This is a genomic window from Providencia sp. PROV073, assembly GCF_033688125.1.
Lineage (GTDB): Bacteria > Pseudomonadota > Gammaproteobacteria > Enterobacterales > Enterobacteriaceae > Providencia > Providencia hangzhouensis.
Genome location: NZ_CP096353.1, coordinates 3,633,300 through 3,748,642 on the forward strand (window position 1 = coordinate 3,633,300; position 115,343 = coordinate 3,748,642).

The window sequence follows — 115,343 nt, forward strand, 5'->3', positions numbered from 1 at the left end:
TATTCATTGCAATATACTGTTCACCCAACAAACCTGACGTGCGAATTGACAGCGAGCTTGAATCAGGAATATTGTCGTATTCGCTCAATAAATCAATTTTAACTTCAGGAACATAATTCTTTTTATCTAGTGTGATACTGGCAACTCGGCCAACCACCACACCACCAACTTTAATTGGTGAGCCTTCTTTTAAGCCACCAATATTTTCAAAAGAGGCTGAGATTTGATAGGTGGATTGGCTTCCTATCGATTTTAAATCAGCGACTTTTAAACATAAAAAGATAATTGCGGCAATCGCCAGCAACATAAAACAACCAACCCATATTTCACTTTTTTTACTTTGCATGACTTAGTTCCCAAACATCAGTGCGGTAAGTACGAAATCCAGTCCTAAAACAGACAATGACGCATGCACAACTGTTCTTGTTGTAGCTTGGCTTATCCCCTCCGAAGTTGGGATGGCATCATAGCCATTAAATAATGCGATCCAAGTCACTGTGATAGCAAAGACTAAGCTTTTAATCACACAGTTGACTAAATCTAGCCGCCAATCGACGGAAGATTGCATTGAAGCCCAGAAAAAGCCCTCATCAATCCCCTTCCAGTCAACCCCAACTAGTGCGCCACCTAAAATACCGACAGCAACAAAAATAAGAGATAACAACGGCATACTAATAAAACCAGCCCAAAACCGTGGGGCTATCACACGCCTAAGCGGGTCAACTGCCATCATTTCAAGGCTAGAAATTTGTTCAGTCGCTTTCATTAAGCCAATTTCAGCTGTTAATGCAGAACCCGCTCGTCCAGCAAACAACAAGGCGGTCACAACAGGGCCTAATTCACGTAATAGTGAAAGTGCCACCATCATACCTAAGCTAGCTTCAGCACTAAACGTAGTGAGAACCAAATAACCTTGTAACCCTAAAACCATCCCAATAAATAACCCTGAGACAGCGATGATCAGCAATGACTGCACACCAATAGCGTACAATTGCTTCATCAATAATGGCCATTGTTTACGAAACTCTGGTTTGCCGAGTAAGGCGCGAAACAGCATGTAACCTGCTCGACCAAACGCGGAAAATATATCAATCCATCGGCGTCCGAAGGCTGCTATCGCCTTTATTATCATCTTATTTTACCCTAATAAATCAGCTAGATAATCATTGGCGGGAAAACGGAATGGAACAGGCCCATCCGCAATACCATCAAGAAATTGTCGCACACGAGGGTCTTGGTTTTCACGTAATTCCTCACCTGTTCCCTGAGCAATGACGTGCTGCTGTGCAACAATATAAGCATTATCTGCGATGCTCAATACTTCTGGAACATCATGGGAAACCACGACACAGGTCACACCCAGTGCTTGATTAAGCTCATCAATCAATTTAACCAAAACCCCCATAGTAATCGGGTCTTGACCGACAAAAGGTTCATCAAACATGATTAAATCTGGGTCAAGTGCGATAGCACGCGCTAATGCAGCACGCCGTGCCATACCACCTGACAATTCGGATGGCATTAATTTTGCGGCGCCACGTAAACCAACCGCCTCTAATTTCATCATTACCGTAGTGTGAATCAGCGATTCTGGCAGATTCGTGTGCTCACGTAGAGGGAAAGCCACATTATTGAATACGTTCATATCCGTAAATAGCGCCCCTGATTGAAACAGCATGCTCATCTTTTTACGGGACTGATACAGCTTTGAGCGTGACAGTGTTGGAATATTGTCACCATCAAACCAAATTTCACCTTCGTTTGGCCGTAATTGGCCCCCAATCAAGCGCAGTAATGTGGTTTTACCAATCCCTGACGGCCCCATAATTGCCGTAATTTTTCCACGGGGAACGGTCAGATTAATATTCTCAAATATTTTCCGATTTCCTCGAGTAAAGGACATGTTCCGTACTTCAATTAAGTTGTCTGTCTGTGCTTGCATGTTAAATAACTCGTTATACACCACGCGTAAATGTTTTTATCCGTTCAGATGTTACCGAAAGATAAACTGAAAATCGTCAAATATCACAACAAAATAGAATTTATAGTATTATAGCGTCGAAAATATGACTTTTAGAATTACAACTCTGTTTTTATCAAAAGGAAACAGAGAAAAAACAATATAATTTATTTATAGTCAGCAAAAACTATCACTATTAACAGCAGATAGCTCTTAGAATGTTGTGATTACCTAACTTGAGGATACGCGAATTTGCATATCTGTTTTTGGTTCAAGATGCTAATAAAACCATCTTGTACGTATTAAATTCTACATCGAAGCACCCTAAAATACTCATTAAGTATAAAACTAACATTAAAAAGTGCTTAACTGACAAAATACTTACTGATACTAAGTATTCGTTATACAATTTGATTTCGCTAATCCGATTAACTTAAAAGCTACGCATGGAACTAGAAATGTCAAACTTCGATTTTCAGAAAGTAGGTAAAGAAGTTCTCCATATCGAACACGAAGGTTTAAAAAACCTAGAACAATATATCAATACTGACTTTGACAACGCTTGCCAGCTTATTTTTAACTGTGAAGGCAAAGTCGTCGTAATGGGAATGGGGAAATCGGGGCATATTGGCCGTAAAATTGCCGCTACACTAGCAAGTACAGGAACGCCATCATTTTTTGTTCACCCAGGGGAAGCTAGCCACGGTGACCTTGGGATGATTACTCATAAAGATGTTGTGTTAGCTATTTCAAATTCTGGCGAGTCAGGGGAAATTTTAGCCTTACTTCCTGTTTTAAAAAGAATTAAAGTGCCTTTAATCTGTATGACTAACAACCCTGAAAGTAATATGGGAAAATATGCAGATGTCCACTTGTGTATCAAAGTACCTCAAGAAGCCTGTCCTTTGGGGCTAGCACCGACCACGAGTACAACAGCGACACTTGTAATGGGAGATGCATTAGCTATTGCCTTATTAACTGCACGCGGGTTCACGGCGAATGATTTTGCGCTTTCGCATCCAGGTGGCGCACTTGGGCGCAAACTTTTACTCCTCGTTCGTGATTTAATGAATACGGGTGATGAAATCCCCCATATTCCTAAAAGCGCGTCTTTACGTGAGGCTTTAGTGGAAATCACCCGTAAAAAACTGGGGATGACAGTCATTTGTGATGATGACATGAATATTGAAGGTATTTTCACTGATGGGGATTTACGCCGTATCTTTGATATGGGAATCGACCTAAATAACGCTAAGATTGCTGATTTAATGACCCCCGGTGGAATTCGGGTATCACCAACAATGTTAGCGGTTGAAGCACTAAATTTAATGCAATCTCGGCACGTGACTTCGTTATTAGTCGCAAATGATAATAAATTAGTCGGTGTGCTACATATGCATGATCTGCTACAAGCCGGTGTTGTATAACATAAGGAAATACCATGACGTCTACCTTTTTGGAAACCTGCTATGGCCCTGTTGCCAATACTGTTTTAAATAAAGCAGAAAAAATCAAATTACTGATCTGTGATGTTGATGGTGTCATGTCAGATGGCTTGGTCTATATGGGGAATAATGGCGAGGAACTCAAAGCTTTTAATGTCCGTGACGGCTATGGGATACGCTGCTTATTAACTTCCGGTATTGAAGTCGCCATCATAACAGGAAGAAAAGCGAAACTTCTTGAAGATAGGGCTCAAACATTAGGCATTACATATCTTTACCAAGGTCAAAGCGATAAGCTTTTGGCGTATTACGAACTGTTAGATACACTACAATTATCAGCTGAAGAAATAGCTTATATTGGAGACGATCTGATTGACTGGCCTGTTATGGCCAAAGTAGGCTTATCCGTCGCCGTCGCTGATGCCCATCCTTTGTTATTACCGAGAGCTGATTACGTGACTCGTATTGGTGGGGGAAAAGGTGCAGTCCGCGAACTTTGTGACCTTATTTTGCTTTCTCAAGACAAACTGGAAGAAGCAAAAGGTTTATCAATATAACGAATAGATTGAATTCATGAGCAATGCGAAGAAGTGGTTAATTGTTATTTTATCCTTAGTAGTATTAGGCCTTATCGGCTGGAATTTAGCGGGTAATGATTCCGACAGTGCAGAGGATAAAGTAATTAATGATGGGCAACCTAATTATCAAACTGATGATTCAGTGACTTTTGTCTATAATCCAACGGGTAATTTAGCGTATAAACTCGTTTCAGAGAAAATAGATAATTATACTGAAGGAAAAATCACGTGGTTTTCGAAACCAGTTCTAACCACTTATAACGAAGCTGGCGAGCCAACCTGGACGGTTAAGGCTTTCAAAGCACGGTTAACGAACGATAGAATTCTCTATTTATATAGCGATGTTCAGGTTGATAGCTTAACCAAAGAGTCGCAGATCCAACGAATTACAACTGAGAGTGCAGTTGTCAATTTGACAACACAAGACGTTTCATCTGATGATAAAGTGACCATTATTGGACATGGTCTCAATTCTACCGGTATGAAAATGAAGGGAAACCTTCGTACAAAAACGGCTGAATTAATCGAAGATGTAAAAACTCATTATGTGTTACAACCAGAAGAGCATTAAAATGAATCAAGTAACTAAGAAACGTTTTATTCAAGGAGCTGTTGCCAGTGCAATTTTGGCTCTTAGCCTACCTGCGATGGCATTAAAAAGTGATACGCAGCAGCCAATGACGATTAATTCGGTCAAACAATCTCTTGATTTAGAAAAAAACGTCACCACCTTTACTGATGATGTTGTTATTAAACAAGGTTCTATTGATATCAGAGCCAATAAAGTGGTTGTAACACGTCCAAGTAGTGACTCGGATAAAATTGTGATTGAGGCCTTTGGGACCCCGGTTACCTTTTACCAATTACAGGATGATGGTAAACCGATTAAAGGCCATGCCAGCAAAGCCCGTTATGAGGTTGATAAACAACTCGTCACATTAACAGGTAATGCCTATCTTGAGCAGTTAGACAGCAATATTCAGGGTGACAAAATTACCTATTTAGTTCCAACGCAACAAATGGAAGCGTTTAGTGATAAAGGTAAACGCGTCACCACCGTGATACTGCCGGCACAATTGCAAGAAAAAGGCCCTGCGGCAAATAAAAATTCATCAGCAAGTAAGAGTAAATAACTGTTATGGCGACACTAACCGCTGAAAATCTAGCTAAAGCCTATAAAAAACGTAAAGTCGTTGAAGATGTCAGCTTGGAAGTTAAATCAGGTGAAATCGTTGGCTTATTGGGGCCAAATGGTGCCGGTAAAACAACGACCTTTTATATGGTGGTGGGTATTGTTCAGCGGGACGCTGGCAAAATTATGATTGATGGTGAAGATATCAGCCTTCTACCGCTGCATGAACGTGCGCGCCGCGGAATTGGCTATCTTCCTCAAGAAGCCTCAATTTTTCGCCGCCTCAGTGTTTATGATAACTTAATGGCTGTGTTAGAAATTCGCGAAGATTTGAGTTCCCAACAACGTAAAGAACGTGCTGAAGAACTGATGGAAGAATTTAGTATTACTCATCTTCGCGACAGCATGGGGCAGTCGCTATCCGGTGGGGAGCGCCGCCGTGTGGAAATTGCTCGTGCACTTGCTGCTAACCCAAAATTTATTTTATTAGACGAACCTTTTGCGGGTGTTGACCCTATTTCCGTCTTAGATATCAAAAAAATTATTCAGCACTTAAGGGATTACGGCCTCGGTGTGCTAATCACCGACCATAACGTGCGTGAAACCTTAGATGTGTGTGAAAGAGCCTATATTGTCAGCCAAGGGCACTTAATTGCTCATGGGTCACCAACCATGATCTTAGAGAACGAGCAAGTAAAACGTGTATACTTGGGTGAAGGTTTCCGGTTATAAATTATCGTGTTGTCATTTTTTTAGGGAGATTAAAGCAGATTCATGAAGCAAAGTTTGCAGCTTAGAGTCAGTCAACAACTTGCAATGACCCCTCAATTGCAGCAGGCTATCCGCTTGTTGCAGCTGTCTACACTTGAGCTTCAGCAAGAAATTCAACTCGCCTTGGAAACAAACCCACTGCTTGAGCAAGAAGAATTAAATCCCGAGACTGAATCTATTGACTCCCTGAATGAAAATGCGGATACCAGTGAGCTTGATACCAAAGATGCGCTCGAAAACCATGATATGCCGGATGAGCTCCCTTTAGATACTAATTGGGATGAAATATATACGGCAGGAACGCCGTCAGGCACCAGTAATGATTATAATTTTGATGAACTCCCTGTTTATCAAGGTGAAACTACGCAAACATTACAAGATTACCTGACGTGGCAAGCTGAACTGACCCCTTTTACTGACACGGACAGAGCAATAGCTACAGCTATTATTGATTCAATAGATGATTCCGGTTACCTGACAACAGCCATTTCTGATATACATGAAGGGATTGATAACCCAGAGATTAGTATTGAAGAAGTCATTGCTGTCCTAAAACGTATTCAGCATTTCGACCCATTGGGTGTCGCAGCACAAGACTTAAAAGAGTGTTTATTAATCCAATTGTCACTCTACCCTAAGGAAACAGATGGGCTACAAGATGCAAAGCTCATTATCAGTAATCATATTGATTTATTGGCTAACCGTGACTTTCGTCAGTTAGGGAAATTAACTCGTTTAAAAGAAGATGCCCTAAAAACTGCGATAGACTTAATTTTAACGCTGAATCCAAAACCAGGCCAATCCATCAATACTGGGGAGTCGGAATACGTTATTCCAGATGTTTTAGTGAAAAAAATCGCAGGGCACTGGCAAGTTGAATTAAATACAGATAGCATCCCTAAACTAAGTATTAATAACCATTATGCTTCGATGCTAAACAATTCAGCAAATGAAGATGACTCTCAATATATTCGTAGTCATCTACAAGATGCAAAATGGCTGATTAAAAGCCTTGAGAGCCGCCACGAGACACTATTAAAAGTCGCGACTTGTATTGTAGAACAGCAACAAGAATTCTTTGAGCTGGGTGAGGAACACATGAAACCGATGATACTGGCCGATATCGCCTATCAAGTGGACATGCATGAATCAACTATCTCACGAGTGACAACTCAAAAGTTTCTCCATAGCCCACGAGGCATTTTTGAGTTGAAATATTTTTTCTCCAGCCATGTCAATACGGACACAGGTGGCGAAGCCTCCTCAACCGCAATTCGAGCATTGGTGAAAAAACTGGTTGCTGCTGAAAACCCAGCAAAACCATTGAGTGACAGTAAATTGACGAGTATGCTTGCAGAACAAGGCATTCAAGTCGCTCGCAGAACTGTTGCTAAGTATCGAGAATCGTTATCCATTCCGCCCTCTAACCAGCGTAAACAACTGGTTTAATTGATAAAATAAGGAAGATTGTATGGAATTTCAGATTACTGGACACAATATTGAAGTTACTCCTGCATTGCGCGAGACTGTTGAGAAAAAACTCAAAAAATTGGAGCAATTGTTTGATCGCATTAATGGTATCCAAGTTGTCTTGAAAGTTGAAAAAGTTCAGCAAATTGCTGAAGCAACCGTGCAAGTTAATGGAGCGGATCTCCACGCATCAGCGGAAGAAAATGATATGTACGCTGCTATAGATATACTCGTAGACAAGCTGTCGCGCCAATTAACCAAACATAAAGAAAAACTGAGACAACATTAATGCATTGATGCGGCTTATTAATTAGCCGAATAATGTTTCAAACCAGATGGTGGGATACACCATCTGGTTTTGTAGTCCTAAGTGAACAATAAAATGAATAGTGATATAGAAATCCAGTTAAACGTTGTTTTATCATCAGCCTGTACACGTAATAATATTGTGTGCACGAGTAAAAAAAGAGCTTTAGAAATTATTAGTGAGCTGGCTGCCGTTGAATTGGAATTACCTGAAAATACGGTATTTGAAGCGTTATTAACCAGAGAAAAAGTTGGTACAACAGGTATTGGTGGTGGTATTGCCATTCCTCATGGAAAGCTGAATGAAGGTGAAAGTAGCCGTGCTGTCGGTGTTTTTTTACATTTAGAAGAACCGATTGCTTTTGATGCAATTGATAATCAACCTGTTGACTTGCTTTTCGCTTTACTTGTGCCATCTGACCAATGTAAAACGCACCTGCATACGTTGTCGCTTATCGCCAAAAAACTAGCCGATAAAACGCTCTGTAAACGCCTACGCAGTGCACAAAGTGATGAAGAGCTATACAGCATAATTACAGAGTAAGTGATAAATTATGTATCTTGCCATATGCAAATGATATTGTTATGGTTTCTAAATAATATTAATTGGCAAGTACTGCTTTTCAAGAAACTCATTATTAGGAAACAAAAGGGAGCAAGCTCATGGTGCTGATGATAGTCAGCGGCCGTTCCGGTTCGGGGAAATCCGTTGCCTTACGTGCGCTGGAAGATATGGGTTTCTATTGCGTAGATAACCTACCGGTTGTATTACTACCGGAGTTAGCGAATTCACTGGCTGATCGTAACATTTCAGCAGCGGTTAGTATCGACGTGCGTAATATGCCCGATAATCCAGAGATTTTCGAAGAAGCGATTGATAAATTGCCTTCAACCTTCTCTCCTCAATTGTTGTTTCTAGATGCTGACCGCAACACGCTTATTCGCCGTTACAGTGACACTCGTCGGTTGCACCCACTTTCAAGTAAAAATCTTTCACTTGAGAGCGCAATAGATGAAGAAAATGAGTTACTTGAGCCTTTACGCTCTCGTGCTGATTTAGTCATCGATACTTCTGAAATGTCCGTTCATGAATTAGCTGAAATGCTAAGAACACGTTTGATGGGCAAGCGTGAGCGTGAACTGACAATGGTGTTTGAATCCTTTGGTTTCAAACATGGTATTCCTATTGATGCCGATTATGTATTCGATGTACGGTTTTTACCCAACCCACACTGGGACCCGAAATTGCGCCCGATGACAGGCCTTGACCGGCCAGTCGCTGCATTCTTGGATAGGCATACTGAAGTCCATAACTTCATCTATCAAACTCGTAGCTATTTAGAATTATGGCTGCCGATGTTAGAAACCAATAACCGTAGCTACTTAACTGTTGCAATTGGCTGTACGGGAGGTAAACACCGTTCCGTGTATGTCGCAGAGCAACTTGCCGACTATTTCCGTTCCCGTGGTAAAAACGTGCAGTCACGCCACAGAACATTGGAAAAGCGCAAATAACAGCAATGACAGTAAAAGCCACAATAACGCTCAAAAATCGGCTTGGAATGCATGCAAGGCCTGCTATGTTACTCTATGATTTAGTTAAACAATTTAACTCAAGAGTTATTTTGCGTAATAATAATCAAATTGAGGCTGAGGCCGATAGCGTTATTGCGATGTTGATGTTAGACTCAGAACAAGGCAGTAAGATTGATATCGAAGTTAGCGGCCCAGATGAAAACCAGGCCTTGTCCGCAATTATCAACCTATTCGAAAACAGGTTTGATGAAGAATAGCTGATATCGCTGATGAAAAGCAGCTGAGTTTCAAGCTAGCTACTGATAATATCAATCAGTAGATTTTTATCTAGGCAGGCTTAGAGATCGTGATCATGATCTCTTCCCTTTAAAGCGTATAGCGCCTAATATTTTAAACAAACTTATTTCTAGCGACACCCCCTACCTTATGGGTGGGGGGTGTTTGCTTTGTATGTCTCTATTGGAGTGTGGTATGACAAAGCCAACAATTATTATCAATGATTTAGATGCTGAACGTTTAGATGCACTGATGGAACAGCCGGCTTATGCGGGCACACCAGTTGCCGAAGCGCTCAATGATGAACTTGACCGTGCAGATATCTTAAGCCCGCAAGAGATCCCTGCGGATGTGGTCACGATGAACAGTACCGTTCGCTTTTTGGATTTAATCAGCAACGAAGAACGCACACGCACCTTAGTTTACCCTGCGTCCCTGAAAGATAGTGCAGAGCAGCTGTCTGTTATGGCACCGATTGGGGCAGCTTTGTTGGGATTGCATGTAAACGATGAAATCAGCTGGGAACTGCCAAACGGTGTTCAAACGCGTGTTCGCGTACTGGAAATCGTTTATCAGCCAGAAGCGGCTGGTGAGTTCCACCGTTAATAACGATAACGGCTGAATTAAGGAAGGCTTAGCGAAAAAAGTTTTATTTAAAAAACTCAGGTAAGTCCTCTGACATATTCAGGCACTCAATTGAGTGCCTTTTTTGTTGCCTTTAAATGGGCAGAGTAGAAACCTACTCCCCGGCAATACTCATTTCTGGGATCAGTACCGAACCACACTGAATATTACTGCGAGTTTCAATATCATCAGCGATAGTAACCATATTCGCCCACATCTCTTTTAGGTTACCAGCAATGGTAATCTCACTCACAGGATACTGAATTTCACCGTTTTCGACCCAAAAACCTGAAGCCCCACGAGAGTAATCACCAGTGATACCACTAACCCCTTGTCCCATTAATTCAGTAACGACTAGCCCTGTTCCCATTTGTTTCAGCAATGCTTCGAATGAAAGCCCTTGCCCTGCAATACGCCAGTTATGGATGCCTCCAGCATGCCCAGTACTTTGTAAACCCAATTTTCTTGCAGAATAGCTGGTCATTAACCACGTTTGCAAAACGCCATTTTCGACAATATTGCGCTCACAAGTGCGTACGCCTTCGCTATCAAAAGGTGATGACGCCAACCCGCCCATTAAATGGGGTTGCTCATTGATAGTTAGCCAGCTTGGTAAAATTTGCTTTCCTAAGCTATCGAGTAAGAAAGAAGATTTACGGTAAATACTGCTGCCACTAATGGCACCAACTAAGTGACCAAATAGGCCTGTTGCCACTTCTGCAGCAAAAATAACAGGGGCTTTCATTGTCGGTAATTTACGTGGCGATAAACGAGACAAAGTACGACGAGCACACTCCTGCCCAACCCACTCAGGCGACTGTAATGCCCCTAAGCTACGGCCAATCGTATAAGCGTAATCACGCTCCATTTCACCATTTTGCTCAGCAATCACACAACTTGACATCGAATAGCGGCTTGAACAATAGCTTTGCAGCATGCCATGGGAGTTACCAAATACACGAACCCCGTAGTGCCCATTAAAGCTACCGCCTTCCGTATTCACAATGCGGGAGTCTGCATTTAATGCTGACATTTCCGCAATCGACGCTAAGCGGATCGCCTCTTCAGGAGAAAGTTCGCTCGCTTGAAACAAATTGAGGTCTGGTGCTTCAAAAGCCAGCAAAGATTTGTCTGCCGGCCCTGCACACGGGTCTTCTGAGGTATAGTTAGCAATATCAATTGCCGCCTGAACAGTCCGTTCAATAGCTTCAGGGCTTAAATCTGTTGAAGACGCACTGCCTTTACGTTGTTGATAATAAACAGTGATCCCTAGCGCTCCATCACTGTTAAACTCAACATTTTCGACTTCCCCTTGGCGGGTACTTACACTAATCCCAGTGCTTTTGTTTACTGCGACTTCCGCAGCATCACAACGTGTTTTAGCAAATTCTAATGCGTGCGCGACGGCTTCTTCGAGTTTTTTACGTTGTTCGGTGACTTGTTCAGTTACACTCATGCTTTAGTCCAATCAATAATGTGGGGGAAACGTGATTTTCTGCCCTAACAAGCAAATGCTAGGTAGTCATAGAGGGGTTTTCCCAGTTACAATATATAATAGATGAATGTTAACACTCACAACACAGTAAATCATATTAATTACGCGTAATTAAACCACTGTGTTCGGTAAAAAGGAAAATCGATATGGCCAAACAGCCTGATGACTGGCTGGATGATATCCCAGCGCCGCAAGACGAAGAAGACGAGGAAATCATTTGGGTCAGTAAAAGCGAAATTAAACGCGATGCTGAGATCCTCAAAAAGTTAGGGGCTGAGCTCGTTGATTTAAGTAAAAGTGAATTAGAACGCATCCCGTTAGATACTCAATTACTTGAAGCCATTGAACTTGCCCAAAAAATCAAACGTGAAGGCCGTCGCCGCCAATTGCAATTGATTGGTAAGTTATTACGTTCACGTGAGGTTGAGCCCATTACTGAGGCTCTGGACAAGCTTAAAAACCGCCACAACCAGCAAGTGGTAATTTTACATAAACTGGAAGACTTACGTACCCGTTTATTAGATGGCGGTGATGAAGTCATTGAAGACGTGGTTGCCCTGTTCCCACAAACAGACAGGCAACAACTGCGTGCATTAGTCCGTAATGCAAAAAAAGAGCGTGAAGGCAACAAACCGCCGAAAGCTTATCGCCAAATCTTTCAATATTTGAAAGATCTCTCTGAAATGGCTTAATGAATTATCCCCTATGCTACGGCTAGGGGATTTTTTTTGTAAATTAAGCAATAATCTGAAAAAGCCAGAAGCGTGTTGATAGCGCTGCCGAAACAACCTATCATGCCATTGTTAGACATACTCTGACCCGTATTATCGCGGCTGCTGAACCCCGATAAATAATGAGGAAGATATGGATAATACCCGAAATAGAGCATGGCGCAGAGCCAAAGCTCGAATCAATAAATCCCGTGATCAACTAAATTCACGACTAGTTGACTGCTATACACCTGAAAAAAACTGGAAACAGATGTACGATCGAAGCGAAAAAATGATCCGTGCAGCCCAATTAGGTATGGCATACCCGCAAGTAAGTAATATACAGCTTGCCCGTATTAGCCTTGAAGAGATACACAACAACTCGTGAATATTTTATTCATTTGCAGTAAAAACCAATGGCGTAGTCCAACCGCTGAACAGATCTGGCGCAACCATGAAAGTTGGGTCACCCGTTCAGCGGGAACGAGCCGCAATGCGAAGCGCCCTGTTAATGCGGATTTAATCCGCTGGGCAGATGTAATTTTTGTGATGGAGCAAAAACATAAAAACCGCTTAAAAGCAGATTTCCCCCGCCTTTTGGAATACAAACCGCTTCATGTTCTGGATATTCCTGATGATTACCCATATATGGACCCAGAGTTGATTGAAATACTCAAAACCAGTGTGCCTAGTATTCTTACCAACCATAACTAGCTAAAATGCGTTTTGATCGTATCAAGTAGTGTTTTGAACTCAGTATAGCCTTCTCTATCAAGGAAATGCCCAGCAGATTCCTCAATAATAACCTGTGTTTTTAAGGCCTCTGCCAATGCTTTCGAAGACCCCGGCGACACAATTTCATCATTGGTTGATATAATCGATATTCGATTATTTGCCACTTTTATGAGTTCGTCATAATTCAATGGTTCAACGGTGTGAGGCTGTAATTCAGGCAATGTAGGCTGTTCTTCGTCAAACCCTGATACCAATACATAACCTGCCACCGATTGCCCTGCATGTTGAAGAAACCGCAATGCAGTAACGCAACCTAAGCTATGGCCAATCAAAATCGTATTTTCATCAATATCAAAAGGTAAATGCTGCAAGCGCTGCTGCCACCTTTCAGGGTTGGGGGCTAAAGAGTCAGGCATGGTGGGGACGTTAACAAAAGCGCCTAAGGCTTCAAGCTCTGATTTCAACCATGGAAACCAATTTTTTTCAGGGGATGCCGTGTAGCCATGAACAATAAGAAATTTTTTTTCTTTTAGTGGAAATGCAGTGCAAGTAACGTTATTCATCCTAAAGACCCCTATCAGCTCAGTTATCTTATTTAGACTTTACCATGAGTGATAGGAATATTAGTTAGAGCTTTTTGTTATATCTAAAGCAAAAATAAACTCTTCTTCCCACATGTCTTGTGCGTCATTCATCACATCAATAACATCTGCGAATTTTATACGTTGTTCCGCGGTCATATGTGAAAACGTGATGGTTACAGGTAACTCAATGCCTGCGGAAACCATGTCCCACAAAGCATCAAGATTATGACCAAACCAATCAGGAAGGGAAAATTGTTGAGCAAATTGGTCATAAAAATCATTCAATGAGTTTATCTGCCTGAAATCAAAGCTCACCTGTTTGCTCATCACGGTATTTCCTTTAGTTGACTTGTGTAAAGCTCTTATAATGGTCATGAGTCACAAAAATCATCCCATCTGATGAGTATAGCAAACGGTCCGCCCCGCGATGACCACAGCGATAATTAATGTCTGCTTCAAACCATTGGCGTCCTTGTGCAATGGGTAAACTTTTCTCACGGTTAGAAAAACGGTCGCCGCCAATCGCTCTTCCAGGTAACACATCGCAAAGATTACCTTTTTTCGCATCCCATCCGGCTTCACGGGCTTGTTTTTTCGTCATATAGAAAGCGGGAAGTTTTTGATATTTTTCCATAAAACTAACCACGTTATCTTGTGCAGTCAGCTTATCAATCGGTTGTGGTGTTTCTTTTGGCGTTATCGCTTCACGAGAAGGTGGATTGCTTTGATTAACGGATGGTTCAGATGGTGTTTTATCTCCACCATTAAAATAAAGGCTAATCACAATCAAAATAGCCATCAATACGACGGGTAAAAAACGTTTATTCATAACACCTCAGTTGTTTTGTGCTTTGCAGGCACACAATCGCCCCAGTCACAACATCGACAAGAAGTTGTTACAAGGGCGAGCAGAGCCTAGTTTATATCGCCAAGAACGATTATGCGGTACCGCCAACAGTCAGTTTGTCCAGTTTTAATGTAGGTTGGCCTACACCAACAGGGACACTTTGGCCTTCTTTGCCACAAACACCAACGCCTTTATCTAGCGCTAAGTCATTACCAACCATTGAAATCTGCTGCATAGCTTCAACACCCGAGCCAATTAACGTCGCTCCCTTCACAGGAGAAGTAATCTTACCTTTTTCAATCAGGTAAGCTTCTGATGTTGAAAATACAAATTTACCTGAGGTGATATCTACCTGACCACCACCAAAGTTTGGTGCATAAATGCCTTTATCCACACTCGCAATAATTTCTTCTGGCGTTGATGTACCTGCTAACATGTAGGTATTGGTCATACGCGGCATAGGTAAGTGCGCATAAGATTCACGACGTGCATTACCTGTTGGAGCAACTCCCATCAGGCGTGCATTCAGTTTATCTTGAATATAATTACGTAAAATACCATTTTCTATTAGGACGTTATACTGCCCAGGTACCCCTTCGTCATCAATGGCGAGAGAGCCTCGACGGCCCGCTATCGTGCCATCATCCACCACAGTGCACAGAGGTGATGCCACTTGTTCGCCTATTTGACCTGAAAAAACAGAGGTGCCGCGACGGTTAAAGTCACCTTCTAAACCATGGCCTACCGCTTCATGCAATAGAACCCCTGGCCAACCAGCACCCAGCACAACCGGCATCATTCCAGCAGGCGCTGCGATCGCTGACAAATTCACCAGCGCCATACGCACCGCTTCACGTGCATATTGCTCAGCAACCACTTGCCCTTGGTGAATTTCCAAGAAATATTCGTAACCATAACGGCCACCACCGCCACTTGCACCGCGTTCGCGCTTACCGTCATGTTCCACCAGCACGCTGACTGACAAACGCACTAACGGACGAACATCTGCCGCCAAAGTGCCATCTGTTGCGGCGACTAGCACTTGCTCATAAACACCCGTTAAACTGGCATTGACCTCGATAACACGTGGGTCTTCTGCGCGTGCAACTTGGTCAACACGATGCAGTAAATCAATTTTTTGTTCCCGCGATAAGCTTTGCAGTGGATCTGCTGCTGAATACAGTTTTTTATATTCAACATTAGTTAAAATTTGTGATTTACCAGAGCCTTGCTCATTCACAATACTGCGTGCTGCGGTCGCACTTTGTGTCAGCGCATGTAGCGAAATTTGGTCTGCGTAAGCAAAACCGGTTTTTTCACCACTGACTGCTCTCACACCAACACCTTGGTCGATATTGTAAGAGCCATCTTTGATGATCCTATCTTCAAGCACCCATGACTCATGGAAGCTCGATTGAAAGAACAGATCCGCATAATCCAGATGGCGCTCAGATAACAAACCTAAAATGTCATACAGATTTTCTTGCCCAAGGCGGTTGGCGGCCAGCAAATGTTCGCTGACAGAAACTAAACTCATATTCGTTACTCTTTGGTTTCTTTTTTAATCAAGGATGTCAATTGCGGTCTAAAGCGGTTATGTTTCACCACTTTGATTTGCTCTCGCATGACACTCAAGCTGTCTGTTTTAATATTCAGTACCGTAGACGCGACTGCATCCACGTTCTTTTTCATCACTTTACCCCACCCATCAACCGCAAGGCTGTGCCCCCATGTGCGACGCGTACCGTGCACACCGACTTGAGCAGGTGCTAAAATATAGCATTGGTTTTCTATCGCACGAGCACGTAATAACGGCTCCCAATGTGCTTGACCGGTGTAACGGGTAAATGCCGCTGGTACAGAGATAATTTCTGCGCCTTGTTCACGTAATGCTTGGAATAAACCAGGAAAACGTAAATCATAGCAAATTGTCATGCCAAGACGACCAACGGGTGTATCAACGACAGTGATATGTTCACCGCGTTGATAAATCACAGACTCGTTATAAGTGCCTTGCTCGTCTTCGATATTGACATCAAACATATGAATTTTATCGTAGCGAGCTTTAATATTTCCTTCGGAATCAAATAATAAGCTACTACTCGTAATACGTTCAGGATCTTCACGGCTAATCATTGGCATTGAGCCAATTAAAATCCAAACATGATAACGTTTGGCCATTTCGCTGATCGCACTTTGCAAAGGGCCTTTTCCTTGCTCTTCCGCTTGTTTACGATAAGTCGCCGCATCCGCAAATAACAATGCATTTTCAGGGGTCAGTACTAATTCAACAGTCTCTGGTAACTGTTTGATCTGTTGTTCGATTTGCGCCAAATTGTGTTTAGTATTATTTCCGCTACATAACTGCAAAAGTGCAACGTTGCCATTTTTCATTACTCTTGAGTCTCCTTCAGTTGACGTAATACTTCATCAATTTTCGGCTCGTCCAAACTACCTGTTACTCGGTAACGAATAACGGAAACTTTACTCCATAGTGGACCGAGCACTTTCGTTGCCGCAAATACGGCAGCGCCTGCAAATGGGTTTACTACAAACGCGGTTGCTACTCCTACTGTAGCAGATATTTCCGGTGTAATGACGGCTTCAACATTAATTTGGCGTTTAACGAGGTCAATTTGACCATTAAAAGCGATATCTGCAACTAAACCATCAACATAGGTATTTTTCGAAACCAGTACACCATTTTTAATGGTCGCATCACCTTTAATGGAGTCAAAATCAAAGTCATCACTAAATGTATCGCTAAAATCAAATCGTAGTTTACGCAACAGGGCATCAAAACTGACTAGACGCAATATTTGCCCGGCACGACCACCGCCCATTTGTGCAATCGCTCCTTTGCCCAATTTTGCAGACATTTTACCATTTAAAGAGGCGATATCTGGTGACCAAGGCAAATTAGCCCAATTTAAATCAAATTCAATAGTATAAGGTGATTGGATAATGGGAACCAATATACCAAAATACGCCGCCGTTTCGTCAAAAGCTTCACCGGTTAATGAACCTGCAATTTGTGTTTTATTGCCTTTTTCGCTGTTCCAAATAGCATCTAACTTTAATTTCGTGACGCTGTTATCTAGCGTGCCATCTGTCAGTTGCAATAAAGTGCCTTTAGGTTGGATATTAGCGCTAATTTCCCCCAATTTCTGCCCAGCGACCCAACACTCTTTACAGTGAAACTGGAACTGCGGCCATTGGCTAAAATCGATTTGTGTCGTAGCAAGGTCATTGATTTGAGTACTAGAGGATTCACTAGGGTTGTAATACAAATAATCAATGGCGACCTGCCAAGGCTGTGAAGCAAAGATTTGTAACGAACCTTTTAAGTTTTCACTATTGATACTGACTAATTGCTCAGCCCGTTGTAAGTCATAGGAAAAATTTACTGCATTCCATTGCTGCCCAGCGAGGTAGATTGATGGGATATTGACCTCAAGCATGTCAGGTAAACCAATATTCATCCCCCCTTCGCGGCTATGGGATGACACTAGCAACCCGGCTAATTTCTCCCAGTTCATATCGGTAATAGGTGGCAAATCAACAACAAAAGTTGCATTTTTAGGTAATTCAGGAATACCATCACGCCATTGAGCAACATGGGCTTTTAATAAGCTTAAAGGCTTACTACTCAGACCCCATTGAGTATTAAAACCAATGCGCTTACCGATATCACCACCAACCACCAACTGTTCTGTTGTTCCTTTAGCCTGAACATTAATTTGCCCAAGTTCGGCTAATAGAGCGTTATCAATAGCGGGTAGCTGGCTTTTCAGTTGTTTTAGCCCTGCGCTAACGTCTATTTGTAAGCCAACAGGTTCTTTTGCTGTATTCGGAATAGTGATCGCAACTTGGCTTTTCCAGTTAGCGGTTCCTGACACCTTTTGCTTAATCTCAGCAGGCAACATTGCCAACTTATTCACCGCCCAGTTTCCGCTAACATTCACATCCACTAAATAATTTTTTGCTTGATCTGTAGTGGTGAAATCAACAGTAATGGGCTGTTCAAACCAATGGCCACGCAGGTTGTCACCGCGTAAATCTCCATTGTTAAACTCAAAGCTGCCCGTTAAAGCGGAAATAGTGCTATCAATTGGCTGAATATATAAATCATTTTTATTGAGATTGACCTTTCCTTTGGCAACAACATCTTTACCCGCCACCAATGGAATAGATAACCCTAATTGGCCATTAACAGTCCCCCCAATTTGTAACTCTTCAAGCGTATCGCCAATTGAGTGGTTCATCGGGGTATGCACAAAATATTGCTGGATTTGTTTTCCAGTTCCACTGATATCTGCATTGATATACAGCATTTCTTTAGTGTAATCAGGGATATTGGCATCAAGGTTGGTTGCCGTGGCATCCGCTAATTTCACGCTTGGCGCATGCATATATAGCCCTGCACGCCTAAAGTCTAAGTCCATATCTAAGTTCAATAACGCAGGCCATTCACTGTCATATTCGAATGTTGCATCACGCAAAGGGACATAAACTTGGAATTGCCCATCATTGTTATCATAGGGGAAATGAGCAGGGTCGCCTTTATAGACTAAAGTCGCATTATCTACACTACCGGCAATAATCGCTTTCGTCAGGTAATCGGCCACATCTTGGCCCATTAATTTTTGTGGGAAATAACGCCATGCATCCCCTGCATCATCTAAACGGATTCCGGCAAGAATGGCGAGATCGGCATAATTTCCTTTTTTCGCTTTTGCGTAACGAAACTCACCATTTGCCCAAAGAGACTGAGCTTGTAGCTCTAATGATGGGCTCCACAACTTAAATTCACTGGCATTATTGACCCAATGGAACTGACCTGTTGCCGTTTTTATCGAGAAAGGCGCTTTAAATTCATCACGATAGTCAACTTCACTATCTTGTAAGCTAACGGTGGCACTACCACTTTGCATCCCACCGATTAAAACACCTGAAAAGTGATTAACTGAAGGCAGCTCCTTCCATTTTTTCCAGCTAACATTTTGCCAGTCCATGTTGATTTGTACGTTTTCAGGCATATTTTGCGTGATATCAAGCGCAAATTCACTCACCACACCAGTTGGTTGGCGATGTTGCCAATCCTGTACCATTTCAGGCGTTAAAAAGGAAAAAGTGGGTAAAATCTCACTTAAACGTTCAAGTTCAATATCTTTTGCACGGATGCGCCAATGGTCATTATCTTGATATTTTTTGCTGGCAGGCAAATACAATACAGAGGCGCTCCCTCGTGGCCAGATAAACTCATTGGTTTTCAAGGTATCAAGCTCAGGAATGTTAAATAACCACCCATTTCCCTGCCTTTTCATTCGCAAAAGCAAATCATTGACTTGCAAGTTTTGCGCTAATTCGCCGGCTCCCCAATTGGCTTCCCCTTGCCGTAATTGAATAAGGCCGCTATCAATCCGGTTATTTTTCAGTGTTACCCAAGAAGACAGGCTAAAATTTGCGTCCCGTAATGACGTGTTATCCCGTAGCCAGCGGCTAAGCCATGGCTGCATATCAATATTATCCGCTTGCAAATAAAAAATACCGTCGCTTAACACGCCATTTTTATCTGACACATCAAGCTTTACTTGCAGATAACCATGCTGCTTATTGATGGTTTCGAGACTAACAAAACCTTGAGCGCGATGCCTGTCGTTATCGTTGAGCCAAGAAAGTTCAGGCAAAATCAGCGTCGTTTTTTGTTCTGAAGGTGTGAGGAAAGTTAATTGGCTTTCTTTTAGTACAAAATGGTCAAATTGCCTTAAAAATAGCTCTTCAATACCATCTAAAGACTGCCCTTCCGAGGAATCGCCAAGGCTGAAAGGGACTTTGTGATCAACATTTAACTGGTAAAAGGTTAAGTCACGAAAACGCCAGCGCAGAGAAAATAACGAGCTCCAAATATCTAATTCAACCGTAATAGTATTCGCTGTAATATCGGTAGTTTTATTCTGTAAAACGACATCGGACAACGTCAGTACAGGGCCAAAAGATTGCCAAGCCCCTTCAATTTTACCAATTTGTACCGCTACATCGGTCTTTTTTTCAACGTAATCAATCAGATCTTGCCGATAGTTGTCGATATTTGGCAGAAGAAAACGCAGCCCTGACAGCACTAACGCGCACAGCAATAATATAACCGCAGTCGTCACCAGTGCTACACGTGGCAGTCGTCTCACTCAAATCTCCTTTTACATCATTACGACATCAAAACGTTCCTGACTGTAAAGAGGCTCAGTCTGAACTTTAACTTGCTTTCCAACAAAAATTTCAACTTCTGCAAGGGCGTGTGACTCATCCCCTTTAAGGACATCAACCACCGCTTGGGATGCATAAACTAAGAACCTATCTGCATCGATAGTACGGTGAACACGAACTATTTCACGTAAAATTTCATAACATACCGTTTCTACCGACTTAACGGTTCCGCGCCCTTGGCAAGTCGGGCAATCATCACATAATACGTGTTCTAAGCTTTCTCTTGTACGCTTACGCGTCATTTCGACTAAGCCCAGTTGCGAAAAACCATTAATGGTTGTTTTAACTTTATCTTTACTCAATGCCTGCTCTAATGACGCTAATACACGGCGGCGATGTTCCGGGTCAGCCATATCAATAAAATCAATAATAATAATGCCGCCTAAGTTGCGTAAACGCAGTTGCCTTGCTATCGCTTGGGTTGCTTCGATATTGGTATTAAAGATGGTTTCTTCAAGATTACGGTGCCCAACAAATGCGCCCGTATTAATATCAATGGTCGTCATGGCTTCAGTTTGGTCGATAATCAAATAACCACCTGATTTTAGCTCCACTTTTCGGTCCATTGCTCGCTGAATTTCGTTTTCAACGTCAAACAAGTCAAATATCGGCTGATTCCCTTGATAGAGTTCGAGCTTGGCTGTCATTTCTGGCACATACTCTTCGATAAATTCTTGTAATTGAGTATAGGTCAAACGAGAGTCAACACGAATGCGATCAAGGTGAGCGCCGGCAAAATCACGAATAATGCGGTAAGCAAGTGCTAATTCACCATAAATTTTAGTGCGAGTCACATTGCGTTTTTTTCGTTCAATCACTTTTGCCCACAGGCGTTTTAAGAATGCGGCATCCTGTTTAACTTCCTCTTCCCCGACCCCTTCTGCTGCCGTACGAATGATAAAGCCCCCATTTTCATCACAATACTGTGAAACACACTCTTTTAGGCGTTCTCTTTCATCTTCACTTTCAATACGTTGTGAAACTCCCACATGGGAAGCTCCTGGCATAAAGACCAAATAGCGAGAAGGGAGTGTAATATCCGTAGTTAGGCGAGCACCTTTGGTACCAAGGGGGTCCTTGACGACTTGAACGATTAAATCTTGCCCTTGCTTAACGAGCTCAGCGATGTCCCTGACATGAAAGTTTTTTTGTTCGTCACCCGCAATGCATTCCGTATGGGGCATAATATCCGAAGCGTGCAAAAAGGCCGCTTTATCTAGACCAATATCAACAAAGGCCGCCTGCATCCCCGGTAAGACTCGGCTCACACGGCCTTTGTAAATATTCCCTACTAGCCCTCTTTTTGCTTCTCGTTCAACATGAATTTCTTGTAATATCCCACCATCAATATAAGCAACGCGCGTTTCAGATGGCGTAATGTTTACTAATAGTTCCGCAGTCATGACTTCCCCTTACCATCACTTAACGCTAAAAATCGCTGAATTAGCTCGTCTGTTTCAACCAGTGGTAAACCAACAACCCCATGGTAGCTGCCATTAATTTTACGTATAAAACGCCCACCAATTCCTTGTATTCCATAAGCGCCTGCCTTATCCATTGGCTCACCAGATTGTATATAGTCCCGTATTTCGATTAAAGATAACTCGCGGAATGTCACATCTGTCACAATTAGTGACTGCATTGTCTGTTGACGGTTGGATAAGGCAATAGCCGTCATGACCTGATGGGTTTTTCCTGATAATGCACTTAGCATCTCTTCTGCGTGCTGATTATCTCGCGGTTTTTCTAAAATTTGCCCTGCTAGAACAACGATTGTATCTGCGCCCAAAACCGGTTGATTATCGGGTGCAATCGCAACACCAGCTAAAGATTTATCTCGTGCAAGACGTTGAACATAGTCTTGAGGCAACTCCCCCTCCTGCCACTGTTCTTCTACCTCTGGACGTAAAACCTCAAAGGTATAATTAAGTTGCTGAACAAGTTCACGTCGACGGGGTGAGCCGGACGCAAGATAAATTAAACACATAAACTGTATTCCCAGTCAGACCGACAACTAACACCCTAACATACTGAAAATTGCCGACGTATTTTACGTAAAAGCAAAAATAGCCATGGCCATAGAATACCATTCACTAAGCTATTCCAAAATACTTGCGGGTGGAATAATACTTGTGATGATAGATATTCAGCCCAAAAAACAGCAAGATCTTGAATGATAGTGAGTAACATAATCACCAGAGCTTGCTGCCACAACGCCATATTACGCAACAATTGGTGTTTATAAGAGACGAGATAGCAAATAATGCTAAAAGAAAGAGCATGCACTCCCAGTGCAGAGCCCTGAATGGAATCTACGATAATCCCTAAAATAAAACTCGTACCAACACTCACTCGGTGTGGTAATGCCATCACCCAATAAGTGAGAATCAACAGAAGCCATGATGGCCGGTAAAAACTGAGTTGTTCCGGCCAAGGCATGACTTGTAAAATCAACGCAATAAAAAACGATAACCAAATGATGGCACGGCCATTTCCGCGATACTCATCCATGCTAATTTACTCTCTTGCCCATAACCATACTGTGTTTCCTCTACTTATGGTTGTGACGTCGGAGCCATTGATGGTGGCAATGGAGGCCCCTGAATTTCATTCGGATTAGGTAACACTTGCGGCAATACTTTCATTAATCGTTCATTTGCTGCACGATAAACTTCCGAAGGCTGTAGTGGCGTTTTAGGGTCGCTATCATTTCCCCATAGTAGCAGAAGGTAGCGTAAACGCTGCAATTCGGCACTCGGCTTCGCGCTGATAATAGTATAAGCACGTTGTGTGTCGTGTTTTACGGCAGAGACCACCCCTACAGGATAACCTTCGGGGAAACGCCCTCCTAACCCTGACGTGACAAGGACATCACCAACACGAATATCGGTATTTTCAGGCAACGGTTCTAATTGGATATCATCAGCACATCCAGAGCCTGCAGCAATAACACGGACATCATTACGTAATACTTGTACTGGCAGTGCATGGGTAGTGTCGCAAATTAACAAAACACGGCTATTAAAGTTACTAACCCCAACCACTTGACCAACTACGCCTTTATCACTAATAACGGGCTGCCCTTCATAAACGCCTTCATTGCTGCCCTTGTCTATAACCACTTGGTCACGATATGGCGTATTCGCGCCTGAAATAACTTGCGTGACCATCATGTGTTCATCTTGACGAAGTGGCGAACCAAGTAACTCCCTTAACCGCGCATTTTCCTGCTTAAGTTGTTCTAAAAGCAAGTTGTCCGCTTTTTTCAGTAATAGCTCTTGGCGTAAGGCTTTATTTTCGAATTGCAATTGTTCTCTTGAAGAGAAGCTTTCGGAGATATTATCTAGAAATTGACGTGGGCCATTGGCTAAAAAATAGAATGGGCTAACCGCCGTGTCTAAGTAGTTACGGACTTTATTGAAAGGCTCAAAGCGATGGTCAATCACCACCAGTACAAGTGCAATGATTACCGCAATAAAAATGCGTAGCTGTAGGGATGGACCTCGCCTAAAAATTGGCTTCATGTGTGGCTAAGTTTCACTAATGTCAGAGGAACAAAAAATAGTCAAAACAGTTGGGGACAGCCCCAACTGTTTCTAAAAGGCCATTTAGTCTTCGCTAAACAGGTCGCCACCGTGCATATCAATCATTTCTAACGCTTTACCGCCACCACGAGCGACACAAGTTAGAGGATCTTCAGCAACGATAACTGGGATACCAGTTTCTTCCATCAATAAGCGATCTAAATTACGAAGAAGCGCGCCACCACCGGTTAAGACCATACCGCGCTCTGAGATATCTGAGGCCAATTCAGGAGGACACTGTTCAAGTGCTAGCATGACTGCGCTGACAATTCCTGTAAGCGGTTCTTGCAATGCTTCTAAAATTTCATTGGAGTTCATCTTAAATCCGCGTGGCACACCTTCCGCAAGGTTACGGCCGCGAACTTCAATCTCGTAAACTTCATCTGTTGGGAATGCAGAGCCAATTCCATGCTTGATGCGTTCTGCTGTCGCTTCACCTATCAGTGAGCCATAGTTACGACGTACATAGTTAATGATGGACTCATCGAAACGGTCACCACCAATGCGTACAGATGAAGAGTAAACAACGCCATTTAACGAAATAACAGCGACTTCTGTAGTACCACCACCAATATCAACAACCATTGAGCCTGTTGCTTCTGATACAGGTAACCCGGCACCAATTGCTGCGGCCATAGGTTCTTCAATTAAGAAGACTTCCCGTGCGCCCGCACTTAACGCTGACTCACGAATGGCTTTACGTTCAACTTGTGTTGCACCAACAGGGACACAAACAAGGACTCGCGGACTTGGGCGTAAAAAACTGTTGCTATGAACTTGTTTGATGAAGTGTTGCAACATTTTTTCAGTCAGGAAAAAGTCGGCGATAACACCGTCTTTCATTGGCCTGATTGCCGAAATATTACCTGGTGTACGTCCCAGCATCTGCTTCGCTTCACCACCGACAGCAGCAACGCTTTTTGGCGATCCAGAGCGGTCTTGACGAATAGCAACTACAGAGGGTTCATTTAATTTTACGCCTTGTCCTTTGACATAAATAAGGGTATTGGCCGTACCCAAGTCAATAGACAAGTCATTAGAAAACATGCCACGAAATTTTTTAAACATAACGAAAGAGTTATCCTGCAAGCTGGGGACGAATTTAAACCCGTCTACTCTACCAACCACTTGAAGCGGTCTCAAGGCGTTAATGAGCTGCTTCTAAAATATGGTTAATTCATCTATTTTTCACGTACCGTACTGTACATGCTTCTTATCTAAACGAAGCAGATAAAAACCCCAAAAACAGATATTAATTGTATTATTTACCTACAGGATAAAATCACACAAAAAAACACCTATTCTTTGGCTGTTATATACTCCATCCTTTTCTTCCCAGTGTGACAAGCTATTATGGCAACAAGTTCAAATATTATTTAGTTCTTTTTATTATTGCTACACACTGGCTATTTCCAATACAAATTGGGTGAATTCGCTGAGTGTTCGCTCTATTATCTACCAGAAACGCGGCAAATTTATGTCAATATGCAAAATGAATCCGTCAAGATGCGATATTTTGCATGATAAAAGCCTATTTATGCCAGAAAAAAATAAATTTTTACAAATTAATTACAATATTAATAGCTTAAATACTGTTACTACGTCAATGAAATACACTCAAATTTTAGTCATTTTCAAAATACATATTTAATCATTATATAGGAGTGAAAGATGAAAGCTCTCGTCCTACAACAAACTGACGAAAAAATCGTCTCTGGCATTCAACCATTAACTACAGAAATGCTTCCAGCCGGAGATATTATAGTCGATATTTATTGGTCTACACTTAATTATAAAGATGCATTAGCTATTTGTGGAAAAGCGGGCGTTGTTCGCCAATACCCGATGGTACCCGGTATCGATTTTTCAGGTGTGATCCACCACAGTGAAGACCCTCGTTTCCAAGTTGGCCAACATGTACTACTGACTGGATGGGGGGTGGGTGAAACGCATTGGGGCGGGTTAGCCTCTCAAGCAAGAGTCCCCGCAAAGTATTTAACCCCTCTTCCAGAAAATTTGTCCTTAAAACAAGCGATGGTTATTGGCACCGCCGGCTTTACAGCAATGCTCTGCGTAAATGCCCTAGAAGAAGCTGGTGTAACTCCTGATAAAGGCGAAGTCATCGTAAGTGGTGCAAGCGGTGGTGTAGGTAGTACTGCCGTGCAATTACTCTCTTTATTAGGTTATGAGGTTGTCGCGATTTCAGGTCGTGAAGAAAACAGCAGCTACCTGCAAAGTTTAGGTGCCAAGAGAGTATTACCTCGTAGTGATTTCACTCATCCTGCTAAACCATTAGACAAACAGTTGTGGGCGGGTGCGATTGATACAGTAGGTGGTGAATTACTCGCTAATCTTCTTGCGCAAACACACTATAATGGGACTGTTGCCGCCTGCGGCTTAGCGGGTGGCTTCGACTTACCAACCAGTGTCATGCCATTTATTTTACGTAATGTCCGCCTACAAGGTGTAGATTCGGTTTACTACCCTGCCGCAAATCGCCCTAAAGTATGGCAACGACTCGCGGAACTTCTACCTCCGTCTTTCTATGAGCAAGTCAGCAATGAGATTAAATTAGAAGATTCTGTCGAATATGCAAAAAAACTCTTAAAAAATGAAGTGACTGGGCGTACGCTAGTCAACCTGCGAGGTTAGTCACCAATTTATTGCGGTACTTTCGCCTAAATAGGGATTACCGCACATTTTCTAAAATAAATTCGGGTATTTTCTCTGATAAGACCAGTATTTTGCTGCTATATGTCACGAAATAATTATAATGACGAACCTTGTCAGTAGAAAATCCATTTATTTTTATGATAAAAGATGACAAACGCTTAGCATCGCGTTATGTTGTCGGGCTATTGATAATATCGTCGGAGTTAGCAGCATAATGGCAGAAGATATTCACATTTTACTCTTGAATGGGCCAAACCTAAACCTGCTAGGTACACGGGAACCCGATAAATACGGCAACCAAACTCTTGCCGATATCGTATCCAAGCTGGAGTCAGAGGCTAGCCAGTTAGGGGTAAAATTGAGTCATTTTCAGTCAAACGCAGAATTTGAACTAATCGATAAAATTCATGCTGCACGTCATGATGTTGATTTTATTCTCATCAATCCGGCTGCATTCACACATACCAGTGTTGCACTACGTGATGCATTACTCGCGGTGAGTATCCCGTTTATCGAGATCCACTTGTCTAATGTGCACGCTAGGGAATCATTTCGCCAACATTCTTATTTCTCCGATAAAGCAATCGGTGTAATTTGTGGTCTAGGTGCTGATGGTTATAGTTTTGCTTTACAGGCAGCGGTTAACCGTCTGCGCCTAATTAATTCAATCCAAATATAAGAGTACGGAATCATATCCATGGATATTCGTAAAATTAAAAAGCTGATCGAGCTGGTCGAAGAGTCTGGCATTTCTGAACTGGAAATTTCTGAAGGTGAAGAGTCAGTACGTATCAGCCGCGTTTCACCTGCTTCCCAGGTTATGGCTGCACCTCAACAATATTACTCAGCACCGGTTGCACAACAACCTGCTTTGGCTAATGCGGTTGCACCATCTGAAGCTATGGTAGCGCCAGCTGCACCTGCTGCGGTTGCTGGTCACCAGGTTCGCTCACCAATGGTCGGTACTTTCTACCGCGCGCCAAGCCCAGAAGCGAAACCATTCGTTGAGATTGGTCAAACGGTCAGCGTTGGTGACCCACTTTGCATCGTTGAAGCGATGAAAATGATGAACCAAATCGAAGCAGATAAAGCAGGCGTTGTTAAAGCCATTCTGTTGCAAAACGGTGATGCAGTAGAATTTGACGAGCCATTAGTTGTCATCGAATAACGAGGCGTTTCCATGCTGGAAAAAATTGTTATTGCTAACCGCGGAGAAATCGCATTACGTATTTTGCGTGCCTGTAAAGAACTCGGCATCAAAACAGTAGCGGTTCACTCTACGGCAGATAGCGATCTAAAACACGTGTTACTGGCTGATGAAACAATTTGTATCGGCCCAGCAGCATCAGCGAAAAGTTACTTAAATATCCCTGCGATTATCTCCGCAGCGGAAATTTCAGGTGCGCAAGCGATTCACCCAGGATATGGTTTCTTGGCTGAAAACGCAGATTTTGCAGAACAAGTTGAAAACTCTGGTTTTGTTTTTATCGGTCCAAAAGCTGAAACCATCCGCCTAATGGGTGATAAAGTTTCTGCAATTAACGCGATGAAAAAAGCCGGTGTACCTTGTGTTCCGGGTTCTGATGGCCCATTAGGGAACGACACTGAAAAAAATAAAGCCATCGCAAAACGTATCGGCTTCCCTGTCATCATCAAAGCATCTGGTGGTGGTGGTGGTCGTGGTATGCGTGTCGTACGCAATGAGAAAGATTTAGAATCTTCGATCAACCTGACACGTGCTGAAGCGAAATCCGCTTTTAATAATGATATGGTTTACATGGAAAAATTCCTTGAAAACCCACGTCATATTGAAATTCAAGTCATGGCTGATGGCCAAGGCCATGCGGTTTACTTGGCTGAGCGTGACTGTTCAATGCAACGTCGCCACCAAAAAGTGGTTGAAGAAGCACCAGCACCGGGTATTACGCCTGAAATTCGCCGTAATATCGGTGAGCGCTGTGCTAATGCATGTATTGAAATCGGTTATCGCGGTGCAGGTACCTTCGAATTTTTATTCGAAAACGGTGAGTTCTACTTCATTGAAATGAATACCCGTATTCAAGTTGAACACCCAGTAACTGAAATGATCACTGGTGTAGACTTAATTAAAGAGCAACTGCGTGTTGCCTCTGGGTTACCATTATCTGTGAAGCAAGAAGATATCGTGGTGCATGGCCATGCTGTTGAGTGCCGTATCAACGCAGAAGACCCGAATACTTTCATCCCAAGCCCGGGTAAAATCACCCGTTTCCACTCACCTGGTGGTTTTGGCGTACGTTGGGAATCTCATATTTACGCAGGCTACACTGTACCTCCGTATTATGACTCAATGATTGGTAAATTAATTACCTATGGTGAAACTCGTGAAATCGCTATTTCTCGTATGAAAAATGCGTTAAACGAATTAATCGTCGATGGTATTAAAACCAATATTGAATTGCACCAAATGATTATGAACGATGAAAACTTCCAAAAAGGTGGAACTAATATCCACTATTTAGAGAAAAAACTGGGTATTGCTGAATAAGTCAGCGATAACCTGTTTAACTTATCGTCAATCGATACCGTAACGCCCTGCGTTACGGTATTTTTTTGTGTTAAATACGCTTTAGTGCACTTTTCTTCTGGTATTTTTCACACTCAGTCCACAGATTATCGTACAATTGCTGATTATTTTTATGGGAATGAAGGGGAATAACGGGTGGATAAACGTTTTCTTCAATCAAATAAAGAAGCGCGCTGGTCATTTTATTTGACTATCGCCTATCTGGTCGGCTGGGTTATTAGTGCCTACCTACCGGACAACACGCTTGGAATTACAGGGCTACCACTGTGGTTTGAATGGTCTTGTCTCATCTTACCCATCATTTTTATTTTGCTCTGCATTATGATGGTTAAACTGATTTTTAAAGACATCTCTTTGGAGGAGAATGATGCAGATTGAAGTTCTCCTGCCTCTCGTCGGCTACCTAGCTCTCGTCTTTTTGCTATCCATTTATGCATATAAAAAACGAACAAAAGGCGAGTTTTTAAATGAATACTTTTTAGGTAATCGTTCAATGGGCGGGTTTGTCCTTGCGATGACCATCACAGCAACCTATATCAGTGCGAGTTCTTTTATTGGAGGGCCGGGAGCTGCCTATAAATATGGCCTAGGTTGGGTGCTATTGGCGATGATCCAACTCCCCGCGATTTGGCTTTCCCTCGGCGTGCTAGGTAAAAAATTTGCTATTTTGGCGCGTCGCTATAATGCCGTTACACTCAACGATATGCTGTATGCACGCTACCAAAGTCGGTTTTTAGTGTGGTTTGCCAGTGTTAGCCTACTCATTGCCTTTTTTGGCGCGATGACAGTGCAATTTATTGGTGGTGCGCGCTTATTAGAAACAGCAGCAGGTATTCCATATACTTACGGGTTAATAATTTTTGGGGTATCTATCGCACTCTATACCGCAATTGGTGGGTTTAGAGCCAGCGTCCTGAATGACGCACTGCAAGGCCTAGTGATGCTTTTAGGTACGGTGATCCTGCTGGTTGCAATTATTTACCATGCAGGTGGTTTACCCGCAGCCATAGAAAAAATGCATACCATAGACCCAAAATTGGTTTCGCCTGAAGGTGCAGATGACATTTTAAGCGGGCCATTTTTAGCTTCGTTTTGGGTTTTAGTCTGTTTTGGGGTGATTGGTTTACCTCATACTGCGGTACGTTGTATTTCATATAAAGACAGTAAAGCAGTTCATCGAGGTATTATTTTGGGAACCATCGTCATGGCGATACTGATGTTTGGTATGCACTTTGCGGGAGCTCTCGGTCGTGCAATTTTACCTGACCTCACAATCCCAGACCAAGTGATCCCTACTTTGATGGTACAAGTTCTACCACCATTTGCAGCGGGAATTTTCTTAGCGGCACCGATGGCCGCAATTATGTCAACGATCAACGCACAACTACTACAGTCCTCGGCAACCATCGTAAAAGATATCTATCTGAATACCATGCCAACACAAATCAAAAATGAAAAGCGTCTTGCACGGATCTCTAGCTTTTCCACTTTGGTCTTAGGTGCATTGCTTTTAGTTGCAGCATGGAACCCGCCTCAGATGATTATCTGGCTGAATTTACTGGCTTTTGGTGGTTTAGAAGCTGTTTTCTTGTGGCCATTAGTCCTCGGGCTCTACTGGGAAAAAGCCAATGGAACAGGTGCTATCAGTGGTATGGTCATCGGAGGCGTCAGTTATGCCATACTGGCTAGCTTTAAAATTGAGATCATGGGTTTCCATGCCATCGTTCCCTCACTGGTTTTTAGCCTTGTTGCCTTCCTTCTAGGTAATCTTTTTGGCAGAAATCCAGTACAATCACCAGCAAACGAACAGGTAACTAGCACTCACTGATTCCTATCTACTGATAGGTGAATTTGGCGTTACCTAATGTAAATGAACAAATGCAATGCTCTAGATAATTCGCGTCATAGATAGGCGGCAAACGAGCTAATCCCTAGGAGCATACACCAATATGTGACTAGGGTTAGTGAGCGCAGCCAACAACGCCATGGCGTGAAGAATGACGAACATTTTAGAAGAGAAAAAACAATGCCTTGGATACAAATCAAAATAAACTCAACCGCAAAAGATGCCGAAGCCCTTGGCGATGAGTTAATCGAAAGCGGTGCTGTGTCTGTCACCTTTCAAGACAGTCACGATACTCCTGTTTTTGAGCCGCTTCCGGGGGAAACGCGTCTTTGGGGTGACACCGATGTTATTGGTCTATATGACGCAGAAACCGACATGAAACTTGTCGTCGCTCAACTAGAAAATAGTCCGATATTGAGTCCAGGTTTTATCCATAAAATCGAACAATTAGAAGACAAAGATTGGGAAAGAGAATGGATGGATAACTTTCATCCGATGCGCTTTGGGGAACGCTTGTGGATCTGCCCAAGTTGGCGCGATGTGCCCGATCCAACGGCAGTCAACGTAATGTTAGATCCTGGCCTCGCTTTTGGTACTGGCACGCATCCAACCACCTCATTGTGCCTCCAATGGTTAGATGGCCTTGATCTAGAAGGTAAAACTGTGATCGATTTTGGTTGCGGATCTGGGATTTTAGCGATCGCCGCATTAAAATTAGGTGCCGCTCATGCGATCGGGATCGACATCGACCCTCAAGCTATCACTGCAAGCCGCGATAATGCGCAACGTAACGGTGTTTCAGAGCGTTTATCTCTATACCTACCAAAAGACCAGCCTAATGACTTACAAGCTGATGTCGTGGTTGCTAACATCCTTGCTGGCCCATTGCGTGAGCTCGCCCCGATGATTAGCGTGCTACCCCGCCCAGGTGGGTTATTAGGTCTTTCTGGCGTGCTCGCCACTCAAGCAGAAGGAGTGGCTGACGCTTATCGTTCAACTTTTGAAATCGACCCTGTTGCTGAAAAAGAAGAATGGTGCAGGATTACGGGTGTCAAGCATTTTTAATGAGTTTTTTTATTAAAATTAGAGAATAATTTCTTTGAAAACAACGCCAGAATAGATTATCTTATAGCTCAAATATTGCTCAATAGCTGGCGATAATCTGTTCTGCACGAGATTTGAACAGCACAACAGTTATTTTAATAAATCGTTATAATACCTACTTAACTATTTGTTAAATATAACTAATTTTATAATTGCAAAGATGCAAGATAAAAAAATTAGTGATAAATAACCGTTTGCTCAAAGTTTGTCCTTTCATATCTCGTAAAAAATGCGTAATATACGCGCCCTTGCAGTCACAGTATGGCCCCCATTTAGTTATGCGAATCGGACAATATCAGTTGAGAAACTGTCTTATTGCTGCCCCCATGGCAGGCATTACAGATAAACCGTTTAGGTCGCTCTGTTATGACATGGGTGCTGGGATGACAGTATCAGAGATGCTTTCTTCTAATCCTCAAGTTTGGAAGACCGACAAATCTAGACTCAGAATGGTTCATCGCGATGAACTTGGGGTTCGTTCCGTGCAAATAGCTGGCAATGATCCCGATGAAATGGCTGCCGCGGCTCAAATCAACGTTGAGAGTGGCGCTCAAATCATCGATATCAACATGGGCTGTCCAGCTAAAAAAGTGAATCGTAAGCTTGCAGGCTCTGCACTACTACGCTATCCAGACATCGTTAAATCGATTCTTGAAGGTGTCGTCAAAGCAGTGGATGTGCCTGTCACCCTTAAGATCCGCACAGGCTGGTCACCTGAAGAGCGAAACTGCATAGAGATTGCCAAATTGGCCGAAGATTGCGGCATTCAAGCTCTCACTATTCATGGCAGAACTAGAGCCTGTCTGTTTAATGGGGAAGCTGAATATGACAATATTCGGGCAGTTAAGCAGACTGTTACCATTCCGGTTATTGCCAATGGCGACATTACTGACCCGCTAAAAGCCAGAGCTGTTTTAGACTACACAGGGGCGGATGCCTTGATGGTAGGCAGAGCGGCTCAGGGAAGACCCTGGATCTTCCGGGAAATCCAGCATTATCTGGACACAGGTGAAATATTGCCACCAATGCCAATGGCAGAGGTAAAGCGTATTATGCTAGCGCATGTACAGGAATTGCACGACTTTTACGGTCAAGGCAAAGGAGCCCGTATAGCGCGCAAACATGTTTCTTGGTACTTAAAAGAACATGCACCTGATGACCAGTTTCGGCGCTCATTCAACACCATTGAGGATGCCAGCGAACAGCTGGAGGTGTTGGAAGCATTTTTTGAAAATTTTTGCGTAAATAAAGATAAGAGCTGACAGAACTATGTTCGAACAACGCGTAAATTCTGACGTACTAACCGTTGCTACTGTAAATTCACAAGATCAAGTAACTCAAAAACCGTTACGTGACTCAGTTAAGCAAGCACTGAAGAACTATTTTGCTCAATTAAATAATCAAGATGTTAATGATTTATATGAGCTGGTATTGGCTGAAGTAGAACAGCCTTTGTTGGACATGGTTATGCAATATACCCGTGGAAACCAGACCCGTGCAGCCCTGATGATGGGTATCAACCGCGGCACTCTGCGTAAGAAACTGAAAAAATACGGCATGAACTAATCCTAGTCGGTTAATGCAGTGTTTTTGTGAGCCCTCACTGTGATGCAGTGAGGGCTTTTTATTTGCAAAAATAATGTGCTAGACCGTTTGTATGGATAAATTGAACTGCTGAACCGCTTGTTGTAATTCTTGCGTTTGCCCCGCTAATGAACTAGCTGCAGTTGCCACTTGTTCAACTAAAGAGGCATTTTGCTGTGTAACGCCGTCCATCTGTGTAATCGCGACTCCAACTTGGGCTATTCCTTTGCTCTGCTCTTCTGAAGCCACGGTGATTTGCTCCATAATTGCTGTTACCTCATTAATTCCCTGTAAGATATTCTCCATCGTTTTTCCCATTTCATTCACCAAACCCGTTCCTTTCTGAACGCAAGCTCCTGAATCGGCAATTAGTCGTTCAATTTCCATCGCGGCTTCCGCACTGTGGCTCGCTAACTTGCGCACTTCCGCAGCGACTACCATAAAACCGCGTCCATGCACACCAGCACGAGCCGCTTCGATAGACGCATTGAGCGCTAAGATATTCGTTTGAAAACTAATATCGTTAATCATGTTGATAATATCTGCTATTTTTTGTGAGCTTTGGGAGATTTCAGTCATGGTCACGACAACAGAATCAACAATGCTATTCCCTTTATTAGCGACCACGAACGCTTCGCCTACTAATTGATTAGCTTGGTGTGTGTTTTCCATATTCAGTTGAACTGCAGCGGTAATTTCCTCCATACTCGCAGCCGTCTCTTCTAAAGCGGCGGCCTGCTCTTCTGTTCGAGATGAAAGATCGCTATTACCGTTTGAAATCTCACTTGCCCCCAGATAAATATTTTCACTTCCTTGTCGGATTGTATTGACCGATTCACTTAAATCTTTTCTCATCCCTTCAAGTATTGGAAATAATTTTCCTACACAGCTATTTCCGAACGGCTGTACAGGATGGCTTAAATCCCCTTTCGCAATTTGAGTAAAATGTTGCCTCAGTAGCCCTAATGGTTTTTGCATCATCTCTGCCATATAGCGATCCGTAAAAATGAGCATGAAGATCCCTAATATTGCAGTGACGATCATGACCACTTGTGTAATATCTATCACGCTATCGACATTCTGCCGAGTATGGCTGATCAATTCATCAGCCGTCTGATTAAATTGCTGAATTGAAGCGCCAAAAGCTCGGCTTAATGCAGGTGTTACATTATGGGCATGCGCTAAATATTTGTCCGAATCGTTGTCCATACTCAATGCGAGTTGAGGCGTGACGCCATCATCTAGCAGTGATTGCCAATTATTGATCACCAAATCTGATACTTCAGGATCCATCGGTCCAGGAGAAATCGACTTCATTTGCTCTAAATATTTCCCCATATTGGACATCGCTTCTTTTACAGGGGCATAATCCACATCTTTCCCTTGGCTTTTACTTTCCATGACTCTAGTTAGTCGTGTGACAAAACGAAAATACTGATCATTTCCTTGACTAAGGACGGTCATTTGTTGCACCAATTGCCTATCAATATCATTTCCATCAGCAATACGTGATAATGACCAACCACTGTATACATTCGTTCCCCCCAAGATCAGACACAAAATACTTAATAATACGAAGACCACAGTGCGAATTGAGTAATTTCGAAGTTTCTGCATAGAATTTCTCTTTTGGTGGGATAATCTGACAATATTTAACTTTATCGGCGCTATAGAAAAATATTTTAATCCCTAGATTTGATTAACCAGCACTCGATATAGGTAAAAATACTTACATTTCAAGAGGGTTACTATTTGATTTTGGGAATCAGAGAAAATTAAAAATTTGAAATTAATTTGAGTAATTTGAAGTAGATCGCTAAATGAGAGCATCCAACCTGAGTAAATGTCCCCCTATCTCTATTTTCACACCTAACCTAGCGTAAAAGTTACTATCCACTCAGTAAGATATACCGCCTAAGTCAACAATTTATTTCCACTTAAATCAAATAATTAGCCATATTATAAATTGTTTTAAATTAATTGATCTTGAAATCAATAATAATATAATAAGATTGATTATCATTTGCATTATCATTACAAAGGGCAAGCCTACTCCAATGAAAAACATTTCCTCCGTTGGAAACAATATGGTTAAATTTAAGCCAAGTTTTATTTGTTTCATTATTTTATCAACACTTTCTTTTACGACTCATGCAACCAATAAAGAGCTTGAATCACCACAGCTTCAAGAAGCTGCTGATGCAATTGAGCTACAAGATAGCTATGCACGACCTGACTATGTTGAAATTGAACGTTTACGAGATACCAAGCAAGTTATTGTTATTTCAAAAGAAGATATTCAAGGCAAAGGAAACCGCACAATCTCTGATGTGCTTAAATCTGTTCCTGGTATTAGTGTCGATACCTCTGGGCAGGGCAACATAGACTTGCGGGGGCAAGGGGCTGAAACCTCACAACGTAACCTACAAGTGTTACTTGATGGGGCTCCAATTACCACATTAGCAAATCACCCTTATACCACTAACTACGATATTATTCCCGTTGAACAACTTGAGCGTATTGAAATCATTCCCGGTGGCGGAAGCGTTATTTACGGCTCAGGGACTGCAGGTGGAGTCATTAATATAACGTCAAACCTGAGAAGTATGGCTAATCCCAAAACAAGTGTTTTATCTGAATGGAACTCAGAAGGATATCGCTTAAATGCTAATTTGGGAGCTCGGGTGAGTGATACCTTTTCAATTTTAGGTACTGCCAGTAAACTAAACCGTGATCTTTACTATAAAGATACCTACCGTAATTCAGAATATTATTCACTAGGCGGTAGATGGGATCTGACTCCAGATCAAAGCCTCATGTTGAGAGGAAGTCATCTCACTGAAAGTTCTCAGTACGTAAAAACGCTCACATCACGTAATATCAAAAAGTATGGTAAAGACTACGTTCCACCAGACAAAACCGTCACTGTCGGTATTGATGAGAATGGTAAACTAATTAAAAAAACGATCAGTGGTTATTTGATCGGTGACCGCGAAGTCGATAGCTATAATTTAAGTTACCAAAATGCATTTACGGAAAAACTCAATTTTGCTACAGATGTTTTCTACACTGATGGTTTTTATACTAATAATGCCAACTGGGAACAAAAAGTTAATCAAAAAAGCCACGGAACAAAAATCAAATTAGATATCGGCTATCTCGATGATAGCAATCTACTTTTTGGCATAGATTATGCCAAACAAAAGGCTTCTATTCATTATATTGGGAGCTATAAAAAAGATAGTAAAGGCCGATATTATGGGGTTCCTCATAATTTTGATTATGATAAAACAACAAAGGCAATTTATGCCCTTAACAGTCTTAAATCAGATCAATTTGTATTTACTCAAGGGATTAGACGTGAATTGTCGGAATGGTCATTTGATAAAAGTGGCACAGTAAATGGGTCTGGCACTTCAGACCGTTGGAATACAGCAGCTGAACTTTCTCTTGCTTACCTTTATCGCGATACTGGCCGAATTTATGGGCGATATGAACGAGGCTACACCCTTCCCGATGGCTTGCAAATCAGCGACCAATCTGTCGTTAATGGTGAGAAAATTTATACTCCGACTAAGGCAGAAGATGAGAAATATGACTTATTTGAGATCGGTTTAAGAGATAAATTAGCATTTAGTACTGTCAATATCACATTCTGGACATCTAATACGAATAACCAGCTAAATCGTATTTATCTCACTAGTGTCAATGATGCGAAGACAATGAATTTGTTGAAAACTCGCCGTTGGGGAGCCGATGTTGACTTCCAACAAACGCTCGGTAATTTCACCTTCCAAGAATCATATTCATGGCTCAGAGGACGTTCTGATTATAACAATCATGGCCGCCAATTTTTGGAAGAAAACGGCAAAAATACCATTGATTACACGAAAAGTGGTTTAACTAAAGTGCCAGAGCACTCCGTTAAACTAAAAGTAAAATACGATTTTACCGATGATTTATCGGGAGACATTCAGTATACCTATTATGGTTCGTACAATAATTTCCTTTCTGATGCCAATAAAGAAGAAGATGGCGTAGTTAAATCACGTGAACTCATTGACCTCAGTGTTCGTTACGCGCCGATTGAACACATCGAATTATATGGCGGGGTCACTAACTTAATGAACAAAACTTACTACGACTATGTTACCGCAGGTTATGGCTCATTAATTCCTGGAAATGAGCGCTCATTTTTTGCAGGCATTAAAGCTACCTATTGATTAAAACAGGAAATGTTTCAGTGACTATAAACCCGTTTTTTCGTTATAAACTTGCTTTAGCACTGTCACTCGTTATCCATATTATTGCCATTATGTTTATCGCCCTACAAACAGGTAGGGCGGTACCTATAGTCGAGGGTGTGGAAACGATAACTCTATCTCTAGGGGGACAAATGGGCTCCTCAGGGGGCACAGGAGAGCAGAGTAATAAAAAACAAGTGCAATCACATGAAGTTATATCAGAATCCCCTTCAAGGGCTGAAGCTGCTTCCCAACAGAAGCAGATGAGCAAGTCTCAACCTAATGAAAGTGAAATACCTTCAAAAACTCAACTTAAAAATTCATTGATTCCTGTGAATGTTCCCGTTGATAACACGGTTGAATCGCCTTTACTCACACAAAAAACAAAAGAAAAAACAAAACCGGAAATCAGTCAGTCCGTACAAGGGAAAAAGCCAAAAGAACAAAGTAAGCTACTGAACAATAACACTAAAAATAACACAGAAAATCAACTTATTGCCAATAAGATAAGCCATGAAACGCAGCAAGGCTCACAAGAAGCAGCTAAAGAAATACCACTCCATTCAACTGCTGAAAATCAATCTTCCACAAGCCCATCAGCTTCAGAAAGTGGTCAAAGTGGTAAAGGGAATAATAGATTATCTGGTAATAGCCAATTTGCTGCTAATGGTGATGGCAGCTATACCGCACTCGGTTCGAGTGGTATTTCCTATACAATTTTACAGGATGCGGCTCCTAGGTATCCGAAAGAGGCTCGTTCCTTAGGCTATACAAAAGTTGTTAAAGTGCAAATTCGGTTATTAGTTGGATTAGATGGTCAAATTGAATCCGTTGAAATACTAAATAACAAAATTCCTGATTTAGGTTTTAGAGAAGAAGCGGTTAAAGCAATTAAAAAAATGGCCTTTAAACCCATTATTTATCAAGGTCAAAATATTAAAATGTACTTTAAAAAAACCGTTATATTTCAATATTAGCCTACAATCCGCCATATCGTTGGATAGAAAAAAGGTACAGCGAACCCTCACTGTACCTTTGCAGTTATTTTACAGCTTGTATTTTGAAAAATTAACGGTATATCGGTAACAAATTAAACTGCGCTAACAATTGGCAAATAATGCCGACTACTCCAAAGGCGATAACGGCATAGATTAACCCTTTTCCGCCCCACACTTTGAATCTCGAATCAGGAAAACGCTCTCTTACCTTTAATGCCATAACTGCAGGGCAAATAATCGCCCAGATACATGCAGCCATACCTGCATATGCTATTGCGATTAAAAAACCATTTGGGAATAACATGCAAAGAATAAGAGGAGGCAAGAAGCATAATAATGCAGATTTCATTCTACCTGATGGGTTGTCCTTAAAATTCAACGAAGCAAGAATGTAATCAAATAACCCAATTGCAACACCTAAGAATGAGCAAAATACAGCACTAATAGAGAACCACAGTAAGAATGTCGCAATATTTTTGCTATTCAGTACCGCATATAGTGATTCAATAAAAGCATCTAAATTACCACCTTTATTAATTATTGTTAAAAACTCTGCCCGCGGCAGATTTCCCATTGTCCCCATGATCCAGAGAAAATAGAGCACCAATGCCAATACACAACCGATAACACAACTTTTAACGACCTTTCTTTCATTCTCATGATACAGCTTATACAAGCTACAAACATTCCCATGATAACCAAAAGAAGTAATTGCATAAGGAATAATAATAAAAACAAAAGGTAATAACGCTGTTTGTCCTCCTTCAACGGGGGAAGTTAATAGTAAATCTGTTTTTACGATAAAAAATAAACCGGAGAAAGCTAAAATAAACAGAATTATTTTAATGAATAAAAATAATGATGTTAGACGACTTGCCCCTACACCACTCCACCAGATGCTCGCACCTAGAATTAATGTAAAAATAATAAATATTAATCTTAAATTAATATTGTATCCGTAAATGGCGGCAGCTTCTTTAATAACTGAACCTGCTGCTGATATATAGGCATAAATTAGTATGTAGAGTACAAATATTAATGCCATATTTGCAATATAGCATGCCCATCTGGGTAATAATTCTTTAGAGATAAAAAAGTAATTCGTTCCTGCTCCATATTTCGATATACATTCTAAAATATAAATCCCTGAATGAAACATAAAAAAGCAAACAACTAACAAGATAACTACAGAGTTAATAAACCAAGCTCCAGCCATAATAGTAGGCAAGCTAAACATCCCCGCCCCAATCATGGCACCGCCTAGCACAAAACCCCCTACCATTATGGAGGGTTCTTTTTTGGCTGCCGAATTATTCATGGTGTTTACCTTAAGAATAAGGATGAGGTTCCCGCATTGCACGGGAACCATACGAGCGACCTATTATTTAATTGGTTTTAATCTAGCAGTAAAGTGTCTTAATACTGGCGGTTCATATTCAAAATCCAGCCCTTTGAGGGTTGCAAATTTATCTTTTAAACCAATCAGAGCATCTGCAATGTAATCCATATGGTCATTGGTATAAACACGTCTTGCAATGGTTAACCGCATAAACTCCATATCTGCGTGTTTTTGCTTACCAGTTTCAGGATCACGCCCTAATAAAAATGAACCAATTTCAACCGCACGGACACCTGATTCTAAATAAAGTGCGTTAATCACCGCTTGCGCAGGGAACTGATCACCAGGAATATGAGGAACCAGCTTTTTACAATCGACAAATACGGCATGTCCCCCTGTAGGATATTGAATTGAAATTCCACCTTCACGCAAGCGGTCACCTAAATATTTAACTTGGCCAATACGATAATGTAGATATTCTTCTCCAGCCCCTTCTTCAAGACCTTGTACCATTGCAGCCATATCACGACCCGCTAAACCGCCATAGGTCACGAAGCCTTCCATTGGTACACAGCGTTGTCTTGCCAACGTAAAGATTTTCTCGTCATTTTTAATACAAACCAACCCACCAATATTTAATAATGGGTCTTTTTTCGCTGACATCGTTAATGCATCAGCATATTTATACATATCAAGAATAATTTCTTTAATAGTCGAGTTTTTATATTTAGGGTCGCGCTCTTTAATAAAATACGCATTTTCACAGAAACGTGCAGAATCCATGACAACAAAGATATTATGCTGTTTAGCTATTTCATAAACTTCTTTCAAATTCGCCATTGATACTGGCTGACCGCCTGCACTATTACAAGTTACAGTAGATACAATTGCGACTACGTTTTCTGTACCATGCTCAGCAATATTATCTTTTAATTTTTGGATATCAAAATTGCCTTTCCAGTCATCGTAAGTATCCGAGTCATAGGCTTTTTCGGTAACAATATTAATTGCTTTACAACCGTTTAATTCAACATGAGCTGCTGTTGTATCAAAGTGGAAATTAGAAATAAAGACTGGTTTTTTAGCTCCACCTTGTTCCTGTTTTACTTTTAATAAAACAGGGAATAACATATTTTCAGCACCACGACCTTGGTGAGCAGGAATGACATAATCATAGTCAAACATCTCTTTCACTTTATCTTTTAAATCATAATAGTTACGAGATCCTGCATATGCCTCATCACCGGTGATCATTGCTGCCCATTGGTGGTCACTCATCGCATTGGTGCCTGAGTCAGTTAATAAATCAATATAAACTGCACTACTTGGTAATAAGAATGGGTTATATCCCGCTTCTTTTAACGCCGCTTCACGTTCTTCTCTTGATGGAATACGGATATTTTCTACCATTTTAATACGGAATGGTTCTACAATTCTTTTAGCCATGATAATACCTTTAATTTTTCATTAAATAATAAATATTAGAGATCTAACCTATAGTTAAATAAGTTAAAAAATTTTAAGAAAGGAAAAGAGAAAGGTTATTTGTTTGGAAAGAAGAAGGCTAAAGAAATATCAATATTGAACCATTTCTTCATATAGAAGAAATACCTTGATATAAGTGATTCGTTTAACAAGAACATACTATGACTCCTATCAACGAGGAATTAGTACAACCGACTATTATTATATATATAACAGTTGGGTTACCAAAGTAATCGCTATTGTCATAATATTGTACCTATATCACACTATTAGTGAGATAGACTAGAACAACTTGATTCAAGTCACAGTATTAACCCATATATTAAATAAGAGTTTAATATTATTATTTTTAGTTTAATCATCCCAATTAAAAAACGTATAAACAATGTAACACGATAATTAAATAAGTTAATTTCACTTAAATAACATTTAACTTAAATAAAATGGGCAAAATATTTTATTCTATTTTGCCCATTATTCAATAATTAATAATTACTGAGCATCTTTACCATATTTAGGCGATCTAGGCCCATATAAGATACCATTAGGCTTACCTGCAGATAATAACCTGACACTTGTTATACCTGCAATTGCATAGCTTTTATCTGTCATTGTATCTACGATTTGGTTAACAACAGCAGATACTAATGCCCCAATAATACCATTTGACGAGGAATTATTTTCAGCACTAGATGCAGTCGCTGAGCCACTCCATAATAACGTTCCTGTTCTAGCGTCAACCAATTTCGCATCCGCAGTGACACGAGTATCACTAGAAATAACCTGATAACTTGTACCGTATTCAGTGATATTCAAGTAAAGTACGGCATCATTACCAAAAATTTCGCGCAATTTTGCAGGTGGAACAGCTTGAATGTCACCTGCATTTGTCATCCCATTTTGCTTAAATGTTTCCTCAACAACAGCAACAGGGAAAACATAGTAGCCAGCCTCAGCTAAAGGAAGAGTCGCTTGTGATAATAAACCATGACTTGCTTGTACTTCTGGTGAACTGTTTTGTGGTAATAGCACCAGAATACTTTTAGGCTTACTTTGATTAAATGCCGTGTAATCAACTTTAGTTGGCTGAGCACATCCCGTTAATAACCATGTCATCACCAATCCGCAGACTATAAGTAAATGTTTCATTTTACTTTTCCTTTATTTTTCATGAGAAAATCCATGTAAGCCGCAGATTCTGGATACAATGCTTTTTCCGCAGTAAATTCTTGCATTGCAAGATCAACCGCTCCAGTTGTTGAATACAATAACCCTAAATGCGCATGCAACCCTGGCGGAGTTGCTAAACCTTTTGCTTTGCTCATTTCCAAATTCTTTTTCAAAGCTTGAATTTGTTCTTGAGGGCCAGTTTCTGTTTGTTGGTAATATTGGTAGACCGTTGTTTGATAACCATCCCAGTTATATAGTGGTTTGGGTTCATTAGCGCAGCCATTTAATAAAATTACGCCGGCTACCATAGCCAATAATTTAATTTTCATCGTATTTCCTTATTTAGCTGGCTGCCATGCACCACTTTCTATACCAGAAACTAAGTTATTTACCGCTTCCCTAATTGCTAAATCTAATACTTTACCATTCAATGTTGAGTCATAACTGGCAGTGCCACCAAAACCAATCACTTCTCTATTTGATAATTCATATTCACCAGCACCTTGTGAAGAAAAGACCACTTCAGATGTTTGAACATTAACAACGTTTAAATTGACTTTGGCGTAAGCGACCTGTGATTTACCACGACCTAAAATACCGAATAACTGGCGATCCCCAACTTCTTTTCGCCCAAATTCAGTAACATCACCAGTAATTACATAAGTTGCACCTTTTAACTGTTGCGACTGACCTTTAATACCAGCTTCTTCTTTAAGTTCTTGCATATTTGCACGGTCTAATACATTAAAACGACCCGTTTGCTGTAAATGTGTCATCAAAATGGTTTTAGATTGATTACCTAAACGATCAACCCCATCAGAGAAAATGCCATTCATATAACTAGAACGATTATCAAATTTCCCTATTGATATTGGGCTTTTTGGGCCTGAATATTGAGTATTATATGTCGCAACTTTTTCTACGGCTAAAGAACGAGAAGATTCTTTAGCACAACCACTTAATAATGCACTTGCAATAAGAATAGATGCAATGCTGATTTTGGATATATTCATTTAGCTATCTCAATTAAAATAAAATTAGAATTAGAATTAATTTTGCATTGCTATTTTGCATTAAATGAAAAGTAGGGTCTAGTCAATCTTACTTATTTTTTATCTGACATTTAGTTTGTTTTTTAATGACTGCAATACTCATAAAGTAACCAAGGTTTACTAATATTTAATCAAATGGTTGATTAAATATTAATACATCTATAAAGAATAATTAGCTAGTAATCTTTAATGATGATATTGAATATCATCATCTATAGTTAATACTATATATTATTAACTACATTTCTTTTATTTTTATTATATATTTCTAATTATACAACTTACTTCCATATAATGAGTTAAAATCGTTTAATTTTTATCTATTTTTAGTCTATCATTAAAACGTACTCTTCCTCTCCTTAAACTGCAAACTATACCTATTTTAGTATTAGCTTAACCTTTAAATAACAATAACAAAAAAGATAGGGAAAACCCTATCCTTATTGAATGAGAACACACTAAATCATCTTTACGCATCAATGCAATGATTGATAAGAAACTTGTGCTCCTTTAGTCAGCGCACTTTCATTTGAATAAGTACTTTCTATTTCAATCAAGGATTGGTCCGCCATATTGTATATTTTGTTATACAAAGGAAACTGAGGACGATAACGGATCTCTTTCGTGGCAAAATCCATCATTAAATATTGTTGCGAACCTCTAACTATATTCGAAACAATTAAACCTTGATTGCCGACTTCTAAGCTGTTCATGTGGTTATAACCGCTTTCTGCCATCACCTCAAAATTACCATTAGTATGAAATTGCATCAAAGAAAATAAGCGACGTGAGGGCTCTTGAGCAACCACAAAAATATCACCATTACGATTTTGTGCTGATTCATTGATCCTGACAGGCAGCCATTTACTGCTAATAACCTGTTTTGTTGGGATATCCATAATAACTTCTAATGATCCCATTTGGTTGCCATAGCTATACCACATCACTATTTTATCTCGATATGTTGCATAAGAAAAATTTGAATTTCCTTCAATTTCTTCAGGATATAATGACTTGGCTAAATCACGAACATTCATAAAATGTTCCCATGTCATTCCTTTATCAGCGCTGATAAAAATATTTTCATTATCCGCAACAACATAGAAAGGAGAGCTTTTAGATAAGTAGATTTTTCCCATAATCAACGTTGAAAATAGCTTGCCAGTTTTTTTACTCCAAGGTGTAAATTCACTCACTGAAAAATCAGTTAAGTTAATTTTTTGATAGCCATCACTGAACATCATTAAACATTGTTTTCTTTCACAGACTGCATTATAAAAACTTTGATCGCTATAAGTAATAAAATGCACGCCATTATTATCTGCAAATAAAATCTGGTTATCATATTCACTTGAAGGCATATAAGTATTATAAGACGAGTAATAATAATTAGAGCGGCCACTTTTTTGAGCTATAACTAACATCCCATTTTCTGCTGGAAATGTTGTTGCAAAATCATAACTACCAATCGGGAAGCTATTTTCATTGTGGTTTTTCCACTGCCAATCAACCGTACCAGTACGAATAAAAATAATAAAAGTGAAAGCGAGGCTTAATACAAACACCAAAGCCAAAAAGAGAAAACGTTTACTCAGAAATGGGTTCATGAGCGCACCTCCGTCACATAATCCGTTTGGCCATTCTTACGACGTAGATGCTTCAAAATATATTGCGCTTGATAATACCCATTTCCACGCTGAGATAATTTAAAATATATCGCCACGCACAAAGCAATAAGAAAACTGATACCGAATAAAATCGTTACTGCGAAACTGATAAATAGCACACCTGTATCCACAATATTAACCCAGTCCCAATAATCCCAATATCCACCTTTCTCTAGGGTTTCAGAAATTGATAACCCTCCGGCCATAAAGACAAAGAACATTAAAAGTAAGCAAATGACCCCCCACAGCCCGAAATAAAAACCTCGTTCTTGAGGAGCCCCCTTACCAATCAAGCTATAGGCAAGCCCGTCTTGGTGATTGTAAATACCAAAAATGACCTGCTCTTTTGAATGCGCTTGGATATTTTTATGAAAAACTTCAAGCTCATCACCTTGAGCAATAAATAGATTGTGGTTGTTGAATAAGGGTTCATTTGCTGAAATTAGAACATCCATATGGCTTTTATTAATCTGCAAACCAACATGATTGAGCTTTTGTTCTGCATCCCCCGTAGCAACTGTTAAGCTGAGGGTTGATGTAATATTAACCTTCCCACGGGTGACGAGTAATGACGCTTTATCACGATAGTTATCTGCTGATTTACGTAATTTATTGGCTTTATTTTTTAAGCTTTTAATTCCTAAAATTTCAATTTGTTGCTCTTGTTCACTCTTTTGATATTGCCCATCAATAACTAAATCCAACGCTTTTAAAATTGATTTTCGTTTTGGACTTAAAATATGCTTAGTCTCGGCCAGTGCAAGAGCAAACAAAACTATTCCACCAAAGGCAGCACAGCCTAAAAGTGAGACTAAGATAATCATTAAGAAGCTATCATCTGCATTAATAAAACAGTAATACACTGCAGGTATCAGGGCCATTAAGGCTAACGAAATTAAATACTGTTTTCCTAGTGAGCGATTAAAACTAATGGTTCTATCTGGCTCAAGTCGACCATGCTTTTCATGGTAAACCCACTCAGCCCAATAACTGCCATCATTCATCTCTTCTGCACAAATAACCAAGGTATCGCCTTGTTGTAAGCGTTCTAAAAAAATTTCACTATTTGAAAAATCACCTTGATTAAAGAAAAATACTTTTTGGGAGGCAATCAATCTTACCATTCCCATTGGGCTGACATTTTGATAGTCACATTGAGTAAGACTGACATGGAAATATTGAACTCGCATGAATAAATGCCTATTTCGCTAAGTAAATTTAACATTATGATAATAAATAAAGGTATATAGCCCTAGTAAAACTTACCTTATAATTAAATAATTCAGATAAGGACGAGCACCTTAAACAGCTATTTAACTCAGGTTAATCATTAGAAATAGGTATCTCCTACTAGCAAAGCCAGTAATTACTGATAAACTTGCATTCAATACAAAGTTTGTGAGTGAAATGTGGCAATAAAACAATGTTACCACTCCTTCCTTTAACAATAATTTTGAATAACAGCGATGACATTACAACCTGCATATAAGCAAATTCAGTCTTACATTTTACGCAGTATTGATTTAGGTATTTTTAAGCCTGAAACACAAATACCGACAGAATTAGAGCTATGTGCTCAATTCAATGTAAGCCGTATGACCGTGAATAAAGCCATTTCAGAGTTAAGTCAAAAAGGGATCCTACATCGTATTGCGGGCAAAGGCACATTTGTCGCCACTCAAAAACATGAGCTCCCCGTAACAAAAGCGTTTGATATTTTTGATGAGATCTCAACAAGTGGTAATAAATATAGCGGCCACCAGCTGCAACTAAAGATTATTCCCGCATCAGCAGAAATTGCACTACAGCTCGGGATTAGTGAAGGAAGTGATGTGGGCTATTGTAAAGTACTACATTTTGAAAACGATATTCCTTTAATGTTAGAAGAACGCTATGTTAACCACGCCATTGTGCCCGACTTTGTTAAGCAAAAATATGGTGACACTGAAACTCCTAGCGGTTATTTGCAACGCCATTTTCCTGTCAGTGAAATGGAACATACCATTGAAGCTGCATTAGCCACAAAATCTATTGCTCAATCATTATCAATTAAAGAAAACTCACCTTGCTTACAACTTAGCCGTCGCACTTGGACAGGTAGCACTCTAATTAGCTATGTTAATATGATCACAGCTGGCTCGCGTTACAAATTAAAATTACATTCTCGAATTGAGAATTAATGCAAAAATAAAAAAATGGGGCAAAATTGCCCCAAAGCGACTGATAAAACAAAAATATCAAGCACAACTACATCACAATAAATTCGTTTTACATTCCTTGATAAATAGGCCCTTCCCCTCCTTGGGGAGCAGTCCAGGTGATATTTTGTAACGGATCTTTAATGTCACAAGCCTTACAATGCAGGCAGTTTTGCGCATTAATTTGCAGTTTTTCCTCGCTTTTATTCCCTACAATTTCATAAACTCCCGCGGGGCAATAACGCGTCTCGGGCGCAGCATATTTCATTAAATTAACTTGGATAGGGACATTAATATCAGCCAGTTTTAAATGGCAGGGTTGTTCTTCTTCATGGTTAGTATTCGATAAAAATACGGAAGAAGACTTATCAAACGTTAATTTACCATCGGGTTTTGGGTAATCTATCGGTGTAAAACCCTTGGCTTCCTTTATTCCTTCATGATCCGATTGTTTTAATTTCAACGTCCACGGGGTACGCCCCTTAAATAACAGTTGTTCTGCACCAAATAGCATTGAACCAACCACTAGCCCTTTTTTCATATAGGGCTTAAAATTGCGTGTTTGATAAAGCTCTTGATATAACCAGCTCTCTTCAAATAGCTGGCGAAATTGCTTTTTAAACTGTAAATAATCAACCATTCCATTCTGGTTAGCACTGAACCAAGCTTCTGCTGCTAATAACCCACTTTTCACCGCACAATGGGTGCCTTTAATTCGGGCTGCATTAAGAAAACCTGCATCATCACCAATTAACACACCTCCGGGAAAGCTTAGTTCAGGTAACGCGGCTAACCCACCCGCCACCATCGTTCTAGCACCATAGCTGATCCGTTCTCCACCCGATAAGAAATCACTAAAAGCAGGATGGGTTTTTAAGCGTTGAAACTCATCAAACGGTGATAAATACGGATTTTCATAATTTAACCCGACCACCAAACCCACTGCGACTAAGTTATCCCCATAATGATAAGCAAAGCCGCCACCATAGGTGTGGTTATCTAGCGGCCAGCCAACGGAATGAACAACTAACCCTGCTTGATGTTGCTCTTTTGGAATTTGCCAAATTTCCTTGATCCCCAAACCATAGGTTTGTTTACCGCTCTCTGTGGCTAAATTAAAATGATTTATCAATTGCTTACCTAGCTGACCACGGCACCCTTCCGCAAAAAAGGTCATTTTTGCCAGTAAATTCATACCCGGTTGGTACATCTGTGTTGGGTTGCCTAATTTATCAAGCCCCATATCTCCAGTTGTGACGCCTATCACTTGGTTTTTATCATCAAATAACACCTCCGTGGCAGCAAAACCGGCAAAGACATCAACACCTAATTCTTCTGCCTCCGCGGCTAGTGCAGCACTTATCTCCCCTAAGCTACCAATGAAATTATCATTGTTTTTCAAACAGTTTGGTAATAAAGAGAGGGGTAAATGACTCGCTTTATTTTCTTTTAGCCATAAAAAACGGTCATGGCTTACAGGTGTTAAAGAAGCCGAAACCTTTTGCTGCCAATCTGGTAGCAATTCATCGAGAGCACGTGGGTCTATCACTGCACCAGATAAAATATGAGCTCCTATCTGTGCACCTTTATCAATTAAACAAACCGAAATTTCTGTTCCTTTCTTTGCCGCTAGCTGCTTTAAACGTATTGCTGCAGATAACCCCGCGGGCCCACCACCGACAATCAGGACATCGAACTCCATCGATTCCCGCTCGGGAGCCTCGTTTATTTTCTCAATATTGTCGATAGCCATGAGCCCCTCCATTACGCCAATGCTTTGTCAAATTCAGGTAAGATCTCAAACAGATCGCCAACAATGCCATAATCCGCAACTTGGAAAATCGGTGCCTCAGGATCACTATTGATAGCAACGATCACTTTGCTTTCTTTCATTCCTGCAACATGCTGAATTGCCCCCGAAATTCCTACAGCTATGTACAAATCAGGTGCGACAATTTTCCCTGTTTGTCCTACTTGGTAGTCATTTGGCACAAAACCAGCGTCTACCGCAGCACGTGAAGCCCCAACCGCAGCTCCTAGCTTGTCAGCTATCGTTTCCAATAACGCAAAATTTTCACCTGAGCTCAAGCCTCTCCCGCCTGAAATAACCACTTTTGCAGAGCTCAATTCCGCACGGCTAACTTGAGTTAAAGATTGGCTTTTTAATTGACTACGCAGCAGTATATCGGCAAGGGAAACTTTCTCTATTTCAGCACTATTTTGCGTTTCATATCCCCCTGAAAATGCCGAACTACGCACCGTAATGACCACTTTCTGGCCATTGTTTTGTACCGTTGCTAACGCATTCCCTGCATAAATAGGTCTAATAAAAGTTTGCGAATCAATAACTTGAGTAATATCTGAAACTTGTGCGATCCCTAACTTTGCAGCAACCCGTGGGGCAATATTTTTACCAAATGTCGTCGCTGGAAACAGTAAATGAGTATATTCTTCTGCAATATTCACCACCGCATGAGCCATCGGTTCTGCAAGTTGGTTTTTAAGGTTATCTGATTGTATTTCTAGGACTTTACTCACGCCTTTTATACTCGCAGCTAGCTGAGCGACCAATTCTGTCTCACTTCCTGCAACTAATAAGTGCAAATGGCCACCTGCGGTGAGAAGTTGTTCTGCAGCGTTAATACTATGATAAGTAGAGGTTTTTATTGTTTGATTATCATGCTCGACAACCACTAATACAGATATTTGGCTCATAGGTATTTTCCTCGATTAAATCACTTCTTTCGCTTGTAATGCACTGACTAGCTCTGTCGCACTGCTTAGCAATGTACATTGCCCCGCTCGTTTTTTGGGTTCTGAGACACTAAGTGTTTTAATTTGCCCTAATGGGGTAAAATCCATATCAGTAATATCGATAATATCTAACGTTTTTTTCTTCGCTTTCATGATATTAGGTAAAGTTGCATAACGAGGTTCATTGAGCCGTAAGTCTGTTGTGATGACCGCTGGCAATGGCATTTCTAACGTTTCTAAACCACCGTCAATTTCCCTCGTAACTTGCAGTGATTGCCCTTCAAGCTTAACTTGAGAAGCAAATGTCGCTTGCGGGTAATCCAATAATGCGCTGAGCATTTGGCCTATTTGATTGCAATCATCATCAATAGCTTGTTTGCCTAATAAAATAAGATCTGGCTGTTCCCTTTCTACGATTTGTTGAAGTAAACGCGCTATATCCAGTGGCTCTAGTGTTAACTCCCCAGATCTTTGTACTAAAATCCCACGATCAGCGCCAATCGCCATCGCACTACGTAATGTTTCTTGATAACCAATGTCACCGATGGAAACCACAATCACTTCTGTTGCTTTTCCCGCCTCTTTTAAACGCACAGCTTCTTCGACGGCAATTTCATCAAATGGATTAATTGCCATTTTGACATTCGCCAATTCAACCCCTGAACCATCGGCTTTTACTCTTATTTTGACGTTATGGTCTATCACTCGCTTCACTGCGACTAAAATTTTCATAGCAACTCCTATCCCAATTCTTCAACGATTGGTGGGTATGGTAATGTTCTAAAACCGTTTTTTAGGTTGAGAGAAACCGTAACAGTGATAGTTACACTGCTACTGGCTATCTCAATTTTTACGCTTTTTAATGCTAGTTTTTTATGAAATGGTTATTTTGTTGTCGGTAATATCAACCGATCTGCGACTGACATAGGCCATTTTTTAATCGCAACATAGTAAAGAATACTTGTTGCTACTAAGCCAACAATCCATGAAATATCGACACCACCGAGTTTTTCGACTAAAGGCCCGGTATAAAAACCTGTTGATATAAATGGTAATTGTATTAATACACCGGCAATGTAAGTGAATATCCCGACTTTATTCCAACGCCCATAGCGGCCATTTGGGTTTGCAAGTTCGGGAACGTCGTAGCGACCTTTAGTGACCCAATAGTAGTCAACTAAATTAATTGCACTCCAAGGGGTAAAGAATGCAAGTAAAAACAATAAAAAAGCAGAGAAGAGTTTTAAAAATGAGTGCTGGCCCGCTAACCCAAGTAGTGTTGAAAAACTGACCATTAGAATAATAAAGAACAACCGTTGGCCACGAGAAATTTGGCTTTTCCCACGGAAGCCACACCAAATCGCAGCCATAGACATAAAGCTACCATAGGCATTCAATGCAGTTATTGTCACTTTCCCATAGAAAATACTGATGTATAGCAACGCCGCGATTAAACCTGTGCTGCCTAAGCCCACAATATACGAGACTTCATTACCGGCAAACTTATTGCCGGCAAGCGCTGCGGCAAAAACCCCTAAAATCATTGAGGCTTGCGTACCAATTACTGTGCCTGAACCCACAGCCAAGAAGGCTTTAATTGTCGGGGTTTTAGTCGGTAAATAACGAGAATAGTCAGCAACATAAGGCCCAAATGCAATTTGCCAAGAAGCAGACAATGACATCGCTAATAAAAAGTTCGTCCAGCTAAAATGGCGGTTTTCCAGTAATACCGAAACATCATTCATATAAAATAGACGGAAAAATAGATAAAAGAACGTAATCACGCCGATAACGCTCGCTACTTTCCCTAAAATATGAATGATGCGATAACCACAAATTGTAATGCCGATAATCACCACACCAAAAATAATAATTCCAACCCAATCAGTCACATGTAACAACTGACCAACCGCTTGCCCTGCCAGCACGGTACCACTAGCAGAAAACCCGACATACATCATGCAAACTAATAAAATAGGGATGACGGCACCGTATACGCCAAACTGTACACGACTCGAGATCATTTGTGGTAACCCCAATTTCGGCCCTTGCACCGCATGCAAGGCCATCACCGCACCACCTAATAATTGGCCAATAAACAAGCCAATTAATGACCAGAATACATCTCCGCCAAGCACGACTGCCAAGGCCCCCGTTACAATTGCCGTTATTTGCAAATTAGAACCGAACCAAAGTGTGAATTGGCTCGATAAAGTGCCATGGCGCTCGGACTCTGGAATGTAATCGATGGAACGCGCTTCGATTAAGGGTACATTCTCCTGCCGGTTTTTTTGCCCTGTAGCGATGTCGTTTGAAACTGTCATGGTAACTCCTCTTTAAGCAAGGCTGGCTTAAAGAATGAACCAATTAATCGTAATGGAACCGCAATAACTACAGTTGTAAGGTACAGTTATTAAGCATTACGCTGGGTGATGTTTTATCTGTTATTCACCCTGAATAACTAATTGAAATACATTCTTAAACCTGATTGTTGTTGTGTTTTTAATTCCATGATCCTGTTGTCAGGTAGTGCTTCCTGTGGTGCTCCATAAACGAGTAAACGCCTGTCCCGCTTACTCATTTAATACTTAAAATTAATTAGTGGGCGTCTAAAACAGCACGTGAAATAATAATTTTTTGTATTTCTGATGTCCCTTCAAAAATCCGTAAAATCCGTGCGTCACGCACATAACGTTCAAGAGGGAGGTCACGAATATAGCCGTAGCCGCCATGAAGCTGTAAAGCCGCATCCGTTACAAAACCCGCACACTCAGCAGCAAACAATTTCGCCGTAGCGGATTGCAAACTAAAACGCTCCCCTGAATCACGTAATTCCGCAGCTTGCCAGGTCAACATACGAGCCGCCTCCAATTGCGTGTGCATATCCGCAATACGCCATTGAGTTCCTTGGTATGCAGCTAAGGGTTTTTTACCAATTTGGCGTTCTTTTACCCAGCCTAAAGCACTTTCCATCGCGGCTCGAGCAATACCGAGTGACGTTGCAGCCACTTCAACACGCCCTTTATCTAAAACTTCCATGGCGGTGTGGAATCCTTTATTTTCCTCTCCCAGTAATGCAGATTCAGGTAGCCAACAATTCAATGCTAATTCATAAATCGTGCTACCCCTTAATCCCATGGTTTTTTCAGGTTGAGAAAATGCCACGCCTTCCGTGCCTTTAGGGATCATAAATGCGCTGATCCCGCGGGCTCCCGCTTCTACATCCGTTTTCGCATACAACACGATAAAGTCAGCCTCTTTGGCGTTAGTAATATAGTGTTTATTACCCCGAATACGCCAGCCACTATTTTCACGAGTTGCCACGGTTCGCATATCTGCAGGATTAGAACCTGCAGCCGGCTCAGTTAAACCAAATGCACCTAATAATTCCCCAGCAGCGGCTTTTGGTAACCAATGATTTTTTTGCTCTTCTGTCCCACCAATTAAAATTGAATCTGTCGCCAAAAAATGCGCCGTTAGAGCCGATGACGTCGATGCACAAGCTGCTGCAACCGCTTCCACGACCTGGCTCATCGCCACACTGCCAATACCAAAACCGCCATACTGTTCAGGTAAATTAATTCCCCAACAGCCCATTTCCCCTAACGCTTGTAAACTTTCAGCACAAAAGGTTTCGGTTTCATCGTATCTTTGTGCATTTGGCTGTAAAATGTCATGGCAAACTTTTTCTACCGCATCTACAACCGCTTGTTCCGTTTCATTAATATCAAAACTCATTGCATCGTCTCCGCATTTTTAATTGTTGTTTTCGCTGGTTTATAAACTAAGTTTGCCTCACCTAATTTCGGGGCACGGCGGGTCGAATGAGGTTTCTTTCCATTAAAAAAAACCGGTTGAGAAACCAATGGTGTTCCTCCATCATTCAGGTACGTCAGTACTTTCCTCACTTCGGCATGTTCACTTTGTGTGGCTTGGTGCAAATTATGAATGGGTGAAGCAGGAACCCCCGCGTTTAATAATATGTCACATACCTCTTCAATCGTTTTTTGGCGTGTCCAACTTTCGATTTCTTTTCTAAGTTCAGCTTGATACTGCGTTCTGCTTGGGTCATCACCGTAGCGCGGGTCGTGGCATAACTGCGGTTTTTCCATACATTCGCAAAAGCGTTGAAATAGCTTTTCACTCGCAATCGCGATAACGACTAAACCGTCTTTTGCTTGATAGGTATCAAATGGCGTGGATACTGGGTGGCGGTTCCCCACTAAGCTCGGGGCCTTATCATTTGCAAATAAGTTTGAAAGCCCAGTTAACTGCATGCTCAATAAGACATCTACCATCGCCACATCAATATACTGTGCTGCTTCGTCATGACGCTCTCTCGCAAATAGCGCACTGCTTATCGCCCATGACGCAAACATCCCTGCACACACATCGCCAATTGACTCACCGCTACGTGTTGGCCCTGTTTCTGGGAAACCCGTGACACTCATTAGGCCTGACATCGCTTGTGCCACAATGTCATAAGCCGGGTAACTGGCAAGTGGGCTGTTTTGCCCGAACCCTGAAATACTGGCGTAAATTAATTTAGGGTTGTGCTGTTTTAAGCTCTCAAAATCGATACCAAGTCGTTGAGTCACACCAGGGCGAAAGTTTTCAACCACCACATCACTTTCTTTGACTAATTGAAATAAAATCGCTCGGTCTTCATCCGCTTTAAGGTCTAATTCAATACTGCGTTTACCTCGGTTAATCAAACCATAGTAAACACTTTCACCATCAATAAATGGCCCTAAATGGCGGCTGTCATCACCGTGGTTGGGCACTTCAATTTTGATCACTTCAGCACCAAGATCGGCCATCATACCGGTGCAATAAGGACCTGCTAACACACGGCTTAAGTCGATCACTTTGATCCCCGCCAGTGGCCCTTGTCTTTTCTGAGTTAACGCAGCATTCATACTGAATTCCTTATATTCCAGAAAGTTGCCGACCGATTAAGCAGCCGGCAAAGGACATTACTTCACCATCGGCAAGTTCAAGCCTTGCTCTTTCGCACAGTTAATGGCGATGTCATAACCTGCATCTGCATGGCGCATAACGCCCGTTGCAGGGTCATTATGTAAAACGCGCGCTAAACGTTTATCAGCAGCGTCCGTTCCATCACATACAATGACGACGCCTGAATGCTGTGAGAAGCCCATGCCAACACCACCACCATGATGTAAACTGACCCATGTTGCCCCACCTGCGGTATTTAACAGTGCGTTCAATAAAGGCCAGTCTGATACGGCATCAGAGCCATCTTTCATGGATTCCGTTTCACGGTGTGGACTCGCAACAGAGCCTGAATCTAAGTGATCACGACCGATGACAATAGGGCCTTTTAACTCACCACTTTTCACCATTTCGTTGAAAGCACGCCCTAATCTTTCTCTGTCTTTTAAACCGACCCAACAAATACGTGCAGGGAGCCCTTGGAATGCGATACGTTCACGTGCCATATCGAGCCAATTATGTAAGTGTTTGTCATCTGGTAATAATTCTTTTACTTTTTGGTCTGTTTTATAGATATCTTCTGGGTCACCGGATAACGCGACCCAACGGAATGGTCCAACACCTTCACAAAATAGCGGGCGAATATAAGCAGGAACAAAACCTGGGAAATCAAAGGCATTGCTAATTCCTTCATCTTTTGCCATTTGGCGAATATTGTTGCCGTAGTCAAAAGCTGCTGAGCCACGTTTTTGCATCGTTAGCATCGCATCTACTTGTACTGCCATGCTTTTTTTCGCAGCTTTGGTCACTTCAGCAGGGGCAGTTTGTTGTTTTTCACGCCATTGGGTGAGTGTCCAGCCCTGTGGTAAGTAGCCATGTACTGGGTCATGGGCACTCGTTTGGTCGGTCACTGAATCAGGGGTGATATTGCGTTTCACCAATTCACTGTAAACATCAGCCGCATTACCTAATAGCCCAACAGAAACGGGTTGGCCATTGGCTTTGGCATCGTCGATATATTGCAATGCTTCATCAAGAGAAGTCGCTTTTTTGTCTACATAACGGGTTCTTAGACGAAAATCGATACGGCTTTCATCGCACTCGACCGCTATCATGCTAAAACCTGCCATGGTTGCTGCTAATGGCTGTGCTCCTCCCATCCCTCCAAGGCCACCGGTTAAGATCCAGCGCCCTGCGGCGTTGCCATTAAAGTGCTGTTTAGCAAGCGAAACAAAGGTTTCATAGGTGCCTTGAACGATCCCTTGAGAACCAATATAGATCCAAGAGCCGGCCGTCATTTGGCCATACATCATTAGGCCTTTGCGATCTAACTCATTAAAGTGATCCCAATTCGCCCAGTGAGGAACAATATTTGAGTTTGCGATCAACACGCGTGGGGCATCTGGATGGGTAGGGAACACACCAACAGGTTTACCTGATTGCACGAGTAATGTTTGGTCATCTTCCAATGTGGTCAGCACATCTAAAATTTTGTCATAACATTCCCAATCACGTGCTGCACGGCCGATACCGCCATAGACCACCAAGCTTTGAGGGTGCTCAGCAACATCTGGGTCTAAATTATTTTGGATCATGCGGTATACCGCTTCTGTCAGCCAGCTTTTACAGCTTTTCTCACTGCCACGTGGTGCGCGGATCACTCGAGTTGAGTCAGTACGATTTAACATGGTTGTATCCCCTATTATCCATTTTTAATTAACTTTAAATTAACAATTTTATTTATAATAATCTGCGAGATACCCAGTTAGTGGCGATGCACGTGCGTCTTCAAACTAATTAATTGATTATAAATCAACAGATTATTTTTCTATCAACTTGCTCGATACTATCTATTCATTGAGAGCGTTTATCGATGAAGTAAATATATATACATTTACTTCACAAAGTATATACATTTAAATTTGAAATTTTGTAGGAAGTGTGAAGGTTGGAATACGAGGGATGTTATACAACAACAAGTAGCTGTATGTTTCTAGAGAGAAAGTTGTATATACATTTGTTTTTATGCATAGAAACAAGCAAATAACAAAATTGAGAGTCGCTTCACAGAACATTGTAACGATGTATAGAAGTAGATGCGCTATTTATTAGCTATTCACGCTTCTTGCAATTATTTCTTCTAAAAACAGGTTATTTTTCCTCCTGTTTAAAATTGGAGAATTTTATGAGCATCAACATTACTAATTTTTTTAATCGGGTAAGAAATTATTTTATCCCTAACAGCAAGAGAAACCTTGATATCACAAAAATAAATAAAACTCAGTTATCACTTCCTGCTTCAAAATTTAATTCTATACCTAAAGTTATTAATACCGAAGAAGAGGCTATTCAGTTTGCTGAAACTCATTATTTCTTACCTGAAAATTTCATACATAGAAAAGGGTGTGATACCTCACTAAATAATTTAACAACAGATAATCAACGAGTTGAATTAAAAATCAAAAAAGATATAAATTCTTTTTTTAATTCAAAAATTAAAGATCACAGTGAGACATTAACAAAAGTAAACAATAATTTAATTCCCTCTAGTCAACCAACAAAAAAACATTCATCCTTAAATCAAATTGGCCTTGATATACCAAGAATGAATATTTTTGTTAAAAATAAAGATAATAATCCAACTAAACTACAATCCATAATTGATATTAATAAATACCTAGGAAAATTACCGCCTTCACATATATGCCATATTTGTAATATTGCAAATCAAGCCCATTTGGCAGAAGGCACTATTAAAGCCTCGGAAATGATAAGTAAAACCCAATCCGAATTTTTATTTCAAGATCATGGCAAATCATCAATCATGATTAATATTTTAGATAATAATAGCTATCAGGTAAAATCTGAAGGTTACTTTAATTTAATCAATACAAAAACTGGAAAAAAAGTTAATAATTCAGAGGTTATAGCAGAAACGACGACTCATTTTACATTTGATGAACAGGATAAGTTAATTGCTGAAAAACAGGACAAGTTAACACTAAAAATAAAAATTGAAACGAACCCACCACATCTATCACTCGATAGCATAGCCAATAGCAATTTAATGATTTAATAAATAATTCACGTTGTGGCTAGGCGGCAAAATGAGGATATCTCGGGGAGCATACACAAGTATGCGCCCCAAATAGCTGAATGAAGCCAACAACACCACAGCATGAAGTATGACGAAAATTGGGGAACATACATAAGTATCTGCCCCAACTAACCTAATGAAACCAACAACGCCATAACACGAAGTATGACGAAAATTTTAGCCGCCGAGATACGCGCTTCTAACCGCCTCATTGGCTAAAAGTGCTTTACCGCTGTCTTCTAACACAATATGCCCATTTTCCAACACATAACCACGGTCTGCGAGCTTCAACGCTTGGTTGGCGTTTTGTTCGACAAGGAAAATCGTCATTCCTTCTTCACGTAGTTGTTGGATTGTATCGAAAATTTGCATAATGATAATGGGAGCAAGGCCTAGGGATGGCTCATCAAGCAACAACAGCTCTGGCTGGCTCATTAAAGCACGGCCTATCGCTAGCATTTGTTGCTCACCACCTGACATCGTTCCTGAACGTTGACTTCGGCGCTCATACAGCCTTGGAAATAGCTTATAAACCCGCTCAATACGTTCTTGGTACTGCTGGCGATCAGCAAAAAGCCCCCCCATTGCGAGGTTTTCTTCCACAGTCATACGAGAAAATACACGCCGCCCTTCTGGTACTAGAGCAATGTCTTCACGCATAATTTTCGAAGTGGGCAATTGAGTGATATCCACGCCTCGGTAAATGACTTGGCCTTCCGATGCTCGCGGATCGCCACAAAGGGTACTGAGCAACGTTGTTTTCCCAGCGCCATTTGCTCCGATTAGCGTAACAATTTCGCCTTTTTGAATATTCAGGCTGATCTGATGCAGTGCCTGAATTTTTCCATAATGGGTAGAAACTTTTTTAAACTCTAGCATCAGTAAGCTTCCCCCAAATAGGCTTTTATCACATCTGGATGTTGGCGAATCTCACTCGGTGTGCCATTCGCCAATGGCGTTCCTTGATTCACGACATAAATACGATCTGAAATTCCCATGACTAATTTCATATCATGTTCAATTAATAGAATTGAAACATTATGATGAGTACGCAACTCAGCAATTAAGTCATCCAAATCATTGGTTTCTTTAGGGTTAAGACCTGCCGCAGGTTCATCCAGCATTAAAATTTCAGGACGAGTGACCATACAGCGAGCAATTTCTAACCGACGCTGCTGACCATAGGCTAAATTACCCGCTTGGCGATTTGCAAAGGGGAGTAAATCAACACGCTCAAGCCATTTTACCGCATTATCAAGCGCTTCAGACTCTGCTCGACGAAATGCAGGGGTTTTCAATAACCCAGAAAAAATGCCACTTTTTAAATGTTGATGCTGCGCCACAAGTAAATTTTCAATCACCGTCATTTCTTTAAACAACCGCACATGCTGAAATGTTCGGATAACACCAAGGCGTGCAATTGCCTGCCCGGTCAGTCCCTCAAGATGTTTTTCTCGATATAAAATCGTGCCACTGGTCGGCTTATAAAAACCGGTTAAACAGTTAAAAATGGTGGTTTTACCCGCCCCATTTGGGCCAATCAGTGAGACGATTTCCCCTTGATTAATAGTTAACTCAACATTATTGACGGCAAGTAACCCACCAAAACGCATTGTTAAGCCATTCACTTGTAACAAAGGCGTAGTTATATGGCTCATACGCCCTCCCCTTCTGGGACTTTTTTCACCTGCATTTGACGGCGTTTCATCGGTAATAGGCCTTGTGGTCGCCAGATCATCATCAGCACCATTAGCGCCCCTAATAGCAGCATGCTGTATTGGTTAAGGTCACGCATCATTTCCCGTGATACAACTAAAATAATTGCGGCTAAAATAACGGAGGTTTGTGAACCCATTCCTCCTAAAACGACGATGGCTAACACAAATGCCGATTCCACAAAGGTAAAAGACTCTGGACTGATAAAACCTTGCCGTGCGGCAAATAACGTCCCTGCAAACCCTGCAAAGGCTGCACTGATAGTAAATGCGGTTAATTTTATTCGAGTTGGACTTAACCCTAATGACCGGCAGGCAATTTCATCTTCGCGTAATGCTTCCCACGCACGACCTAATGGCATACGCAGTAACCGATTGATAACAAATAAGGTTAAAACCACTAATAGTAAAGCGACAAAATACAGAAAGATAATTCGGTCACCTGGGCTGTAATCTAAGCCGAAAAAGTTATGGAAGGTGTCCCAACCCTCTTTCGCGGTACGGCTGAATTCCAAGCCAAAAAAAGTCGGTTTCGGTAATTGGCTGATCCCATTTGGCCCACCCGTGATTTCAGTATTATTCAGTAATAAAATACGAACAATCTCCCCAAAGCCAAGCGTCACTATGGCAAGATAGTCACCACGTAACCTTAGCACAGGGAACCCTAGTAAAAAGCCCGCTAACGCAGCGGTTAAACCTGCAATCGGTAAACTTTCCCAGAACCCAAAACCATAATAATGATTTAATAAACCAAAAGTATAAGCACCTATGGCATAAAAACCGGCATACCCAAGAACCAGTAATCCTGATAACCCGACAACCACATTTAGCCCTAAGCCTAGCATCACATAAATTAATGTTAGGGTGGCAATATCCACGCTTCCGCGAGAAACAATAAATGGCCAAATAATGGCAGCAATAATAATTATAACCGCAAGGATTTTTTGCTTGGTTGTCGAACCATCAAAATCAGGAATAGCCCACGCCTTCTTAGGAACCCCTTGCCAAACTTTACTCAACGTTGGGCGAACCAATTGATAAACAAAGATCACCACAATTCCCGCAATGATCCAGTTCCAACGCACAGAATCCCCAACTGTCACGATCAGTTTTGTGCCATCGAGCGCAAGTTGCAAGCCCATCATAAACAGCGCCAGCACGAAGAAAGTCGAGGAAGCAACAACGGCATTAATCCAATTTTCTTTTCTCATACTTTTTCGACCTCCGGGCGTCCCAGAATGCCGGTTGGCATGATTAATAACACACCTATCAATAAACCAAATGATACAACATCTTTATATTCTGTACTTAAATATGCAGAGGTCATTGCTTCTGCAACGCCTAAGATTAACCCGCCTAACATAGCACCCGGAATACTCCCAATTCCCCCTAGCACTGCCGCGGTAAATGCTTTCATTCCTGCCATAAAGCCAATATATGGGTTAATCACACCATAAAATTGCCCCAGCAGTACACCAGCTACAGCAGCCATTGCCGCACCGATAACGAAGGTCAATGAAATAACTCGATCGGTATTAATACCTAATAAGCTGGCCATTTTAAGATCTTCCGCACAGGCTCGGCAGGCTCTTCCCATCTTTGAATAGCGAATAAATAGCGTCAAAGCTAACATCGCAAGCACGGTAACCACCCAGATGGTCAATTGCATCTTAGTCACCGTGGCTTCAAAACCATCGCTTTCACCTAGAACCCATTGCCCTGTGATCAAACTGGGTAGAGCTAAATCACGCGAACCTTGTGACAGGCTGACGTAGTTTTGTAGGAAAATAGACATCCCGATCGCAGAGATCAACGCAATCAAACGCTTAGAATGTCGAACTGGCCGATAAGCAACGCGTTCAATACTCCAACCATAGGCGCTAGAGACCACGATTGCCGCAATGAAGGCCGCAGCAACCAAGATCCAGCCGATATCGATCCCAAGCATCATTAAGCCTGCGATCACAATAAAAGAGACATAGCTACCTATCATGTACACTTCGCCGTGGGCAAAGTTAATCATCCCAATGATGCCATATACCATCGTATAGCCGATAGCTATCAATGCATAGGTACTGCCAAGGGTTAAACCATTCAGAAGTTGCTGAATAAAATAGAGAATTTGATCTGACATAAGACTATCCTTTCGAACTACTTGTCCTATATAGAGAGCAGAAGCCGGAAGCAAGTTACTCACTTCCGGTTCTTATTCACTATGCTGGAACACTGCTGAGTACTATTTTACAGAGGTGGATGTCCCATCTTTGTGCCACTCAAATACACCGAACTCAAACCCTTTCAGGTCACCGTTTGGCTGCCAGCTTAATGTTCCCATGACCGTTTCGACCGGGTTTGCTTTCAAGTCTTTCACTAAATCTTCAGGCTCGATGCTGCCAGTACGCTCCATTGCCGTCGTTAAACCTTGGATAGCAGCATAAGTTGTCCAAACAAATGGCCCTGTTGGGTCTTCTTTCTTCGCTTTGATGGCATCAACAATCGGTTGGTTAGTCGCGACCTGGTCATAGCGTTTTGGTAAAGTTACCAGCATGCCTTCCGAAGCATCACCTGCAATATTCGATAATGAAGAGTTACCGACGCCTTCAGGCCCCATAAAGCGAATATTCAAGCCAGCTTGTTTAGCTTGGCGTAAGATTTGCCCCATTTCTGGGTAATATCCCCCAAAGTAAACAAAATCCACATTCTCTTTTTTCAATTTTGCGACTAAAGCAGAGAAGTCTTTGTCACCCGCTGTTACCCCTTCAAACATCACTTCTTTAACGCCGGCTTTATTGAGGCTTTCGCGTACAGAACGTGCTAAACCTTCCCCATATTGTTGTTTGTCGTGAACAACAGCAATACGGGTTGGCTTGATATCTTCCATAATAAATTTAGCGGCTGTTGGTCCTTGGTCTGAATCCAAACCTGTTGTACGCAACACCATCTGGTAACCACGCGTGGTTAAATCCGCATTGGTTGCTGCCGGGGTGATCATAATGACGCCTTCATCTTCATAAATATCGGATGCAGGCTGTGTTGAAGAGGAACATAAATGCCCAATAACATGGCGGATACCATCGTTAATGACTTTGTTTGCTACCGCAACCGCTTGTTTTGGGTCGCAAGCATCATCATATTCGACTGCCACTAATGTGTTTCCATTAATGCCACCTTTAGCATTAATATCTGCAATCGCTTGGCGCGCACCTGTAAATTCCATATCACCATATTGAGCCACAGGCCCTGACATCGCGCCAACAACCGCTATTTTAATTTCCTTTGCCCATCCTGCTGAACTGAATGCCATCGCAATACAGCCCGCTAATAATGCTTTATTCATATTCTTCATTTTATCGTCCCCGTCTTCATGGTTCTGAGTGTTTGTGTTTGATTTATAGTAGATTATTATGGTTGACAGGTACAATGCCTGATATTTCAAAATACAGCGAATAAGGCTATATATTTCATAACATTAAACAAGATAATTATGCTAAATAGCAAATGGATATGGCAGGTTTTTACATTAGAAGCAGAATAAAAAACTGATGTGTTAAAGTAGGTTTTTTGTAAATACTAGTGTTATATTCGGGTTAAATTTAAATTAATCCGAGTGAAATTCGGAAAATTCAGTATCACCAAATTTTTCTCTCTAAAATCAAAAAATCGGTTGTAGATCACTCTGGCAGGATGAGTGACTGCAACTCTTACAGGGAAACAAACAAAATATCATGAGACTCACTATTATCCCGCTGGTCAATCCTACTGAGCAACAATATCTGGACTTACATAAAATCTGGCCTGACCAGAGCCCTTTTGAGCTAGCCAAAATGTGTAAAGCAGGTGAGCAATTTTATGCAGCTCGCTTTAATGACCGCCTTCTTGGCGCAGCAAAAATTACTGTGGATCATAGCACTGCCACTTTGTGGGATTTTTGTGTGCGAGAGGTCACTCGCCGACGAGGTGTAGGATCATATTTATTAGAAGAAATTTGCCAAACAATCCCTGATATTACACTATGGAAATTTGACATTAGTGGGGTTGCCCTGCAAGAAAAAGAAGCAATGCAGCTTTTCTTGTCGGCAAATGGCTTCAATGCCACCGCACAACCTGATATATGGGAAAAACAGCATGAAGTTAAATAAAATTCATCATGTTGCTATTATCGCATCCAATTTTGACGTCAGTAAGGATTTTTATTGCCGTATTTTGGGCTTAAATTTACTTGAAGAACATTACCGTCCAGCAAATAATTCGTGGAAAGCAGACTTAGCTTTTGGTGAGCATTACCAAATTGAGTTATTCAGTTTTGTTAATCCACCAGCGAGACTAAGTTACCCCGAAGCCACAGGGCTACGTCATTTAGCCTTCGGTGTCGATGATTTAGATAAATGGGTCGCTTATTTAACTGAACAAGGTGTGGCTTGTGAAGCAATACGGGTTGACCCCTACACGCAAAAGCGTTTTACATTTTTCACAGATCCAGATGGCTTACCGCTAGAGTTATACAGTGATTAATTGAACAATTAAAAATGTAAAAGTAGAAATGATTATCTGCATTTATCCACCTCTTAACAGGCAATAAATGCAGATAATTTTAGTGAGCAACGAATTAGCCAGTAATAAATTACATTTCGCTGTCTTCGTCTTCTTCCATCGCCAAACGTAACTTCTTCATGGCGTTCTTTTCAAGCTGACGAACGCGTTCTGCAGAAACGCCGTATTTATCAGCAAGTTCTTGCAACGTTGTTTTGTTGTCATCGTCTAACCAACGAGCTCGGATGATATCCTGACTACGCTCGTCCAAAGAGTCTAGTGCATCTGCTAAGCGATCAGTTGCATGGCTTTCCCAATTATCATCTTCAATTGAGCCAGCAAAGTCTGATGCTTTGTCTTGTAAGTATAAGACTGGGGCTACCGGACCACCAAAATCACTGCTGTCATCGTCATCTGACATATCAAATGCCATATCTTGTGCAGCCATACGTGATTCCATTTCACGCACATCTTTAGTACTTACCCCTAACTCTTGGGCAACCATATCGACTTCGTCCTGGTTAAACCAACCAAGACGTTTTTTATTCTTTCTTAAATTAAAGAATAACTTACGCTGCGATTTTGTCGTCGCGACTTTCACAATACGCCAGTTACGTAAAACGTATTCATGAATTTCAGCTTTGATCCAGTGAACCGCAAAGGAAACAAGGCGAACGCCAACTTCAGGATTGAAACGACGCACCGCTTTCATCAGGCCGATATTACCTTCCTGAATTAAATCAGCTTGCGGTAAACCATACCCTGCATAACTACGAGCAACATGAATAACAAAGCGCAAATGCGATAAGATCAGTTGCTTTGCAGCATCCAGATCACCATGGTAATGCAGCCGTTCAGCAAGTTCCTTTTCTTCCTCAGCGGTAAGCATCGGGTAAGAGTTAGCCGCCCGAACGTAGGCTTCAATACTCCCCTGTGGAACAAGAGCTAATGATTGCATGTCTTTGGTCATTCAGATCCTCAATAAAATAATAGAAAACAGATTAGTTTGTATTGATAACCGCATTGGTTAACCATGAGGCAAACACTTTTAGTCTACCAGTTTAACCGCGTTAAATAAATTATATACAAAATTTGTTAACAGTAGGTCAATGTAGGACAAAACAATTCAGACTAAGTTCATTTTTAACGCAAATTTGCAATGGAATCAAAGAGTCATGACATAATTAAATCATGACTCTTTAATAAAAATGATGAGAAAACAACTCGTTACTCAGGTGTAAAGTGTCGTAAATGTTGAAGTGTTGCTAACCATGCTGCTATCCAACCAACCATAGCCGATAACAATAGAATCAATAAAGACTCTTCCCATAACAACCCTTCAATCTGAAATTGTGTACCAAACACACTGGCTACTTTTGCAACACCGTCTGCTAACTGCCAAACAAGTAGAAAGGTCATAATCAAGGAAATAATGGCACCTAATGCGCCCAAGACAAGGCCACCATTTAAAAATGGCCTCATGATAAACCCATCGGTAGCACCAATTAACTTCATCACATTGATTGTATCACGGCGAGCAAAAATATTGAGCCGTACGCTATTTCCTATCACAAGGAACAGTGACACAATCATTAAAATCCCAATGACAGAAGCAACTTTCCCCACCAAACCTGTTAGTGCGGCTAACCGTGCAAACCAGCTATCATCCATGCGAACTTCTTCAATGCCATCGACTTGGCTAACCCTATCACGCAGTGTTGTTAATACATCAGAACCTTCAAAATCAATTTTAGGCGTAATTATAGCTACCGCAGGCAGTGGGTTCTCCTCTAGCATGTCGAGCGCAGTACTAAAACCAGACCAACTGCGAAACTCACTCATGGCTTGGTCACGTGAAAGATAATTCACATGGTCAACCCCATCAAGCGCTTGCAACTGCGTTACCACATTTTGCCCACCTTGTTCATCAAGAGATTTATCCAAATAAACAGTGAGTTGTGGTGTTGGGTACCATTGCTCCGCAGCTTGCGAAACATTTTTCCACACAATATAGCAAAGACTCGGTAACGTGAGTGAAATGGCAATAACCATGATAGTCAAAAAGGTGGCTAAAGGCTGTCTAAGCATATCAGCGAGCGCATTCAACCACGAATAACGCCACTGCTCTTTCCAACCGCCTTTTAATGCTTTACTTTTCGATTGCTTGGCTCGTTCCGGCTTACTTTTTCGGACATTCTTAGCCATGTTGACCTCCAAGCATACGGCCTTCACTTAATGTAAGAACACGGTAGTTACGGCGCTCAATCAATGCAATATCATGGGTTGCCATTAAAACGGTCACCCCTACACGGTTGAACTCTTCGAATAAACGCATTATCCCTTCTGACAATTCACCATCAAGGTTACCTGTTGGTTCATCCGCTAATAACATCGTTGGCTTATTCACTACCGCTCGGGCAATACCGACACGCTGTTGCTCCCCACCAGATAACTGAATTGGAAAGTTTTTAGCTTTGTCCAATAACCCGACTTTATCTAATGCCGCAGAAACTCGGCGACGAATATCTTCGGTACTGGCACCAGAAATGATTAGCGGCATTGCGACATTGTCATATACCGTTCGATCAAAAAGCAGGTGGTGATCCTGAAAAATCATCCCGATCTGCCGACGCAGAAACGGGATCTCTCGATTTTTCAAGCGGCTGATATCATGACCATTGAATAAAATATGACCCGCACTTGGGCGTTCAATACCACAAATCAGTTTAAGTAATGTACTTTTACCTGCGCCTGAATGGCCTGTTAGAAATGCCATTTCTCCAGGTTGAAGATGAAAATCAACCCCTTGGAGTGCTTGGCGGCCACCGCGATAAGCTTTACTAACGTGTTCAAAGCGAATCATCGAAAATTATTCCTCTCGGGCAAATAGAGCCTCGATAAAGTCATCTGCTTTAAATGGACGTAAATCTTCAATACCCTCACCAATACCAATATAACGAATTGGAATACCAAATTGGTCGGCAATAGAGAAAATTACGCCACCTTTTGCTGTGCCATCGAGTTTAGTCAATGTGATACCTGTTAGACCGACCGCATCATCAAAAAGTTTTGCCTGACTTACCGCATTTTGTCCAGTACTTGCATCTAGCGTTAACATAATTTCATGGGGAGCATTTTCATCGAGTTTTTTCATTACCCGAACAATTTTTTTCAACTCTTCCATCAAGTGCGATTTATTTTGTAAACGTCCAGCGGTATCTGCAATTAAAACATCAACCCCTTTCGCTTGTGCTGATTGAATTGCATCAAAAATAACAGATGCAGGGTCTGCACCAGTATGTTGGGCTACCACAGGGATCTTATTACGCTCACCCCATACTTGAAGTTGCTCAACGGCTGCTGCACGGAAAGTGTCCCCCGCGGCTAACATGACGCTTTTTCCTTCCGACTGATATTGACGTGCTAATTTACCAATTGTAGTCGTTTTCCCGACCCCATTAACACCAACCATAAGAATAACATAGGGTTTTTTATCTTCAATCACGAGTGGTTTATCCACTTTCGCTAAAATATCAGACATTTCCTCACGCAATTTGCCATATAACGCTTCTGCATCCTTGAGTTCTTTACGGCTTGCATGTGCCGTTAAGTTATCAATGATTTTACGAGTGGTATCAACCCCGACATCGGCAATCAATAGCTGTTCTTCTAGCTCTTCAAATAAGTCATCATCAATTTTTTTACCTGAAAACAGCCCAAAAAAACCTGAACCTAAATTCTGGCGAGTTTTTAATAACCCTTTCTTTAGCCTAGCAAAGAAACCTTCTTTTTTAGGTTTTTCTTGCTCTGTTGGTGAATTATTTTTTTCTTCTTCTAAACGTAAGCGCTCAGCTTCAGCTTCTTCCTCTGCAATTCTCGCTTCTTCTGCTGCTTGGTGCTCACGTTCCGCTTGTTCTTCGGCTAAACGGGCTTCTTCGGCTGCTTGACGTTCGCGTTCGGCTTGTTCTTCCGCTAAACGTGCTGCTTCTGCTGCTTGGCGCTCGCGTTCGGCTTGTTCTTCCGCTAAACGTGCCGCTTCTGCTGCTTGGCGCTCGCGTTCAGCCTGTTCTTCGGCTAAGCGTGCCGCTTCTGCTGCTTGGCGCTCGCGTTCAGCCTGTTCTTCGGCTAAGCGTGCCGCTTCTGCTGCTTGGCGTTCGCGTTCTGCTTGTTCTTCGGCTAAACGTGCCGCTTCTGCTGCTTGGCGTTCACGTTCCGCTTGTTCTTCGGCTAAACGTGCGACTTCTGCTGCTTGGCGCTCACGTTCCGCGTGTTCTTCGGCTGCTTGAATGACAGCTAACTCCGCCTGACGGCGTTGCTCTTCGGCCTCCTCTGCCGCTTGAATCGCAGCTAGCTCAAGCTGACGCTGACGTTCCATTTCTTCTTCAGCAATACGCATTGCTTCAGCTTCTTGACGCTCACGCTCAGCTTTTTCTTCCGCTAGTTTTTTCTCTTGGGCTTCCTGACGCGCTTGTTCTGCTTGCTCTTGGGCGGCTTGGAGTTCTGCTAGTTTCGCTTCTCGCTCACGTTCTGCTTGCTCTGTTGCTGCCTCAATCTCAGCTTGCTGTGCTTCATACTGACGTTCAGCTTCGTCTTCAGCGGCTTTAATCGCGGCTTGCTCTGCTTGATGTTGGCGTTCTACTTCGGCTGTTGCGGCATCTACCGCAGCTTCATGGGTTGATTGTTTTTCAACGTCCTTGATTATATCATTATCATTCTGTTGAGCTTCTTGTTGCTGGGTTTCTTCTTCATTTTTACGCCCAAACCCCAACCATGAGAAAAAACCTTTTTTCTTGTCTTTAGCCATTTGCCACTACACTCCTCGCGGTAAAAATATGGCACTCGATAATCAAATCGCAATAAAATTATATGCAGTCTACCATTTCATCGCTCAGCAACACATATCTGAAAGAAAAATCCTGCCAATTTAATCTGAATTTTCGTGTTAAAACTGTGAAAATGAAGCACTATAATTGAAATACAGCCAATCAGAGATAACAACACTGCAACTTATCGCCTGACAGGTATACAATAGTAACAATCAAATTTAAGTACATAAACCCGTTAAGCAACAATAAACATTATGGCAAAAAAACCACAATCTCCCTCTTTAGGGCAAATTCGTATTATCGGTGGGAAATGGCGCGGAAGAAAGCTGCCAGTTCGTGATAGTGAGGGCTTGCGCCCAACCACAGACAGAATTAAAGAAACATTATTTAACTGGTTGATGCCAATTATTCGGGATGCGCGTTGCTTAGATTGCTTCGCAGGCAGTGGTTCTCTGGGCTTTGAAGCACTTTCTCGTTTTGCAGAAACGGTCACCTTTATTGAGCTCGATAAACAAAACGCACAATTACTGGCTGAAAATAAAGCTCGCTTACAAGCCGATAACGCAACCGTAGTGAATCACAATAGCCTAAATTTTTTAAGCCAAGCAGGTATACCTTTTGACGTCGTTTTCATTGACCCACCATTTCGCAAAGGGCTGCTCAATGAAACCATTCAATTGTTAGAAAAAAACCAATGGTTAGCTGAAGAAAGCTGGATATACGTTGAGTCAGAAGCGGAGTCACCACTTACTGACATCCCAGCTAATTGGCAACTTCATCGCGAAAAAATAGCAGGGCAAGTCGCATATCGCCTTTTTATTCGAACTTCACTTTAGGGACAAAAACATGTTTATCAATATTGGACGCCTGCTCATGATTTGCGTTTGGGGCTTTATGGTCTTTAATCTCGTCCACCCATTCCCTAAACCATTGAAATATTTTATGGATATTGCAATGGTTTTTATGATTTTCATGCACGCACTACAAACTATTTTCCTAAAAGCAACTCTGCCAAAAGGAGAGAAAATCTCTGGTTTAGTTCAATTACGCATTTTCTTTTTTGGCGTATTCGAAATGCTAGCCATGCAGAAAAAAAATAAAGCCGATTTAGAAGAAGCAAAGAAAAAACAATCAGGTGAATAACTTATTCTACGCTGGCTCAAAACGAATAAACCGAGTACCTTGCATAATGAGCTTGCCTTCATGGCCAAGCTCAACGCCTTGATACTGTTCTTCCGTTACAATAGTTTTAATAATTTCGCCGCTTGATAGCGTTTTAAAGTGAATCTCATAGCGAAAAGTTTCAGGTGAAACAACATCCCGCTCTCGAGAACGCATGTTAGGATAAGGGTAGTCTTTTTTGCTATCAACCTTTACTAAGTAGCTTACAGGCAAAGCGTTATCATTAAGTTCATTTTGCTTGCGTTGGTCAAAAAAACGCTTAGTGGCGAGCACCGCAATAATCGCTAAAACGATAATCAGTAATATTGGCTTATTCATAATGTGTGCATTTTGCTTAAAAAGTCCGTCATGATAGTTTATCTTATTTAACTAAACAGGACACGTTTCTAAGTTACCGGATCCCTGCCGTGTCATTCATTGAACATATAAGGATGTGTATATGATTAGTTGGCCATTCCTCGCTGTACTCTTTTCCGGTTGGTTATATGTCGATGCCGCCTATCGAGGACCCGGGTGGCAACGTTGGTTATTTCGCCCAATCACACTGCTACTTTTATTACTTTGGGGTTGGAGCTCCGACGACCTTAACCTGCAAAATTATCTTATTCTTGCGGGGCTGCTAGTTTCTCTCGTTGCAGATCTTTCTCGCATGCTTTCAAGTGAGCACTTACTAGCTTCCGTCGCGTTGATGTTCTTGAGTTATTTGATTTATACCATCAGCTTCGGAATGCAATTTAATTTCGGGCTCTATCTACCTTGGCTTGCCGCACCTCTGATTGTCGCTGCCGTTACTTTAGTTTTCATTTGGGGCAAGCTTGAAGGCCTACAAGCTATTGTTTTTGCATCATTAATAATGTGCATGATTATGGCATGGGTTGCTGGTGACCAATATTTTGGTCTCGGTCGTGAATACAACTTCTCAATCATGATTGGCGCATCACTGCTATTTCTTTCTAACTGTATTTGGCTAATTGCTCGATTCCGTATTCCCTTTAAAGCCTCAAAAGCCGTTGTTGCAGCACTATACTTCCTTGGACAGTTTTTCATTGTGCGAGCGATTTACTTATAATCACACCTTTTAGTCATACCATGCCAATTGATAAAAAGTGCTATTTGAGAATTTTATCAATTGGCCGCCCTATTTTTGTTTGACTCTGGAGTAGACTCCAGAGTGTAAACTTATCCACAATGATAGAACACATTGTTTGATAAGGGGGCGCTTATGCACTCACATTCCCATAAAGAAACACATAATCACACAAGTAGCTGCTGCTCTAGCAACAGTTGCTGTTCATCTACTGTAGCGGGCAATAGCCAAAAAGTTAGTGATGACTCACATACTCATGAACATGGCAGTGTGAAGAAACATCCTGACGACGATGAAGGCACTCACCGGCACAGTGGTGAGTGTCATTCAACTCATGATCACGCCGCCAATGACCATTCTGGTCATGATCACAAACATGGCAATAGCTGCGGGTTAACTGCGAATATCAGCAATGAAGTTGAGCCTACCCAAGCGGCAGGCCAGCGCTTTAGCTGGATCATCCGTGGTATGGATTGCCCAAGCTGTGCAAACAAAATTGAAACTGCAGTTAGGCAAATAAGTGAAGTAAAACAAGCCAAAGTGTTATTTGCTACGGAAAAACTGGTGGTTGATGCCAACACCGATATTAGCACAGCGGTGCGTTCTACCGTTGAAGCTGCGGGTTATGAATTACTTGAAGTCGGTGGCAACAGTGCGGCAACTATCGCGCCACCACAAAGCTTACTCAATGAAGCTAAGCCCGTTATTATATTAGCGATTTTAATGGCGATTAGTTGGGGAATTGAGTTTATCAATCCACAGTTGGGTAATATCGCCTTTATTTTAACCACTCTATTTGGGTTATACCCGATCGCACGTAAATCATTGCGCTTAATGAGAACGGGTTCCCCTTTTGCTATCGAAACTTTGATGTCCGTTGCCGCAATAGGCGCAATCTTTATTCAAGCAACAGAAGAAGCCGCAATGGTTATCTTACTGTTTATGTTAGGCGAAATGTTGGAATCCTATTCTGCCGGAAGGGCCCGACGAGGGGTTAGCGCCTTAATGGCACTGGTACCAGAAGACGCCGTTTTAATCAAAGATGGGCAAAAAACAACGATTCCTGTTGCGCAATTACGACCAGGAGACATTATTGAGATTGCACCGGGTGGGCGTTTACCTACCGATGCGGTGTTAGTGTCAGGTTTTGCCAGCTTTGATGAAAGTGCGTTAACAGGTGAGTCCGTTCCTGTAGAGCGTAATGTCGGTGAAAAGGTGGCTGCAGGCTGCTTATCTATTGATAGAGCCGTTCAAATGCAGGTGGTATCAGAGCAAGGTCAAAATGCGATTGACCGCATTTTACAGCTAATTGAGGAAGCTGAAGAACGCCGTGCGCCGATAGAACGCTTTATTGACAGCTTTAGTCGAGTTTATACCCCAATCATTATGCTTATTTCAGCACTAGTGATTATTATTCCACCAATATTCTTCAGTGCACCATGGGAGACTTGGATTTACCGAGGTTTAACACTGTTATTAATCGGTTGTCCTTGTGCATTAGTGATTTCAACCCCTGCGGCGATAACGTCTGCACTGGCAACAGCAACACGCCGAGGTGCATTAATTAAAGGCGGTGCGGCACTTGAACAACTGGGCACTATCACGACAATTGCTTTAGATAAAACAGGCACACTCACGGAAGGTAAACCTCATGTCACTGACCTTATTCCTGTAGAAGGCATGACCGAAATTGAATTAGTCCAAATTACCGCCTCCGTTGAAGTGGGTTCACATCATCCTCTGGCAAAAGCGGTGGTGAATAAAGCAGAGGCGTTATCGTTAGGCATTGTTGAAGCACAAGATCGTAAAGCATTGGCTGGAAAAGGAGTGGAGGGTGTACTTGATGGTAAGCGTATACTAGTGAGTGCGCCAAACCGCCTTGATATTCCACTCGATAGTGAATGGCAAAATAAGGTCGAAACATTAGAAGCTGAAGGAAAAACGGTTGTTGTCACACTCGAAAATGACCGCGTAATTGGTTTAACCGCACTGCAAGATACATTGCGCAGCGATGCAGTAGATACGATGAGCATGCTGAAAGCGCTCAATGTGAATGCTGTAATGCTAACAGGCGATAACCCTCGTGCTGCAAGCGCTATCGCGGGCCAATTAGGCATGGAATACCGCGCAGGGTTATTACCAGAAGATAAAGTGACGGCAGTTATGGCCCTTAATCGTAACCACAGCACAATGATGGTCGGTGATGGTATTAACGATGCCCCTGCAATGAAAGCGTCTAGTATCGGTGTTGCCATGGGTAGTGGTACTGATGTGGCATTAGAGACCGCCGATGCTGCATTAACCCATAACCGTTTGACTGGACTTGCAGAGATTATTGCATTATCTCGTGCGACTCGGAAAATTATTCGTGAAAATATAGCGATTGCCTTGGGGCTAAAAGCAATATTTCTGGTGACCAGTTTATTGGGAATTACCGGGCTTTGGGTCGCCGTGCTTGCTGATTCAGGTGCAACAGCACTCGTCACTGCGAACGCTGTACGTTTACTGCGAGTTAAGTTACCTCAAGTGAAAAAATAATTTATACCAATTGATTTAAACGCCACACTAAGTGGCGTTTTTATTTACAACTATTCCAATATTTTGTTGTATTACAATATGTTAAATACAACCTTAATTAGAGAATTAGGACTAACTTTTTCTCCATCAGTCTCAATCTTCGCTAAAATACGTTTTGTAAATAGATTATTTCGGCATGACGTTTAGCAGGTACTTGGCATGGTAAAAAATCACAGTTCAACACCACATGATGCTGCATTTAAAGGGTTTATGTCTAAAATTGATAATGCACGTGATTTTTTTGATATCCATTTACCCGGCCATATTAAGCAATTATGTGATTTCAAAACATTAGCGATAACAAACTCTTCTTTCATTGATAACCAGCTACGCACTCGTCTTTCAGATGTTCTCTACACTGTCGAGACACAGCAAGGTGAAGGGTATATTTATATGTTAGTTGAGCACCAATCAACACCAGATAAACTAATGGGTTGGAGAATGATGCATTATGCATTCCTTGCCATGAACCAACATTTACAACAAGGTCATCGTGATCTACCGCTGGTTGTGCCTGTTTTATTTTATCATGGGAAGATAACGCCTTATCCATATGCTAAACCGTGGACACACTGTTTCCCATGGCCAGAAATTGCATCAAACTTATATAGTCAGCCATTTCCGCTCGTTGATATTACTGTTATTGATGATAACGAACTCGTAAATCATCGCAAAGTTGCCGTCATGGAACTCGCAATGAAGCACAGAGACTTAAGAGATAACATAGAAAAAGTCACGCAGTTACTAGCTGAAGCGATGAATCAAAATTATCATCATAGTGATGACATCATCACTATTTTCAACTATTTATTTATTACTATGGATTCACCTCATTTTGAGACAGTGGTTAATCAACTTATATACCAATTAGAAAATAACCAAGAGGCTATTATGAACATCGCGCAACGATTAAAAAATCAAGGGTTACAAGAGGGAATTGATATTGGTGTAAATAGAGGCATTGATATTGGCGTAAATAGAGGCATTGATATTGGTGTAAATAGAGGCATTGATATTGGAGCAAACAAAAAACAACATGAAGTTGCACTTAAAGGTTTGCAACTTGGTACAAGTATTGAACTTATCTGCCAACTTACTGGGTTAAGCTATCAGGAAGTATTAAGCCTACAATAATATCCCTACCTCTTGGCAGGGATTAACATACAAAAAGAAATTAGCTAGTAACAACTAGCTCGATTTTTTACGCAACAAATAACGATATGGTGCGTTGTCAGCCTCTACTGCTAATAAATCATGCTCCATAAAGCGGCAAAAACCTGGGATATCACGTGTGGTTGCTGGGTCATCAGCAATAATTAACAACGTTTCACCATCGGCCATGTTACGAACCGTTTTACGCACTAACATCACAGGCTCAGGGCAACGCAGCCCTAGTGTATCAAGGGTTTTCGTTGGGTTAGCAAATAAATCAGACATTAAAAAAACACTTCTAAAAGGGATCAATAGACTGATTATATAATAAAATATCCATTGATAAATGAACAGTTTTGCATTTGTTGCGCAACAAGAGTATGATGCGCTGCTCCCAAGTGTTGGGATGTATTTCATGGGTTCCCTCACCCCATTGTGACTAAAAAGGTACAATATGTTTGATTTTACTGCGCAGCAAAAAGCCACTGCGTTAATTTGGCTTTCGTTATTTCATATTTTAATCATTACTTCTAGTAACTACCTCGTGCAGTTGCCAATTAATATTTTTGGCTTCCATACCACTTGGGGTGCATTTACTTTTCCATTTATTTTCTTAGCTACTGATTTAACCGTTCGTATTTATGGCGCGCCGCTTGCACGCAGAATTATCACTGCGGTTATGCTGCCCGCATTACTGATTTCATACGTTATTTCAGCTTTATATTTCCAAGGTGAATGGCAAGGTTTTACCGCATTATCTGAATTTAACTTATTTGTAGCGCGTATTGCCGCAGCGAGTTTTATGGCTTATGTACTGGGTCAAATATTAGATGTCAGTGTTTTCAATCGATTACGCCAAAATGCACGTTGGTATGTAGCACCTGCCTGTGCAATGTTCTTTGGTAACTTGATTGACACTATCGCCTTTTTCTTTATTGCTTTTTTCCGCAGTAGCGATCCATTTATGGCTGCAAATTGGGTAGAGATTGCTTTAGTTGACTATGTCTTTAAGCTACTTATTTGCATGCTATTTTTCTTGCCTGCTTATGGTGTGCTTTTGAACTTTATCTTGAAGTCTTTCTTTGCAAACTCAGATAAAAAACAGTTAGCCAATCAACACTAAAAACAAAAAAAGGAGATAGCTAAATGCTATCTCCAAATAAGTTTAACTGAGCTACAACAAAAAATAACAACCCTACAATTCGATAAGTAACAGATCACAAAGCTTTTGCTAGAAGTGAAATTGGGTGCTCACACTTCTTACTCGTCGACATCTCAATCTGCCACTTACAAGTTTCGCAGTCTGTAATCACCATGTCCGCACCACTTTCTTCAATTTGACGGAACAGCCCTGCCCCTATTCCTTGAGAAACCTCATAGTTTTCTTTTTTGAAACCATAGGTTCCTGCGATACCACAACATTGTGAATCCAACACAATTAGCTCAACCCCTGGTACACGTTTAATTAACTCTAACGTATAGGAAGTCCACCCCATTTTTTCCATATGGCATGGTGTGTGATAAGCCACTTTTAAAGGCGTATGTTTCAGTTTGAGTTCACGCCCTTCTTCAAGTAAACGATAAATATAACGCGTTGCGAGCTCAATGTTATCCCTCATTGCAGAAGTATCAACATCAAGTACATGCGTATATTCATCACGGATGGTAAACGTACAGGTTGATGAAGTTGCAACAACAGGTACATGTTTTTCAAGGATAGTTTCTTGCAACGACTCTAAATTAACATTAGCTTGGCGCTTCGCCTGCTTCATAAAGCCATTAGCAATTAATGCCACACCACAACATTTTTCACGTTTAAGTAGCTGAACACCAATATTCATGCCGTTAAAGACTTTAATTAAGTCTTTACCTAATTGAGGGTGGTTATAATTCACATAACAACCATGGAAGAACGCAACTTGCTCTTCAAATTTAGCTTGTTCAGCGGCTTGTTTTGCATACCAACGGCGGAAAGTCCCAAACGAATATTTAGGTAACTCACGGCGGTGGTCTATTTTCAATGCTTTATCAAGGATTTGACGTACAGGTTTTAACCCTGTAATAGTATTTACAACTGGTGCAAATGGCGTCGATAACGACCCCATTAAATCCGTATGGCTGAGAATAGCATCACGAATTTTAGGTTTCTGTTGGCTGTAAGTATTACGCGCACGAGCAATAATATCGCCAATCTTCACATCCGATGGACAAGCGACTTCGCAACGCTTGCAGTTTGTACAATATTTAATTGCCTCGTCATACAGCATCGAATCTTTTAAGCGTAAACGCTCACCGTCTGGCCCTGCTTGCTTAGGGCCAGGATACAGAGGATTAACCTTTGCAACAGGGCAATAAGTGGTACACACAGTGCATTTAATACAGCTTTCAAAGCTTGCATCTTGAATACTCATTGTGCCACCTCCACCTGCATAGTTTTATTCTTACTCAGTTCATTAATAATTTCATTAGCGGCATATAATGCGCTAATTATCGATACGCCCGCACCACAACCTTGAGTGAGAGGGTCAAAACCGCCTAAAACGGCGCCGGCCACATAAAGATTAGAAATGGCTTTCCCCTCTTTTTGTGCGCGTAGCTTTTCATCGGTTTTCACACCAAAAGCCATATAGGGCTGGGAAGCGAAAAACTCTTTGTTAGTCCATTTTGCACGTTCTGAAATTTCACACAGGTCCAATTGCATCAAAGGCTCATAGACACGGTCAAACTCAGCCACCAATCCATTATTAAAAAAGCTCCCCGTCGCCAGAACAAAATGCTTAGCTTTTAAAGAGATATCGCCATGATTACGAGTCTGGACAGATTCAATTCGGCCATTAACACAATTCACCGCGGTAACTTTATCACCAGGCATCACAATTCCACCTTGGCGACGGAACTGACGCAGTAACATTTCATGCAAACGAATCCCCAATAGCGAAGGAGGAAGAGTCGGTAGTAAAAATAATGGCTTACCTAAGCTCATTTGTAATTCATGTAAAGGTTCATCACTATCGAGTCCGATACAGGCTGGCATAAAAATCGCCTCTGCATCTGTGACCAACGGAGAAATTTCAGCGACCATTTGTGCCATATTTTCTGGTCTATCAAGCCAACGAGCAACATTAACCGCTCTAAACTCACTCGGGTTTTCTCTTAATCGGTCTAATAATGGTAAATGCACATAATGCGATGTTGCTTGTAACCCCTCACGTTGTAGCTCATCAGCCACCATCTGAGGTTGAAAATCCAAGAAACCTTCGATACCAACCACAGCAATCTTGCTAACATCCATTTTATGGTGCAAACCGACAGTCGGAACAGACTCAGGACTAAGCCAAGTCATCCGTTTATGGCCCAGAGGTGTAATACGATAATGGTTTTCTTCACAAGAGCCTTTTAAATGAACTCCTGCTTGCTGCAATATTGACTGAGCCATATGCGCTAGCTCAGTAACTTGCGTCTTTCCGATTAAACTATAAGGGTGTGCTGGCGCCTGTTCCTTTAGCGCATCAAGCATTTCTAGTGGTTTTTCAGCCACTTGTCCATTTGGTAAATGGGTTAATAAATCCAAGGAGCCTGATGAAAAATGTAATGCATTTTGCCCTGCACTAACAATTGCACAAGATAGACCAGACTGGGTCAAACGGATACCGCTCATTAATCCAGCTAAACCGCCGCCCATTACCACTACATCATATTTCATTGTCCGCCTCCTTCTGTGCATCCTTGCCAAGTGTCGCTTCATTCATGCCACATAACCCGTGATATACCCAGCTGGTAAATTCACTTTCACGCAATGCGTCACCCCAAGCAATTGGACGTACACCTTTCCAACGTTCATTAAGGAAGTGACTCAGTTGTTGCTCTGTTTCATGAGGCGTTGTGACATTAAAACGATTGAGTAACCCCGCAGCACGGCAAGCACATAATTCACCTTGGCAAGTTCCCATCCCCACACGAGTACGACGCCTTAAATCAAGTAAATTATTCACCGTTAATGAATTAACGGCATAGCGTACTTCACCAGCAGTAACGGCTTCACACTCACAAACTAAACTTTTATCGAGCCTATCCGTACTGAGAATTGCAGAAGCCCTGTCACCATGACGGTAAACCGCTGAGCCACGAATAGGGGCTGGGATAGAAACAACATTGCGTAAGGCTTCTTCTGCACTATGTTGCGAGCCCGGTAGTGGCGCTTCTGCTGTTGTACACTTGGCACTGTGGCCTAATTTTTCACAAACTTTATCAGTAGCCCACTCAGCCATCAGACGATATGTCATTAACTTACCACCAGTGATAGTGATAAACCCTTCTAAGCCATCGCGTTTAGCATGGTCTAACAGCACAATACCGCGGCTGACATTACGCCCTGATGGGTCATCATCACTGGCAACTAATGGCCGAACACCTGCATATGCACGTAAAATACGTGTTGTTGCAAGTGCTGGCGATAGCATTGAACCTTCACGAATAAGAATATCCACCTCTTCAGGGGTGACATACATATTATCAATTTGGTCATATTCAATATGAGTCGATGTGGTCCCAATCAGGGAAATCGTATCGCCGGGAACTAAAATATCGGCATCTGCAGGTTTGCGGCAACGGTTTATCACCATGTTGTTCAAGCGATGGCCTAAAATTAATAGCGCCCCTTTCGCAGGGAACATTTTAATTTTTAATTCGCCATACTCTGCGATTTTTTGCCCCCAGATCCCGCCTGCATTGACGACAATTTCCGCGTAAATATCATATTGCTTCTTGGCGTGGTGATCATAAACCGTCACGCCACGTACGGTGTCGCCATCACGAATCAAACCAATAACTTCATGATAAGTTAACACTTTCGCGCCATGCTCTCTGGCATCTAACATATTTGCCGCAGTCAAACGGAATGGGTCAACCGTGCCATCAGGAACACGAACCGCACCTATTAGATGTGGGTTAACAGAAGGTTCAAGGCGAATAGCCTCTTTGGGGTCAATTGCAGTCGCATCAATACCCGCAGCTTGGCAAGCCATAATGAATTGTTGCTGATACTCTAAGCTGTCTTCAGGTAAAGTAATAAACAAACCATCAGTTCGCTCTATACAGTGATGCGCGATACGTTTTAAAATCTTGTTCTCTTCTATACATTCTCTGGCGGATTCACCATCTGTGACTGCATAACGCGCGCCACTATGAAGTAACCCATGGTTACGCCCTGTCGCGCCAGTCGCAATATCATGCCTTTCGAGTAAAACAGTTCTTAGACCTCGGCGAGCGCAGTCACGAGCGACTCCTGCACCTGTTGCGCCACCACCAATAATGATGACATCCGTCTCAGTCACAGATGAGCCATTCATGTCGCATTCCTCACATTAATAAACATTTCTATAATCGATAAGTATAGATTCTATTTTTATAATCTATTATTAAATATAGCCCAGAAACGCGATCAATGTTTGATAAGGAACAAAAACGAAAGCAATTGATGCATATTCAGTGTTCAAAAGAACAAAATCGTGATGAGAATCACAAAATAATTAACATTTCTAGTTCCATTCTATTCACAAATGTCATTTACTATGCAACTTCATAAACAAAATCAATAATTGTGCGTTGGATTACAGATAAATTGTTTTTTAACGACTACAATTTAGAGCAATTAAGAAAATAAAGACTCTTAAATTACTCGATTACTTTCGTTTTTGTTACTTCACCAATAATAAACACTCAATATTTCTCTGAAATAGAGAAATGGAAGTGTAAATAAAAATTAGCATGCCATCGGAGGCGTATATGTTAAGCATTTTTAAACCAGCACCTCATATAGAGAGGCTGCCAGCGGATAAGATAGATCCTGTCTATCGTAAGCTTCGCTGGCAGATCTTCATGGGTATTTTCTTTGGTTACGCAGCGTATTATCTAGTCCGAAAGAACTTTGCGTTAGCGATGCCATATCTTGTTGAACAAGGTTTCTCTAAAGGTGACCTTGGTTTTGCATTATCAGGGATCTCAATTGCTTACGGATTTTCTAAATTTATCATGGGGTCGTTTTCCGACCGTGCAAACCCGCGTTATTTCTTACCAGCAGGTTTGATTCTCGCCTCCGCAGTGATGTTAATTATGGGCTTCGTACCATGGGCAACATCAAGCATCATGGTAATGTTCGTATTACTGTTCCTTTGTGGTTGGTTCCAAGGTATGGGTTGGCCTCCTTGTGGGCGTACCATGGTTCACTGGTGGTCACAAAAAGAACGTGGTGGTATCGTTTCGGTTTGGAACTGTGCACACAACGTCGGTGGTGGTATCCCTCCATTACTGTTCATGTTAGGTATGGCATGGTTTAACGACTGGAAAGCTGCGCTGTATATGCCTGCATTGGCTGCTATCCTTGTTGCAATCATTGCATTTGCGTTAATGCGCGACACCCCGCAATCTTGTGGTCTTCCTCCAATTGAAGAATACAAAAACGACTATCCAACAGACTATAAAGCGTCTGATGAAGAAGAGTTAACTGCAAAAGAAATCTTCATGAAGTATGTTTTCCCTAACAAACTGTTATGGATGATTGCGATTGCGAACGTGTTCGTTTACTTACTGCGTTATGGTGTTTTGGACTGGTCTCCAACTTACCTGCGTGAAGTTAAACACTTCGCAATGGACAAATCTTCATGGGCTTACTTCTTATATGAATACGCAGGTATCCCAGGTACGTTACTGTGTGGTTGGATGTCGGATAAAGTCTTCCGTGGTAACCGTGGAGCCACTGGTGTGTTCTTCATGGTTCTGGTAACCATTGCAACTATCGTGTTCTGGATGAACCCAGCTGGTAACCCAAATGTTGATATGGCATGTATGTTGATCATCGGTTTCCTAATCTATGGTCCTGTTATGTTGATTGGTTTGCACGCCCTTGAACTTGCACCGAAAAAAGCAGCAGGTACAGCCGCAGGATTCACAGGCTTGTTCGGCTACCTCGGTGGTTCTGTAGCAGCAAGTGCTATCGTTGGTTATACCGTAGACTACTTCGGTTGGGACGGTGGCTTCGCAGTCATGATCGGTGGTTCAGCACTGGCCGTTGTTCTACTGTTTATCGTGATGTTGAGCGAAAGCAAACATAAACGCGAATTAGCAAACTCACAATAAACATTCATCAAATGTTCATTGTTAATCGCTAGACTCGTGGGCTATATCAAAAAATGATGTAGCCCATTTTTTTACCCAAATAAAGTGCCAAGGAGATATAATCATGAGCTTTCCATTAAAAACATTGGTGGCTAGTATGGTTTTAGTGATGTCAGTGTCTGCTGTAGCTCAAGCTTCAAGTAAAGTTGTCATTGCACATCGTGGTGCAAGTGGTTACTTACCGGAACATACCCTACCTGCAAAAGCAATGGCTTACGCACAAGGTGCTGATTTTCTTGAGCAAGATTTAGTTATGACGAAAGATAACGAGCTCGTGGTCTTACATGACCATTATCTCGATCGCGTGACAGATGTTGCTGAACGTTTCCCTGACCGCGCTCGTAAAGATGGCCGTTACTATGCGATTGACTTTACCCTTGATGAAATCAAATCACTCAATTTTACAGAAGGATTTGATATTGTTGATGGTAAAAAAGTGCAAAGCTATCCGAACCGCTTCCCAATGGGCAAATCAGACTTCCGCGTTCATACTTTCCAAGAAGAGATTGAATTTGTTCAGGGATTAAACAAGTCAACGGGTAAGAATATTGGTATCTACCCAGAAATTAAAGCCCCTTGGTTCCACTTACAAGAAGGCAAAGATATCACCAAAAAAACACTCGAAGTCCTTAAAGAGTATGGCTATACCACCAAGGATTCCAACGTTTATCTACAGTCATTTGACCCTAATGACCTAAAACGTATCAAAAATACCTTGATGCCAGAAATGGGAATGGATCTTAAATTAATTCAATTGATTGCTTACACCGATTGGAATGAAACTCAAGAGCAAAAACCTGACGGAACTTGGGTTAATTACAATTATGATTGGATGATGAAACCCGGCGCCATGAAAGAAATTGCGACCTATGCAGATGGTATTGGCCCTGACTATCATATGCTAATTAGTGAAGAATCCACGCCAACTAATATCAAAGTGAATGGCATGGTTAAAGAAGCTCATGATAACAAAATGGCAGTTCATCCGTTCACTATCCGTGTTGATAAGCTGCCAAAATACGCCAAAGATGGGCAACAGCTTTATGATATTATTTATAACCAAGCCGATGTCGATGGCGCCTTCACAGACTTCCCTGACTTAGGGGTTAAGTTCTTAGAACAGCAGAAGCAAAAATAGTTTTCTGAACCAAAAACAAGAATGCAGCCATTTCATTTGGCTGCGTTCTCTTCAAGTTAACCGTCTTAGTTAAGCAATAGTGACAGGGAATGCGATCACATCACTGATTTTGTCTGCATTTAATGCAATCATTATCAGCCTATCAACCCCAACTGCTACACCAGAACAATCGGGTAAACCATGCTCTAAAGCCGCCAATAAGTGCTCATCAATAGGCGCAGTAGGGAGCCCCATTGCCGCACGCTTACGGTTGTCTTGTTCAAATCGCTGGCGTTGTTCGCTTGCATCGGTGAGTTCATGGAAACCATTCGCCAGTTCCATCCCTTTATAATACACCTCAAAACGCTCAGCTACGCGGTGGTCTTCCGTGCTAATCACCGCAAGAGAAGCTTGAGTCGCAGGGAAATGATACACGACTGCAGGCTTTTCTTTACCAATATGAGGCTCAACGCCCATGGTAAATAGCAGTTGAAGTAAGGTATCTTTATCTTCTTCCTGATCCGCAATATTGCTCAAATCTAAACGGGCTGCAACCTCACGTAATTCGCTTTTTTCAGCGGACAGCGGGTCAATATCCAAATAACGTAAAAACGCTTGTTGGTAAGAAAGTAGCTCTGCACTCTCACATTCTAAAACTTGTTGCAGTAAATCATCCACTTCATTAATCAAACGATACATATCAAAATGCGGACGATACCACTCTAACATGGTAAATTCAGGGTTATGATGTCGCCCTGCTTCTTCATTTCTAAAGCTACGACCTAACTGATAGATAGGGCCACTACCTGCCGCTAATAAGCGTTTCATGTGGTATTCAGGGCTAGTCATTAAATATAAATTAATGCCTTGTGCCGCACCAGGACCCACAAAACGCGTTTCAAATGGAACAAGATGAATGTCAGTGACTGTTGCCTGACTCATTGCGGGGGTTTCGACTTCAAGTACACAGCGATCAGTAAAAAAACGTCTGACTTCCGCAATTATTTTTGCGCGCTGTAACAGGTTAGCGATGGGGGCGGTTGGCTGCCAATTCGCTATATCACTCATTAAGATGACTCCAAAATAAACTTAGTCGTGCAGTGTACCCACCTCACTTGCAACACACAATGCATTTACACTGATAATGCACATTTATCTGGGCGTAAGTACTTGTAACTGTCGACATGATGAGTAAGTAGAGATAACCAGATTATCTCTTGCTTTATACGATTAGGCAAAGCCTTTACTTTGAGCTATACATCGAGTTAATGAGGAAAGATAAAGAAAATAGTCAGAAACATGATTATTTCTTATGTTATGTGACATAACTGTTACTAAAAAAGCGAAACGATTCGCTTTCTCAATCTATTTTAAAATTTTCTCTTCGAAATTGAGCTTCTTCTAAAAATAAATAGTGAGACTCCTCGCAAATTAGCATTCAATATGAATGAAACTCTTCAGCTATAATAATAGTATTATTCACTTATTATTGGTAAAACCTGACTAATTCCCTTGGTTTTATACACTAAAATTTTATGTAAATTTAATGATAATTATTTGAAATTCCTTTTTATTCGATGTTAACAGCCTAGAAAATCGAGCAATGTAAAAACAATTTATAAAAAGAAGATCTACCTCACACTTTATCGCTAAATTTGGCCAAAACCCCCCTCTATATCAAATTTATCTTGAGTACTATTCGCTATAATTCACAGCATGATAAGTCATTATTAGCTATTATATTATTTACTATTAAAAAACAGATATTTCGTAGTTTAGCTTTAAGTTGAACTGAAAATGACGTAGCTAATTATCAAAAGTATTTAAAAGAATTTATCAATTTTACACTTGAACAATGGAGAAGCGCAGTGCAAACCTTCAATGCCGATTTAGCGATTATCGGGGCCGGGGGCGCAGGCTTACGTGCAGCAATTGCTGCCGCTGAAGCAAATCCCAATATCAAGATTGCTCTGGTCTCAAAAGTATACCCAATGCGTAGTCACACTGTGGCCGCAGAGGGGGGATCAGCAGCAGTTACTCAGGCTCATGACTCCTATGACTATCATTTTAATGATACTGTAGCTGGTGGGGACTGGCTGTGTGAGCAAGATGTTGTCGACTATTTTGTCGAACACTGCCCAACAGAAATGACCCAACTAGAGCTATGGGGCTGCCCGTGGAGCCGTAAACCAGATGGTTCAGTTAACGTTCGCCGTTTCGGTGGAATGAAAATTGAGCGTACGTGGTTTGCTGCTGATAAAACTGGCTTCCACATGCTCCATACCCTGTTCCAAACTTCATTAAAATATCCACAAATTCAACGTTTTGACGAACATTTTGTTCTCGATATCATTGTTGATGAAGGCCAAGTCCGTGGTCTTGTCGCGTTAAATATGATGGAAGGAACAAAAGTCCAGATCCGTGCGAATGCCATCGTGATGGCAACTGGCGGTGCTGGACGCGTTTATCGCTACAATACCAATGGCGGTATTGTAACCGGTGATGGTATGGGTATCGCATTCCGCCATGGCGTGCCGCTGCGTGATATGGAATTTGTTCAATATCACCCAACTGGGTTACCGGGTTCTGGTATCTTAATGACCGAAGGTTGTCGTGGTGAGGGCGGGATCCTTGTCAATAAAGACGGCTATCGCTATCTGCAAGACTACGGAATGGGGCCTGAAACTCCACTGGGTAAACCTGAAAATAAATATATGGAACTGGGTCCACGTGACAAAGTTTCCCAAGCGTTCTGGCACGAATGGCGTGCAGGTCGCACCATCAGTACCCACCGCGGTGATGTTGTTTACTTAGATCTTCGCCACCTTGGCGCAGAAAAACTGCATGAGCGTTTACCATTTATTTGTGAATTGGCGAAAGCCTACGTGGGTGTTGACCCAGTAACAGACCCAATTCCTGTTCGCCCAACCGCTCACTACACCATGGGTGGTATCGAAACGGATCAACGCACAGAAACACGCATCAAAGGCCTATTTGCTGTCGGTGAGTGTTCTTCTGTTGGCTTGCACGGTGCAAACCGTTTAGGTTCTAACTCATTAGCTGAATTAGTTGTATTTGGTCGTCTGGCAGGTGAAGAAGCCGCTCGCCATGCTGCTGAAGCAACACCAGCCAATGCAAATGCTATCGAAGCCCGTACTCGTGATATCGAAGCTGACCTCAGCAAGCTCATGAACCAAAAAGGGAAAGAGAGCTGGTCGAAAATACGCGATGAAATGGGTATTTCAATGGAAGAAGGCTGCGGTATCTACCGTACCCCTGAATTAATGCAAAAAACCGTTGATAAAATTGCTGAGCTGAAAGAACGCTTCAAACATGTCGAAATTACCGACCATAGCAGCGTATTTAATACTGACCTACTGTACACCATTGAATTAGGCTTTGGCCTTGATGTGGCGGAATGTATGGCTCACTCTGCAATCAACCGTAAAGAATCACGTGGTGCACACCAACGTCTCGATGAAGGCTGTACTGAGCGTGATGATGTTAATTTCCTTAAACATACTTTGGCATTCTATAACCCAGAGGGCTCCCCTCGTTTAGAATACAGTGACGTGAAAATCACGAAATCTCAGCCAGCTAAACGTGTTTACGGTGCCGAAGCTGAAGCTCAAGATAAGGCGAAGAAGGAGCAAGCTAATGGATGATATGAAACACCTAAAAATGGAGATCATGCGTTACAATCCGGAAACGGATAGTGAGCCCCATTTGGTGACGTATGATGTCCCTTACGACGAGCAAACTTCTTTGTTAGATGCGTTAGGCTATATCAAAGATAATCTCGCTCCAGACCTGTCTTACCGCTGGTCCTGTCGTATGGCGATTTGTGGTTCTTGTGGCATGATGGTGGACAAAGTGCCTAAACTGGCTTGTAAAACATTCCTGCGTGAATACCCGCAAGGCATGAAAGTTGAGCCATTAGGTAACTTCCCAATCGAGCGCGACCTTGTTGTTGATATGACTCACTTTATTGAGCGTTTAGAGGCGATCAAACCGTACATTATCGGTAATGACCGTAAACCTTCTGAAGGCCCAAATAAGCAGACGCCTGCCCAGATGGCGAAATACCATCAATTCTCAGGCTGTATCAACTGTGGTCTGTGCTATGCAGCTTGCCCACAATTTGGACTGAACCCAGAGTTCATCGGTCCAGCCGCGATTACATTGGCAGAGCGCTACAATTTAGATAACCGAGACCATGGTGCGAAAGAACGCATGACCTTGTTAAACGGTGACAATGGTGTCTGGAGTTGTACGTTTGTAGGCTACTGCTCTGAAGTCTGTCCTAAGCATGTCGACCCTGCGGGTGCGATCCAACAAGGTAAAGTTGCCAGTGCGCAAGACTTTGTTATCGCCATGCTGAAGCCACGATAAGGAGAATTGAAGTCATGACAACAAAACGTAAACCCTATGTAAGGGAAATGAAGGGCGATTGGTGGCAAAAGCTAGGTTTTTACCGCTTTTATATCATGCGTGAAAGTACTTCAGTCCTTCAAGTCTGGTTTAGTATCTTAGTCCTATATGGAGTATTTGCACTCAAGAGTGGCCCTGAATCATGGGCTGGCTTTGTTGGGTTCTTAAGTAACCCAATCATTCTTATCATTAACATTATTACTTTGGCAGCAACATTATTGCACACCACCACGTGGTTCAATCTTGCACCAAAAGCCGTCAGTATTATTGTGAAAGATAAGAAAATGTCTGATGAGCCTATCGTTAAAGGCTTCTGGGCTCTCACGATTGTTGTTACGGCAGCAATCTTAGCTATCGCATTGTTATTTTAATCTAAGGAGAATCTGATGAATCTAACGCCTAAACGTTCCGATGAGCCGATTTTCTGGGGATTATTTGGTGCCGGTGGTATGTGGAGCGCCGTAATTGGCCCTGCAATTATTATTCTGTTAGGGATTTTAATTCCTCTCGGTGTTGCACCAGAAATGCTTAGCTATGAGCGTATTATGGCATTTAGCCAAAGCTTTATCGGCCGCGTATTCTTATTACTGATGATTATTTTACCAGTATGGTGTGGTATGCACCGTATTCACCATACGCTGCACGACTTTAAAATCCATGTCCCTGCGACAAAATGGGTTTTCTACGGCGGCTCAGCAATCATTAGCGTTATTGCAATTATTGGTGTATTTACTCTGTAAATAATTCAATCACACATTATTTTAATAAAAGGTATGACAGCACATTGTCATACCTTTTCTTTTTTAGGGCTTAAAGCCTCGAATAAGTGATTCTAAACCAAACAAAAATGCTTCTGTTCCATCATCATTATCCATGATTTGAACAGCTTCCTTTAATAACAATGACATCGCCTCGTCTTGTTCAACATCTCTCTCACCCATTGCCGCTAAATGCTCTTGCTGCTCAAGTTAATCAAGCTAACCAAGGTAAATTACAAGGAATTTCAGTCAGTTTAGCCAATGCCCCTGGAGTAATTGGCCCATTAGCTTTAATGTATTGATATTTAACCTCCCTTAAGGGGGATCAAATCATAACTAACACTAAACAGGATTTGGTTTTGGCAACCAAGTAGATATAAAGTAGGAAAGCCCACAAACCGCAACAAATAGCCCAACATAACCTAAGTTAAAGTGACCTAAATAACCGACGACTAAAGGCGTTATCCCCCCGATAGAGGCAGAGGCGCCATTGTACCCTACGCCTAGTATTGTTGCCTGCCCATTAGATTTATCCATCAGTACGGCCGATAAATTACACAATATCATCGCTGAATATACGGACATAACGACTTGAGCGAAAAAGACGAGAAGTAAATTATCTAGCTGCAATGAAAAATAGAGTGGTACTGAAAGCAATACCATCCCAATGACTCCCATATTAAAAACAGATTTAACTGAGCTATATTTATCGGTTAACCAACCACATATCAGCATAAAAATTAACAATAGACCGGACGAAAATATTTCATAAAAACTCTTTATCTCGTCTATCATTAATTTTTCAATAATTAATGAAGTTGATAAATTTTGAGAGTAGAAAGTGACAGTACCAGGAATGGTAAATAAGAAAACCCAAAATACATGGAGCCAACTGAATATTGGTTTTTCATCTAATTCACTTTTATAATCCGGTAATTTTGCTCTAAACCAAAAACTAATTAAAATATTAATTAAACCAATTAATAGTGGGAGCCTCCAGCCAATTGACTGCATCGCTTCTTCAGAAAATGTGTTCTTTAACATGAAAACGACAGCTAATGATGCGATTACTCCACATAAAGAACTACCAACAATAATTGATGAAACTCTAGATTGAATATTCCCATCTAAATCCTTAAATAAATAAGTGATTAAAGAAGGAAATTCCCCAGCAAAACTAAAAGAAAGTGCTAATTGCAAAATTAATATCACAAATGGCGTATAGTTTCCTAAAAACTCAATAGGTAACAGTGCCATCATTAATGTTGCCGTACCCGTTATCAGGCTTGTTAATACTAAAGCGGATTTTTTTCCTACCGTATCTGCATACCAACCAATAACATATCCGCCTAATGGGCGGATTAAAAAACGCAACGCAAAGATACCCCATACCATTTCTGTCGCTTGGGCATAACCCAGTTTAGTTAACTCCATACTTAAATAAGTAGATATTGCCGCAAAAACTGCAATATCATAGTATTCCAAAGCATTACCAACAACCGCACCAAACCTGAATTTCCATTTCATTTTTATCCCTTTTCTATTAATGAATTTCCTTGTCGTAAAATATTCTGACCATTAAGGATAACTCACCAGAGACTCCAAACAAGCAAGGGTAATACCATTTTCTTTTAATGCCTGAAATAAACCACTAGGTGAAGTGTAAGAGCAACCTAATTTTTCTTTAATACGTTGAATACGCTTATTCTCTGTCGCTTCTGAACAACCTTGCATATAACTAATCTCCTTTACACGGCAATGTGATAATAATAATCGGATAGTTATTATTTCTTTACGAGTAAAACGTATATTACCAAAGCGCATATAAGGGTGAATATCTAAAGGTTCAAATTCTTGTTCACTACGTTTATTAACTATATTCACTGGGAATTTAATTTCCTCACGCAATGGTAAAATAGTATAATTATCTTTATCTTTTTTCCATGATTCATATGCAAAATCTATAATCGTTGGCCTACATTTATAAAGTGATATCATATCATTTAGTGAAATTTTCTTTCTAGAATTAATGGATGTGATTTCATATACATTTCCATACTTAGCACAAAAATCAACTTTCAATTCTCTTTTCTTTGTTTTTGCCAATGTGTTTATAAAGATTTCTGAGTAATTGCTCCAATATTGAATTCCTGGAGATAACCTTTCACTTAAACGTAAATCTAAATCAGCCCCCCAATAAATAAGTAGCCATTCATAATTGTTTGACATAATACTTACTTGCTTATTACTAAGATCAACCCTAGTTATGGATAAATCTACATCATTCCAATCAAAATAATTCGAAAAAATACTTTTTAAATTATAACAAGATTTTTCTAATAAATTGTTTTCTATATCCATACACTATCCTTAATTTATGTTATGTTTACAATGATTAAATTTAATACTTTCAAAAAAAACAACATTTCCACTAGTATTTAGAGACTTATTAATTAAAGCCACCACATTTCCACTCTAAATCACGTTAATAATCCAGCATTTTAACATGTATATTGTAATTTAAGGATAACTCACCAAAGATTCCAAACACGCAAGAGTAATGCCATTTTCTTTTAAAGCCTGAAATAAACCACTAGGTGAAGTATAAGAGCAACCTAGTTTTTCTTTAATGCGTAGAATACGTTTATTTTCTGTCGCTTCCGAACAACCTTGAATATAACTAATTTCCTTTACTCGGCAATGTGATAATAATAAACGAATAGTTATCATTTCTTTACGGGTAAAACGAATGTTACCAAAACGCATATAATGATGAAAATCTAAAATATCTCGGTTATTATCTTCAATTTGTTGAGATAAGCTTATGTCCGCCCTAAGTGGTAAAATAATATTTTCATTATCTTTCCAGACATGCTGGGAGTAATCAGAAATAACAGCCCTTAATTTATAGAGCTCTAATAACTCATTAGATGAGAATTTCTTTCTTGAATTTATTGATGTAATTTCATATACACCGCCATATTGAGTACAAAAATCCACTTTCATTTCTTTCTTATCTGTTTTAGATAATGTTTTTTGAAATTCGGCAGAGTAATTATTCCAATATTGAATACCAGGGATTAATCGCTCCTTTACTTTCTTATCTAAATCATCATCCCAAACCATAAGAACCCAATTATAATTACTAGAAATAGTCCTTACAGAATGATTAATCAAATCTACTCTACTATAAGTAACATCTATATCATTCCAATCGAAATACTTTAAAAACTTATCACCAAAACCAGAACAAGAAAGTTCTAGGTGTTTATTTTCTATATTCATATGTCACCCTTACATTTAAATAGTTAATAACCTTTGTTTTTTACTCAATAACAATGAAACAAATAGAGTTAACGAACTCAATGAAACAAAAACACCAACCAAGGAAACATCAATGATGACTAAATAGTTGATAATTAAAGGCGTTAACCCGCCTATAATCGTCGATGCAAGATTGTATCCCATACTTAAAGTCGTAACTTGTCCATTGGCTGGTTTTGCCATGGCATAATTCCAATTACATAAAACCATTGCTGAAATAATAATAATTGACGATTGGGAGATAAGTACTAATGATAAAACCTTAGTCGACATTAGGTAATAAATAGGAATTGATAGTATGGCAGCTAACTTTACCCCTAAGTTAAACACCCGTTCAGAGTAACTGTATTTATCTGTTAACCAGCCAACTATTGCCATTAAAATCAATAATAAAGTTGATGATATCATTGAATATATACTTTTAAATTCTTCTAGCTCTAACTCCTTAAGTAAAAACGAAGATGAAAAATTTAAGGTATAAAAAATAACCGAACCAGGAATAACAACCAGTAAAATATTAAATGCCTTAAGCCAATCTATTTTTTGGCACCCATCATACTCAATGGGTTGGTCTGGTAAGCGATAGCGAAACCAAAAACAGATCAGTATATTACCTAGACCTAATAGTAGTGGTATCCTCCACCCCACCCTTTGCATGGTTTCAGGGTCTAATATATTTTCGAGAATTAACACGATTCCTAACGAGCCAATAACACCAACAACCGCACTTCCAGTTAACAACGCCGAAATTCTACCTCGTTCTTGGGGCTTAGAGTCTTTATATAAATAGGTAGACAGTGATGGGCTTTCACCCGCAAAACTAAAAGATAGCAACATTTGAAGAAATAATATGGCTAAAGGCGTATATACCCCTAAGAGTTCAATTGGCAGAAATGCCATACATAATGTTGCACTACCGGTGAGAATACTTACCAAAATCATTGCTGGTTTTTTACCAACTTTATCTGCATAACGGCCAATCACATACCCACCTAGTGGCCGTATAAGAAAGCGTAAAGCAAAAATCCCCCACACAAGTTCCGTTGCTTGCTGATAACCTAGCCGAGTTAATTCTGCACTTAAATATGATGAAATCGCTGCAAAAATTGCAACATCATAAAATTCTAAGGTATGCCCTGCTACAGCGCCAAAACGTAATTTCCATTTCATAAAATGATCCCATATCCCTATATGAAACAAATAGTTAAATTAATTAATAGGCATTAATTTTTCTAAGCTTGCTAATGTAATCCCGTGATCTTTCATTACCGAAAAACATTCCTTTTGAGATACCATTTCACAGTTTAATTTTTTCTTGATATTGTTAACCCTTATATATTCGTCCTCCTCCGAACAGCCTTGAATACGGCTAATTTCATTTATATTTCGGTGGGAAAGCAACAAACGGATGGTTAATACTTCTTTATTTGAAAATGACAACTGCCCAAAACGTATATAATTAGAGATTTCATTACCCCTGCAAATAATAGGTGCGGTTTCGTCTAATTCAATTTTTTGGCGTAACGGTAATGCAACCGTTTTATTTTCAGACCATTTTTCATATGCATATTCAGAAACTATTGAACGCCATCGATACAATGAAAGTAAATGATCATATGGGACTTTATGATTCGCATTGAGTGAAAATATCTCAAATAAATTATTGTATCTATTACAAAAATCAATTTTTTTATTTCCTTTATCTAATTTGGTTAAAATTTTCTGGTATGCTTCCGAATAATTACTCCAATATTGAACACCCGCAAATAACCGTTCTTTTAATGATAAATCCATATCATGATGCCAATAAATTAATTGCCATTCATAGTCGCTTGACAATGCATATATCTTTTTTTCGTCAATATCAATAATATTATAATTAACATCAATATCATTCCAATTAAAATAATTACATAGGTCTAATTTCACACTAGCACTTATTTTTTCCATCCTATTGCTTTCTATATCCATAAAAATCACCTTTTAGTTATTTAAATAAAAATAAAGATAATAAAAACGTTGAATCTATATCTTTAACACATAAAAATAAATATTCAAAGGCCAAAATTTAAAGGTATTCAAAATTAAGAATTATTTTTTTATCTTTATATCTCAATTGAATTACAGTTCATTAAAATAATTTAAATTATATTTATATATTAACTATTGGAGATCATATGAAACAAGACTGGCACTCGGCTGATATTATTGCAGCAATAAAGAAAAAAGGTTCTTCTCTTTCAGAAATATCACGTTCAGCAGGGTTAAACTCATCAACATTAAATAACGCCCTATCAAGACGCTGGCCAAAAGGAGAGCGTATTATTGCCGAGTTTTTGGGTGTTGCACCATCTGAAATTTGGCCATCGCGTTATAACGAAAAATAACATAAGAATTGTTTTCTCTATGTCCCCAAAAATATCAAAAAAAGCGGGTAACTTTCTCTGTCACCCGCTTATTATTCATTTTTAATTAAAAAATGCTTAATTTGAAAGCTAACTTGATACTTTTAAACCAATTAGCCCTGTAATAATCAAGGCAAGGCTTAATAAGCGAAACATATTCGCTGATTCCCCAAGAAAAATAATCCCAACAATTGCCGTACCTACTGCACCAATACCGGTCCAAATTGCATAAGCCGTGCCGACAGGTAAGTCACGCATTGCGTAAGCTAACAGACCCATACTCGCAATAATCGCAATAATGGTAATGATACTCGGTGTTAAACGTGTAAAACCATGGGTATATTTCAAACCGACAGCCCATACAACTTCTAATAAACCCGCAAATAAAAGGACGATCCAAGCCATAGCTGGTTGCTCCCGTTAAATACTCGGGGTCGTCCCCATATTTAAATGACGTTAATTCAGGTCGTCCTGAATACGTATGAAGTGAAAATCCATTATAAACATTCATGTAACAAGACTCAAGCAACGAAAAATAACAAATAAGCGCAAATCAGTAATAATATTTAACCTTTTTATACTGTTTTTTATGATTAAGCATCATAACCATCGCACTCAAAATTATACACAGGTAAAGTAGGTGTCTTATCTGGCAAGTTCATCGAGAAAACAGCATGAGTCTCAGAGACATCTTACTCGCCCTTTGTGTAGTGATTATTTGGGGGGTTAACTTCGTTATCATTAAGCTCGGGGTAACTGCACTTCCGCCGTTATTATTAGGTGCCTTACGCTTCATGTTTGTGGCCTTTCCCGCTATTTTTATTTTTAAACGCCCTAAAATTCCATTCAAATTATTGCTTCTCTATGGGCTAACGATTAGCTTTGGTCAATTCGCCTTCTTATTTTGTGCTATTCGAGTTGGAATGCCTGCGGGTATAACCTCTGTCATATTGCAATCCCAAGCTTTCTTTACCCTATTACTTGGCGCAATGATTTTAAAGGAATCATTACAGCCAACCCACTTTATTGGTATGTTTATCGCGATTGCAGGGCTGACGGTGTTAGCCAATGGCGCCACTGCCGGTGGGCTAGATGATATCCCATTGCTCGGATTAGCATTTACTTTAATTGCAGGATTATCATGGGCTTGTGGTAATATCACCAATAGAATTATTATGAAACAGGAAGGCGCAGAGAAATGTAGTGCCCTATCTTTAGTCAGTTGGAGTGCTCTGATCCCAATTATCCCTTTTTTAATTAGTTCATGGATTTTAGAAGGCGAAGAAGCAATTATTGAAGGGCTATCTGGTTTTAATTGGTCGGTCTTTGGTGTCATTATCTATTTAGCTTATTTATCAACATTTGTTGGCTATGGGATCTGGGGTGTCTTACTTGGTCGCTATGAAGCGTGGCGTGTTGCTCCTTTTTCATTGTTAGTTCCCGTCTTCGGTTTAAGCAGTAGTGCATTATTTCTTGATGAGCACATTAATGGCGTACAAGTTGCTGGCCTTGTTTTAATCATGTTTGGCCTAATTACTACACTTTTTGGCAAAAAAATAATTCAAAAATTAAGACATACCTAGTTAACCAATTAATAATCGGAGGTTTTTTAACTTCCGATTATTTGCCCTACCTTTACCCATCCCCTCATCGGTAAAAACACATCAACAGTCATTAATTTCAAAATAAATAATAAATCAAGATAAAAAACCAATTCAATAGACAACCACTAGTTCAAAACCAAATAAAATCCAATAAATAATCCTAAATTAGTGATACTGGCTACAATTATGAAATTTATCTCAAATTTCAATTGGGTGTATCGGTTTAGCTACTTTTTCTTTGACTTAAGTATGGTTATACCTTTCTCAGTTTTACTTAAACAAATAACAAAAAGTAATCAACTGAACAGATGGGGATGGCTATGGGTAAACAATTAATATGGATTGTGCTCGCATTACTTGGTGCTTTTTCACTGGGTTACATCGCCTTAAATCGAGGTGAACAGATTAATGCCCTGTGGATCGTTGTTGCAGCCGTGTGTATTTATCTGATTGCATACCGATATTATGGGCTTTTTATTGCTAAAAAAGTACTCCAAGTTGATGCAACTCGTATGACACCAGCAATTCGTCATAACGATGGCTTAGACTACGTACCGACAGATAAAAAAGTATTATTTGGCCACCACTTTGCCGCTATCGCAGGTGCTGGCCCACTTGTCGGCCCTGTACTTGCGGCACAGATGGGGTATTTACCAGGCATGCTTTGGCTACTTGCTGGGGTTGTGCTAGCAGGGGCCGTACAAGACTTTATGGTGTTGTTTGTTTCAACACGTCGAGACGGCCGTTCACTGGGTGAATTAGTTAAAGAAGAAATGGGTAATACGGCTGGGGTTCTGGCTTTAATTGCTTGTTTTATGATTATGGTGATTATCTTAGCCGTACTCGCTATGATTGTCGTAAAAGCCCTCACTCATAGCCCATGGGGAACTTACACCGTTGCCTTTACTATTCCATTGGCGATTTTTATGGGTATTTATACCCGTTATATACGCCCAGGACGCATTGGTGAAGTTTCTATTATAGGGTTAGTTTTCCTCGTATTTGCAATTATCTCTGGGGGTTGGGTCGCTGAAAGCGAAACTTGGGCACCTTATTTTGACTATACTGGTGTTCAACTCACTTGGATGTTAGTGGGATATGGCTTTGTTGCCGCTGTACTTCCTGTTTGGCTGCTACTTGCCCCACGAGACTACCTATCAACCTTCTTAAAAATCGGTACTATTATTGGTTTGGCAATTGGTATTTTAATCCTCAATCCAAATCTACAAATGCCATCGCTGACCAAATATATTGATGGTACAGGCCCGGTTTGGGCAGGTGACTTGTTTCCATTCTTATTTATTACCATTGCTTGCGGTGCCGTTTCTGGCTTCCACGCACTGATATCATCGGGTACCACACCCAAAATGTTGGCGAATGAAAACCAAGCTTGCTTTATCGGCTATGGTGGCATGTTGATGGAATCTTTTGTAGCTATCATGGCGTTAGTCGCCGCTTGTGTGATTGACCCGGGTGTTTATTTCGCCATGAATAGCCCCATGGCAATGTTAGCCCCCGCAGGTACACAAGATGTAGTCGCTTCTGCTGCCCAAGTTGTCAGTAGTTGGGGCTTCCATATCACCCCTGAACAGCTTAACAGCATTGCTAATGATGTGGGTGAAACCAGTATTATTTCACGTGCCGGAGGTGCTCCAACACTGGCTGTTGGGATGGCGTATATTCTCCACGGTGCCCTTGGCGGTCTAATGAATGTCGCCTTCTGGTATCACTTTGCCATCCTATTTGAAGCGTTGTTCATTTTAACCGCGGTGGATGCAGGAACTCGAGCGGCACGCTTTATGCTGCAAGATTTACTGGGTGTGGTTTCTCCATCCTTGAAACGTACCGATTCGTTACCCGCAAACTTGATAGCAACCGCGCTATGTGTGCTGGCTTGGGGTTATTTTCTTCACCAAGGTGTTGTCGACCCACTTGGCGGTATTAACACCTTATGGCCATTGTTTGGTATCGCGAACCAAATGTTAGCGGGTATGGCATTAATGCTGTGTGCTGTGGTACTGTTTAAAATGAAGCGCCAAAGATATGCATGGGTCGCTTTAGTCCCAACTGCATGGTTGTTAATCTGTACGATGACTGCAGGCTGGGAGAAAACTTTCAGTGAAGATGCCCGTGTTGGTTTCTTAGCTGTCGCAAATAAATTCCAAGCAATGATTGATAGCGGTAATATTCCAGTTCAATATACGGAATCTCAATTAACTCAGTTAATTTTCAATAACCGCTTAGATGCAGGATTAACTATTTTCTTTATGATTGTTGTGGTATTGCTGGCTCTATTCTCCATCCGCACTGCGTTGAAGGCATTAAAATCCGACCAACCAACAGCGAATGAAGTACCATACGAAGCCATGCCAGCCAACTATGAAGAAATCGTGGCAAATACACGCCATCATTGATTTTCGCGGAAAAGCTTGTCACTGTTTAGGGCATATACTCTTTCTCCAAAATAATTCACGTTGGAGCAAGGCGGCAAAGAAGATAATCCCTAGGAGCATACTCCAGTATGTGACTAGGGTTAGCGAATGAAGCCAACGCAGCAATAGCGTGAAGTATGAAGGAGAAACTAGGAGCATACATAACAGTATGTGACTTGGGTAGCCGAGAGCAGCCAACACCGCTACAACACAAAGTATGACGAGGATTTATGTTTGGAGAACTGGGAAAAGCAGCCCGCTACCTAGGCCAAGCGGCAAAAATGATGGTCGGCGTCCCCGATTACGACAACTACGTCGCTCATATGCAAAAAACGCACCCTGACCAAACTCCCATGACCTATGAAGAGTTTTTTAAAGAGCGCCAAGATGCACGTTACGGTGGTAAAGGTGGGTTTAAGTGCTGTTAGGCCTTAAAAAATAGACAAAAAAAGCCGTGGCATTCGACCACGGCTTTTTATTTTTAACGATTCAGTATAGGATCAACCGTTATTTTACGCGTGAAACATACTCGCCAGAACGAGTATCAACACGGATCACTTCACCGATCTGAACAAACAGAGGAACCTTAACCACTGCGCCAGTGCTCAGTGTTGCAGGTTTACCGCCTGTACCTGCGGTATCACCTTTCAGGCCAGGGTCAGTATCAGTAATTTCTAACTCAACAAAGTTAGGTGGAGTGACCGCGATAGGACGGCCGTCCCACAGTGTTAAAATACATTCTGCTTGGTCAACTAACCATTTCGCGTTATCGCCAACGGTTTTTTCGTCCGCTGCTAACTGTTCGAAAGTTTCGTTGTTCATGAAATGCCAGAACTCACCGTCGTTATACAGGTAAGTTAAGTTCATATCCATGACATCTGCACCTTCAACAGAGTCAGTAGACTTAAATGTTTTTTCCAACAGTTTGTTAGAAATCAGTTTACGGATACGCACACGTGCGAACGCTTGACCTTTACCCGGTTTGACGAATTCACTTTCTAAAACGACACAAGGCTCGCCATCTAACATGATTTTAAGACCTGAGCGGAATTCATTGGTACTATAAGTAGCCATGGTGATCCTCTAATTTATAAACTAAAAATGGCATAGCCAAAAAATGGTCGATATTGTAACTCAAAATACCTCATCCAGAGAAGTCTGGATACAACAACTTGCAGAAGCAATCACTAATCCAGATGAATTGCTGCAAATACTTAACCTAGAAAATCACCTTTTATCAAAAGAAGGCAGTGAGGCACGTAAACTATTTCCTTTACGCGTTCCAATGCCCTTTATTTCCCGTATGAAGAAAGGCGATCCACTAGATCCTCTGTTATTGCAGGTATTAACCGCAAAAGCAGAGTTTGATATACATCCAGGTTTTTCTACTGACCCACTAGAAGAGCAGGATAATGAAATTCCAAGTTTACTGCATAAATACCACAACCGCGCATTACTGCTGGTAAAAGGTGGCTGTGCAGTCAACTGTCGCTACTGTTTTCGCCGGCATTTTCCTTATGAAGACAACAAAGGAAATAAAAATAACTGGTTGATGGCTGTGGATTATATAAAAAACCACACCGAACTCAATGAAATCATCTTCTCAGGTGGTGATCCATTGATGGCAAAAGACCATGAACTCGATTGGCTTATCAGCCAATTAGAGGCGATCCCACATATAAAACGCCTTAGAATTCATACTCGCTTGCCTGTAGTGATACCTGAACGTATCACTGAAACTCTCTGTAAACGCCTTGCTAGCTCAAGGTTACAAGTAATTATGGTGACACACGTTAACCACGCTAACGAAATCGACGAGTCATTCACCAATGCTATGCAAAAACTAAAGTTATCAGGTGTGACATTATTAAACCAAAGCGTATTACTGCGCCAAGTTAATGACAACGTGACAGCTCTGATGAATTTAAGTAATGCTCTGTTTGATGCGGGTATTTTACCTTATTACTTACATGTATTAGATAAAGTCCAAGGTGCCGCTCACTTTTTAGTGAGTGATACTGAAGCTAGACAATTAATACAGCAATTATTGAGTAAAGTCTCAGGGTACCTTGTACCTAAGCTCGCTCGGGAAATTGGGGGAGAGCCAAGTAAAACACTGCTTGACCTTAATTTAAGGCAGAACTAGAAAGCAAAACGCCCAAATCATCATTTGGGCGCTATGAATTCATTTTAGGGGCACTTATAAACTTGGCCAACCATTTTGCTATCTAATGGAATGAAGCTAGATAACACAGTTTCACTTGGACTTGATGCACCAAAAATCACGTTACCGCCCATTGCCGCGGCTTTATTACGTAAATCATTTGCTGCGCTGCGCATTGAGCTAGATTCATTATTCACACCACTCAACCAGTTGCTTTGAGTCCCTGCAACCTGACCGAGAAGTTGGCAATCACTTCCTGGTTGATTCTCAACAAAACGAACTTGTGAGCCTGCCGCAGTCAAATTAGTTGTTGTTGAACAACCTGCTAAAAGCAATAATGCAGCAGCACCAAGCAAGACTTTAATTCGCATGTTTTCCCTCATTTTTTCATTGTGTTTTTGCAGCTGGTTTGAAAATCGCTTTAGTTTCAATAATCTATTAATTGAAATATCTAGGAGGTGATTAACATACAGCGCCATAATTGCCGCACATCACCAGCCGAATAGAGTTTACCACAAATTAACCAAGAACCTGCTCTATTCTTTACTAATTCAAACCATTTACCTTACGTTAAATATAACCTGTGAAGCAACATTGACGCAAAAATAAATCGTATAACGCATTAATTGTACATCGTTTCGAGGTATTACATTCATCAATAATTAATGGTTATATATTTATTAAAAACCAATAAAAAAACCGGCACCGCTAGGAACACTAACGATACCGGTTTTGTGGTGGGTAGCCCTAACTGAGTTAGTGACTACTTAAGCTTGATGTCGCCAGCTGGCTTACATCATACCGCCCATTCCACCCATGCCGCCCATACCAGCAGCACCTAAGTCAGGTGCGTCTGATTTTGGCAGTTCAGTGATCATCGCTTCAGTGGTGATCATCAGACCTGCGATAGACGCTGCGAATTGCAGAGCAGAACGCGTTACTTTAGTTGGGTCTAAGATACCCATGTCGATCATGTCGCCGTAAGTATCAGTCGCCGCGTTGTAACCTTCGTTACCTTTTGCTGCTTTCACGTTGTTAACAACAACAGAGGCTTCTTCACCTGCGTTAGTAACGATTTGACGCATTGGCGCTTCCATCGCACGCAGAGCAACACGAATACCTACGTTTTGTTCTTCGTTTTCACCAGTCAGTGCTTCCAGTTTCGCTGCAACGCGAACCAGTGCAGTACCACCACCAGCAACAACACCTTCTTCAACCGCTGCGCGAGTTGCATGCAGAGCATCGTCAACACGAGCACGTTTTTCTTTCATTTCAACTTCAGTTGCTGCGCCCACTTTAATAACAGCAACACCGCCTGCTAATTTAGCAACGCGCTCTTGCAGTTTTTCACGGTCGTAGTCAGAAGAAGATTCTTCGATTTGTTGACGAATTTGTGCAACACGGCCCGCAATCGCAGATTCTTCACCCACACCATCAATGATAGTGGTAGTGTCTTTGTTAATAACAATACGTTTTGCTTGACCTAAATCTTCTAATGTCGCTTTTTCTAACTCCATACCGATCTCTTCAGAGATAACAGTACCGTTAGTCAGAATTGCGATATCTTGCAGCATGGCTTTACGACGGTCACCGAAGCCCGGTGCTTTAACCGCTGCAACTTTAACAATACCACGCATGGTGTTAACAACCAGAGTTGCCAGTGCTTCACCTTCAACATCTTCAGCGATGATTAACAGTGGTTTGCTTGCTTTAGCAACGCCTTCTAATACTGGCAGTAATTCACGGATGTTAGAGACTTTTTTGTCAACTAACAGGATGAATGGGTTTTCTAACTCAACAGCACCTGTTTCTGGTTTATTGATGAAGTAAGGAGACAAGTAACCGCGGTCAAATTGCATACCTTCAACCACATCCAGCTCGTCTTCCAGACCAGTACCTTCTTCAACCGTGATAACGCCTTCTTTACCGACTTTATCCATAGCTTCTGCAATTAATTTACCCACGGTTTCGTCGGAGTTTGCAGAAATAGTACCAACCTGTGCGATTGATTTAGTGTCTGAACAAGGAACAGACAAGGCTTTCAGTTCTTCAACTGCAGCAACAACTGCTTTATCGATACCGCGTTTCAGGTCCATTGGGTTCATACCCGCAGCAACCGCTTTTAAGCCTTCAGTAATGATAGCTTGAGCCAGTACAGTTGCAGTTGTTGTACCGTCACCTGCAGCGTCGTTAGCTTTAGAAGCAACTTCTTTCACCATTTGAGCGCCCATGTTTTCGAATTTGTCTTCTAATTCGATTTCACGTGCAACTGAAACACCATCTTTGGTGATAACTGGTGAACCAAAAGATTTATCTAAAACTACGTTACGGCCTTTAGGGCCTAAAGTAACTTTTACTGCGTCTGCCAGAACATTCACACCACGAAGCATTTTCGTACGTGCATCACTACCAAATTTAACGTCTTTAGCTGCCATTATCTCTTTCCTTCAAATTCTTTTCGTTCGTTGAGAAGTTTTAAGTGAAAATTACGCTTCAACAATTGCCAGAATGTCACTTTCGGACATAATCAGAACTTCTTCATTGTCGATTTTTTCAGCTTTCACGCCATAACCATCGTTAAAAATTACGATATCGCCAACTTTCACATCCAGTGCTTTGATTTCACCATTTTCGAGGATGCGGCCGTTGCCAACAGCAAGAACTTCACCACGAGTTGATTTGCTTGCAGCAGTACCCGTTAGAACGATCCCGCCGGCAGATTTTGATTCAACTTCTTTACGCTTAACGATAACACGGTCATGCAATGGACGAATTTTCATTAATAGTTCTCCTATAAATAAAGTCCATACTAGGTAAAAGGACGATACCAGCATGTCTTAAATAAACTAGTACCATGTTTGAGCAGATTGGGGCGAAGAAGAGGGACTTCAAGGGGGGGAGATAAAAAATTTTTCATTTTTATCTCCCCATAAAGAGGGTGGTTTTATGGTTTAGGGCGATCGTCTTTATCTGATGAATCTGTTTTATCTGAATTATCGATTGTAAAAGAAGGATCATCTTGCTTACGTTGGAATTCCCCCTCAAAAGTATCGCCACGTTGAAAGCCGCTATTTCCTGTTTGGTTAAAACCTGAACCCGGCTGGTAGAAACGAATATGAGGAATTAAGCGCATTACAATAAGCTTTTGAATTGGCGGAAGTAACAATAGTAAGCCAATAAAATCTGTAAAGAACCCCGGCACAATCAACAAGAAGCCCGCTAAAACCAATGCAACGCTCTTGATCATTTCAGCTGCTGGGCTTTCACCCGATGCTAACTTTTGTTGGATTTGTAGTACATTTTTCATACCTTGATTTTTAACGAGTGACACACCTAAACAGGATGTCAAAACGACCAAAATTAGCGTCATTAAAACACCAACTTCGGATGCAACCCGCACAAAAATCACGGATTCAATGTAAACGAGAATACATATCAGAATGAGTGGTAACCAGCGCACAAGTTCTCCTTTATTTCAATAAGCTATCGATTATTTTACGCCCCTAGGGAAACCTTTGTGAACTGCATCTAAGAGACAACTATCAATATTCGCTTTTTTCTTTAGTATAGCCATAATAATTGGGGCAGAGATAACGCTTTTCAACTCACAGATTTTTTTCATTAATGATACTTATCTGTGATGAATGTCACACAACGTGAAATCTGTTGCATAAATCAAACTATATAGTGATCTAGGTTCAAGGCAATAGATGATTAAAAGCATATCATCTACCCATAAATCAGTAGATCATAATGCTGACAACGTAGTAGACGGTGTTAATTGCTTGTAAAGTTTTACTTTGCAATATTAATCACCTGTGAATTTTGTTTTACGAAGTATAGATTTTTAAAGCGCATAAACGGACAGTAACTGTAATCTAATTAAGAAGGTTCTCATGTCAAACAATACTCGTATCGAAGAAGACCTGTTAGGTAAAAAAGAAGTTCCAGCTGATGCCTATTATGGTGTTCATACTCTGCGTGCGATTGAAAACTTTTATATCAGCGACCGCACTATTAACGATGTCCCAGAATTTATCCGCGGCATGGTTATGGTAAAAAAAGCGGCAGCTTTAGCCAACAAAGAACTGAAAACTATTCCTCGTAATATCGCAGAGACTATTATCAAAGCCTGTGACGTTGTGTTGAATGAAGGCAAATGCATGGATCAGTTCCCTGTTGACGTATTCCAAGGTGGTGCGGGCACATCACTGAACATGAATACCAATGAAGTACTGGCGAATATCGGTTTAGAGCTGATGGGTCACAAAAAAGGGGAATATGAATTCCTCAACCCAAATGATCACCTGAACAAAAGTCAATCCACTAACGATGCTTACCCTACTGGGTTCCGTATCGCAGTGTATAACTCAGTACTGAAGTTAATTGAATCTGTTGAATACCTGAGAAAAGGCTTTGAAGCTAAAGCTGAAGAATACAAAGACATTCTGAAAATGGGCCGAACCCAGTTGCAGGATGCTGTTCCAATGACCGTCGGCCAAGAATTCCATGCTTTCGCTACTCTCTTAAAAGAAGAAGAGAAAAACTTAAAACGCAGCATCGAATTACTGCTCGAAGTTAACTTAGGCGCTACTGCTATCGGTACAGGCTTGAATACTGCACCTGGTTACTCAGAGCTTGCCGTTAAAAAATTAGCTGAAGTGACTGGTTTACCATGCGTTCCTGCAGAAGACTTAATCGAAGCAACCTCTGACTGCGGCGCTTACATCACAGTTCACGCGGGCTTAAAACGTCTGGCGATGAAACTGTCTAAAATTTGTAACGACTTACGTCTGTTATCTTCCGGTCCTCGTGCAGGTCTGAAAGAAATCAATTTACCTGAGTTACAAGCTGGTTCTTCTATCATGCCAGCAAAAGTTAACCCTGTAATTCCTGAAGTTGTTAACCAAGCTTGTTTCAAAGTTATTGGTAACGATATCTGCGTAACAATGGCTGCTGAAGCGGGTCAATTGCAATTAAACGTAATGGAACCAGCGATTGGCCAAGCGATGTTCGAATCCATCTCTTTAATGAGCAACGCATGTCGTAATCTGCAAGAAAAATGCATTAGCGGCATTACAGTAAACAAAGAAATCTGTGAAGCATTTGTATTTAACTCCATCGGTATCGTCACTTACTTAAACCCATTTATTGGCCACCATAATGGTGACATCGTGGGTAAAATTTGTGCTGAAACCGGTAAGAGCGTCCGCGAAGTTGTTTTAGAACGCGGTTTACTGACTGAAGCTGAACTGGATGATATTTTCTCTATTGAGAACTTAAAACACCCAGCTTATAAAGCAAAACGCTTTGATGACTAAAAATTTATGTTTATCATAAATAACACTTAAAAATAAAGGCACGCCTCTCAATAGAAAGCGTGCCTTTTTTGATTGATACACACACAAATAATTAACATAACAGTTTCATAATTTTAATTTTCATTTTGTCGAGGAGTAAACACTATGTTAGCCGTAGAATTTATTATTGTTCTGCTGGCCATCTTTTTGGGGGCCCGTTTAGGTGGGATAGGTATCGGCTTCGCCGGTGGCCTTGGGGTACTGGTACTCGCTGCTATTGGCGTAAAACCAGGAACCATTCCATTTGACGTTATCTCAATCATCATGGCTGTTATTGCCGCTATCTCTGCAATGCAAATTGCTGGGGGTCTGGACTATTTAGTTGCCCAAACCGAAAAATTACTGCGCCGCAATCCTAAATACATCACCATTCTTGCACCCATTGTTACCTACTTCCTGACACTTTTCGCAGGGACAGGTAATATCTCTTTAGCAACACTGCCTGTTATTGCAGAAGTTGCAAAAGAGCAAGGCGTAAAACCGTGCCGTCCATTATCAACTGCGGTTGTTGCTGCTCAGATAGGTATTACAGCATCACCAATTTCTGCTGCAGTGGTTTACATGGCATCCGTCATGGAAAACCCTGCAATGGTTGGTGCAGGTAACACAGTCAGTTACATCTCTCTCTTAAGTGTTCTATTACCTGCGACATTCCTTGCTATCATTTTGATGTCGTTCATCATCTCTTGGACTTTTAACTCTAAATTATCCGATGACCCTATCTACCAAAAACGTTTAGCTGAAGGTTTAGTTGAACTGCGTGGTAGCCAAGTAAAAGAAATCAAAGCCGGTGCTAAGTCTTCTGTACTGCTGTTCTTACTTGGGGTTGTTGGCGTTGTCTGTTATGCCATCATTAACAGCCCAAGCTTAGGGATTGTCGAAACCCCATTAATGAACACCACAAATGCTATTTTGATTATCATGCTGACTGTAGCGACATTAATCACTATTTTCTGTCGTGTTAATACTGATGCAATCTTGAACTCAAGTACCTTTAAAGCAGGTATGAGCGCATGTATTTGTATTTTAGGTGTTGCTTGGTTAGGTGATACTTTCGTACAGCATAACATTGACTGGATCAAAGAAACTGCCGGTGATTTAATCCATGAGCACTCTTGGATGTTAGCGGTAATTTTCTTCTTCTGTTCTGCTTTACTATACTCACAAGCTGCAACAGCAAAAGCATTGATGCCTATGGCATTAGCGCTGAATGTAAGCCCATTAACGGCTATCGCATCATTCTCTGCGGTTTCTGGTCTATTTATTCTGCCTACTTACCCAACACTGGTTGCAGCAGTACAAATGGATGATACAGGGACAACACGTATTGGCCGATTTGTCTTTAACCATCCATTCTTTATTCCAGGTACCATCGCTGTCGCATTAGCTGTTTCATTCGGCTTCTTATTCGGCGGTATGATCCTATAGTTTATATTAGTATCAATTAATATTATAAAGACCCGTGCAAATCGCACGGGTTTTCTATGCCTACATATAACATATTATTTTTGTTATTCTATACAAAGTCACGGAGGAAATTATAAAAATATAATAATCATTCAGATAAAAAACTAAGCCATTTATTAAAAATATATTTAAAATATATTGAACTCGGTTGTTAATAATTAAATTAAAATCAGAAATAAGTATTTTTCTAACAATATATCTATATTAATACTCTACATATAAGTGTAACAAACAATGACTATAATCATATAATGACAAGCTGCTTCATTCATTTCTTCAAAATAACAAATAGAAATATAAATTCAAAAATAAAGTAAAAATAAATAACTATCAAAATAAATCACTAACAAAGCAAAAACAGACAAACAATAACACTAAAAAGCCTCTCATCACACACGAATTGAGAGTGCCAAAGATAGAAATCATCTATCAAAAATTTAAAATCAATCCGCCATAAATATTGGTAATAATTAACTGACCCTTGTTTAATAATATCCGAAAAGTCTGATAATTATCTTTTAATCACTCTGAGTGACACAAATTAAACATCACGAAACTTTAATAGAAAAATAACTTATTTGTTCAATATTTATATATTTGGAGGAGTAATGCTAAATACTCAAAGAAATGAAAATACAAATGTAACCGTTTATATTGGAAGCTTTTTAAAACACCGTAGAAAAGTGGTGGGCTTAACTGGCTCACAATTAGCTTCTCGCTTAAAAATTAGCCAACAACAAGTTTCTCGTTATGAAAGAGGTAAAAATGCGATTACGATCCAAGGTCTTTTAGATATTTTACAAGCTCTCGAATTACGAACACATGATATTGATGATTTTATGAAAAAAGTCTTTCAGTTTTATTATATCGATGCTGCATTAGAAGCTAAGTTGATCAACTAAGACCGATATAAATCCATGAAGTTCGTTTCAGGGGGGTTCTTCCCCCTCCTGTTTGCTTTAAACTCCCCCTCTTAATTTCCTATTTGATTTCGTTCTCCTTCGAAAACGACGACTCATAATAGCACTGCAAACCGCTATAATTCACAATTGAACATTGTTATGATGGATAAAAATCAGACATTATTGTGATGGAGTTAACAATGCCTATCCAACGCGAAATTATTTTGAGCCATGCGTTAAATCAATTGGAAATTCAAGGCTTATCCGCATCTACAGAGAATTTACTCAGTGAAATTGAATCTGATTTCTCTACTATTCGCCAGTTCTGGCCAGACGATGAGGCGCTTATTTATGATTGCTTACGCTATCATAGCCAGCAAATCGAAGTATGGCAGCGACAGACTTTGCTAGATGAGTCCCTAAGCCCACAGCAAAAATTAATGGCTCGCTACCAACAATTATCAGAAAAAGTCAGCCAAGGGCGTTTCCCTGGCTGTTTATTTATTTCTGCATGTAATTATTACCCAGATGCAGAGCACCCTATCCACCAATTAAGTCGCTTGCAAAAAGACAATTCGTTTCACTTCACTAAAAACTTATTAGAAGAGCTAGATATTGAAGACTCTGTATTGGTTGCTAACCAAATGGAACTAGTACTTGAAGGCTGTTTAAACCGTTTATTAGTACAAAGAGACATTCAAGATGTCGAGATTGCACAACACCTTTCTGAGGATATCCTAACAATCGCACTATGCCGTAAAAAAGGAGCGTTAAGTTAAAAAAACAACTAACGCATACTAAACACACACATTTTGCTGAAAAAGAAAACACTCAGTAAAAAAAAGTGGTTTTTTATTAAAAATGCATTGACGCAAACGGCTGAATACGGTTTAATGCGCCCCGTTGCCCGGATAGCTCAGTCGGTAGAGCAGGGGATTGAAAATCCCCGTGTCCTTGGTTCGATTCCGAGTCCGGGCACCACCTTATTATCAACAGACGTCAACCGACGTCTGTTTTTCTTTGTAAAGTCCGCTAAAATCAACACTCTCCCAAAGTTTCAACTCAACTGAATTCAACTCGATTCTACCCGTATCAACCTCATTGCGTGGGTATAATTGCGGGTATACACTAGTTCGATAGAATTTTGTACCCATTTTATCCCTCAGGAAGCTCACTATGGCACTGACTGACGCTAAAATTCGGGCGGCTAAACCCGACGTAAAATCCTACAAATTGACCGATGGTGCAGGATTGCACTTATTGGTTCACACTAATGGTTCTAAGTACTGGCGATTACGCTACCGTCATTTAGGTAAAGAGAAAACCTTAGCCTTAGGGTTATACCCTGACGTCTCTTTATCAGAGGCGCGCTTAAAACGCGATGAAGCCAGAAAATTGATTGTTGACGGTATTGACCCGTGCGAACAAAAACGTGTGGCTAAAGCGGCCTCAGATGCTAATCTCTCTTTTGAAACCATCGCACGGCAATGGCATACCAGTAATAAAAAGTGGTCTGAATCACACAGTGAAAAGGTTTTAAAGAGTTTGGAGTCGCATGTATTTCCTTATATTGGATTACGCGATATCACCACCCTCAAAACACCTGATCTACTGATCCCTATCCGTGCAGCAGAAAGTAAAGAGATTTATGAGATAGCTGCGCGTTTACAGCAACGTATCGCTGCTGTCATGCGTTATGCGGTGCAATCCGGTATTATTGGTTATAACCCTGCCATTGATACCGCAGGGGCTGTAACGACTGTACAACGCCAACATCGTCCTGCTCTTAACCTTGACCGTCTACCTGAACTCATTGCCCGTATCGATGCTTATAAAGGGCAACCCGTCACTCGCCTAGCCGTGATGTTAAATTTATTAGTGTTTATTCGGTCAAGTGAACTTCGCTATGCGCGTTGGTCTGAAATTGACTTCGATAAAGCTTTATGGACTATTCCTGCTGAGCGAAAACCTATACCCGGTGTTAAATTCTCACACCGAGGCGCTAAAATGCGTACTCCACACTTAGTTCCCCTTAGCCACCAAGCAATCACCATACTGAAAGAAATTTGGACATGGACAGGGGAACATGAACTCATTTTAACAGGCGCTCATAACCCCTTTAAACCCATGAGTGAAAATACAGTCAATAAAGCCTTACGTGTGATGGGCTATGATACGAAGACTGAAATTTGTGGGCATGGTTTTAGAACGATGGCGTGCAGTTCACTTATTGAGTCCGGATTGTGGTCTAAGGACGCCGTAGAACGTCAGATGAGCCATCAAGAACGTAACTCAGTGAGGGCTGCTTATATTCATAAGGCAGAACATATTGATGAACGTCGATTAATGGTGCAATGGTGGGCTGATTATTTGGATGCTAATCGGGAACAAACTATTTCGCCATTCGATTTTGCCAAGATTAATAATCCAATGAATCACTAAGACTTTAGCCATGTCATATAGGAGATCCATTTGCATTCCGAGAAATCAAATAATGCGGTAGTATGCCGACTATATGGATTCTTTGGAACGCCAAAATAAAATGATTTCGGAATAGTTTATGTCCAAAAACGTAATCATGATTACAATTTTATTATAATGCATTTTAGTTTATAACCCATACCCCACCAAAGCAAGAGCCTCTGCCCATCAGGACAGAGGCTCTTTTCGTTTTAACCCACGCAAAAATAAATCATGGTAGAAAACATAACGCATTATCGGATCTGTGATTCTGCTCATCATCTTGATCTAAAACGTCATTAATCACGTTTTAAAGCAGATTGTCTGTTTTCAGCTGATGGGGATTTTATATCAACATCGTCTTCTAAAGGGAAATAGCTCCCTTTCTCAAAATATCTTCATTTATTAAAACGTAACACATCAATAATAGGACATGAATATGCACATAGCTGCAACGGATTCCCCATGCCTAAAATCGGGGATGATTTCTGTTTTTATCACGAATTTAGGAAAATATAACGAAGGTGAACTGGTTGGTGAGTGGCTTGAGCTTCCGGCAACCTCAAAAGAGCTCGAACACTGTTTAGCCCGTATAGGTATTGATGGTATTCAGTATGAAGAGTATTTCTTGACGGACTATGAATCCTCAATTGATGGCCTTTCTTCTTACATTTCAGAATATAGCCTTTTAGATGATTTGAATGAGTTAGCCACGCAATTAGCCATGTTATCGCCAGATGAAATTGACCTTTATCAGGCGGCAATTGAAATCGGTTCTTCAGCGAGTTCAATTCATGATTTAATCCATTTAGCGGATAATTTAGATTCTTTCCAGCAATTAGCGGGGGTCAATAATGAATATGACTTAGGTTATTACTGGATAGAAGAAAGTGGTTGTTATGATTTAGCACAACTGGGTCATTTATCCCATTACTTTGACTATGAACGCTATGGACGTGATGTTTGCCTTGAACAAGGGGGGATTTTTCACAGTGGAGGATATGTTTATCATACGGGTGGGTAGATAGGATAACAGAATGAGAGTGGAGCCGCTTTTTTACACTGCCAGTAACAATGCAGTGGTATACGGATTATATTGATGAGTTAGAGCTCAATTTAAACTGAATAATATCATTTAGCCACCTTTGCGAATATTCGTAAAGGTGGTCATTACCGAACTTTAACGACAATACAATCTAAATAAACAATAGGATAGAGTGATTCTAAAGGTCTGTTTTGCCACTCAATGACTTGTTCAATAACCGCATCAGTCACCTTACTAATTAAAGATGCGGAAACATCTGCGTCATACATCTCTTTGAAAAAAGCGACAATCTCTCGGTTAGTCATACCTTTTGCGTATAAAGAAAGTATTTGCTCGTCCATATGAGTCATGCGTGTTTGGTGCTTTTTGATAAGCTGTGGCTCAAAAGAAGATTGACGATCTCTAGGAACTTCAATTAATAGGGTACCATTCTCCGTTTTTAGTGTCTTTTGACTAAAGCCATTCCGAGAATTGTCAGCCACAGTTGGCTGATTTTTGTCATATCAAAAATGTTCAGAAAGCTCAGCATTCAATGCGGTTTCGATGGTGAACTTTTTAAGCAGAGATGAAAACTCGCTGAGATCCTTCTCATTTTTAATATTTTTAGCCAACTCTGACGCGAGAGCTTTGATCATATTTTTGTCCATTTAAGTACCTTATTTAGTTTAGAACCTATCCCAAAAGGAATTGTCAGATAATACATAATGATAATTTCTGAGGGCGAAGCGTGACGGGCAACAAGTGGCAAATCAGTGATGAACTCTGGGAGAAAATGGCTCCTCTCATCCCGGAGCATAGAACTCAACACCCGCTGGGCACGCACCGCAAGCGGGTTGATAATCGCGCTGCAATGAACGCCATTTTCTTCGTACTCAGGACGGGTTGCCAGTGGAATGCGCTAAATGCCACCGGTATATGCTCGTCAAGCTCTGCTCATCGCCGATTTCAGGAATGGCGGGATGCTGGAGTATTTGAACGCTTCTGGCAAAACGGGTTGCTTGCTTGCGAACAGTTGGACGCTATTGACTGGTCGTGGCTGTCGATGGATGGTTGTATGACCAAATCACCGCTGGCAGGCTCAAAAAAACAGGCAGGAACCCAACAGACCGGGGAAAACGGGGCGTAAAGCGCAGTCTGATGACTGACGGGAACGGGCTTCCTCTTGCGCTGGTTGTCGCTGGAGCAAATACGCACGACATAAAGCTGGTTGCGGATACGCTCGATGCCCTCCAGACGGGCAGACCGGGCAAGGGGCTCCGGTTGTGATGGACAAAGGGTATGAAGCGGAATGGTTGGGAGCGTATCTGAAAAGTCGTCGCTATGAACCTCATATCCAGTCACGGAAGGATGAATCAGAAGCCATCAAAAACACGGATTTTAAGGCCCATCGCTGGGTTGTAGAGAGAACACACAGTTGGATGAATCGCTACCGTCGTGTCCTGACTCGTTGGGAGAAGAAGGTCGAGAATTATGAGGCGATGCTGCATTTTGTCTGTGGTATCATTGTCTGGAATAAAAACCTATTGGGTATTGGGATAGGTTCTAAGTATCGAATAATAATATTCAGTAAGGTTAACAAAATGCTAAGTCATGAAATGATCAAATCACTAGTTGAAATAAGCGGCAGTAAAGCTAATGGTCGTGATGACGGCTACTTTCATATTGCTTATGGGGTCGATGAAAAGTTCCTCTACGGTGTTGGCACATCAATTTCATCGATCCTTATTAATAATAAAGAGACGCATTTTCATTTCCATATTTTGGTTGATGACCTAACAGACAAACAGCTTTTCCAACAGCTAGTTGAGAGTAGCCAGCATAAAATAACCATTTATTTGATTGATAACCAAGAATTTAAGCGGTTACCGTTACCATCGCAAGCTTGGAGTCATGCCATTTATTTTAGATTAGTGATTATCGATTATCTTTCACAATCAATTGATAAATTACTCTATTTGGATGCAGATATTATTTGTAAAGGTAACCTTTCATATCTAAAAACATTGGAGTTTAATGAAAATATTTATCTTTATGCAGTAAAGGATAAATTTTGTAGTGAAAAGAAACAGCTACCAATGGAGATGAGTAAATACTTTAACTCTGGATTTTTGTATATGTCAATCCAGAAAATGGTTGAAGAAGATATTCCGAATCGGGTGATTGAATTAGTAAAAAGTAGTCATTTTACTCATCCAGATCAAGATGCCTTGAATATTTTACTTAATAATAAATTAGTGAATATCAGTGAGAACTTTAATTTTATGTTCTCTTTAGATTGGTATATTACCAGTAAGAGGGATATTAATAATATACCTGATGAGGTTGTTTTTATTCACTTTGTTGGCTTAACTAAGCCATTTCATGAATGGGCAAATTTCTATAGTGAATATCAATTTTTTGAGATTGCACGACAGAATTCGCCTTGGAAAAATATCCCTTTACTTAAAGCCGAAAGTTATAAGCAATTATCCCGTAAAAAATCACACCTAAGAAAGAATGGGATGTTTTTGCAATTTTTATTAGCAACAGCAGAATATATGAAAAAGAAAATATTTCATTAAGGGAATGCTGACTTAGTCAGC

The 115,343-nt window shown here is 40.9% G+C and carries 110 protein-coding genes, 1 tRNA gene and 2 pseudogenes (1 of these 113 only partly in view); 55 read left to right on the forward strand and 58 right to left on the reverse strand.

Features of this window, described 5'->3' with window-relative positions:
• The 3 genes in view from mlaD to mlaF are tightly spaced (at most 6 nt apart) and all read right to left on the reverse strand, a layout consistent with a single transcriptional unit that may run on beyond the window.
• Window positions 1-346, reverse strand: the 5' portion of a protein-coding gene (gene mlaD / locus M1F17_RS16600; RefSeq protein WP_004258272.1) for an outer membrane lipid asymmetry maintenance protein MlaD. 158 nt of this gene lie to the left of the window's left edge; the window shows 346 of its 504 coding nt (coding positions 1-346); the start codon lies at window positions 344-346; the stop codon falls past the left edge of the window.
• A 3-nt stretch (window positions 347-349) separates the two neighbouring features.
• Window positions 350-1,132, reverse strand: coding sequence for a lipid asymmetry maintenance ABC transporter permease subunit MlaE (gene mlaE, locus M1F17_RS16605; protein ID WP_004258277.1), 783 nt, complete (start codon window positions 1,130-1,132; stop codon window positions 350-352).
• A gap of 6 nt (window positions 1,133-1,138) precedes the next feature.
• Complete coding sequence (gene mlaF / locus M1F17_RS16610) at window positions 1,139-1,942, reverse strand: phospholipid ABC transporter ATP-binding protein MlaF (protein ID WP_004258281.1); 804 nt, start codon at window positions 1,940-1,942, stop codon at window positions 1,139-1,141.
• A gap of 476 nt (window positions 1,943-2,418) precedes the next feature.
• Between mlaF and kdsD the strand changes: the two genes are divergently transcribed.
• From kdsD to rnk, 11 genes are all read left to right on the forward strand, one after another.
• Window positions 2,419-3,387, forward strand: coding sequence for an arabinose-5-phosphate isomerase KdsD (gene kdsD / locus M1F17_RS16615; protein ID WP_036958027.1), 969 nt, complete (start codon window positions 2,419-2,421; stop codon window positions 3,385-3,387).
• Window positions 3,388-3,401: 14 nt separating this feature from the next.
• Window positions 3,402-3,962, forward strand: coding sequence for a 3-deoxy-manno-octulosonate-8-phosphatase KdsC (gene kdsC / locus M1F17_RS16620; RefSeq protein ID WP_004258291.1), 561 nt, complete (start codon window positions 3,402-3,404; stop codon window positions 3,960-3,962).
• A 16-nt stretch (window positions 3,963-3,978) separates the two neighbouring features.
• Window positions 3,979-4,554, forward strand: coding sequence for an LPS export ABC transporter periplasmic protein LptC (lptC, locus tag M1F17_RS16625; RefSeq protein ID WP_004258294.1), 576 nt, complete (start codon window positions 3,979-3,981; stop codon window positions 4,552-4,554).
• A 1-nt stretch (window position 4,555) separates the two neighbouring features.
• Window positions 4,556-5,116 (forward strand): lipopolysaccharide ABC transporter substrate-binding protein LptA, encoded by a 561-nt coding sequence (lptA, locus tag M1F17_RS16630; protein ID WP_004908264.1) that lies wholly within the window; start codon window positions 4,556-4,558, stop codon window positions 5,114-5,116.
• Between the two features lie 5 nt (window positions 5,117-5,121).
• Complete coding sequence (gene lptB / locus M1F17_RS16635) at window positions 5,122-5,847, forward strand: LPS export ABC transporter ATP-binding protein (protein ID WP_004908261.1); 726 nt, start codon at window positions 5,122-5,124, stop codon at window positions 5,845-5,847.
• A gap of 42 nt (window positions 5,848-5,889) precedes the next feature.
• Window positions 5,890-7,335, forward strand: a complete 1,446-nt coding sequence (rpoN, locus tag M1F17_RS16640; RefSeq protein ID WP_004258305.1) for an RNA polymerase factor sigma-54 — start codon at window positions 5,890-5,892, stop codon at window positions 7,333-7,335.
• A 22-nt stretch (window positions 7,336-7,357) separates the two neighbouring features.
• A complete protein-coding gene (gene hpf, locus M1F17_RS16645; RefSeq protein ID WP_004258306.1) occupies window positions 7,358-7,645 on the forward strand; it encodes a ribosome hibernation promoting factor in 288 nt (95 codons plus the stop codon).
• 93 nt (window positions 7,646-7,738) lie between these two features.
• Window positions 7,739-8,206 (forward strand): PTS IIA-like nitrogen regulatory protein PtsN, encoded by a 468-nt coding sequence (gene ptsN, locus M1F17_RS16650; RefSeq protein WP_004258311.1) that lies wholly within the window; start codon window positions 7,739-7,741, stop codon window positions 8,204-8,206.
• A 119-nt stretch (window positions 8,207-8,325) separates the two neighbouring features.
• Entirely contained in the window at window positions 8,326-9,177 is an 852-nt protein-coding gene (rapZ, locus tag M1F17_RS16655) for an RNase adapter RapZ (RefSeq protein ID WP_004258318.1), read from the forward strand.
• 5 nt (window positions 9,178-9,182) lie between these two features.
• Window positions 9,183-9,455: a PTS phosphocarrier protein NPr gene (gene npr / locus M1F17_RS16660; protein WP_004258320.1), complete on the forward strand. Its 273-nt coding sequence runs from the start codon at window positions 9,183-9,185 to the stop codon at window positions 9,453-9,455.
• 214 nt (window positions 9,456-9,669) lie between these two features.
• On the forward strand, window positions 9,670-10,080 hold the full coding sequence (gene rnk / locus M1F17_RS16665) for a nucleoside diphosphate kinase regulator (RefSeq protein WP_004908251.1): 411 nt from the start codon (window positions 9,670-9,672) through the stop codon (window positions 10,078-10,080).
• 133 nt (window positions 10,081-10,213) lie between these two features.
• On the opposite strand, the gene pmbA is transcribed toward rnk, so the two are convergent.
• Entirely contained in the window at window positions 10,214-11,554 is a 1,341-nt protein-coding gene (pmbA, locus tag M1F17_RS16670) for a metalloprotease PmbA (RefSeq protein ID WP_004258326.1), read from the reverse strand.
• A 185-nt stretch (window positions 11,555-11,739) separates the two neighbouring features.
• Between pmbA and yjgA the strand changes: the two genes are divergently transcribed.
• The 3 genes from yjgA to M1F17_RS16685 all read left to right on the forward strand — a co-directional run bounded on the left by yjgA (window position 11,740) and on the right by M1F17_RS16685 (window position 13,017).
• A complete protein-coding gene (gene yjgA / locus M1F17_RS16675) occupies window positions 11,740-12,285 on the forward strand; it encodes a ribosome biogenesis factor YjgA (RefSeq protein ID WP_004258329.1) in 546 nt (181 codons plus the stop codon).
• A 172-nt stretch (window positions 12,286-12,457) separates the two neighbouring features.
• Complete coding sequence (locus M1F17_RS16680) at window positions 12,458-12,691, forward strand: hypothetical protein (protein ID WP_206277219.1); 234 nt, start codon at window positions 12,458-12,460, stop codon at window positions 12,689-12,691.
• Complete coding sequence (locus M1F17_RS16685) at window positions 12,688-13,017, forward strand: low molecular weight protein tyrosine phosphatase family protein (protein WP_004258336.1); 330 nt, start codon at window positions 12,688-12,690, stop codon at window positions 13,015-13,017. The genes M1F17_RS16680 and M1F17_RS16685 overlap by 4 nt, the downstream gene beginning before the upstream one ends.
• Here M1F17_RS16685 and M1F17_RS16690 read toward each other — a convergent pair.
• The 11 genes from M1F17_RS16690 to M1F17_RS16740 all read right to left on the reverse strand — a co-directional run bounded on the left by M1F17_RS16690 (window position 13,014) and on the right by M1F17_RS16740 (window position 25,385).
• Window positions 13,014-13,601, reverse strand: a complete 588-nt coding sequence (locus M1F17_RS16690) for an RBBP9/YdeN family alpha/beta hydrolase (protein WP_094961511.1) — start codon at window positions 13,599-13,601, stop codon at window positions 13,014-13,016. The genes M1F17_RS16685 and M1F17_RS16690 overlap by 4 nt on opposite strands.
• A 60-nt stretch (window positions 13,602-13,661) precedes the next feature.
• A complete protein-coding gene (locus M1F17_RS16695; RefSeq protein ID WP_096864405.1) occupies window positions 13,662-13,949 on the reverse strand; it encodes a barstar family protein in 288 nt (95 codons plus the stop codon).
• 13 nt (window positions 13,950-13,962) lie between these two features.
• Window positions 13,963-14,451, reverse strand: a complete 489-nt coding sequence (locus M1F17_RS16700; protein ID WP_004258351.1) for a ribonuclease domain-containing protein — start codon at window positions 14,449-14,451, stop codon at window positions 13,963-13,965.
• Between the two features lie 109 nt (window positions 14,452-14,560).
• Window positions 14,561-16,006, reverse strand: a complete 1,446-nt coding sequence (gene tldD, locus M1F17_RS16705; protein WP_110591211.1) for a metalloprotease TldD — start codon at window positions 16,004-16,006, stop codon at window positions 14,561-14,563.
• 5 nt (window positions 16,007-16,011) lie between these two features.
• Window positions 16,012-16,863: a deaminated glutathione amidase gene (nit1, locus tag M1F17_RS16710; RefSeq protein WP_004258360.1), complete on the reverse strand. Its 852-nt coding sequence runs from the start codon at window positions 16,861-16,863 to the stop codon at window positions 16,012-16,014.
• Window positions 16,863-20,654 (reverse strand): AsmA2 domain-containing protein YhdP, encoded by a 3,792-nt coding sequence (yhdP, locus tag M1F17_RS16715; protein ID WP_206277217.1) that lies wholly within the window; start codon window positions 20,652-20,654, stop codon window positions 16,863-16,865. Before yhdP ends, nit1 begins: the two co-directional genes overlap by 1 nt.
• 12 nt (window positions 20,655-20,666) lie before the next feature.
• Window positions 20,667-22,136: a ribonuclease G gene (gene rng, locus M1F17_RS16720; protein WP_004258373.1), complete on the reverse strand. Its 1,470-nt coding sequence runs from the start codon at window positions 22,134-22,136 to the stop codon at window positions 20,667-20,669.
• Window positions 22,133-22,720 carry a Maf family protein gene (locus M1F17_RS16725; RefSeq protein WP_004258377.1) on the reverse strand — a complete coding sequence of 196 codons (588 nt, stop codon included), beginning with the start codon at window positions 22,718-22,720 and terminating at the stop codon, window positions 22,133-22,135. Before M1F17_RS16725 ends, rng begins: the two co-directional genes overlap by 4 nt.
• Window positions 22,721-22,755: 35 nt before the next feature.
• The gene (gene mreD / locus M1F17_RS16730) at window positions 22,756-23,244 is read right to left on the reverse strand and encodes a rod shape-determining protein MreD (RefSeq protein ID WP_318837075.1); all 489 of its coding nucleotides are present in this window, start codon (window positions 23,242-23,244) and stop codon (window positions 22,756-22,758) included.
• A 44-nt stretch (window positions 23,245-23,288) separates the two neighbouring features.
• Window positions 23,289-24,257: a rod shape-determining protein MreC gene (gene mreC / locus M1F17_RS16735; RefSeq protein ID WP_004258388.1), complete on the reverse strand. Its 969-nt coding sequence runs from the start codon at window positions 24,255-24,257 to the stop codon at window positions 23,289-23,291.
• Between the two features lie 84 nt (window positions 24,258-24,341).
• Entirely contained in the window at window positions 24,342-25,385 is a 1,044-nt protein-coding gene (locus M1F17_RS16740; protein ID WP_004908213.1) for a rod shape-determining protein, read from the reverse strand.
• A gap of 603 nt (window positions 25,386-25,988) precedes the next feature.
• Here M1F17_RS16740 and M1F17_RS16745 point away from each other — a divergent pair.
• The 9 genes from M1F17_RS16745 to fis all read left to right on the forward strand — a co-directional run bounded on the left by M1F17_RS16745 (window position 25,989) and on the right by fis (window position 34,072).
• Window positions 25,989-26,969, forward strand: a complete 981-nt coding sequence (locus M1F17_RS16745; RefSeq protein WP_110591209.1) for an oxidoreductase — start codon at window positions 25,989-25,991, stop codon at window positions 26,967-26,969.
• 235 nt (window positions 26,970-27,204) lie between these two features.
• A complete protein-coding gene (gene aroQ, locus M1F17_RS16750; RefSeq protein ID WP_004258402.1) occupies window positions 27,205-27,669 on the forward strand; it encodes a type II 3-dehydroquinate dehydratase in 465 nt (154 codons plus the stop codon).
• An 18-nt stretch (window positions 27,670-27,687) separates the two neighbouring features.
• Window positions 27,688-28,158: an acetyl-CoA carboxylase biotin carboxyl carrier protein gene (gene accB / locus M1F17_RS16755; protein ID WP_004258405.1), complete on the forward strand. Its 471-nt coding sequence runs from the start codon at window positions 27,688-27,690 to the stop codon at window positions 28,156-28,158.
• Between the two features lie 12 nt (window positions 28,159-28,170).
• Window positions 28,171-29,517 carry an acetyl-CoA carboxylase biotin carboxylase subunit gene (accC, locus tag M1F17_RS16760; protein ID WP_004258411.1) on the forward strand — a complete coding sequence of 449 codons (1,347 nt, stop codon included), beginning with the start codon at window positions 28,171-28,173 and terminating at the stop codon, window positions 29,515-29,517.
• 174 nt (window positions 29,518-29,691) lie between these two features.
• Window positions 29,692-29,934, forward strand: coding sequence for a DUF997 family protein (locus M1F17_RS16765; protein ID WP_004258419.1), 243 nt, complete (start codon window positions 29,692-29,694; stop codon window positions 29,932-29,934).
• Complete coding sequence (gene panF / locus M1F17_RS16770) at window positions 29,924-31,384, forward strand: sodium/pantothenate symporter (RefSeq protein WP_112307585.1); 1,461 nt, start codon at window positions 29,924-29,926, stop codon at window positions 31,382-31,384. The genes M1F17_RS16765 and panF overlap by 11 nt, the downstream gene beginning before the upstream one ends.
• Before the next feature lie 198 nt (window positions 31,385-31,582).
• Window positions 31,583-32,467 carry a 50S ribosomal protein L11 methyltransferase gene (gene prmA, locus M1F17_RS16775; protein WP_318837436.1) on the forward strand — a complete coding sequence of 295 codons (885 nt, stop codon included), beginning with the start codon at window positions 31,583-31,585 and terminating at the stop codon, window positions 32,465-32,467.
• A 317-nt stretch (window positions 32,468-32,784) separates the two neighbouring features.
• Window positions 32,785-33,768 (forward strand): tRNA dihydrouridine synthase DusB, encoded by a 984-nt coding sequence (gene dusB, locus M1F17_RS16780; protein WP_004258432.1) that lies wholly within the window; start codon window positions 32,785-32,787, stop codon window positions 33,766-33,768.
• 7 nt (window positions 33,769-33,775) lie between these two features.
• Window positions 33,776-34,072 (forward strand): DNA-binding transcriptional regulator Fis, encoded by a 297-nt coding sequence (gene fis / locus M1F17_RS16785; protein WP_004258438.1) that lies wholly within the window; start codon window positions 33,776-33,778, stop codon window positions 34,070-34,072.
• Window positions 34,073-34,150: 78 nt separating this feature from the next.
• On the opposite strand, the gene M1F17_RS16790 is transcribed toward fis, so the two are convergent.
• Window positions 34,151-35,707, reverse strand: a complete 1,557-nt coding sequence (locus tag M1F17_RS16790; protein ID WP_094961487.1) for a methyl-accepting chemotaxis protein — start codon at window positions 35,705-35,707, stop codon at window positions 34,151-34,153.
• 470 nt (window positions 35,708-36,177) lie between these two features.
• On the opposite strand from M1F17_RS16790, the gene M1F17_RS16795 reads away from it, so the two are divergent.
• On the forward strand, window positions 36,178-38,313 hold the full coding sequence (locus tag M1F17_RS16795) for a TonB-dependent receptor (protein ID WP_226617073.1): 2,136 nt from the start codon (window positions 36,178-36,180) through the stop codon (window positions 38,311-38,313).
• Window positions 38,310-39,311 (forward strand): energy transducer TonB, encoded by a 1,002-nt coding sequence (locus M1F17_RS16800; protein WP_164457087.1) that lies wholly within the window; start codon window positions 38,310-38,312, stop codon window positions 39,309-39,311. The genes M1F17_RS16795 and M1F17_RS16800 overlap by 4 nt, the downstream gene beginning before the upstream one ends.
• A gap of 91 nt (window positions 39,312-39,402) precedes the next feature.
• Here M1F17_RS16800 and M1F17_RS16805 read toward each other — a convergent pair whose 3' ends face one another.
• From M1F17_RS16805 to M1F17_RS16835, 7 genes are all read right to left on the reverse strand, one after another.
• Complete coding sequence (locus M1F17_RS16805) at window positions 39,403-40,650, reverse strand: aromatic amino acid transporter (protein ID WP_036958033.1); 1,248 nt, start codon at window positions 40,648-40,650, stop codon at window positions 39,403-39,405.
• Window positions 40,651-40,713: 63 nt separating this feature from the next.
• The gene (locus tag M1F17_RS16810; RefSeq protein ID WP_318837076.1) at window positions 40,714-42,117 is read right to left on the reverse strand and encodes a tryptophanase; all 1,404 of its coding nucleotides are present in this window, start codon (window positions 42,115-42,117) and stop codon (window positions 40,714-40,716) included.
• A gap of 531 nt (window positions 42,118-42,648) precedes the next feature.
• Entirely contained in the window at window positions 42,649-43,305 is a 657-nt protein-coding gene (locus M1F17_RS16815) for a DUF799 domain-containing protein (protein WP_094961484.1), read from the reverse strand.
• Complete coding sequence (locus M1F17_RS16820; protein WP_094961483.1) at window positions 43,302-43,655, reverse strand: DUF4810 domain-containing protein; 354 nt, start codon at window positions 43,653-43,655, stop codon at window positions 43,302-43,304. The genes M1F17_RS16815 and M1F17_RS16820 overlap by 4 nt, the downstream gene beginning before the upstream one ends.
• Before the next feature lie 9 nt (window positions 43,656-43,664).
• Window positions 43,665-44,339 carry a CsgG/HfaB family protein gene (locus tag M1F17_RS16825; RefSeq protein ID WP_094961482.1) on the reverse strand — a complete coding sequence of 225 codons (675 nt, stop codon included), beginning with the start codon at window positions 44,337-44,339 and terminating at the stop codon, window positions 43,665-43,667.
• Window positions 44,340-44,854: 515 nt separating this feature from the next.
• On the reverse strand, window positions 44,855-45,985 hold the full coding sequence (locus M1F17_RS16830) for a hypothetical protein (protein WP_094961481.1): 1,131 nt from the start codon (window positions 45,983-45,985) through the stop codon (window positions 44,855-44,857).
• Window positions 45,982-47,235 (reverse strand): hypothetical protein, encoded by a 1,254-nt coding sequence (locus M1F17_RS16835; RefSeq protein WP_242439594.1) that lies wholly within the window; start codon window positions 47,233-47,235, stop codon window positions 45,982-45,984. Before M1F17_RS16835 ends, M1F17_RS16830 begins: the two co-directional genes overlap by 4 nt.
• 276 nt (window positions 47,236-47,511) lie before the next feature.
• Between M1F17_RS16835 and M1F17_RS16840 the strand changes: the two genes are divergently transcribed.
• On the forward strand, window positions 47,512-48,225 hold the full coding sequence (locus M1F17_RS16840) for a UTRA domain-containing protein (RefSeq protein WP_164456031.1): 714 nt from the start codon (window positions 47,512-47,514) through the stop codon (window positions 48,223-48,225).
• Between the two features lie 88 nt (window positions 48,226-48,313).
• On the opposite strand, the gene M1F17_RS16845 is transcribed toward M1F17_RS16840, so the two are convergent.
• The 7 genes from M1F17_RS16845 to hutU form a co-directional block, all read right to left on the reverse strand.
• Window positions 48,314-49,996, reverse strand: a complete 1,683-nt coding sequence (locus M1F17_RS16845) for an electron transfer flavoprotein-ubiquinone oxidoreductase (protein ID WP_206277784.1) — start codon at window positions 49,994-49,996, stop codon at window positions 48,314-48,316.
• Window positions 49,997-50,007: 11 nt separating this feature from the next.
• On the reverse strand, window positions 50,008-50,958 hold the full coding sequence (locus M1F17_RS16850) for an electron transfer flavoprotein subunit alpha/FixB family protein (RefSeq protein ID WP_094961479.1): 951 nt from the start codon (window positions 50,956-50,958) through the stop codon (window positions 50,008-50,010).
• Between the two features lie 15 nt (window positions 50,959-50,973).
• Window positions 50,974-51,729: an electron transfer flavoprotein subunit beta/FixA family protein gene (locus M1F17_RS16855; RefSeq protein ID WP_164456037.1), complete on the reverse strand. Its 756-nt coding sequence runs from the start codon at window positions 51,727-51,729 to the stop codon at window positions 50,974-50,976.
• A gap of 152 nt (window positions 51,730-51,881) precedes the next feature.
• A complete protein-coding gene (locus M1F17_RS16860) occupies window positions 51,882-53,321 on the reverse strand; it encodes a purine-cytosine permease family protein (protein ID WP_096864389.1) in 1,440 nt (479 codons plus the stop codon).
• A gap of 274 nt (window positions 53,322-53,595) precedes the next feature.
• Window positions 53,596-54,735 (reverse strand): acyl-CoA dehydrogenase family protein, encoded by a 1,140-nt coding sequence (locus tag M1F17_RS16865; protein WP_318837077.1) that lies wholly within the window; start codon window positions 54,733-54,735, stop codon window positions 53,596-53,598.
• Window positions 54,732-55,916, reverse strand: coding sequence for a CoA transferase (locus tag M1F17_RS16870; RefSeq protein WP_318837078.1), 1,185 nt, complete (start codon window positions 55,914-55,916; stop codon window positions 54,732-54,734). Before M1F17_RS16870 ends, M1F17_RS16865 begins: the two co-directional genes overlap by 4 nt.
• A gap of 57 nt (window positions 55,917-55,973) precedes the next feature.
• Window positions 55,974-57,641 carry a urocanate hydratase gene (hutU, locus tag M1F17_RS16875; protein WP_110591200.1) on the reverse strand — a complete coding sequence of 556 codons (1,668 nt, stop codon included), beginning with the start codon at window positions 57,639-57,641 and terminating at the stop codon, window positions 55,974-55,976.
• 497 nt (window positions 57,642-58,138) lie between these two features.
• On the opposite strand from hutU, the gene M1F17_RS16880 reads away from it, so the two are divergent.
• The gene (locus M1F17_RS16880) at window positions 58,139-59,029 is read left to right on the forward strand and encodes a hypothetical protein (protein ID WP_144139719.1); all 891 of its coding nucleotides are present in this window, start codon (window positions 58,139-58,141) and stop codon (window positions 59,027-59,029) included.
• A gap of 198 nt (window positions 59,030-59,227) precedes the next feature.
• Here the strand turns inward: M1F17_RS16880 and livF are convergent, their stop codons facing one another.
• From livF to M1F17_RS16905, 5 genes are all read right to left on the reverse strand, one after another.
• Window positions 59,228-59,929, reverse strand: coding sequence for a high-affinity branched-chain amino acid ABC transporter ATP-binding protein LivF (livF, locus tag M1F17_RS16885; protein WP_318837079.1), 702 nt, complete (start codon window positions 59,927-59,929; stop codon window positions 59,228-59,230).
• On the reverse strand, window positions 59,929-60,708 hold the full coding sequence (livG, locus tag M1F17_RS16890) for a high-affinity branched-chain amino acid ABC transporter ATP-binding protein LivG (protein WP_004258513.1): 780 nt from the start codon (window positions 60,706-60,708) through the stop codon (window positions 59,929-59,931). The genes livF and livG overlap by 1 nt, the downstream gene beginning before the upstream one ends.
• On the reverse strand, window positions 60,705-61,976 hold the full coding sequence (locus tag M1F17_RS16895) for a high-affinity branched-chain amino acid ABC transporter permease LivM (RefSeq protein WP_094961471.1): 1,272 nt from the start codon (window positions 61,974-61,976) through the stop codon (window positions 60,705-60,707). Before M1F17_RS16895 ends, livG begins: the two co-directional genes overlap by 4 nt.
• Window positions 61,973-62,899: a high-affinity branched-chain amino acid ABC transporter permease LivH gene (gene livH / locus M1F17_RS16900; RefSeq protein WP_004258523.1), complete on the reverse strand. Its 927-nt coding sequence runs from the start codon at window positions 62,897-62,899 to the stop codon at window positions 61,973-61,975. The genes M1F17_RS16895 and livH overlap by 4 nt, the downstream gene beginning before the upstream one ends.
• 102 nt (window positions 62,900-63,001) lie before the next feature.
• Window positions 63,002-64,111 carry a branched-chain amino acid ABC transporter substrate-binding protein gene (locus M1F17_RS16905; RefSeq protein ID WP_004908157.1) on the reverse strand — a complete coding sequence of 370 codons (1,110 nt, stop codon included), beginning with the start codon at window positions 64,109-64,111 and terminating at the stop codon, window positions 63,002-63,004.
• A gap of 379 nt (window positions 64,112-64,490) precedes the next feature.
• Here M1F17_RS16905 and panM point away from each other — a divergent pair, with 379 nt between their 5' ends.
• On the forward strand, window positions 64,491-64,904 hold the full coding sequence (panM, locus tag M1F17_RS16910) for an aspartate 1-decarboxylase autocleavage activator PanM (RefSeq protein ID WP_004258529.1): 414 nt from the start codon (window positions 64,491-64,493) through the stop codon (window positions 64,902-64,904).
• On the forward strand, window positions 64,891-65,277 hold the full coding sequence (locus tag M1F17_RS16915; protein ID WP_004258531.1) for a VOC family protein: 387 nt from the start codon (window positions 64,891-64,893) through the stop codon (window positions 65,275-65,277). The genes panM and M1F17_RS16915 overlap by 14 nt, the downstream gene beginning before the upstream one ends.
• 109 nt (window positions 65,278-65,386) lie before the next feature.
• Here the strand turns inward: M1F17_RS16915 and rpoH are convergent, their stop codons facing one another.
• The 4 genes from rpoH to ftsY form a co-directional block, all read right to left on the reverse strand.
• Window positions 65,387-66,265, reverse strand: coding sequence for an RNA polymerase sigma factor RpoH (rpoH, locus tag M1F17_RS16920; RefSeq protein ID WP_004258535.1), 879 nt, complete (start codon window positions 66,263-66,265; stop codon window positions 65,387-65,389).
• Window positions 66,266-66,522: 257 nt separating this feature from the next.
• On the reverse strand, window positions 66,523-67,500 hold the full coding sequence (gene ftsX / locus M1F17_RS16925) for a permease-like cell division protein FtsX (RefSeq protein WP_004258540.1): 978 nt from the start codon (window positions 67,498-67,500) through the stop codon (window positions 66,523-66,525).
• A complete protein-coding gene (gene ftsE / locus M1F17_RS16930) occupies window positions 67,493-68,158 on the reverse strand; it encodes a cell division ATP-binding protein FtsE (protein WP_004258545.1) in 666 nt (221 codons plus the stop codon). Before ftsE ends, ftsX begins: the two co-directional genes overlap by 8 nt.
• Before the next feature lie 6 nt (window positions 68,159-68,164).
• Window positions 68,165-70,099: a signal recognition particle-docking protein FtsY gene (ftsY, locus tag M1F17_RS16935; RefSeq protein ID WP_206277521.1), complete on the reverse strand. Its 1,935-nt coding sequence runs from the start codon at window positions 70,097-70,099 to the stop codon at window positions 68,165-68,167.
• 276 nt (window positions 70,100-70,375) lie between these two features.
• Here ftsY and rsmD point away from each other — a divergent pair, with 276 nt between their 5' ends.
• Together rsmD and M1F17_RS16945 are read left to right on the forward strand one after the other, a co-directional pair.
• A complete protein-coding gene (rsmD, locus tag M1F17_RS16940) occupies window positions 70,376-70,957 on the forward strand; it encodes a 16S rRNA (guanine(966)-N(2))-methyltransferase (RefSeq protein ID WP_004258577.1) in 582 nt (193 codons plus the stop codon).
• Window positions 70,958-70,967: 10 nt separating this feature from the next.
• Window positions 70,968-71,264, forward strand: a complete 297-nt coding sequence (locus tag M1F17_RS16945) for a DUF1145 family protein (RefSeq protein WP_004258582.1) — start codon at window positions 70,968-70,970, stop codon at window positions 71,262-71,264.
• A 6-nt stretch (window positions 71,265-71,270) separates the two neighbouring features.
• On the opposite strand, the gene M1F17_RS16950 is transcribed toward M1F17_RS16945, so the two are convergent.
• The gene (locus M1F17_RS16950; RefSeq protein ID WP_004258585.1) at window positions 71,271-71,621 is read right to left on the reverse strand and encodes a DUF2500 family protein; all 351 of its coding nucleotides are present in this window, start codon (window positions 71,619-71,621) and stop codon (window positions 71,271-71,273) included.
• Between the two features lie 121 nt (window positions 71,622-71,742).
• On the opposite strand from M1F17_RS16950, the gene M1F17_RS16955 reads away from it, so the two are divergent.
• The 3 genes from M1F17_RS16955 (at window position 71,743) to M1F17_RS16965 (ending at window position 76,101) form a co-directional block, all read left to right on the forward strand.
• Window positions 71,743-72,372, forward strand: coding sequence for a lysoplasmalogenase (locus tag M1F17_RS16955; protein ID WP_004258589.1), 630 nt, complete (start codon window positions 71,743-71,745; stop codon window positions 72,370-72,372).
• A gap of 153 nt (window positions 72,373-72,525) precedes the next feature.
• Window positions 72,526-74,928, forward strand: coding sequence for a zinc/cadmium/mercury/lead-transporting ATPase (locus M1F17_RS16960; RefSeq protein WP_318837080.1), 2,403 nt, complete (start codon window positions 72,526-72,528; stop codon window positions 74,926-74,928).
• A 198-nt stretch (window positions 74,929-75,126) separates the two neighbouring features.
• Window positions 75,127-76,101, forward strand: a complete 975-nt coding sequence (locus tag M1F17_RS16965; RefSeq protein ID WP_004258594.1) for an Rpn family recombination-promoting nuclease/putative transposase — start codon at window positions 75,127-75,129, stop codon at window positions 76,099-76,101.
• Between the two features lie 54 nt (window positions 76,102-76,155).
• Here M1F17_RS16965 and tusA read toward each other — a convergent pair whose 3' ends face one another.
• Window positions 76,156-76,404 (reverse strand): sulfurtransferase TusA, encoded by a 249-nt coding sequence (gene tusA, locus M1F17_RS16970; RefSeq protein WP_004258596.1) that lies wholly within the window; start codon window positions 76,402-76,404, stop codon window positions 76,156-76,158.
• Window positions 76,405-76,573: 169 nt separating this feature from the next.
• Between tusA and M1F17_RS16975 the strand changes: the two genes are divergently transcribed.
• Window positions 76,574-77,242 (forward strand): 7-cyano-7-deazaguanine/7-aminomethyl-7-deazaguanine transporter, encoded by a 669-nt coding sequence (locus tag M1F17_RS16975; RefSeq protein ID WP_004258598.1) that lies wholly within the window; start codon window positions 76,574-76,576, stop codon window positions 77,240-77,242.
• A 94-nt stretch (window positions 77,243-77,336) separates the two neighbouring features.
• On the opposite strand, the gene glpC is transcribed toward M1F17_RS16975, so the two are convergent.
• The 3 genes from glpC to glpA are packed head-to-tail and all read right to left on the reverse strand — an operon-like array spanning window position 77,337 to window position 81,467.
• Window positions 77,337-78,530: an anaerobic glycerol-3-phosphate dehydrogenase subunit GlpC gene (glpC, locus tag M1F17_RS16980; RefSeq protein WP_318837081.1), complete on the reverse strand. Its 1,194-nt coding sequence runs from the start codon at window positions 78,528-78,530 to the stop codon at window positions 77,337-77,339.
• Window positions 78,527-79,822 (reverse strand): glycerol-3-phosphate dehydrogenase subunit GlpB, encoded by a 1,296-nt coding sequence (gene glpB, locus M1F17_RS16985; protein WP_144139708.1) that lies wholly within the window; start codon window positions 79,820-79,822, stop codon window positions 78,527-78,529. The genes glpC and glpB overlap by 4 nt, the downstream gene beginning before the upstream one ends.
• Window positions 79,812-81,467 (reverse strand): anaerobic glycerol-3-phosphate dehydrogenase subunit A, encoded by a 1,656-nt coding sequence (gene glpA / locus M1F17_RS16990; protein WP_196725461.1) that lies wholly within the window; start codon window positions 81,465-81,467, stop codon window positions 79,812-79,814. Before glpA ends, glpB begins: the two co-directional genes overlap by 11 nt.
• Window positions 81,468-81,903: 436 nt before the next feature.
• Here glpA and glpT point away from each other — a divergent pair, with 436 nt between their 5' ends.
• Both glpT and glpQ read left to right on the forward strand, forming a co-directional pair.
• Window positions 81,904-83,253 carry a glycerol-3-phosphate transporter gene (gene glpT / locus M1F17_RS16995; RefSeq protein ID WP_110591189.1) on the forward strand — a complete coding sequence of 450 codons (1,350 nt, stop codon included), beginning with the start codon at window positions 81,904-81,906 and terminating at the stop codon, window positions 83,251-83,253.
• A 103-nt stretch (window positions 83,254-83,356) separates the two neighbouring features.
• A complete protein-coding gene (gene glpQ, locus M1F17_RS17000; RefSeq protein ID WP_004258611.1) occupies window positions 83,357-84,430 on the forward strand; it encodes a glycerophosphodiester phosphodiesterase in 1,074 nt (357 codons plus the stop codon).
• Window positions 84,431-84,499: 69 nt separating this feature from the next.
• Here glpQ and epmA read toward each other — a convergent pair whose 3' ends face one another.
• Entirely contained in the window at window positions 84,500-85,477 is a 978-nt protein-coding gene (gene epmA / locus M1F17_RS17005) for an elongation factor P--(R)-beta-lysine ligase (protein ID WP_004258613.1), read from the reverse strand.
• Window positions 85,478-86,277: 800 nt separating this feature from the next.
• On the opposite strand from epmA, the gene frdA reads away from it, so the two are divergent.
• From frdA to frdD, 4 genes are read left to right on the forward strand one after another with little or no spacing between them, the layout of a single operon-like run.
• The gene (gene frdA, locus M1F17_RS17010; RefSeq protein WP_004258614.1) at window positions 86,278-88,074 is read left to right on the forward strand and encodes a fumarate reductase (quinol) flavoprotein subunit; all 1,797 of its coding nucleotides are present in this window, start codon (window positions 86,278-86,280) and stop codon (window positions 88,072-88,074) included.
• Window positions 88,067-88,801 (forward strand): succinate dehydrogenase/fumarate reductase iron-sulfur subunit, encoded by a 735-nt coding sequence (locus M1F17_RS17015; protein ID WP_004258616.1) that lies wholly within the window; start codon window positions 88,067-88,069, stop codon window positions 88,799-88,801. The genes frdA and M1F17_RS17015 overlap by 8 nt, the downstream gene beginning before the upstream one ends.
• A 14-nt stretch (window positions 88,802-88,815) precedes the next feature.
• A complete protein-coding gene (gene frdC, locus M1F17_RS17020) occupies window positions 88,816-89,211 on the forward strand; it encodes a fumarate reductase subunit FrdC (protein ID WP_004258617.1) in 396 nt (131 codons plus the stop codon).
• Window positions 89,212-89,226: 15 nt separating this feature from the next.
• Window positions 89,227-89,580 (forward strand): fumarate reductase subunit FrdD, encoded by a 354-nt coding sequence (gene frdD / locus M1F17_RS17025; RefSeq protein ID WP_004258620.1) that lies wholly within the window; start codon window positions 89,227-89,229, stop codon window positions 89,578-89,580.
• A gap of 63 nt (window positions 89,581-89,643) precedes the next feature.
• Here the strand turns inward: frdD and M1F17_RS17030 are convergent, their stop codons facing one another.
• The 6 genes from M1F17_RS17030 to M1F17_RS17055 all read right to left on the reverse strand — a co-directional run bounded on the left by M1F17_RS17030 (window position 89,644) and on the right by M1F17_RS17055 (window position 94,893).
• Window positions 89,644-89,781 (reverse strand): TetR/AcrR family transcriptional regulator C-terminal domain-containing protein, encoded by a 138-nt coding sequence (locus M1F17_RS17030; RefSeq protein ID WP_141240673.1) that lies wholly within the window; start codon window positions 89,779-89,781, stop codon window positions 89,644-89,646.
• A 159-nt stretch (window positions 89,782-89,940) separates the two neighbouring features.
• On the reverse strand, window positions 89,941-91,125 hold the full coding sequence (locus M1F17_RS17035; RefSeq protein ID WP_094961466.1) for an MFS transporter: 1,185 nt from the start codon (window positions 91,123-91,125) through the stop codon (window positions 89,941-89,943).
• A 51-nt stretch (window positions 91,126-91,176) separates the two neighbouring features.
• Window positions 91,177-91,959 carry a helix-turn-helix transcriptional regulator gene (locus M1F17_RS17040; RefSeq protein WP_094961465.1) on the reverse strand — a complete coding sequence of 261 codons (783 nt, stop codon included), beginning with the start codon at window positions 91,957-91,959 and terminating at the stop codon, window positions 91,177-91,179.
• Between the two features lie 159 nt (window positions 91,960-92,118).
• Window positions 92,119-92,883 (reverse strand): helix-turn-helix transcriptional regulator, encoded by a 765-nt coding sequence (locus M1F17_RS17045; protein ID WP_004258635.1) that lies wholly within the window; start codon window positions 92,881-92,883, stop codon window positions 92,119-92,121.
• Between the two features lie 15 nt (window positions 92,884-92,898).
• Complete coding sequence (locus M1F17_RS17050; RefSeq protein WP_004258638.1) at window positions 92,899-94,092, reverse strand: MFS transporter; 1,194 nt, start codon at window positions 94,090-94,092, stop codon at window positions 92,899-92,901.
• Between the two features lie 39 nt (window positions 94,093-94,131).
• Window positions 94,132-94,893, reverse strand: coding sequence for a hypothetical protein (locus tag M1F17_RS17055; RefSeq protein WP_110591182.1), 762 nt, complete (start codon window positions 94,891-94,893; stop codon window positions 94,132-94,134).
• A 206-nt stretch (window positions 94,894-95,099) separates the two neighbouring features.
• On the opposite strand from M1F17_RS17055, the gene M1F17_RS17060 reads away from it, so the two are divergent.
• Entirely contained in the window at window positions 95,100-95,309 is a 210-nt protein-coding gene (locus M1F17_RS17060) for a helix-turn-helix domain-containing protein (RefSeq protein ID WP_144141535.1), read from the forward strand.
• Between the two features lie 108 nt (window positions 95,310-95,417).
• Here M1F17_RS17060 and sugE read toward each other — a convergent pair whose 3' ends face one another.
• Entirely contained in the window at window positions 95,418-95,732 is a 315-nt protein-coding gene (gene sugE / locus M1F17_RS17065) for a quaternary ammonium compound efflux SMR transporter SugE (protein WP_004258648.1), read from the reverse strand.
• A gap of 269 nt (window positions 95,733-96,001) precedes the next feature.
• Between sugE and M1F17_RS17070 the strand changes: the two genes are divergently transcribed.
• The 3 genes from M1F17_RS17070 to M1F17_RS17080 all read left to right on the forward strand — a co-directional run bounded on the left by M1F17_RS17070 (window position 96,002) and on the right by M1F17_RS17080 (window position 99,791).
• Window positions 96,002-96,910: an EamA family transporter gene (locus tag M1F17_RS17070; protein ID WP_136135362.1), complete on the forward strand. Its 909-nt coding sequence runs from the start codon at window positions 96,002-96,004 to the stop codon at window positions 96,908-96,910.
• Window positions 96,911-97,251: 341 nt separating this feature from the next.
• Window positions 97,252-99,345: a pyruvate/proton symporter CstA gene (gene cstA, locus M1F17_RS17075; RefSeq protein ID WP_153673851.1), complete on the forward strand. Its 2,094-nt coding sequence runs from the start codon at window positions 97,252-97,254 to the stop codon at window positions 99,343-99,345.
• 248 nt (window positions 99,346-99,593) lie between these two features.
• On the forward strand, window positions 99,594-99,791 hold the full coding sequence (locus tag M1F17_RS17080; RefSeq protein WP_004258665.1) for a YbdD/YjiX family protein: 198 nt from the start codon (window positions 99,594-99,596) through the stop codon (window positions 99,789-99,791).
• 79 nt (window positions 99,792-99,870) lie between these two features.
• Here the strand turns inward: M1F17_RS17080 and efp are convergent, their stop codons facing one another.
• Window positions 99,871-100,437 (reverse strand): elongation factor P, encoded by a 567-nt coding sequence (gene efp, locus M1F17_RS17085; RefSeq protein ID WP_004258667.1) that lies wholly within the window; start codon window positions 100,435-100,437, stop codon window positions 99,871-99,873.
• Window positions 100,438-100,480: 43 nt separating this feature from the next.
• Between efp and epmB the strand changes: the two genes are divergently transcribed.
• Window positions 100,481-101,509 carry an EF-P beta-lysylation protein EpmB gene (gene epmB, locus M1F17_RS17090; protein WP_110591180.1) on the forward strand — a complete coding sequence of 343 codons (1,029 nt, stop codon included), beginning with the start codon at window positions 100,481-100,483 and terminating at the stop codon, window positions 101,507-101,509.
• Between the two features lie 44 nt (window positions 101,510-101,553).
• On the opposite strand, the gene M1F17_RS17095 is transcribed toward epmB, so the two are convergent.
• The 4 genes from M1F17_RS17095 to M1F17_RS17110 form a co-directional block, all read right to left on the reverse strand.
• Window positions 101,554-101,898 (reverse strand): DUF4156 domain-containing protein, encoded by a 345-nt coding sequence (locus tag M1F17_RS17095; RefSeq protein ID WP_004908089.1) that lies wholly within the window; start codon window positions 101,896-101,898, stop codon window positions 101,554-101,556.
• Window positions 101,899-102,318: 420 nt separating this feature from the next.
• Window positions 102,319-103,962 carry a chaperonin GroEL gene (gene groL, locus M1F17_RS17100; protein WP_004258673.1) on the reverse strand — a complete coding sequence of 548 codons (1,644 nt, stop codon included), beginning with the start codon at window positions 103,960-103,962 and terminating at the stop codon, window positions 102,319-102,321.
• Window positions 103,963-104,013: 51 nt separating this feature from the next.
• A complete protein-coding gene (locus M1F17_RS17105) occupies window positions 104,014-104,307 on the reverse strand; it encodes a co-chaperone GroES (protein WP_004908085.1) in 294 nt (97 codons plus the stop codon).
• A gap of 164 nt (window positions 104,308-104,471) precedes the next feature.
• Window positions 104,472-104,987: an FxsA family protein gene (locus tag M1F17_RS17110; RefSeq protein ID WP_096864374.1), complete on the reverse strand. Its 516-nt coding sequence runs from the start codon at window positions 104,985-104,987 to the stop codon at window positions 104,472-104,474.
• A gap of 436 nt (window positions 104,988-105,423) precedes the next feature.
• Here M1F17_RS17110 and aspA point away from each other — a divergent pair, with 436 nt between their 5' ends.
• The 7 genes from aspA to M1F17_RS17145 all read left to right on the forward strand — a co-directional run bounded on the left by aspA (window position 105,424) and on the right by M1F17_RS17145 (window position 112,740).
• The gene (gene aspA, locus M1F17_RS17115; protein ID WP_004258700.1) at window positions 105,424-106,848 is read left to right on the forward strand and encodes an aspartate ammonia-lyase; all 1,425 of its coding nucleotides are present in this window, start codon (window positions 105,424-105,426) and stop codon (window positions 106,846-106,848) included.
• Between the two features lie 144 nt (window positions 106,849-106,992).
• Window positions 106,993-108,315 (forward strand): anaerobic C4-dicarboxylate transporter, encoded by a 1,323-nt coding sequence (locus M1F17_RS17120; RefSeq protein WP_004258703.1) that lies wholly within the window; start codon window positions 106,993-106,995, stop codon window positions 108,313-108,315.
• A gap of 647 nt (window positions 108,316-108,962) precedes the next feature.
• Window positions 108,963-109,256 carry a helix-turn-helix domain-containing protein gene (locus M1F17_RS17125; protein ID WP_004258707.1) on the forward strand — a complete coding sequence of 98 codons (294 nt, stop codon included), beginning with the start codon at window positions 108,963-108,965 and terminating at the stop codon, window positions 109,254-109,256.
• A gap of 206 nt (window positions 109,257-109,462) precedes the next feature.
• Complete coding sequence (gene dicD / locus M1F17_RS17130) at window positions 109,463-110,035, forward strand: division control transcriptional repressor DicD (protein WP_409201109.1); 573 nt, start codon at window positions 109,463-109,465, stop codon at window positions 110,033-110,035.
• 126 nt (window positions 110,036-110,161) lie between these two features.
• A tRNA-Phe gene (locus tag M1F17_RS17135) sits at window positions 110,162-110,237 on the forward strand.
• Window positions 110,238-110,432: 195 nt separating this feature from the next.
• Window positions 110,433-111,698: a tyrosine-type recombinase/integrase gene (locus tag M1F17_RS17140; protein ID WP_272516234.1), complete on the forward strand. Its 1,266-nt coding sequence runs from the start codon at window positions 110,433-110,435 to the stop codon at window positions 111,696-111,698.
• A gap of 457 nt (window positions 111,699-112,155) precedes the next feature.
• Window positions 112,156-112,740 (forward strand): antirestriction protein ArdA, encoded by a 585-nt coding sequence (locus tag M1F17_RS17145; RefSeq protein WP_272516233.1) that lies wholly within the window; start codon window positions 112,156-112,158, stop codon window positions 112,738-112,740.
• A 149-nt stretch (window positions 112,741-112,889) separates the two neighbouring features.
• Here M1F17_RS17145 and M1F17_RS17150 read toward each other — a convergent pair.
• Window positions 112,890-113,408 (reverse strand): annotated as a pseudogene (locus tag M1F17_RS17150) (transposase); the annotation flags it as partial.
• Window positions 113,409-113,488: 80 nt separating this feature from the next.
• On the opposite strand from M1F17_RS17150, the pseudogene M1F17_RS17155 reads away from it, so the two are divergent.
• Window positions 113,489-114,290, forward strand: a pseudogene (locus M1F17_RS17155) (IS5 family transposase); the annotation flags it as partial.
• Between the two features lie 66 nt (window positions 114,291-114,356).
• Window positions 114,357-115,322: a glycosyltransferase gene (locus tag M1F17_RS17160; RefSeq protein ID WP_318837437.1), complete on the forward strand. Its 966-nt coding sequence runs from the start codon at window positions 114,357-114,359 to the stop codon at window positions 115,320-115,322.
• Window positions 115,323-115,343: the final 21 nt, after the last annotated feature.

Excerpts from the sequence above, each read along its gene's own strand:
- mlaE (WP_004258277.1), bottom strand. The coding sequence starts at position 1,132 with ATGATAATAAAGGCGATAGCAGCCTTCGGACGCCGATGGATTGATATA.
- mlaF (WP_004258281.1), bottom strand. The coding sequence starts at position 1,942 with ATGCAAGCACAGACAGACAACTTAATTGAAGTACGGAACATGTCCTTT.
- kdsD (WP_036958027.1), top strand. The coding sequence starts at position 2,419 with ATGTCAAACTTCGATTTTCAGAAAGTAGGTAAAGAAGTTCTCCATATC.
- kdsC (WP_004258291.1), top strand. The coding sequence starts at position 3,402 with ATGACGTCTACCTTTTTGGAAACCTGCTATGGCCCTGTTGCCAATACT.
- lptC (WP_004258294.1), top strand. The coding sequence starts at position 3,979 with ATGAGCAATGCGAAGAAGTGGTTAATTGTTATTTTATCCTTAGTAGTA.
- lptA (WP_004908264.1), top strand. The coding sequence starts at position 4,556 with ATGAATCAAGTAACTAAGAAACGTTTTATTCAAGGAGCTGTTGCCAGT.
- lptB (WP_004908261.1), top strand. The coding sequence starts at position 5,122 with ATGGCGACACTAACCGCTGAAAATCTAGCTAAAGCCTATAAAAAACGT.
- rpoN (WP_004258305.1), top strand. The coding sequence starts at position 5,890 with ATGAAGCAAAGTTTGCAGCTTAGAGTCAGTCAACAACTTGCAATGACC.
- hpf (WP_004258306.1), top strand. The coding sequence starts at position 7,358 with ATGGAATTTCAGATTACTGGACACAATATTGAAGTTACTCCTGCATTG.
- ptsN (WP_004258311.1), top strand. The coding sequence starts at position 7,739 with ATGAATAGTGATATAGAAATCCAGTTAAACGTTGTTTTATCATCAGCC.
- rapZ (WP_004258318.1), top strand. The coding sequence starts at position 8,326 with ATGGTGCTGATGATAGTCAGCGGCCGTTCCGGTTCGGGGAAATCCGTT.
- npr (WP_004258320.1), top strand. The coding sequence starts at position 9,183 with ATGACAGTAAAAGCCACAATAACGCTCAAAAATCGGCTTGGAATGCAT.
- rnk (WP_004908251.1), top strand. The coding sequence starts at position 9,670 with ATGACAAAGCCAACAATTATTATCAATGATTTAGATGCTGAACGTTTA.
- pmbA (WP_004258326.1), bottom strand. The coding sequence starts at position 11,554 with ATGAGTGTAACTGAACAAGTCACCGAACAACGTAAAAAACTCGAAGAA.
- yjgA (WP_004258329.1), top strand. The coding sequence starts at position 11,740 with ATGGCCAAACAGCCTGATGACTGGCTGGATGATATCCCAGCGCCGCAA.
- M1F17_RS16680 (WP_206277219.1), top strand. The coding sequence starts at position 12,458 with ATGGATAATACCCGAAATAGAGCATGGCGCAGAGCCAAAGCTCGAATC.
- M1F17_RS16690 (WP_094961511.1), bottom strand. The coding sequence starts at position 13,601 with ATGAATAACGTTACTTGCACTGCATTTCCACTAAAAGAAAAAAAATTT.
- M1F17_RS16695 (WP_096864405.1), bottom strand. The coding sequence starts at position 13,949 with ATGAGCAAACAGGTGAGCTTTGATTTCAGGCAGATAAACTCATTGAAT.
- M1F17_RS16700 (WP_004258351.1), bottom strand. The coding sequence starts at position 14,451 with ATGAATAAACGTTTTTTACCCGTCGTATTGATGGCTATTTTGATTGTG.
- tldD (WP_110591211.1), bottom strand. The coding sequence starts at position 16,006 with ATGAGTTTAGTTTCTGTCAGCGAACATTTGCTGGCCGCCAACCGCCTT.
- nit1 (WP_004258360.1), bottom strand. The coding sequence starts at position 16,863 with ATGAAAAATGGCAACGTTGCACTTTTGCAGTTATGTAGCGGAAATAAT.
- rng (WP_004258373.1), bottom strand. The coding sequence starts at position 22,136 with ATGACTGCGGAACTATTAGTAAACATTACGCCATCTGAAACGCGCGTT.
- M1F17_RS16725 (WP_004258377.1), bottom strand. The coding sequence starts at position 22,720 with ATGTGTTTAATTTATCTTGCGTCCGGCTCACCCCGTCGACGTGAACTT.
- mreD (WP_318837075.1), bottom strand. The coding sequence starts at position 23,244 with ATGGATGAGTATCGCGGAAATGGCCGTGCCATCATTTGGTTATCGTTT.
- mreC (WP_004258388.1), bottom strand. The coding sequence starts at position 24,257 with ATGAAGCCAATTTTTAGGCGAGGTCCATCCCTACAGCTACGCATTTTT.
- M1F17_RS16740 (WP_004908213.1), bottom strand. The coding sequence starts at position 25,385 with ATGTTTAAAAAATTTCGTGGCATGTTTTCTAATGACTTGTCTATTGAC.
- M1F17_RS16745 (WP_110591209.1), top strand. The coding sequence starts at position 25,989 with ATGAAAGCTCTCGTCCTACAACAAACTGACGAAAAAATCGTCTCTGGC.
- aroQ (WP_004258402.1), top strand. The coding sequence starts at position 27,205 with ATGGCAGAAGATATTCACATTTTACTCTTGAATGGGCCAAACCTAAAC.
- accB (WP_004258405.1), top strand. The coding sequence starts at position 27,688 with ATGGATATTCGTAAAATTAAAAAGCTGATCGAGCTGGTCGAAGAGTCT.
- accC (WP_004258411.1), top strand. The coding sequence starts at position 28,171 with ATGCTGGAAAAAATTGTTATTGCTAACCGCGGAGAAATCGCATTACGT.
- panF (WP_112307585.1), top strand. The coding sequence starts at position 29,924 with ATGCAGATTGAAGTTCTCCTGCCTCTCGTCGGCTACCTAGCTCTCGTC.
- prmA (WP_318837436.1), top strand. The coding sequence starts at position 31,583 with ATGCCTTGGATACAAATCAAAATAAACTCAACCGCAAAAGATGCCGAA.
- dusB (WP_004258432.1), top strand. The coding sequence starts at position 32,785 with ATGCGAATCGGACAATATCAGTTGAGAAACTGTCTTATTGCTGCCCCC.
- fis (WP_004258438.1), top strand. The coding sequence starts at position 33,776 with ATGTTCGAACAACGCGTAAATTCTGACGTACTAACCGTTGCTACTGTA.
- M1F17_RS16790 (WP_094961487.1), bottom strand. The coding sequence starts at position 35,707 with ATGCAGAAACTTCGAAATTACTCAATTCGCACTGTGGTCTTCGTATTA.
- M1F17_RS16795 (WP_226617073.1), top strand. The coding sequence starts at position 36,178 with ATGGTTAAATTTAAGCCAAGTTTTATTTGTTTCATTATTTTATCAACA.
- M1F17_RS16805 (WP_036958033.1), bottom strand. The coding sequence starts at position 40,650 with ATGAATAATTCGGCAGCCAAAAAAGAACCCTCCATAATGGTAGGGGGT.
- M1F17_RS16810 (WP_318837076.1), bottom strand. The coding sequence starts at position 42,117 with ATGGCTAAAAGAATTGTAGAACCATTCCGTATTAAAATGGTAGAAAAT.
- M1F17_RS16815 (WP_094961484.1), bottom strand. The coding sequence starts at position 43,305 with ATGAAACATTTACTTATAGTCTGCGGATTGGTGATGACATGGTTATTA.
- M1F17_RS16820 (WP_094961483.1), bottom strand. The coding sequence starts at position 43,655 with ATGAAAATTAAATTATTGGCTATGGTAGCCGGCGTAATTTTATTAAAT.
- M1F17_RS16825 (WP_094961482.1), bottom strand. The coding sequence starts at position 44,339 with ATGAATATATCCAAAATCAGCATTGCATCTATTCTTATTGCAAGTGCA.
- M1F17_RS16830 (WP_094961481.1), bottom strand. The coding sequence starts at position 45,985 with ATGAACCCATTTCTGAGTAAACGTTTTCTCTTTTTGGCTTTGGTGTTT.
- M1F17_RS16835 (WP_242439594.1), bottom strand. The coding sequence starts at position 47,235 with ATGCGAGTTCAATATTTCCATGTCAGTCTTACTCAATGTGACTATCAA.
- M1F17_RS16840 (WP_164456031.1), top strand. The coding sequence starts at position 47,512 with ATGACATTACAACCTGCATATAAGCAAATTCAGTCTTACATTTTACGC.
- M1F17_RS16845 (WP_206277784.1), bottom strand. The coding sequence starts at position 49,996 with ATGGCTATCGACAATATTGAGAAAATAAACGAGGCTCCCGAGCGGGAA.
- M1F17_RS16850 (WP_094961479.1), bottom strand. The coding sequence starts at position 50,958 with ATGAGCCAAATATCTGTATTAGTGGTTGTCGAGCATGATAATCAAACA.
- M1F17_RS16855 (WP_164456037.1), bottom strand. The coding sequence starts at position 51,729 with ATGAAAATTTTAGTCGCAGTGAAGCGAGTGATAGACCATAACGTCAAA.
- M1F17_RS16860 (WP_096864389.1), bottom strand. The coding sequence starts at position 53,321 with ATGACAGTTTCAAACGACATCGCTACAGGGCAAAAAAACCGGCAGGAG.
- M1F17_RS16865 (WP_318837077.1), bottom strand. The coding sequence starts at position 54,735 with ATGAGTTTTGATATTAATGAAACGGAACAAGCGGTTGTAGATGCGGTA.
- M1F17_RS16870 (WP_318837078.1), bottom strand. The coding sequence starts at position 55,916 with ATGAATGCTGCGTTAACTCAGAAAAGACAAGGGCCACTGGCGGGGATC.
- hutU (WP_110591200.1), bottom strand. The coding sequence starts at position 57,641 with ATGTTAAATCGTACTGACTCAACTCGAGTGATCCGCGCACCACGTGGC.
- M1F17_RS16880 (WP_144139719.1), top strand. The coding sequence starts at position 58,139 with ATGAGCATCAACATTACTAATTTTTTTAATCGGGTAAGAAATTATTTT.
- livF (WP_318837079.1), bottom strand. The coding sequence starts at position 59,929 with ATGCTAGAGTTTAAAAAAGTTTCTACCCATTATGGAAAAATTCAGGCA.
- livG (WP_004258513.1), bottom strand. The coding sequence starts at position 60,708 with ATGAGCCATATAACTACGCCTTTGTTACAAGTGAATGGCTTAACAATG.
- M1F17_RS16895 (WP_094961471.1), bottom strand. The coding sequence starts at position 61,976 with ATGAGAAAAGAAAATTGGATTAATGCCGTTGTTGCTTCCTCGACTTTC.
- livH (WP_004258523.1), bottom strand. The coding sequence starts at position 62,899 with ATGTCAGATCAAATTCTCTATTTTATTCAGCAACTTCTGAATGGTTTA.
- M1F17_RS16905 (WP_004908157.1), bottom strand. The coding sequence starts at position 64,111 with ATGAAGAATATGAATAAAGCATTATTAGCGGGCTGTATTGCGATGGCA.
- panM (WP_004258529.1), top strand. The coding sequence starts at position 64,491 with ATGAGACTCACTATTATCCCGCTGGTCAATCCTACTGAGCAACAATAT.
- M1F17_RS16915 (WP_004258531.1), top strand. The coding sequence starts at position 64,891 with ATGAAGTTAAATAAAATTCATCATGTTGCTATTATCGCATCCAATTTT.
- rpoH (WP_004258535.1), bottom strand. The coding sequence starts at position 66,265 with ATGACCAAAGACATGCAATCATTAGCTCTTGTTCCACAGGGGAGTATT.
- ftsX (WP_004258540.1), bottom strand. The coding sequence starts at position 67,500 with ATGGCTAAGAATGTCCGAAAAAGTAAGCCGGAACGAGCCAAGCAATCG.
- ftsE (WP_004258545.1), bottom strand. The coding sequence starts at position 68,158 with ATGATTCGCTTTGAACACGTTAGTAAAGCTTATCGCGGTGGCCGCCAA.
- ftsY (WP_206277521.1), bottom strand. The coding sequence starts at position 70,099 with ATGGCTAAAGACAAGAAAAAAGGTTTTTTCTCATGGTTGGGGTTTGGG.
- rsmD (WP_004258577.1), top strand. The coding sequence starts at position 70,376 with ATGGCAAAAAAACCACAATCTCCCTCTTTAGGGCAAATTCGTATTATC.
- M1F17_RS16945 (WP_004258582.1), top strand. The coding sequence starts at position 70,968 with ATGTTTATCAATATTGGACGCCTGCTCATGATTTGCGTTTGGGGCTTT.
- M1F17_RS16950 (WP_004258585.1), bottom strand. The coding sequence starts at position 71,621 with ATGAATAAGCCAATATTACTGATTATCGTTTTAGCGATTATTGCGGTG.
- M1F17_RS16955 (WP_004258589.1), top strand. The coding sequence starts at position 71,743 with ATGATTAGTTGGCCATTCCTCGCTGTACTCTTTTCCGGTTGGTTATAT.
- M1F17_RS16960 (WP_318837080.1), top strand. The coding sequence starts at position 72,526 with ATGCACTCACATTCCCATAAAGAAACACATAATCACACAAGTAGCTGC.
- M1F17_RS16965 (WP_004258594.1), top strand. The coding sequence starts at position 75,127 with ATGGTAAAAAATCACAGTTCAACACCACATGATGCTGCATTTAAAGGG.
- tusA (WP_004258596.1), bottom strand. The coding sequence starts at position 76,404 with ATGTCTGATTTATTTGCTAACCCAACGAAAACCCTTGATACACTAGGG.
- M1F17_RS16975 (WP_004258598.1), top strand. The coding sequence starts at position 76,574 with ATGTTTGATTTTACTGCGCAGCAAAAAGCCACTGCGTTAATTTGGCTT.
- glpC (WP_318837081.1), bottom strand. The coding sequence starts at position 78,530 with ATGAGTATTCAAGATGCAAGCTTTGAAAGCTGTATTAAATGCACTGTG.
- glpB (WP_144139708.1), bottom strand. The coding sequence starts at position 79,822 with ATGAAATATGATGTAGTGGTAATGGGCGGCGGTTTAGCTGGATTAATG.
- glpA (WP_196725461.1), bottom strand. The coding sequence starts at position 81,467 with ATGAATGGCTCATCTGTGACTGAGACGGATGTCATCATTATTGGTGGT.
- glpT (WP_110591189.1), top strand. The coding sequence starts at position 81,904 with ATGTTAAGCATTTTTAAACCAGCACCTCATATAGAGAGGCTGCCAGCG.
- glpQ (WP_004258611.1), top strand. The coding sequence starts at position 83,357 with ATGAGCTTTCCATTAAAAACATTGGTGGCTAGTATGGTTTTAGTGATG.
- epmA (WP_004258613.1), bottom strand. The coding sequence starts at position 85,477 with ATGAGTGATATAGCGAATTGGCAGCCAACCGCCCCCATCGCTAACCTG.
- M1F17_RS17015 (WP_004258616.1), top strand. The coding sequence starts at position 88,067 with ATGGATGATATGAAACACCTAAAAATGGAGATCATGCGTTACAATCCG.
- frdC (WP_004258617.1), top strand. The coding sequence starts at position 88,816 with ATGACAACAAAACGTAAACCCTATGTAAGGGAAATGAAGGGCGATTGG.
- frdD (WP_004258620.1), top strand. The coding sequence starts at position 89,227 with ATGAATCTAACGCCTAAACGTTCCGATGAGCCGATTTTCTGGGGATTA.
- M1F17_RS17030 (WP_141240673.1), bottom strand. The coding sequence starts at position 89,781 with ATGGGTGAGAGAGATGTTGAACAAGACGAGGCGATGTCATTGTTATTA.
- M1F17_RS17035 (WP_094961466.1), bottom strand. The coding sequence starts at position 91,125 with ATGAAATGGAAATTCAGGTTTGGTGCGGTTGTTGGTAATGCTTTGGAA.
- M1F17_RS17040 (WP_094961465.1), bottom strand. The coding sequence starts at position 91,959 with ATGGATATAGAAAACAATTTATTAGAAAAATCTTGTTATAATTTAAAA.
- M1F17_RS17045 (WP_004258635.1), bottom strand. The coding sequence starts at position 92,883 with ATGAATATAGAAAATAAACACCTAGAACTTTCTTGTTCTGGTTTTGGT.
- M1F17_RS17050 (WP_004258638.1), bottom strand. The coding sequence starts at position 94,092 with ATGAAATGGAAATTACGTTTTGGCGCTGTAGCAGGGCATACCTTAGAA.
- M1F17_RS17055 (WP_110591182.1), bottom strand. The coding sequence starts at position 94,893 with ATGGATATAGAAAGCAATAGGATGGAAAAAATAAGTGCTAGTGTGAAA.
- M1F17_RS17060 (WP_144141535.1), top strand. The coding sequence starts at position 95,100 with ATGAAACAAGACTGGCACTCGGCTGATATTATTGCAGCAATAAAGAAA.
- sugE (WP_004258648.1), bottom strand. The coding sequence starts at position 95,732 with ATGGCTTGGATCGTCCTTTTATTTGCGGGTTTATTAGAAGTTGTATGG.
- M1F17_RS17070 (WP_136135362.1), top strand. The coding sequence starts at position 96,002 with ATGAGTCTCAGAGACATCTTACTCGCCCTTTGTGTAGTGATTATTTGG.
- cstA (WP_153673851.1), top strand. The coding sequence starts at position 97,252 with ATGGGTAAACAATTAATATGGATTGTGCTCGCATTACTTGGTGCTTTT.
- M1F17_RS17080 (WP_004258665.1), top strand. The coding sequence starts at position 99,594 with ATGTTTGGAGAACTGGGAAAAGCAGCCCGCTACCTAGGCCAAGCGGCA.
- efp (WP_004258667.1), bottom strand. The coding sequence starts at position 100,437 with ATGGCTACTTATAGTACCAATGAATTCCGCTCAGGTCTTAAAATCATG.
- epmB (WP_110591180.1), top strand. The coding sequence starts at position 100,481 with ATGGTCGATATTGTAACTCAAAATACCTCATCCAGAGAAGTCTGGATA.
- M1F17_RS17095 (WP_004908089.1), bottom strand. The coding sequence starts at position 101,898 with ATGCGAATTAAAGTCTTGCTTGGTGCTGCTGCATTATTGCTTTTAGCA.
- groL (WP_004258673.1), bottom strand. The coding sequence starts at position 103,962 with ATGGCAGCTAAAGACGTTAAATTTGGTAGTGATGCACGTACGAAAATG.
- M1F17_RS17105 (WP_004908085.1), bottom strand. The coding sequence starts at position 104,307 with ATGAAAATTCGTCCATTGCATGACCGTGTTATCGTTAAGCGTAAAGAA.
- aspA (WP_004258700.1), top strand. The coding sequence starts at position 105,424 with ATGTCAAACAATACTCGTATCGAAGAAGACCTGTTAGGTAAAAAAGAA.
- M1F17_RS17120 (WP_004258703.1), top strand. The coding sequence starts at position 106,993 with ATGTTAGCCGTAGAATTTATTATTGTTCTGCTGGCCATCTTTTTGGGG.
- M1F17_RS17125 (WP_004258707.1), top strand. The coding sequence starts at position 108,963 with ATGCTAAATACTCAAAGAAATGAAAATACAAATGTAACCGTTTATATT.
- M1F17_RS17140 (WP_272516234.1), top strand. The coding sequence starts at position 110,433 with ATGGCACTGACTGACGCTAAAATTCGGGCGGCTAAACCCGACGTAAAA.
- M1F17_RS17145 (WP_272516233.1), top strand. The coding sequence starts at position 112,156 with ATGCACATAGCTGCAACGGATTCCCCATGCCTAAAATCGGGGATGATT.
- M1F17_RS17160 (WP_318837437.1), top strand. The coding sequence starts at position 114,357 with ATGATCAAATCACTAGTTGAAATAAGCGGCAGTAAAGCTAATGGTCGT.